The organism is Mucilaginibacter sp. P1_A3 (assembly GCF_056406855.1).
In genome coordinates this window covers 1-115,343 of the sequence record NZ_JBFTZJ010000005.1, presented here as the reverse complement: position 1 = coordinate 115,343, position 115,343 = coordinate 1, and the positions used below count along the sequence as shown (strand labels likewise).

Genomic DNA, 115,343 nt, shown 5'->3' with positions numbered 1-115,343 from the left:
CTTCCTTTACGTTTGTGGAATGCGCATGTTGATTACGTGTAAGAAACAGGTATATAACAGGCAAGCCTATCCATGTTACAAAAAATGAGCAGATAAGGGTAATGATCATGGTATTGGTCATTACCTTAAAATAGGCTCCGGCAACACCCGTCATCAATAAAAAGGGAACAAAAATAACTATGGTACTTATAGATGAGCCAAGCATAGCCGGGAACAAGTAATCAATAGCTTTTTTAAGCAGGCGGCTGGTGGGTTCATCAGGGTGCTCTTCGTGCGTGCGATGGATTTGCTCAACCACAACAATGGCGTCATCAATGATCAATCCTATAGCTGCTGCTATTGCACCCAGCGTCATGATATTGAAAGTATAGCCTATTACGTAAAGCACAATAAGTGTAAGGCAAAGCGTAACCGGAATTGTAATTAAAATGGTTGCACTGGCTTTAAATGATCTCAGGAAAATAATAGCTACAACTATTGCCAGCAATAAACCTATCCAAACACTATCGGTAACACTTTTAACAGAATCGTTTACAAAATCGGCCTGTACATAGTAGGGTTTTATAGTAACATCTTTGGGTAGTATTTTTTGAAGGGCCGCCACTTTTGCCGCCATATCTGTTGATAAGGATATCAGGTTGGCATTGGGTTGTTTTATAACTGCTATTAATACGCCATCATGGCCGTTGGCATTTATCTTGGTATATTCTATGCCTTCGTTTATTTGTACTGATGCAATATCTTTTACCTGGATAACCCTTTTGCTGTTATTGCTTATCACCATATTTTCCAGCTGATCCTTTGCAGTTACGGTAGCATCGGTTACGGTGAGATACAGCATTTTATAATCAGAAAGATAACCTTCTGATTTTATGAAGTTTGTTTGGCTTAATGCGCTGCTGATCATATCCGGCGTTAATGACAGTGCCGTCATTTTTTCGCGGTTAAGCACAAGCCAGTATTCTTTTGTTTTACCACCAATAACCCTTATTTCGGATACACCGTTTATTTGTGATAAAAATGGTTTTACGGTAAATGTGGCCAGTTGCTTTAACTCAATTGGTGATCTATTATGACTCTCCAGCGTGTACCCGCTTACCGGTAAAATAGAAGGGTTCATTTTTTCGACGGATATGTTTACATCCGGCGGCAGGGTATTTTGAATTTTAGCAATCTGTGATTCTATTTGTTGCTTACTCAGGTCAATATCAGCGTTCCAATCCATATAGGCCGATATCTCGGCACTTCCCCTGCTTGTGGTGCTTCTTACTAGTTGTAAGGCCGGTACCTGTTTTATCGCGTTTTCTAACGGTTTGGTTACCGTTATCATCATTTTGTTTACCGGTTGTAAACCTGCATCAGCAATTACCTTAATTTTAGGAAAAGTAATCTCGGGAAAAAGGGAAGTTTGAAGTTTGGTATAAGCAAATATGCCACCTATTAATATCAGCGATAATACCAGTAGCAGGGGTTTGCGATAAAAAATAAAAAAATTCTCTACCTTATCTATTTTTGTTTCTACAACTTTAGCCATTACTGTACAATTTTAACTTTAGCTGTATCTGCCAAACCATAATTACCGCTTATAACTATTTTATCCCGGGGAGAAAACTTTGGCGATAAGATCTCTACTTTGCCGCCACTTTCAATTCCTTTTTTTACAGGTATTTTAACTGCTGTGGTGGCATTAATTAATTTCATTACCCAAAATTCTGTCTGTGTTTCGTTTGATAGGATGGCTGAAGCCGGCAGAGATGTGGTGTTTGTTTTCGATGTTTTTACTATCCGTGCCCTGGCTACCAGGTTTTCGGGGATTTGATCGGCCGAATTTACTTTGATCACGATGCCCTGGGTTTGTGATAGCGTATCAACAACGGGCATAAAAGAGGCTACTTTGCCATTTAATTTTACCCCATCAGGGAGGGTAAGCAATACGTCCTGGTTGCTGGATACAGAAGCGCGCAATTCATAAGGCAGCTGCATAATGAAGGCGAAGCTTCCCCTGTCGCTTATGATAGCTAATTGTTCGCCATCCTGTACATAATCACCTACCTGGTGATTTAATTGTGTAATATAACCATGTTCAGAGGCTTTGATTTTATTTACGCCCGAAAATTTGAAGGTAGTATCAAGTATGTTTATGCTATTGCCAATGCTTTGCGCTTCTTTGGTTTTTATAGTAAATAAAACCGCGCCTTTATTTACGTAATGGCCAATTTGCGTATTTACCTTTTGTATGTAACCAATTGCATTAGCTTTTACATAGTTTTTTTGAAGGAATGATGATGTGGCATTCAGTTCAATGTAATCTGTAAGTGAACTTTCGTCAATGGTGGTAACTTGTACAGGTGTTTCGGGTATTACAACTTCTGCATCGCTTGCTGTTGCTGCATCAGAATTACCTTTACATGAAGAATACACCAGTGCTACTGCTAAAATTATTAAAATGTTTTTTGAACGGGAACAGGCTGTTTTATATATTTTCATGTTATTTATTCCAGTAATTTAATTGATTGGTGAGCTGGAGCTTTGTTATGGTAGTTTGTGTAAGCAGGTTGGTAATGGTATAGTAACTATTAACAGCCAGTATAAGATCGGCAATTTTTACATCGCCGGTTTGCATAAGTTGAGTATCAACCTTTATTAAGCTTTCAGCGTATTTTATTTGTTCCTTGATCTGGTTAATCAGGTTATCATTCTCGTTTATCTGCTGATTAAGCTGCGCAATTTGCTGCCGGTATTGCGAATTAAAAAACGCTTTATAGTTTAAACGGGTCTCCTCTTCCAGTTTTAACCTTTTGAATTGAAGTTTACGCTGGCCGCCATCGTAAATTGGCATAGAAATACTAAAGCCAAAGCTGGTACCAAAGTGTTTATAGGCCTGGGTGGTAAAATCAGTATTATAACCACCGTCGGCAAAAATATTGGCTTTAGGCCTGTAGCTATAGTCAATTAAGCTCCTCGTGTTAACAAGTCGTAAACTATCAGATTTAAATTGCCTGAAAAATATACTCATGGAAGCATCGGGCGTAATTGTTGTTTGAATAACAGGCTCGCTTAGTTCAACCGTTGTAGTATCAACAACACCGGCCACGTAATTTAGTGTGGCATAGTCATTTTTATATTGTATTTGTGCCTGCAAAAGCTGCAGCTGCTGTTGTTTTAAGGTAACCAAAAAGGCAAGATATTCGCTTTGTTTGTAAACATTGTTTCGGGTGAGTTTTTTAAGCAGGCCTTCTTCTTCGGTAAGTAATTTAACTACGTCGCGATTAAATTTAACCTGCTGCAAACTGCCGTAAGCGGTTATGTATTGACCGGTGATGGTCTTTTTTAAGTCTTGTTCAGATACCGCCCCGCTGTTGATGATAGAATCGCGCTGTAAGTTTATGGCTGCCAGTTGTGTATTTAAATATTGCTTGCCTATCAACTGCTTGTTTACCCCTAAAAGTGCATTGAAGGTTTGCACATTAGTAATAGCGCCTGCATAACCATAACCACCAACAACAGGTGCAAAGTAGCCGTTGCTGTTTACGTTTACCTGGGGCCTTAAACCGGCCCTTAATCTCAAGCTATCTATTTGGCTTGCCGCTATTTGGTTTCTGACAGCCTTAAGTAAGGGACTGTTATTTTTTGCAAGTTCCAGGTAATGATCAAGCGTATAAGTTTGTGCCCGGGCAGCAGTATAGGTGAGTGTGAATAATATAAAACCGAAAAACCACTTCATTAAATGAGGTATAAATGTATTTTAAACATAGCTAAACTATAGCTAAATTCTGTAAAAATTTAGGATGCTAAATGCCAATTTAAAAAGTTACGATAAAAGTGTGATATTGGGCCTGGTATTGGTAGGAGAGTGAAAAATCGAAGTTTTCGCAAATTTGTTTGCTGATGGTAAGCCCAAGCCCGCTGCCATCAGAGGTGGATGATTTATGGAATCGTGTAAAAATTTTATCATCGGGCAATGGTTTGCTATCTCCAGTGTTTTTGATAATTAAATTATTGGCTGTCAATTTAATGATAATATTACCGTTGGCATGATTATGTCTTACTGCATTAATGACCAGGTTACTGAGCAATATCTCTATAAGGTACCGGCTTGCCAGGACCTCCTTGTCCTCCAGTTCAACCGTTACCGTTATTTGCTTATCACTAAAAATATCTTCCAATTGCAAAACCATTTCTTCAATTAACAGGCGCAGGTTAATATTTTGCTGGTCGGTTAATAATCTGTTTTCTATTTTAACCAATAGTAACAGCGATTGATTAAGCCGGCTTAACCGCGCAACCGCGCTGTACAGATCATTAAGAAGTTTGCTTTGCCTGTCATTAAAGTTTTCGGATTGTATTAAGGTATCCAATTTAGAGTTGATGACCGCGATAGGGGTAAGCAGTTCATGAGAAGCATTTTCTGTAAAGGTTTTGAGTTCTTTATAGTCATATTTTGCTTTGGTGGTCATTGCAGCTGCAGCCTGGTTTAACTCCACAAATTCAGTAATACGGGTAGTAGTTTGGGGTATCTCGCGGCTATCGGTAATATTGAATAGCTTTATTTCGCGTAAAATGCTATAAAAGGGCTGCCATAAACGATTTAAAATTAAACGGTTGGCAATAAGTAATACCAGCATCAACAGCAAAATAACGCCGATGGTGATGCCGAAAATGATTTGTATGAGATCTTCAGTTTCTACCTTTGATTCTACAATAAGTATCTTGTAGTATTTACCGTTTACGGTGATAGAACTGATCAGTCCCCGGCCCGACTCGTATTCATTTTTATCCCTGCGGTAATCAGTATTGATAAATTCCCGCGTTATTGAATTTGGCTTAGCCTCGCTAAAGGTGATCTGTTGATCTTTGGATTCAAATACCTGTGGTAATTGGTGGTTAAGTTTTACATAATCAAAAACCTCATCTTCCTCTACCTTTAACGCCTTGTCATTTTGATCATTCAATATCCAGCTAATAGCCTGGTAGTAGATGATTCCGGTTATCACCATTACAACTACTGTTGTGATGATGTTTACGCGGTTATATAAGGTAAGCAGCTTCATTGGCCCGAGAATTTATAGCCCATGCCATAAGCAGCCTGGATATAATCATTAGCGCCAGCCTCTACCAGCTTTTTGCGTATGTTTTTGATGTGCGAGTAAATGAAGTCGAAATTATCGGCAAGGTCTATACCATCGCCCCAAAGGTGTTCGGCTATGGCGTTTTTGGAGACTACCTTTCCTTTATTGGCTATAAAATAAATAAGTAGCGCAAATTCCTTGCGGGTAAACTTTAAAGGGGTGTCATGTACGCTTACTGTTTTGGCCTGCAGATCGATACTGATTTCGTTAAAAACCAACAGGTTGCTTCCGTTGTACATTTTACGCCTGATGATGGCAGATACGCGGGCCTTTAGCTCGGATAAGTGGAATGGTTTCACCAGGTAATCATCGGCGCCAAGGTCAAGGCCCTGCAGCCTGTCATCAAGCGAGTTTTTGGCAGATATGATAAGCACACCATCTGTAAAATTATTTTCTTTTAATTTTTTGAGGATGCTGATGCCATTGCCGCCTGGTAAAGTAATATCCAGCAGGATACAATCATAACGATATAACTCAACCTTGGTTAAGGCGGCAGAATAGGTAGCGGCTGTTTCACAGATATTTCCTGCTTCGGCAAAATATTCTTCAATACTTTCCCGCAGGCCTTCTTCATCTTCAATAATCAGTAATTTCATTTGGGCTATCTGTTTACTTGATATGCAACTTATATATTCCGGCTAAAGGTACCCATCCATTTTGTACACATTTTGGATTTAACCAGATTTACTACAGTTTGATAAAGCAAATTTGCGTTTATAATGTTAACGTTAAATTAAAAAATACAGGGTAAAACTTAAAACTTTAAAATTATGTGGTGGATATACGCTCTACTATCGGCTTTATTTGCCGCGCTTACTGCAATTTTTGCCAAAATAGGTATAAAAGGGGTTGATACCGACCTGGCTACTGCGATACGTACGGTAGTAATATTAATACTGGCCTGGGCTATTGTGTTGTTTAAAGGCAGCAATAAAGGGATTGAAGGTTTAACCCGCCTGAATTGGACATTCCTCATCCTGTCTGGCTGTGCAACCGGGCTATCCTGGATCTGCTATTTCCGGGCTTTGCAATTAGGTAAAGTATCCCAGGTGGCACCGGTTGATAAATTGAGCGTGGCATTGGCCATTGTTTTAGCCGTTGTGTTTTTGGGCGAACCGCTTACTTTAAAAAATGGTATTGGTGCCTTATTAATAATTGCCGGTACTTTGGTCCTGATTTTTTGAGGCAGAATTAAGAATCAAAATTCAATACTGCCATAAAGTTTTATCTTTCGTCCATTGTCTGATAGTCCTTTGTCTATTCGTCATTTATCTTTTGTCCTTTGCCTGATAGTCCTTTGTCCATTCGTCCTTTATCTTTTCTCCATCCATCCCATATTGTAACAAGTATGTTGATAAGTTAACCTTATTGTAACAAACACACCAGTAATCAGAATTAATCCAAAGTTTCTTTTCAAATTCGCACCCAAATCATGGATTTTTTAAGGATAATGAAAGCGTACTATATATTATTGATTTTTGTTCTGTTTACAATAAATTTACATGCTCAGGCTCCTGCCGGCAAAGGTAAAATAATTGGTAAAGTTACCGATGCTACAACCAAACAAGCGGTTGATTATGCAACTATATCTGTTTATAAACAAGGAGTTGAATCGCCATTTAACGGTATTAGTACCGATCCTAAAGGAAATTTTACGGTTGATAAAATACCTGCAGGCGAATATAAAGTTACCGCCGATTTTTTAGGTTATCAGCGTGCTACCCTGGAGCATATTATAGTTAAAGATGGGGCTGCCATCAATTTAGGCGAAATATTATTATCGCCCTCGCCGCACCAGTTAAAGGATGTAAATATTACCGCTACAACGCCAACCGTTCAAAACAAGATAGATAAAATGGTATACAACCCGCAAAACGACCTGAGTGCGCAGGGCGGGGTAGCTATCGATATATTAAAAAAGGTACCTCAAATCACTGTTGATATTGATGGCAATGTAGAGTTGCAGGGTAACGCCAATATCCGCTTTTTAATAAACGGAAAACCATCAAGCATCTTTGGCGCCAGCCTTGCCGATGCATTGGCAAGTATCCCGGCCAGCCAGATCAAAAGCATAGAGGTAGTTACCAGCCCCGGTGCTAAATATGATGCCGCCGGTACGGGAGGTATCATCAACATTATTTTAAAAGACAGTAAAGTTGAAGGAGTAAACGGCAGCGTTAACCTATCGGCCGGTACCCGCCGCGAAAACGGATCATTTAACCTCAATGTGCGCAAAGGTAATTTTGGCGTAAACGCATTTTTTAGCGGCAACGCCCAGATTAACAGTAATTCACCGAACACGAGCAATCGTGTATCTAAAGATTCATTAGGTAAAACCACTACTTTGTTTCAGCAGGGGAGCAATAATTTTAAACGTAACGGTTATCAATCCGGCCTGAATTTTACCTGGAATATCAGCAAGCATGACGATCTTACCGCATCTGTGGGCTTCAATCATTTTGGCAATCATGGTAATGGCTTAACCAACCAGGACGAAAATACAGTAAGTGCCGACGGCACCCAACTTTCTGATCTTAAAACTCTCCGCACATCCAGCAGTAAGTTTAGCGGAACATCCACAGACGTAAGTTTAGCCTACAAAAAAACATTTGATAAAGAAGGGCAGGAGCTTGATATATTGTATTCATCCAGCTTTGGTAACAACAGTTTTAGCTCATCGCAGTTATTGCAGAATTTGCAGCCGGGCACCATACCTACAGGTATCACCAACAGCAACCCGGGCAAGGATAGGGAAACCAATATATCTGTAGATTACTCGCATCCGGTAAGTAAAAACTTTACAATCGAAACGGGTGGTAAACTCGATTTTAACCACATCAATAACAATGTAGTTACCGATACCTTGCTTAATGGCGGCAATGTGCCCAACTATAACCAAACCTACGGCTTTACTTATGACCGTAAGATATATGCCTATTATTTATCGGCAACTACATCGGTGTTCAATAACTTTTTGGATATTAAAGCAGGCTTAAGAGACGAATACACAGTAACTACGGCCGATTTTAAGAATACAAATATTCCTAATTATAACATATTGGTACCATCGCTGGTATTCTCGCATAAAATTAGTGAATCGCAATCTGTAAAATTGAGCTATACCCGCAGGATAGAACGCCCCGATTACGGCGACCTTAATCCATTCTACAACATCAGCGATACCCACAACATCAGTACCGGCGATCCTAACCTGAAGCCTGAGCGTGGCGATAATTTTGAGTTGGGTTACAATAAATCGTTTGATAAGGGTGCAAACATCAACATAGCAGCTTTTTACCGTAAAAATACCGACGACCTCCAACGCTTTACTACTTTTTATGATACGTTGCGGATTGACGGTAGTAAATACACCAACGTATCGTTAACTAAGCGGTATAACCTTGGCTCTGAAGATCGCGCGGGAATAAACATCTACGCGTCGCTGCCTGTTACAAAGGAATTTAACCTGCGTACCAATATGATATTTTCTGAACGGACAAGTAATAATCCGGGCAGCCCAAGCGTAACCGGCTTTACTTACCGTTTAAACCTGAATGCCCAATACAGTTTTGGACATGATTTAAGCGCCGAGTTTTTTGGTAACTATAATTCATCACAAAAAGGCATCCAGGGTACACAACCAAAATTCGTGTTTTACAACTTCGCGATGCGTAAAATGTTCATGAATAAAAAGGCCAGCATAGGGCTTACCGCGTCAAATCCGTTTGCTAAATATGTAAGCCAAAGTTCCACAACATATGGTGCCGGCTTTAACCAAACCAACATCAGGTATATACCGGTACAATCATTTGGTATCAGCCTGAGCTACAAGTTTGGCAAGCTTGAGTTTAAGAAGGATAAAGAAAAAGATGATAACGGCGGTAATAAACAGGATGAAGGTCCTGCTGATAAAGGAAAGTAAGGCCTAATACAACCCTCTTCAAAAGGAGAGGGCATTTGATTGGCGAATTGACTAATCAATACCCATAAAAAAAGCGATGAATTAAACTCATCGCTTTTTTTATATAAATATGTTTTCTTTTACTACCCTCAGTTTTGCAGCGGGTAATAATGATTCTATCCGTTTTTAATCAGGATGCTCTCAATTACCAGTGTAGCATCTTCGCAGCTATCTGTAGCGGTTTCCATCGCCATAAAAACATCAGTGTATTTTATAAGTTGTATGGCATCAGTTTCATTAGCCAGCAAATCGGCAAAAGCCTCGTTATATACAGTATCAGCCTGGTATTCCAGTTTTTTTATATTGTTGCAAAGTTCAAATATATGGGCTGAGTTACCTAAATTGTTCATAGCGTTAACAGCTTCCTGAAGCCCTTTAGTAGTTTTAAGGATAAGATCTGCCAGGCTAATAATAGGAGAAGTGATCTTAGGTACATCATACAGGTTTATCCTGCGCGATGCCATGGCTATACTATCGGCAACATCATCAATTGCAGCAGCCAGATCGCACATATCCTTGCGCTGAAAAGGTGAAATCAACATTCTGCCCGATTCTGTAAATACCTGGTGGGTAATTTCGTAACTTTTTGCCTTCAGTTTATCAACAAGTGTAAACTGAAATTTTTGTTCGTAGGTATCGGCAGAGTTTACCGCCGTGTTAAGTAAAGTTGCCATTTCGGTAGCGTTGGCAACTGCACGGTTAAATAAATCATAAAAAACCTGATTTGAATTGGGAAATATCGACATTGACTTGAACTTTTTATGACTTTTTAAATGACAATTAAGTTAAAAGCGTGTATACTAATTAATTAGCGCCCACTATGCACATATATTTATGCGGCTAAATGTAGCTATTAATTTGCAGTGAAAAGTCATGTAATTGTTAACTCAATGTTAATTAAATATTATCAAATTCAATGGTGTTCGCATTGTGTTTTCAACTACTATATACAGGTAAGGTAAATAAATTATATGTAACAATTGCTTTGCGCTAAAACAATATTGCTCTTAAATATATTGTTAACTTATATAAGTTAAATATCATGAAATCCGCTGATAAACACTATAGATTTATAAACAGTAAAACTGGTTATGCAATTTATTACTACTCACTAAGCAGCGACCTCACTACAGAAGAGATCAAAAAGGAATTGCAAGCGATAAAAAACCGTGTTGCAATTCAGAATCGTATTTATTGCGAAACTGTGTATTGGGAGGAGATACGGGAAAATGCAGATTTTAATATGGATACGATTTAATGAATTATATACCAGTATTTTAATTTGTTTTTGTGTACGGAAATTAGGTATATTTAATTGCCAATTATAAACCCATTTCTATTTGCCATTTCCTGCATGAAAAAGTTACTATTTGCACTTTTGTATACAACCTGTTTTTATATACCAGCTTTTTCGCAAGGCGTTAAACAATCATTATCATTGGATGATATTGTTTCGCGTTTGCAAACCCTATCCACGACAAAAGCTATTGAAAAGGTATACCTTCACTTTGATAAAGCCCTTTATAACGCCGGCGATACAGTGTTTTTTAAAGCCTATGTTACGCTGGGCGAACAACATCAACTATCGAAATTAAGTGGCGTTCTGCACGTCGATTTGGTAAATGCCGCCGACTCGCTGGTGCAAAATATATCATTACAAGTTACTAATGGCTTAACCTGGGGCGATTTTGCGTTACCAAACAAACTGCCCAAGGGTATTTACCATGTAAAGGCGTATACCAAATGGATGCTTAATAACGCCGATCCTGGCATTTTTGATCAGCCAATAGCAGTTAACAGTGCTGTGCCCGCCACCGCGGTATTGGCAACACGGCAAAATACAGATACCCGTAATAAGTTTGACATTCAGTTTTTTGCCGAGGGCGGAACTTTTGTTAACGATATACCGGTTAAACTCGCGTTTAAGGCTATTGATCATAATGGGCAGGGCGTAAATGTTAAAGGAGTAGTTGTTGATAACCTAAACGCAGAAGTAACTAAGTTTGAAGCCAAACACCTGGGTATGGGCGTTATTTACATTACCCCGGTTGAAGGAAGAAGCTACAAAGCAAACCTCACTTATGCCGATGGAACCAAAGCCGTTATTGATTTACCTAAAGCTGATAGCAAAGGGATGACCTTGCTGGTAAACAATGATAAGCCAGATAAGCTGATGATAGAAATTAATGCAAACAGGCCTTACTATCTTGAAAATAAGAATAAAGAAATAGGCGTTGTTATTTATTCAAACGGATCGGTACGTTCACTTAAAACAACACTTGATAACCAGGTGCTTGATATTAATCTTGATAAGAAGGATTTTCAAACCGGTTTAGTGCAGGTTACCCTGTTTTCTAAAACCGGCGAACCTATGAATGAGCGCCTTTCGTTTATACAAAACAATGATATTATAAATATACAAACCGGCACTGATAAGGCTGCTTACCAGGCCAGGGGTAAAGTACATGTTACTGTTAGTGCAAAAAAGGATGATAAACCTGTTACAGGTTATTTTTCGGCATCGGTTATTGATGCTACCCGGATACCGGTAAATGAAAGTGCCGAAACTACCATATTAACCAATCTTTTATTAACATCGGCTTTGCGGGGATTTGTTGAGCAGCCCAATTATTATTTTGCCAATGTTACCAGTGATACACGTGCCGATCTGGATATATTGATGCTTACACAAGGATACCGCAGGTTTGTTTGGAAACAATTGCTTGGCGACGATGCCAAAATGGCCTCAACTTATCCTGTTGAAAAAGGACTGGATATATCGGGCACGGTAAAAACAATGGCTGGGGTGCCGGTTGCTAATGGGAGCGTTACGTTGCTTACCCAAAACGGGGGCACTATGTTAAACCAGGTAACTGATGCCAATGGCAGGTTTACTTTTGCAAATTTGATTTACACAAGCAATACCTCATTTGTAATTCAGGCTAAAACAGAAACTGGGAAGAGTAATACGCAAATCATAATAGACCAGCCCGAAAAAGTTAATATCACCACAATTAATAGCCAGGGTTTAGCTGATGACGATGCACTTAAAAACAATGGTAAACCCCTTGCTTCAACTACGTTCATGGCAGATGCAAGCGGGAAATCATTGAAGGAAGTGATTATTAAAGATAAATATTTAGAATCTCACAATAACACAATTGATCAGTTTAAAGATCAAACAGGAATATCTCGCGGCCTGGAGGGCCACTTACCCGGGGTGGCATTAATGGGCGGTGTGCCGTATTTAAGAGAAAGAGTTGGTTTAACGGGAGCGGGCCCCATGTTGGTGATCATAGATGGCGCGCAGTCGAGTTCAAATATTGATAACTTAAGTGTAGCTGATGTAGCAAGTGTTAAAATGCTTAAAAATGTTGATGCTGCTATTTATGGTTCCCAGGGAGCCAATGGGGTTTTATTAATTACAACAGTTAAAAATAAGGGATTACCTGTAAATAAAAAGATTTCACCGGGGTTGCTTTCCTATGCTCCTAAAGGATTTTATAAAGCACGTGTATTTTACTCGCCCGTTTATGGTGGCTCAGCTACCCAAAGTAATAAACCTGATGAACGCAGCACAATATACTGGAACCCTGATATTGTTACGGATAAAGATGGTGGCGCTTCATTTGATTTTTACAATGCAGATGGCAAAGGTAATTACCGTATAGTAGTTGAGGGTATAGACGAAAACGGTAATGTAGGCCGCAATGTTTATACTTATAAGGTGGAGTAAAAGGCTAAATAAAAAACCCCTGCCTTGAGGCAAGGGTTAAAAAAAACCACAACAATTGTTTAACCTTTTGGCCATTTCAACCTTAAGGTCAATTCCTAATTGCAATGTGGCGGTCTCATTATTTATAACATTACTATATATCAACTGTTTTTTAATTGAAATATTTTTTACAAAAGCAATTAAGTTTTATTTACTCCGTTAATTGCTACCAGAACAAATTTCGCCCTATATTTATACCAAATAAATCATGAGAAATACTATGAAAAGATCTATTAAAATGAAAGCAGCATTGCTTTTTGTATTTGCGCTGTTTATAAGCAGCCTAACATTTGCCCAGGATAAAAAGCCCGCAAGCCCGCATGATAGCACAAGCGCTAAAGTAGCTGGTTCGTTAATTAAAATTAAATACGGAAGTCCTTATGTAAAAGGTCGTAAAGTACTGGGCGAATTGGTGCCTTTTGGTAAGGTATGGCGTGCAGGAGCCGATTCGGCAACCAGCATTACAACAAGTAAAGCTATTAAGGTTGAAGGTAAAACACTTCCGGCCGGCCGTTATGCCTTCTTTGTAATTCCATCAGAAAGCGGCACCTGGACTCTTATTTTTGATAAAAACCCAAAACAATGGGGCGCCTATACTTATAAAGAAGCTAATGATCAGTTAAGGGTAACGGTTAAAGGGAGAACAGCTCCTAAAACCGAAAGTCTTATTTATACTATTACACCAAAAGGCTTCAGCTTAAAATGGGATACTTTTGAGGTTCCTGTTTCAATAAAATAAGTGTAATAAAATATCGATACACAAAAAAGCTCCTTAACCGGAGCTTTTTTTGTGTATCGATATTTAACTTGTTACATCCAGCTGCCTTCTATAATTTTAACAACCTTCAATTAGCCTTATATTTACTTAATGCGTACCCTAATCAGCAAAAAACCATTATTAAAAAGAATCATAATTATATTGTTGCTTACGTTGGCTATTTTTCTGTTAATGCAGCTTGGCAATCATCCGGCATTGGTTGAACGCTATTATTCTGGTGGGTTTTATAAGCTTATCTGTTGGATATTTCATCCCATATTAAACCTGTTTCCTTTTAGTGTAGGCGATTTGTTATACACCGCAATTGTAATTGCTATAATTTTTGGTGTTATCAGGATGATTAAGCTGCTATTTAAAAAGCAGTTTAAAATTGTTGGTATACATTTTTTGGGATGGGTTATAGGTGTACAGGCGGCCATACTTGTTTTTTATTTGTTTTGGGGGATGAATTATTTTAGGCCATCAGCAGCTGAGCGCCTTAATTTAAGAGATACAGCTTTCACTACCGCCGACCTCAAGGCTGTAACTAAATTGTTGATAGATAGCGCCAATATTTGCCGTGCACGTGTCACCGCTGCAGATTTAGCGCAGAGCAATAGCACAATTTATAAAACCGCCGTTAATGCAGTAAGTTCATTATCTGCCGATTCTGCTAACTTCAGGGCCTTTCATCCCGGAATTAAGCCATCTATGATTACATTTTTTATGAACTATATTGGTACCTCGGGTTATTATAATCCTTTTACAACAGAGGCTCAGATTAATTATGAAATGCCTGTTTTTAACCGGCCATTTGTTGCCTGTCATGAAATGTCGCACCAGTTAGGTTATGGAGCCGAAGATGAGGCTGATTTTGCCGGGTTTATCATCGGTATTAAATCACATGATCGTTTGCTGCGCTACTCAGCCTATCATTTGGCGGTTGATGAGTTTATGCACACACTGCGCCGCAGGGATACAGTTGCCCATAAAGAATTAAAGGCGGTGATATCAAAAGATGTTCACCAGGATTTTGTAACAGAACGTGCCTACTGGATGGCTTACGAAAATAAACTCAGTGCTATTAGCAGTGTTTTTTACGATAACTTTCTGAAGGCTAATAACCAACCCCAGGGTTTGGGAACTTATAACCGGATGGTGTTACTGGTTATGGCCTGGGAGCGCAGCCATTGGTCGCCAATCATTAATCATTAGGGATGGGTTGTTGAGCTAAAGCGATCACTTGTTGATCAGTAAAAAAAATGCGTTCCGTATCTCACCCCGGAACGCACTGCAATATCATGTCTCAAATGATATTGTATCAACTAAACCTCAGATCTCATATAAAATGAACATCCAAGCTCTTATATATTTACTGCTATTAATAACCAGTAAACAAAAAATTTATTACTTTGTGTTTGCGCCCTAATAATGGCGAATATTCAGACCTGGTTTCAAAAGAATTATGAATAATTGAAAAGAAACGTAGGTGTGATGTGAATATTGCGTTTAAAAGCTCAAATTTACTTCATATTATTAATATTTCGCTATTGATTTTCAATCTAATTGATTAGACACACCGGTAAAATTATTGTTACCATGAAACATAATTTAATTTTCGTTTTAATATTTTCTCCTTTCATTGTATTTGCTCAGAAATTTAACCAGGAGGCAATACAGAGGGCTAAAGTGCATGCCAATGCAGTAACCATTATTCGTGATAATTATGATGTGCCACATATTTATGGCAAAACTGATGCTGATGTGGTTTTTGGGTTGATGTATACCCAGTGCGAAGATAATTTTAAAGGCATTGAGCGCAATTATCTTTATCAGCTTGGCAAACAAACCGAGGTTGATGGCGAAAGTAGCCTCGCTATAGATATACAGCTTCAGTTGATAGCTGACAGTGCCGATGCTATCAGGGATTATAAAACAAGTGCGCCTGCTTTCAGGAAGTTGCTGGATGCCTTTGCCGATGGGATAAACTATTACCTGTATAAACATCCCGAGGTGAAACCTAAGGTATTCAAACATTTTGAACCATGGTATGCCTTAATGTTTACTGACGGCAGTGTGGCCGCAACGGAAACGGGAGGGATTAAACTGGAAGAAACGAAGGATTTTTACGCAGATGGCGGCGAAAAGCTTGGCACTGTACCAAATCACCCCGGAAAAGCCTATGAGTTTGTAAATGAACGCGAAACCGGGTCAAACGGTTTTGCCATATCGCCATCCAAATCGGCATCGGGGCACGCTTTACTTTACATAAACCCACATGTTCCGTTCTACTTTCGCAGCGAGGTGGAGTTGGTGAGCCAGGAAGGCCTGCATGCTTATGGTGCTGTTACCTGGGGCCAGTTTTTTATTTACCAGGGATTTAACCAGCATTGCGGCTGGATGCACACCAGCAGCTATGCAGATGTAGCCGACCTTTATGCAGAAAAGATGGTAAAAAAAGACGGCCAATGGTTTTATGAATATGATGGAGTGCTTAAACCGGTAACTATCCGTAAACTGGCCATTAACATAAAAAATGGCGATAAAGTTGAACAAAGAACAATAACAGCGTATTATACCCATCATGGTCCGGTATTAGGAAGTCGTGACGGTAAATGGTTGGCGTTAAAGGCCAATAACAGATCATACAACGCCTTGGTGGAGTCATGGCAAATTACAAAAGCCAACACGCTTGCCGAGTATAAAAAAGCGATGGACCTTGTGTCAAATGCTACCAATAGCACTGTTTATGCTGATGATAAAGGCAATACTATTTTTTGGTATGGTAACTATATTCCTAAACGCAATCCAAAATATGATTGGAGTTTGCCGGTTGATGGCAGTACTTCTGCAACAGAGTGGCAGGGTGTTCATCAGCTTAAAGATATAATTACAACTACAAATCCTGCTACCGGCTGGATCCAGAATTGTAACTCAACGCCATATACAGATGCCGGTGCAAGCAGTCCTGATAAAAATAAGTACCCGGTTTATATGGCGCCCGATGGCGAAAATTACCGCGCTATAACAGCCATCAATATATTGAAAAATGCCGATCGCCTAACGCTTGATGGCCTCATAGTTAAAGGATATGATCATTACCTGGCTGCCTTTGATGATTTGCTGCCACCTTTATTTAAAGCTTATGATAATGCGCCCGATTCGATAAAAAAATCACTTGCCGAACCCATAAATATATTGCGACAGTGGGATAAACGTACAGCCGCAAATTCAGTAGCCACCGCGTTGGCCATAGAGTGGGGCACTTTGATGGTGAAATTGCTTCCGCCACCCAAAACAGACCAGCAAAGTACTTTTATTACCCAGCGCATAAAATTACTTGCCGAACAAACCCCTGGCAGCCAGCAATTGGCTATTTTAACAGCTGTTATGAAAACCCTGCAAAGTAAGTTTGGCACCTGGCAGGTACAATGGGGCGATATGAACCGATACCAGCGCCCCGCGGATGGTATCACGTTTGATGATAAGCTGCCGAGTATCCCTGTGGGCTTAACCGGGTCTGGATTTGGACAGCTACCCTCGTTTCAAAGCCGTACGATGAATACGTTGAAGCGTTATGGCTACTCGGGCAACAGCTTTATAGCAGCTGTTGAATTTGGATCAAAGATAAAGGCAAAAAGCATCATGACCGGCGGGCAATCATTTGATGCGGCATCGAAAAACTTTACCGATCAGGCTGCGGGCCACATTGATGGTAAATTTAAAGATGTTTTATTTTATAAAGAGGACGTGCTTAAACATGCTCAAAGAACCTATCATCCGGGTAATTGATTAATTGTTTTAAAAAGTATATTTGGATACGATATTAAAATGAAAAAATACCTGTTTTTAGTGGTAACGTGTTTTTGCTGCGTTGATTTGTTTGGCCAGAGTGTAACCGTTAATGACCTTACCAATTTAGTAAACCTTTCAAATGCCGACGCTCATAATTACCTGGTATTATCAAAGGGATTTAAGAAAGAGTACACACAGGATGTTGGTGGCAATATAGTTGAGCATTTACACAAGGGCGGGCCGGTAAATAAGGGCGAGGCTGTAGTGATAGGTGTTGGTACTAAACTGAGCAGCGGCACTATATTACGTACGGTTACGTATACCTCGGCAGTTACTAAGGATATTTTCAACCTGATAACGCAGGCCAAAAGGCTTGGCCTGGATATGAAGTTTCAGGGGGCAGATTCTGTAAATAATATCTATCTTTTTGATAATGATTTTTTTCATATCGTGATGCTCATCAGTCGTGATAATTCTTCTGGCTCTGTTGAGGTAAAACAAAAAGAATATTTGGGTTTTGATTAATTAAGATAGCGGCTCAGTAACAGCTTCGTTGCTGCACAAATCCCATTCAGCTTTATTATATTGCGGTACCAACTATAAAGCTTATGGAAACTATTAGTCGCAAAAAATTTATTGCTGCCGCTACTATGGCTACTGCCGGTATGGCATTCGGCTTAAACGCATTGGGTAAGGATAGGGTAGGACCGGAGATCGTAAGTGATAACCAACCCGCAGCGCGATCATCAGCGACAGAGAAAATTAAGGTAAGCATATTTTCCAAACATCTGCATTGGCTTAATTATACCGATATGGCATCATTAGCTGCCGGTATGGGCTTTGATGGCGTAGATATTACCGTAAGGCCGGATGGACATGTGTTGCCCGAAAATGTAGCTGTTGATTTACCAAAGGCCGTAGCGGCTGTTGAGAAGGCAGGTTTAAAGGTATATTCAATAGTAACCAACATCAAATCGCCAGATGAAAAATATACACATGATATTTTAAAAACGGCATCTGCATTGGGGATAAAATATTACCGTACGGCCTGGTTTGATTACAATAAAAACATCAGTATCCCCGAAAACTTAAAAGTAATCAGTGCTCATTTCGCGGCTTTAACCAGCTTAAATAAACAATATAAAATACATGGAGCCTATCAAAATCATTCGGGCGAACTGTTTGGCGCTTCTGTTTGGGATCTTTGGCTGGCGATGAAGGATCTTGACCCCAATTTGATAGGCTGCCAATATGATATCAGGCATGCCACTACCGAAGGCGCCGATACCTGGGCAACGTCAATGCAATTGCTGATCCCCCATATTAAAACCATCAACGTAAAGGACTTTTACTGGGAGAAAAAGGATGGAAAATGGCAGGTAAAAAGCGTGCCATTGGGCGAGGGAATGGTTGATTTTAAAAAGTACTTCGCGATGCTTAAGCAATATCAAATTAATGGTCCGCTAAGTTTGCATTGCGAGTATGATCTTGGCGGCGCGCAGGATGGTGCAAGGAAATTAACTATTAGCAAAGAGGCTTTTACGGCTGCAGTACAAAAAGACTTAACTACTTTGAGGGGATGGCTGAAAGAAAATGATCTATAGCGCCGGCAGTAATTTTAAGGGTAACTTAAATATTCCTGAAAAAAACAATTTGTAATTGTAACAGGTTTATTACTATATTTATATGAAGTAAACAGTTCTTTTTAACCCAATAAAACGGCTGTTAACTAAACCAATTTTAACCTTTAAAATGGAGGCTGTGATGAACTTAGTTCATAAAATAGAAAACTGGGGCGATACTCATCACCCTAAAATTCTTGATCTTGTCCGTATAGCACTTGGCGTATTTTTGCTATTAAAAGGCATTGCATTTATGCAAAACACAGCATACCTAAGGCACCTTATTGAAGACCAGGATGTAGTAGACCTATCACCAACATTGTTGATGATTTTGGTTTACTATGTAACTTTTGCCCACATGGTTGGTGGCATACTGATAGCACTTGGCATATATACCAGGCTGGCGTCCATCATCCAAATTCCGATTGTTTTAGGCGCTGTATTTTTAACCAGTATTTTTCAGGAACCCATAAACACCATGGCCTGGCCATCTATTACGGCACTCATCCTGCTTGTAATATTCATTATCCTTGGCTCGGGACCGATTTCTTTAGATAGATATTTAGCGTCAGAATGATTTTAGATGTGCAGATGTGCAGATTTCAGATGTGCAGATGGTTTTCTTATACACATTTGAAAACTAAAATTCGGACATCTGCTTCCAGCTATTATTTGCACATCTGAAATTTGCACATCTGCTTCCGGCGATCATCTGCACATCTGTAAGCTAAATTCGCACATCTGTAATCTAAAATCTGCACATCTGAATCAATATTCCACCACCAGTTCATCCACGTAGCACCATAACCACCGCTCGCCAGGCTCGGCAGAGATTACTACCGGGTGGCCTGTGGCTTCAAAATGTTTGGTCATGTGGGTATTGGGCGAGCTATCGCAGCAAAGCGTTACACCGCAGGTTTGGCAGGTACGCAGGTGCATCCATGATGAATGTGTTTTCATGCATTCCTCACATACATAATCCTGTGGCTGTTTTATATCGGTAACAGCCTCCAGGTGCGGGCAAATTTCATCCTCTTGCATAAATTTAAACTTCAGCTAAATATTTGTGTACAAAACTAATAGCCATAGAGCCTTCGCCTACGGCAGATGCCACCCGGTTCATTGCCCCCGCACGAACATCGCCCGCGGCAAATATGCCAGAACAGCTGGTTTCCAATAAAAATGGATCTCTTTTAAGCTTCCATATTTTGTTGAAGTTTTCATAGCTGCGCAACTCACGGCCGGTTTCAATAAAATCCTTGTTGTTTTTAATAATGTCGAGTTTTATCCAATCGGTATAGGGTTTGGCACCAATAAATATATATAAGGCTGCGGCTTTATTAGTAACTGTTTCCTGTGTTTTGCAATTTTTTAAAGTTAATTTTTCCAGACAGTTACTTCCGTGCGCCTCTATAATTTCGGTGTCGGGTACAATTTCTATATTGGGTGTTTCACTTATCTGGGTTATCAGGTAGGCCGACATGGTTGGCACCAGGTCTTCCCGCCTGATGACTATATGTACCTTATCGGCATATTTTGAAAGGTGCATAGCCGCCTGGCCAGCAGAATTTCCTCCGCCAATAACATATACATTTTTACCAGTACATGCCGATGCTTCGGTAGTTGCCGCGCCATAATAAATGCCCGCTCCGGTAAAGTTTTCAACCCCTTTAACTTCCAGTTTGCGGTAATCAACGCCGGTTGTAATCACTACAGTACGGCTGATGATCTCGGGACCATCATCCAAAATAATGGTTTTATAACCATCCTTTTGTTTGATATCACTAACAGATTGCGGCGACAAAAATTCGGCGCCTAAGCGCATCGCCTGGCTAATGGCACGGCGGGTTAAATCGGCACCACTTAAGCCTGCCGGAAAGCCAAGATAGTTTTCTATACGCGAACTGGTGCCTGCTTGGCCACCAGGTGCTTTACGTTCAATCAGCAAGGTCTTTAGTCCCTCGGATGCGCCATAAACAGCAGCGGCAAGCCCAGCAGGCCCGGCCCCAATAATTACCACATCGTAAACATCGGTAAGGGTTTGCGGGTTTTTATCAAGTTTTGCTGCTATGCCTTGTATTGATGGTTTTTCTAAAAAGCTTCCATCTTCAAAAAAAACGGTTGGGAGGCAATCTGTTGTAAGGCTATTGAGCGCTAATAAACTACCTGCATCAACATTTCTCTCAATATCTAACCAGCGGTAGGGTATCAGGTTACCTGCCAAATAATCTTTGATCACGTGTGATTGTGGTGAAAATTGATAGCCTATTACTTTTACACCCACAAACTCAGGAATATAATTGTTTTGCCAGTCGTCAAGCAGATCATTTATTACCGGGAAAAGTTTTTCCTCTGGCGGATCCCATGGCTTCATGAGGTAGTAATCAAGCTGCACATCATTAATAGCTTTAATGGCGGCTTCAGTATCTGAGTAGGCGGTAAGCAGTACGCGCTTAGCATCAGGGAATATTTTTTTTGCTTTCTCTAAAAATTTAACACCTTCCATTTCGGGCATGCGCTGGTCGCATAAGAACAGGGCTACCACATCCGAGCCATTTTTTAGCTCGGTAAGGCTTTCAAACGCTTCATTTGCCGATGTTGTACTCAGTATTTTGTACTCTTTACCGTATTGCGATCTGAGATCGCGGCTGATTGACCGGAGTACCTGCGGATCATCATCAATTGAAAATATTATTGGTTTACTCATGGTGGATTGCTACAGGTAATTTTTAATTTTTATTCTTGAAAAGTGTTGCTATCCATCAATCAGGAAGCAAACACTAAATTCGGTGTACCCGGGCTTTGATTTTACTTTGATAGAGCCACGGTGCTGTTTTACTATTCGTTGTACTACCTCAAGCCCCATCCCGGTACCTTTGCCCATATCTTTAGTAGTAAAAAACGGATCAAAGACCTGGCCCTGGATATCTTCGGGAATGCCCAGGCCATCATCAATTATAAAAACCTCCACAAATTCGCGGTCGCGGCGGGTTTTGATAGTCAACGTACCTTTGCCTGCCGGTTCCATGGCGTCAAGGGCATTATCTATGAGGTTTGTCCATACCTGGTTAAGTTCGCCTATCAACGCCTTAACTTCAGGCAAAGTTCGGTCAAAATCTTCAACAACGGTTATATTTCCTTTTCTTATTTTGTAACCCAGCATGGTAAGCGTGTTGGTAATGCCAATGTGGATATCGGCATACTGTTTGTCCTGCCCCCTGTCCATGTGGGTAAAGGTTTTAACAGAACTCACCAGTTCGGCTATTCGCTTTGATGATTCCTGGATATCCTCTATCATTTTTTCGGCAACCAGTTTACTGCTTATCCAGTTGATAATGGTTGATAAAAACTCTTTAGGGATATGCTTTTTTAAAGTCTCGAGGCTATCGGCGTTAAATTTAAAATCAACAAAACTTTCGGCAATATCGTAACCGTTTTCAATTTCGTTGTCATCGAGCCAATCGTTTATTTCATCTTCAAGCTGGGTGCGTTGTTTAAGGCTTAAGCGGGCTGTACCTTTGTTTGATAATACCTTAAATAATTCGTTGGTTACCCCATCCACCTGTTCAGAGTCCATTTTAATGGCGAACATACTTTTAAGGTTTTGCGGTACTAAACGCAGGTGTTTGCTTAAAGAAATAGAATCGCGTACAATGGCCGATGCCGGGTTGTTAAGCTCATGCGCAAGGCCGGCTGACAGCTTGCCTAATGCCATCATTTTTTCGTTTTGCTGTTGCAGGGCAGTAAAATCACGTACACGGGTAGTCATGATATGTACCAGCGCCTGGGTAAGCTCAAAATGACCTTTTATCATTTCATTTATCCGCTCGGTGGGGAAACTGAGTACATGCAGCTCGCCTATAGCTTCTGCATAGCCTTTGGAAATTAAACCACGGGAGAAAGGCAGATAGCCTGTAATACTACCCGGCCCAACATTCACAAAATCCCTGCGCCCCCTGCTTTGCAGCATATAAAAACGCATACTACCTTCAATGATAATATGTGGCCCTGTCATTGGCTTTCCAGGCTCATTTAACATGGTGCCATTTTCATATACGTGATATTCACAACTATCTATCAGCCATTGCAGCTGATCATCCGGGACATTTACTAAAGCCTCGAGCGATTTAAGCCAGGATACGGTTACCTCTTGCATGAAATAAAATTAGGGATTATTATTTAATTGTTGAATGGCAGGGGAAAAAATTGCAAAACGATGTTGTCCGGACCGGGATTTAGGGGATTAAGGGATAGGCTGGATTTCCTTTTTATGTGACGCAATATTTTGCATATCCTATCATATGAAAGAGGACACGGGATGCTTAAAAATGCAAAAATCCTGTAATCTGATTAATCGGTTTAATCCCGGTTCAGAAAAAATCTATTTACACCCACTTACTTAAAAATGCGCCAAAGGCTTCTTTATACTGATCGCCAACGGTTATGTTCACCTTTCCAATTTGGAGGGCATTACGGGTGATTGAGTTAATTTTATCTAACGACACGATGAAGGAGCGGTGCACCCGCATAAAGCGTTTTGCCGGTAGTTTTTCTTCCAGCGCTTTTAAGCTGGTGAGCGAAAGTAGGGGCTTTTCTATATCCTGCAGATATACTTTTACATAATCTTTTAAACCCTCAATGTATAATATATCTTTAAGCGCTATGCGCACCAGTTGATATTCAATCTTTAAAAACAGGTAATCGTCTTCAATACGGTGTTCCGCTGCCGCCGCGGGTGCAGGTGTAACGTTGGTTGATCGCTGTAACAATTCAACATACGTTAGCGCTTTATTTGCCGCGTGCAAAAACTCTTCATAATTAAAGGGTTTAAGCAGATAATCCAATGCATCAACCTTGTATCCCTCCAGCGCAAATTGATTATACGCCGTGGTGAAAATAATGCGGGGCTTGTTGGCGCCGCGACTATCCAACACACGCGCCAGCTCGATGCCGTTTAAATTGGGCATTTGTATATCCAGGAAAATAAGATCAACCTTTTGATCCTGTAAGCCAACCAGCGCCTCAACCGCGCTGCTGTACCTGCCAGTAAGTTTTAAAAAAGGTGTTTGCTCAATAAAGGCACAAACCAGGCCAAGGGCCAGCGGCTCGTCATCAACGGCTATGCAATTTAATATCATGACAAGTTGAGGGTTAGGTGAACTTTATAAGTATTAGCAGTAGTATCCTCCTTAAGATCAAGCGTGTATTTACCGGCATAAAGCAAATCAAGCCTGCGGATGGTATTGGTAAGGCCAATGCCCTTGTTTTCTTCCAGGTTGGTGTTATTGTCTTTATAGATACTGTTCTCTACACGTAATTCCAGCTTTTCCGCGTGCTGTTCAACGCTGATGAGTATGCTGCTGGGCAATGTGGCGCTGATGCCGTGCTTAAAAGCATTTTCAACAAACGGTAAAAATATCATGGGGGCAACAGTCATATCATTTACCGTAGCGGGCGAATTGAAGGTTACTGTTACCTTATCAGTAAGTCTTAGCTCCATAAGGTTTATATAATCTTTTATAAAGGCTATCTCCTGGCTAAGCAACGCGGTGCCGTGCTGGGTATCATACAATACGTACCGCATCATGCGCGAAAGCTGGTGTATTGCCTTGCGGGATGTTTCGGCATTAATATGTGTTAAAGCATAAATGTTGTTTAGCGTATTGAAAAAGAAATGCGGGTTGATCTGCGCTTTCAGGAACGATAACTCCGAACTGATTTTATCCTGCTCCAAAGCTTCGCGCAGCCTGATATCGCTTTGCCATTTTTGTATAGCTGTTATGCTGGTACTTATGCCCAGCACCAGTGCCATTATAAAGATAATTGCATAGTCAAAAATGCGATTTTTATCGCCATGCCTCGGTTGCCCATGTTTATGAATAGCAGTATCCATCAATTGGTGCATATTGAGCGAACGATCAAAAAAGTTGTTCAATACAAGTACCGTTGCAATGAGGATAATTACAAACACAAAGTACATTCCTGTGCGATTTTTTAATAGGTAGGCAGGTACAAGTACAATAGAGTTGACATAAAATGAAGCTACCAGCATAATAATGATCAAGGCCTGTTTTATCCAGAATTGGTAGGGCAACACAATATCCCATGTAAGCGGCTGGTACAAAAACAACGAGAAACCCAGTACCACCCAGGTTAATATATGGATAAGGATAGTAATAGTATTACTTTTTGATTTAAGACTCATTTAGCAGGTTAATTACTGGCTGTAGCCGATAAATTTAATTAATTATTATACAAAGGACGAATAGACAACAGAACAAAGAATTTTTAGATAAAAGAAGGGGATTTACAAATTTAGGCAGGCAAAAGATCCATCACATTTTTGAACGCCGGGTTATCAAGCACGTCCAATCGTGTTTTATCCTTTGGCCAATTTTCAAAATTCCGTTGCCTGATAGTCCCTTTTTCAAAAATCCCTTCAATATTACAAATCAATATGAATGCAATGCAATCATAATCGCCGAAGAGACAAAATTTACCGATAGATGGATGGAATTTCCCGTTGAAACTGATTGCAGAGCATCCATTACTTAAATACAGAGCTTTATAGGGGAAAAAGCATGCTTTTGTCTACGTTTATATAGCCCCCGTCTATTCTGTTTTTTATAACGCTGCTGATGCTATTGTTTTGTGGCTGTTCAATAAGCCCATACAATGAAATTTATCTGCCTTTTAATAGCCTCATCACTAATAAGCCTTAGCACCTTTGCCCAAACGGGCAGGCAGGTTACCGGCATTGTAAAAGACTCAACTGGGGTAACCCTGGCTGGTACTTCTGTTAAGCTTTTAACGGCCACTGACAGCAGTATGGTAATAACCGATAATAAAGGCGGATTTACATTTAACAATGTAAAAGTCAACCAGTTTAGCCTGGTTTTAAACTCCATTGGCTACCAGCCATTAAAGCGCCGGTTTATTTTAGATAAGGCCAATACGCCGGCGGTGCTTAATCCCGTCATCTTAAAAAATGATACCTACATGCTTAACACGGTAACTATTGCCGATGTAAACCCGGTAAAATTAAAAGAGGATACCGTGGAGTTTAATGCAAGCGCATACAAGGTGCGCGATAACGCCCCCGTTGAAGATGTAATAAAGAAATTGCCGGGTGTGGATGTGGATAAAGACGGCAACATCACCGCTCAGGGTAAAAGCGTAACCAAGGTAAGGGTGAACGGCAAAGACTTTTTTGGGGGCGATGTAAAATCGGCTACTAAGAATTTGCCTGCAGATATTGTACAAAACATACAGCTTATTGATGATTACGGCGACCAGGCAAATTTAACAGGAGTGAAAAGTGGTGAACCCGAAAAGATATTGAACATTACCATTAAGCAAAGTAAAAATTACGGATATTTTGGGCAGGCCAGCTTAGGCGGGGGCAGGGATGCTATACCGGGTATTGCAAATAGTAAGGAGGGAGACCGCTTTGTGGCATCGGCCAATGTATTTAGTTTTAGTGGCGACAGGCAACTTGCTTTTTTGGGCAATTTAAATAACACCAATACCAACCTGTTCAGCTTTGGTGGGGGTGGGCCAAGGGGCGGTGGTCCGGGTGGCCCGCCGGGGGGGAACAGCAGTAATGCCAACGGCATAACAACCGCCCGCTCATTCGGATTTAATTATCGTGATAGCTGGGGTAAAAAAGTTACCGCTTATGGTAGCTATAGTTTCGCCAACAACTCGGTATTTACAATAAGCAATACTATTCAAAACAACATATCGGCAACAAACCCAAGCACCAATACCAATAACAATACCCAAACCGACGAAAAGCTTAACCATAGGTTCAATTTCAATATTGAGTATAAGCCAGATACGGTTAATTACATCAAAATTACACCATCATTTGCTTATGCAAGGGTAAATACCACACAATTAGGCAGCAGCCTTTTGGTTAATAATTCCGAAACGGTATCAAACTATAACTTTAATACCATGAGTAACCAAAGCGAGCCTAATTATGGAACAAATATTTTATTTAACCACCGTTTTAGCAAACGCGGCCGTAATTTTAGCATCAATGTAGGGGCGGGGTCATATCGTATCGATAAATTTCAAAACCCGGTTTATACTTATATTGAAGGAGCGGCAAACGCGCCTTTAAACCAGTTTATTAATACCAACAGCCGCACAGATAGTGTGGGTACGAGTGTTTCGTTTTTGGAGCCGGTAAGTAAAAAAGGATACCTTGAACTTACTTACGCCTATCATTACGCCTACACCACTGCCGATAAGTTGACAGATACCCTTAACGCCGATGGTGTAACCAGAAACCAATACGATTTATTGAGCAACAATTACACATCTACTTTTATTACCAATCGCTTTGGGTTAAACTTTCGCTATATTGATAAAAAATACAACTATACCTTGGGTGTAGTTGCCCAGCCCACTATATTGCGCGGCCGATCATTAATGAGTGCGGCAAGCGAGCCAACAGATAGTCATACCTTTAATTTTGCACCCAATGCCAGGTTTATCTACAACTTTTCGCGCAATCAATCATTAAGCTTCAACTATAATGGCAGCAGCAGTCAGCCAACCTATACCGAGTTGCAGCCAGTTACTGATTTCAGCAACGCGTCATATCCGGTTGAGGGTAATCCCGATTTGAAACCCGAGTTTAATAACAACCTATCCATAAAGTATAACAAGTTCAACTTCGAGACTGGAAATGTGTTTTTTAGCAATTTATCATTTACGGCTACCGATAATAAAATTGTAGCCAATAGCATCACTTATCCCAAAAACTATGCTCCAAACAGTAAACTGGCAGGTAGTATTTTAACCCAATATTTAAATGCCGATGGCTATTACTCGGCACAGGGGTTTTATGTGTTTGCCAAACCCTGGGAAAAAAGAAAATATAATTTATTCTTTATAGGCAACATTGCTTACAACAATAACATCTCTTATATCAGTAATGTTGATTCTGCAAGTTATTTAATGACAACACAAAAAAATATAGCTAAAAACCTGGTACTATCCCAAGGGGTAAAGTTTCGTGTAAGTATTGAAAATGTCATCGATGCGGAAGCCAGTACTACTTATAGTGTAAACAAATCAAATAATTCGCTTACGCTGGCTAATATTAACAATAATTTCAGTTCGTTAAACCTGGGCATCAATGGTAAAAACTATTTTTGGAAAGACTGGACCCTTAGTTACGATTATTCAAAAGTATTGTATTACGGTTACAAGGGGGCAACCAACCCTAATATATTGAATACCTATGTTGAACGCCGCTTTTTAAAGGGGAATATGGGTACTATTCGTTTATCGGCAATGGATGTGTTTAACCAAAATACAGGTTATACCAGTACCCAGAGCGGTAGTTATGCAACGCAAACCAGCAGCAACAGATTAGGAAGATACTATTTGTTAAGCTTTACGCTTAAGTTACAGAAATTCGCGGGCAAAAAACCAAGTATGGGTGGCCCTGGTGGCGGTCCTCCTCCGGGCAGCGGTGGTCCAGGCGGCCCTCCTCCGTTTTAATGCAGGGGAATTTTTAATAAATATTTAAAACCTTGCCATCCCTGAGAAAGATGGAGAGAAAAGATCAAACATGAGGTTGTGATCTGGATTTAGTTGATGTTATTGATTTAAGCAATAACTGAGCGTCCCGGGGGTGAGATACCGGGACGCTTTATTTTTTTAAAACTGATAATTGATACCTGCCCTTATACTGGTGGCATCTATTGAATACTTACTATTATCGGTAATGGATGCGGGTGTGGTGTATGATGCCCATATATCTATCTTTTTATTTAATACTATACCTAACTTAATTGGAAAGTTAAACCAGTTTTTAGAAAGATAAAGATAGTTTTCGTCTGTTTTGTCAAGCTTGGGATTATAAAGCGAATTGCCGGAGTCCTTAGCGATGTTGATAGCCAACCCACCGTCAACATAAAATTTAAAGGCATTTGTATTGTAGATATTGTATATAACCTGTGGGTTTAAAATAATAATGAACTGGTTAATTTTGTATTCAGCTTTATAAGCAGGGTCATTAAAATATCTGTCCACAATGCTTTTAAAAGTTGCCCCCGTAACCTGTATTTCGCCCCTTACCACCAGTTTGCCAACATTGGGGTTAGGAGTTACATTAACACCTAATGATAGCGTAGGAAAAACCGAGGTGTGATCCTGTACATTAAAAAATGAAAAAGTTCCGCTGTGTTTAAACGATGTGGAGTTGACACCTACGCCGGCAAAAAGTTTCCAGGAGGCTTTTCCTCCATAGTTTTTTTTATCAGCCACCATATTGTTTATTTTTTGCGAAATGCTTTTGAGGTCTGTAGAACTATAGGTTGCGCTCTCAATTTCACGTTTCAGACGTTCTGAAGAGGGATTATATTTAGTTGCCATGTCATACAGCTGGGGTATAAAAATATTTTCGCTGCGCGTTTGAACTCCATGATCTGGTAAAAAATATATCCTGTAAACCAGTTCGGTAATATTATCCGGATTGTTTTCAGTAATATAAAACCTCGTTTTTATAGCGTCGACGTATGAATACAGGGTTACATTAGCGCCTTTCTGCTCTATTTTTAAAAATACGATATCCTGTTTTATGGTTGAATCTTTACCATTTGAAAGTTTTGCAGTGTTGGTTTCATCTATACTAATTGGTCCCGCATATCGCTGATAGCTTACCGAATTAAGTAATTCAAAAAAACGAATATCATCAACGGTATAATTTTTAACGCCTGCCGAATTTTTAAACTCTATAGTGCGCGGGTTACCAAACCATTCTTTTTGGTTGATCTCGCCTTTTAAAGTGTCGCCTTTAATGGTAACTACGTATGCAGGTTTGTAATTGCTTTGTGCAAGCGTAAAAAGTGGCGACAGCAAGGCCGCCGATAATAGTTTGAAAAAAAGTTTCATGTGAGAAGGTTTAGTTGATTAGGTTATTTTTAATTAAAAATATAATTAATGCCTATTTGCACAGCGCTTACTTGTACGTAGTCAGTATTGTTTTTGGTGAAGATGGCATTCGGAATGTAAGCGGCTGTGATATCAAATTTTTTGTTGATAACAGCGCCGACATTTAATGGGAACGAGAACCATCTTGGACTTAATTGCTGTATGTAATTGCTGTGTTCAACTATGCCTACACCTGTATTGTTAAACACGGCTTTATTGCCGCTATAATTTGATATATTAAATGATGTGCCGGCGGCTCCATAAAATTTAAAGCTATCGGTATTGTAAAAGTTGTACAAGATCTGGGGTATTATAGAAATGTTGTTTTGAGTTAATGAATAGGTTTGCGTGCCTCCACTATATACCTGCGTTCCTTTATATTTATTAGCAGTATATGCTAATTGAACTCTGAAAACCAGTTTGCCTGTGTTGGGGTTTGCCAATACGTTTGCCCCAATTGCAATTCTCGGAAAAAAAGATGTTGGAGTTGACTTGCCACCAGTTGATTTAAAATCATCGAAGGCATAATTTGAATTTATGGTACTTATGTTTAACCCTGCTGATGCAAAAAAGAAAGTTCCCTGTTTTTTGCCGGTTGTTGCTTCATCATCTTTTGCACTATTGTGGTTAATCATTCGTGATATATCCACAAGATCAGTATAGTTATAATCAGCTTTTTCAATTCGGGTTTTAATTGCATTGTTACCGTTGTGTTTTTCTGATATGGTAAACAATTGTTGCATGTAACCATTTTCGTTTACGGTTTTGCCATCGTTTTTATAAACGCGGTAAACCAGTTCAACCGGCAGTCCATCCTTTCCTTCGGCAACAAAATAATGGTTCTTCAAATTGTCGGCGTATTCAAATAAAGTAATATTGGCCCCCTTTTGAATGACCTTTAAAAACACCGAGTCGGTTTTTGTATCCGTATTTCTGCCGTTTGAGAGGCTGGAGATATTGGTGGGATCGATATTTAATAACCCAATATATCTCTGGTAGGTTTCCAAATTTGTGGCTTTAAAAAAAGTAATATCACTTGTGCCAAGTTCCCTGCTTTCCTTTTTATCCGGGGATATTTTGAAATTGATTTTTTTAGGATTTACGTTCCATTCTTTAATATTTATGAAACCCTGCAGTGTATCGCCTTTGGTAGTAACAACAAAACCAGGTTTGTAATTGCTTTGTGCAAAAGTAAAAAGTGGCGTAATTAATGCTGCTATCAGCAGTAATTTGAAAAAATAGTTCATTTTGAGAGAGATAAGGTTTAATTGGGCAGCAAGGTATCAAATATATTATTTGATATCAAAAAAAGATGATAAGCCCATTTTTAAGCGCATGAATTGTAATGTAATCAGCTATTTTTACAAATATTAATTACATTTACCCTATCAATTGTAAATTAAGCTGAATGAAACCTCTGCTGCTAAAAGTTTCTTCGGGCCCGGCACATTCATTTAGTGTTAGGTACGATGTATTACCCGATATTAATAACCGCTGGCATTGCCATCCGGAATTGGAACTCATTTATTTAAAAAAGGGAAATGGTACACAGTTTATAGGCGATAGCATTAAGCAGTTTAAGGCTGGCGATATGGTTTTGGTGGGCTCAAACCTGCCGCATTACTGGCGCTTTGATGATACGTACTTTAACCAGGATGAAGGTGCAGGGGTTGAAGTTTTTGTAGTGCATTTTTGTGAAAATTTCTGGGGCGAACAGTTTTTACAATTGCCAGAAAATAAGCTGATAAAGGTACTGCTGGAAAAATCGAAAAGGGGTTTGCAAATAATGGGGGGAACCAAGGAGCGGGTATCCAACCAAATGGCGGCTATGTTAAGCACAGATGGAGCCGAGCGAATTATCATGCTGCTAAAGGCGTTAAATGCTATTGCTATCAGCTTACCTTCAAACTACCTGGCATCCATTGGGTTTAAATATGATCATAACGATTCTGAGAACGATCGTTTGAACAATATTTATGAATATTCGATGCAGAATTTCAGGAAAAAGATTTACCTGGATGAAATAGCCGAAATAGCGGGGGTAAGCTCAAATTCTTTTTGCCGGTATTTTAAATCAAAAACCCGTAAAACATTTTCGCAATTTATTATTGAAATTAAAGTAGGCCATGCCTGTAAATTACTGATAGAAGATAAGCTGAACATTAAACAGTTATGTTACGATAGCGGGTTTAACAATTTTTCAACCTTCCACAAACATTTTAAGCTGGTAACGGGCAAAAGCCCGCTGATGTATCAGAAGGAGTTTACCAAAAATCCGTAGGGGAGTACTTTGTTTTTTGGCATGCTAAGCGGAGTGAAGCATCTTTTCACCGCTATGCCCACCTATGACGTTTTTTTTTTGAATTGTCATCCTGAACGCAGTGAAGGATCTATTGTTCGCCATGCTTCTTCGCCCTGTATAGTCTGCTATTAGATCCTTCACTGCGTTCAGGATGACAAACTTTTTAAAAGGTCATTTCTCCATGAGAGTTTACCTGAATTTGTTAACTACCTATGACATATTTTAAAAAAAATTGTCATCCTGAACGGAGTGAAGGATCTGTTATTCGCCTTGCTTCTTCGCCCTGTATAGTCTGCTATTAGATCCTTCACTCCGTTCAGGACGACAAAGCTTTTAACACGTCATTTCCCTCTTCTGTGTACCCCCGGATTTTCTTTTAAGATAACAATACCAAGCCATCGCCAAAGGAGAGGGTTGCATGAGGCTGTATGCCAAAAAAGCTGAATGTTTTGACCATTTTCCGCTAATTATTTAACTGCAAACTTTATTTCTTTGTATTACCAATGTAATGCTTCTAAAATTATGGGTCACAGATATTGTTTAACGCTTGATTTGGTTGACGATGACAGCCTGATTGCCGAATATGAAAAATACCATGAAGCCATCTGGCCCGAAATTCATAAAAGCATCACCGATTACGGTATCACTAACATGGAAATTTATCGTTTTGACGTACGATTGTTCATGATCATGGAAACAGATGACAGTTTTAGCTTTGAAAAAAAGGCTGCTGCTGATGCTGCCAACGCTAAAGTGCAGGAATGGGAAGCCCTGATGTGGAAGTATCAACAACCTGTAAAAGGCGCCCTCAAAGGCGAAAAATGGGTTTTAATGGATAAAATATTCGCGCTGTAAATTATTGCCAATTACAAAACTAAACATACACATCTCATGCTTAAAAAACTTCAATTATTAGCGATGCTGGTGCTTATAACCGCATCGTCGGTTTCGGCCCAAAAAATGATAGGTAATGAAACCGACGCCCAAAAAGATAAACGTATGGAGTGGTGGAAAGACAGCCGCTTTGGTATGTTTATTCACTGGGGCTTATATTCTGGAGCTGCGAGGCATGAATGGGTAAAGCATAACGAGAAAATTGATAATGCAGGATATCAAAAATATTTCGACCAGTTTAATCCTGATTATTTTGATCCGCAGAAATGGGCCCGCCAGGCTAAAGCTGCTGGTATGAAATACGCGGTACTTACCACAAAACATCATGAAGGTTTTTGCCTTTTCGATTCAAAATTTACAGACTATAAAGCGCCAAATACCAAAGCCAAACGCGATTTGGTGCGCGAGTATGTAAATGCCTTCAGAGGGCAGGGGCTAAAAGTTGGTTTTTATTATTCTTTGTTAGACTGGCACCATCCCGATTATACCATTGATGAAATTCACCCGCAATCGCCTGCTGATAAAAGCGATGCTTCCTATGCTAAGTTGAACAAGAATAGGGATATGGCCAAATACAGGCAATATATGCGCAACCAGATCACCGAGCTACTTACAAACTATGGAAAGATTGATATTCTTTGGCTGGATTTTTCTTTCCCCCGTAAAGATGGACATGGCAAGGGTAAAGATGAATGGGGTTCTGTTGAATTGTTAAAACTCATCAGGAAATTACAGCCGGGTATTATTGTAGATAACCGCCTTAACCTGGAAGAATATAAAGACGGTGCCGATTTTGAAACACCGGAGCAGGTAAGCACTGCCGAATTGGCTAAATATCGTGGCAAAACCTGGGAAACCTGCCAAACATTTTCGGGCTCATGGGGATATTACCGTGATGAAGATACCTGGAAAACACATCGCCAATTGCTTGATCTGTTAATTACTTCGGTAAGTAATGGCGGTAACCTGATCCTGAATGTTGGCCCAACAGCCCGCGGCGAATTTGATTACAGGGCTACCAGCGCACTGGATAGCCTGAGCCACTGGATGCATGCCAATGATAAATCAATTTATAACTGTACCTACGCCCCCGATACCTATAAAATACCCGAAGGTACCAAGCTCACCTATAACAAGGCAATCAAGCATTTATATGTGCAGCTGTTTGATTATCCAAAAGGTAAACTAATTTTGCCCGGCTATAACGGAAAAGTGAAGTATGCACAGTTTTTAAATGATCACTCCGAGTTGTTATACAAAACATCGGGTGCGGATGATCTGGAAGTTACTCTTCCGGCTAAAAAGCCAAATTATGAAATACCGGTTATTGAATTAACCCTCAATGACTAAACATAAGAATATAGACAAAGGAATTTGATATAATGTCGCAAAAAGAAACATATTTAAGGATCCACCCACATGATAATGTGCTGGTAGCCCTGCAAAATCTGGAGCAGGGAACCGAGATAAATTTTGGGGGATCAATTTTTCCGCTCGTTGATCGTGTAGCGGCCAAGCATAAGTTTGCTATAAATGAATTAGTGCAAGGTGCCGAAATATATATGTATGGTGTATTGGTTGGCAAAGCAACCAGTACCATACCCAAAGGTGGCGTACTAACCACCGCAAATGTACATCATGCTTCTGATAGCTATCGTTTAGGCGAACGTAAATTGAACTGGCATCAGCCAGATACAAGTAATTTTGAAGGCAAAAGCTTTATGGGCTACCATCGTACAGATGGTTCTGTTGGTACAGCCAATTACTGGATAGTAGTACCGCTTGTGTTTTGCGAAAATCGTAACATCCAGGTATTAAAAGAAGCCCTGGTTGATAAGCTGGGTTACAAAAAAGCTAAAAGCTACGAAGGCGATGTTGAGCAGTTGATGGAGCTTTACCAGGCCGGAAAATCAGTTGAAGAAATATTGAACGCCGATATTCAGGCAAGCATCGATAAACCAAACTCTAAACGGTTATTTAAAAATATCGACGGGATAAAATTTTTAAATCACAGTATGGGCTGTGGCGGTACTAAGGATGATTCTGATGCACTATGCGGATTAATAGCCGGCTACATAACCCATCCAAATGTTGCGGGTGCTACTGTGTTGAGTTTGGGCTGCCAGCATGCGCAGGTTAGCATATTGCAGGCCGAGATCGCTAAACGCGATCCTGCTTTCAACAAACCAATGGTAGTGCTGGAGCAGCAAAAAGTAGGTACCGAAAGTGAATTATTGCAGCAAGCCCTTAAGCAAACATTTGCCGGCCTTGTACAGGCAAACCAAACCCAACGCCAGCCTGCATCACTTTCAAAATTATGTATTGGTCTGGAGTGCGGCGGCTCAGATGGTTTTTCGGGTATTTCGGCAAACCCTGCTTTGGGCTATGTGTCAGATATGTTGGTGACGATGGGTGGTTCGGTAATTTTAGCCGAGTTTCCGGAGTTGTGTGGCGTGGAGCAGGAACTGAGTGATCGTTGTGCCGATGAGGAAACGGCCAATCGTTTTATGCACTTAATGACCACGTATAACGCCCGTGCAGAGGCTGATGGATCGGGCTTTTATGCCAATCCTTCGCCGGGTAATGTTCGGGATGGATTGATCACTGATGCTATAAAATCTGCCGGAGCTGCCAAAAAAGGCGGCACATCACCGGTAACCGCCGTATTAGATTATCCCGAAAAGGTAACTAAACCCGGGTTGAACCTGTTATGCACTCCCGGCAGTGATGTGGAAAGTACCACAGCCGAAGTGGGTTCTGGCGCCAACATTGTATTATTTACCACAGGTTTAGGTACCCCAACAGGTAACCCGATTACACCGGTGATTAAGCTTTCAACCAATACGGTGATGTTTGAGCGGATGCCCGATATTATCGATATCAACTGTGGTACCATCATCGAGGGTGATGAAACCATTCAGCAGGCAGGCGAGCGGATTTTAAATTACGTTATACAGGTTGCCAGTGGCGAAGCAGAGCCAAAATCAGTAAAGCTTGGCCAGGATGATTTTATACCATGGAAGCGTGGAGTGTCATTATAGTTGCAATATTGAAAAAAAAATTGTCAATTTAACAGCATCGAAATATCAATTTGCCAATAAGTAACGTATGCTAATAGATCATTCGTTTTGCCGCGACGATAAATAAAAATAGAAATTAATAAAACTCTTTGTAATCCTGCACAACAAAGGGACGGCAAAGTTTTAATAACATCATTAAAAATATGTTCAAACTAACCAATAAATCTGTAGTAATAACTGGCGGCGGCAGCGGAATAGGCAAGGCCATGTCGATACTTTTTGCGCAGCAGGGCGCTACCGTACACATCATCGAATTAAATGATAAAGCAGCAGCCGATACTGTAACCGAAATTGAGGCTGCCAATGGCAAAGCCAAAGGTTACGCCTGTGATGTAAGTAGCCAGGAGCAGGTTTTAAATGTTTTTGCACAGATAGGTACTATTGATATTTTAATAAATAACGCGGGGATAGCGCATATTGGACGTGCGGATACTACCAGTACTGCCGACTTTGAGAAAGTGTTCAACGTAAATGTAAAAGGGGCATATAATTGCCTTTATGCGGTAATCCCGATGTTGAAAGCAAACGGTGGTGGAGTAATTTTAAATACGGCATCTATCGCGGCCAGCGTTGGTATCACCGATAGGTTTGCGTACTCCATGAGCAAGGGCGCCATACATGCCATGACGTTATCTGTAGCACGTGATTACCTGCATGATAACATCAGGTGCAATTGCATTTCGCCGGCGCGTATCCATACCCCTTTTGTGGATGGATTTATCGCTAAGAATTATGCAGGTCAGGAGGCAGAGATTTTTGAGAAACTGTCAAAAAGCCAGCCCATTGGCAGGATGGGAAAATCAGAAGAAGTAGCCGCGTTGGCTTTATATTTATGTTCAGACGAAGCCGGATTTATTACCGGGACAGATTACCCAATCGATGGCGGATTTATAACCTTGAATAATTAAAACCAAAACATATAACAATTAAATATGAAGCTTATCCGATTTGGAGAAAACGGCAAAGAAAAAACAGGAGTTATCCTTGATAATAAAAAATACGATACTTCGGCTTTTGGCGAAGATTATACGGAGCAGTTTTTTGAAACGGACGGCCTTGCCCGTTTAGCAACTTTTATAAAAGATGCCACCCTGCCCCTGGTTGCAGATGATGTACGTTTAGGCAGCCCAATTGCCCGCCCATCAAAAATTATCTGCATTGGCTTAAATTATGCCGATCATGCACATGAAACCAATGCCCCACTACCACCAGAGCCGGTAATTTTCATGAAGGCTACCACAGCGATAGTTGGTCCGTTTGATAATATTGTTATTCCTAAAAATTCTGTAAAAACAGATTGGGAAGTTGAGCTGGCTGTAGTTATTGGTAAAAAAGCATCTTATGTAGATGAGGCCGACGCGATGGATTACGTTGCCGGTTATGTATTGCATAATGATGTATCTGAACGCGAATTTCAGTTAGAGCGTAACGGCACCTGGGATAAAGGAAAGGGTTGCGATACTTTTGCGCCGCTCGGTCCGTTCTTAGCTACAACTGATGAGATAGAAGATCCACATAACCTGCATTTGTGGTTAAAAGTTAATGGTGAAATTATGCAGTATGGCACCACTTCAAACTTTATATTTAATTTACCACAAGTAATATCATATACCAGCCAGTTTATGACCTTGTTGCCTGGCGATATTATTTCAACGGGTACGCCTGCTGGTGTTGGCTTGGGTATGAAGCCACCTGTTTATCTTAAACCAGGCGATGTGGTTGAGCTTGGTATTGATGGTCTTGGTGAATCAAAACAAAAAGTTATAGCGTATGACTAAAATAGATGCTCATCAGCATTTTTGGCTATTTGATCCGGTTAGGGACAACTGGATCAATGATGAAATGCTTGCGATTAAGCAGGATTTTTTGCCTGCCCAGCTGTTGCCCGTTTTACAGCAAAATGGAATGGATGGTTGCGTAGCTATTCAGGCCAATCAAACAGATGATGAAACCATGTTTTTGTTAGATCTGGCTGATGAACATTCTTTTATCAAAGGTGTAGTAGGATGGGTTGATCTGAAAGCTGATAATCTTGAAGAAAAGCTAAAGGAATACAGCATGTACAATCAGCTTAAGGGTTTCAGGCATATTTTACAATCGGAGCCGGATAAGCAATATATGCTGCAGCCTGCTTTTCAAAAAGGGATTGCCGCGCTGCAAAGGCATGGTTATACTTATGATATCCTGATATACCCAGAGCATTTGCCTTATGCAACTGAATTGGTTGGTGGTTTCCCCGATCAGAAATTTGTGGTTGACCATATGGCCAAGCCACCCATCAAAACCCAGGAAATTAAAGACTGGCAAGCTGATATAGAATCATTAGCGAAACATCAAAACGTATTTTGCAAAATTTCGGGCTTGCTAACTGAGGCCGACTGGGCAAAATGGAAAATTGCAGATTTTACCGCATACCTTGATGTGGTGTTTAATGCTTTTGGCGCAAACCGCATCATGTTCGGTTCCGACTGGCCGGTTTGCCTGTTGGCCGGAGCCTACAAAAGTTCATTAGATGTTTTGCACTCGTTTATTGCAAAACTATCAGCCATTGAGCAGGAATTATTTTTTGGAGGTAACGCTATTTCGTTTTATAACTTATAGTAGTTTCAGATTGATAATATTGTTCTCATTTTGAGAGTGTAAAACTTACGGGGTGTCAAAACTTCGTAAGTTTTTTCTTTGTGACTTTTTCCCGTTTCTTCGTTTCTGCATCTGTAAAAGAAGAGGATACAACACCAAACCTGCTTGTTTTTTTTGGCAAATTTAGAAACAAGTTCGGGGCAATTTACCGCATAAAAGCAGCGCATCTAAAATCTTCTTTTATTTTGCCATTAAATTGTAACAATCTGTTAACTATCGGCGTTAATAAATTGTTGGCACATATTTAGCTATATAATCATTACGATTTGCTGCTAAAATTTTAAACCTATAAGTATTTTTACTTTAACTAACGTTTTAGATGTGCTATCTCAAAAATTTATTTTAAACGTTATGTATATTATCTTATTTCAAATTGCCGCCCTGCTTGCCGTAATCATTTTACCCATATTTATTATTCGTGCTAGAACACGCAGGAAAACCAAAAATGTAGTAAAGTACAAGATTGATACTGATACTACGTACGCCCGCTATGCTATTAATGAAAATGGTTTTCTTGAAGAAATAAACGAAGGGAAACTGTCTAAACACAGAAATTAGTATGTGTACAGCACATTATGTAAAGACGATTGTCCAAATTTGAGGACAATCGTCTTTTTGTATCTATACAACTTTAGGTAGTTAAAATAATAAAATAGTAATAAGCACCTTAATGCGTTAAAATTGAATATTTCATTGCCGAAATTAATATCAACTACAAAGCAATAATTTAAAAGGTGTGCTCATCAGCACTTGGGCCATAGCTGCCCGGTATGGGTATATTTAACAGGCGCAAATACACACCTAACTGCGCCCTGTGGTGCACAATTTGCGAATAGCTCATCCTGATCATTTCACCTTTTGTAGATTTATTCAATATCTGGTCACCATTACGGAGTGTCCATGTTTTGGAAAATTCCTTTTCGTCTGCTTTCTCTAAACTGGCTTTGCCTTGAGCGAGTGTTTTTTCAAAAAACTTTAACAGATCTGGTGTATTTTCTATCGGCTCAGGTATGTATGGGTTGCTGGCAAAATCAAGTTCGTCGGTAGTAAGTGCAATAGTTACCCAACCTGGTAATTCGGCAATATGTGCGGCAAGGCGCTGTAAAGTCATGCTTTTTTCATGAGGTTGCCACTGAAATTTTTCGGTTGGTACGCGCTCAAGCATTTTCCTGGTAGTTTGAGCTTCCTGCTCCATTTCTTTTAATAACATTGGGATGATTGACATAGCCTTATTGTTTTGATTATAATTCAAAGTAACAACCCGGTAGTGACAGCCCTATGTCAGCAGGTTTTTATAAAAGAAATAAATGTTAAAGAATATGTAAATTGCTTGAGAAACCAATCCTAATCCATCATAAAAAGCATGTTATCCTTTCCGCCATCCACCATCCATTGGGATCCCAATATTATCACTGACGAAAATGGCGAGGCCCGGATTTCTTTTTACGCGGCAGATCAACCAACATCGTATACCCTTATATTGCTGGGAACAGACCTGAAAGGTAATTTGGGGTTTAAAACAGCAACAATAAATGTTAAGTAAATGAAAAGAGTATTTTTAGTTTTGATGATCGTGCTGCACTTCACCGCCTATTCCCAGTCGCGTAAAAAAGTTATAATCGTACTCACTTATGATGATGGTCTTGCATCGCAATTGGATATCGCCATTCCACAACTGGATTCTTTGGGGTTTAAAGGCACCTTCTTCCTTACCGGCTATGTTGGGCCAAAAACCATCCCACGCTGGCGCCAGGTTGCTTTAAAAGGGCACGAGCTGGCCAATCATTCTTTATACCATCCTTGCCTGCTTACCACGGTAAAAGGCAATGCTGCAAACAACTCGGCAAATTATTCGGTTTACATGATGCTGCGTGAAATTGGCGAAATGAATAACCTGCTGTTTGCTGTTGATGGCGGAGTATCCCCGCGTACTTATGCTTACCCCTGTACCGAGGTAGCCGTTGGAGATACTAATTATGTTGATTCGTTGAAGCAATCGGGCCTGGTAAAGTACGCCAGGATTGGTGGCGGCCCCGACGCCGTGATCTCCGACTTTAAAAAACTCGACCCATTGCAGGTGCCAGCCTGGGGGATTCATGCCGGCGTTACCGGTGATGAACTGATTGCCTTTGTTAAAAAGGTACAGCAAAGCGGTGGTATGGGCGTATTGATGTTTCACGGTGTAGGAGGCGATTATATTACTACTCCCGCTGCCGCGCATAAACAATTATTGCTTTACCTAAAGCAGCATGAAAATGAAATTGAAGTAACCACTTTTAGGGCAGGGATGGATGGGGTTGCCGCCTTAAATCACAATTAATATAATTGGGAATCCAATCATAACCATGAAACGTATTTTTCTTTATCTCCTGTTTTTTTTGCCGGTTACATGCCTGGCACAAAGTCCTGTTGTTGACAATTTATCCAGCGAATACCTGGTAAATCCCATAGGGATTGATATCACACATCCCCGCCTCAGCTGGAAGATAGTAGCAACTCAAAATAACACCCTGCAGCAAGCCTATAACATTACGGTTGCAACCGACGCTTCGTTTTCATCCTCAAAAACGGTTTGGAACATGGGCAAAGTAAATTCAGACTCCTCGGTATTGATTACCTATAACGGTGCTGCTTTAAAATCAGCTACCCGTTACTACTGGAGGGTAAAGATATGGGATAACCACAGCCATACATCGGCGTGGAGCAAACCCGCGTATTTTGAAACCGGCCTGCTTGCCACAAGCGACTGGACGGCCAGCTGGATTCAGCCTAAGCATGATTCTGTGCGCAAGATACCGGCAATTATGCTGCGTAAGCAGTTCACTACCTCTAAAAAGATAGTATCGGCAAGGGCTTATGCAACTGCACACGGTTTGTATGAATTATACCTTAACGGGCACAAAGTAGGCAACCAGTTACTTACCCCCGGATGGACAGAATATAAAAAGCGCCTGCAATACCAGGTTTATGATATAACCGCCATGCTGCAGCAGGGTGATAACGTGATAGGGGCAATGGTAGGTGATGGCTGGTTTAGGGGAACTATAGCCTTTAATAATCAATGGGGCTTTTGGGGTAAAAAATTGGCGCTATTATGCCAGTTGCAGATCACCTATACAGATGGAACGGTAGAAAATATTAATTCTGATAGTTCATGGAAAAGCACCCTGGCGGGCCCTGTAACCCTTAATGGAATTTACGATGGCGAGAATTATGATGCCCGCAAAGAAATACCGGGCTGGGCCAACAAAGGGTTTAACGATGCTGCCTGGACAGCTGTAAACGTTGCTGATATAGATAAAAAAACATTGGTAGGTGTGGAGAGCGTTCCTGTACACAGAATTGCCGAACTAAAGCCCATAGCCATTTTTAAAAGTGCCAAAGGTACCCAGATAGTAGATTTTGGGCAGAATATGACAGGTTGGGTTAGGCTTAAAGTAAATGGTAAGGCCGGTACAACGGTTAATATCAAACACGCCGAAGTACTGGATAAATTTGGTGAGTTTTATACAGCCAATCTGCGTGCTGCTACGGCTACTATCAATTATACCTTGAAAGGTGGCGGCGATGAAGTATTTGAGCCTCATTTTACTTTTATGGGTTTCAGGTATATTGCTGTAGAAGGCTTTCCCGGTGAGTTAAAACCTGAAAATTTTACTGCAGTGGTGGTGCATTCAGATATGAAAGTAACAGGCGAATTTACCTGTTCAGATACCATGATCAACAAATTGCAGCACAATATTCAATGGGGGCAAAAAGGTAATTTTTTAGATATTCCTACCGATTGCCCGCAGCGCGACGAACGTTTGGGTTGGACAGGTGATGCGCAGGTTTTCTCGCGCACGGCATCATTTAACATGAATGTAGCGCCGTTTTTTGCCAAGTGGATGAAGGATGTTGCTGCTGATCAGTACCCGGATGGAGGCGTACCATTTGTGGTACCCGATGTTTTACAAACCAACCGCACAACATCGGCAGGCTGGGGCGATGTGGCCGTTATTGTACCGTGGACAATGTACCAGGTTTATGCTGATAAACGTATTCTGCAAACCCAATACCCCAGCATGAAGGCTTATGTAGATAAGATCATCAAAAGAGCCGGCGATAGCCATATATGGCGTGGTGGTAGTGTTTTTGGCGATTGGCTATTCTATCGCCCCGGTATTCATGATTTTTCGGAGCCCAACGGCTATACCAATCCTGATATGATTGCTACGGCTTTTTACGCATACTCATCAAAATTGCTAAGCCAGGCCGCAGGTGCATTAGGTAATACTGCCGATGAAAAAAAATATGATGATGTTTACCAGCAGGTAAAGAAAGCATTTGTCCAAAATTATATAACGCCCACCGGGCGCATATTTGCCGATTCGCAAACAGGATATGTACTGGCCTTAAAGTTTGACCTGGTTCCCGATAGCCTGAAGAACAAAGCGGCAGCTTACCTGGTTGAGGATGTGCGCAGCCGCAACAACCATTTATCTACCGGGTTTTTAGGTACACCTTATTTGTGCCAGGTGTTATCACAAAACGGATATGCAAATGTGGCTTATGACCTGTTGTTGCAAAAGACTTATCCGTCATGGTTATACCCCGTAAAAATGGGTGCAACTACCATTTGGGAGCGTTGGGATGGCATCAAAACCGATAGTACTTTCCAGGATAAAAGCATGAACTCCTTTAACCACTACTCGTACGGAGCAGTTGGCGATTGGATGTATCAGAATGTAACAGGTTTGCAGGTTGGTAAACCGGGTTATAAGTATATAGTACTAAAACCACAGCCGAGCCCTAAATTTACATTTGCCAAAGCCACTTTCGAAACCATGTATGGGCAGATACTTTCGGCCTGGGAAGTTAAGGATGGCGTAATGCAGGTGCATGTTAAAATTCCGGCCAATACAACAGCCAGTGTAAGCCTGCCACAGGCTCATCCTGAAGATGTAAAGCAGGATGGTAAGTCTATAACGGGTGCCAGTACCGATGTTGACGGTGTCACCATACAACTTGGCTCCGGAGAGTATACGTTTAGTTATCCCTGGGTAGTGTTGAAAGAGAAGATTGCCGCAAGATAAGATTGAAAGCCTGGTTGGATGAGTAAATTCTTATCCAACCAGCTGATTAAATAACTTTATCAAAGTTGCTTCGGCATCGGTACATAAACCGGGGTGAACCTTTGATGATTGTACCACCGTGCTGCGTGTGGCGGTAAGCCAGCGAAAACGGGACGCTATATCCAATTTGGCAATAGGGCCGGCCTTGGCATCGCCATTGGCTATTCTTTCAAACGAATTGATATTATCTTTAAGGCAGTCGATATCCAAACCGGGCGCCAAAGCGCTGATTCTTGCTTCATCAACCTTTAAGATGGTTTTTAAAAACTTTTGTTTGGGGCAATACAAAATCACTCCAATGTTTATGAACTCTTCGCGCTCTACCCTGGGTACAACGCGTATTACGGCGTACTCAAATAATTGATCGGGCATGTTTGGCTTCATTTACAAATATTGCTGACGATGCAATACGGGTTAGTAAAAATTGGGTATAAACTTCCCTGCGTTCGGTTGGTGTACCATTTTCAGATTCATCTGTCAACCAATCATCAGGAATTAAATTAACAATATCGCGGATATGTTCTGGCGTTAAAATGGAGCGGAATGCTGTATCAACCTCATCCAATTCGGATGCCTGTGGCAATAGCACGTGGTCCTTAACCTGTACAAAAGGTCTTTTGGCAGATTCTTCCCAGTTATGCCACGAGTGATGGAAATACAAAGCGGCGCCATGATCAATAAGCCACAGTTCCTTATGCCACATAAGCATATTGGCATTGCGGGGCGTGCGGTCTACATTGGTTAATAAACAATCAAGCCACACTATTTTTGAAGCTAATGTTGCATCTAATGTATTAACCACCGGGTCGTAAGTTATAGCGCCTGATAAATAATGTAAGGCAAGATTAAGGCCAACACTAAATTTCAACAGGTCCTGAATCTCCTCATCCGCTTCCGACCGGCCGAAGGCTTCATCAAGGTTTGCAAATACCAGCTCGGGCACTTTTAAACCCAGGAGGCGCGCAATTTCGCCTCCAATAAGTTCGGCAATTAGGGCTTTAACACCCTGGCCGGCACCTCGAAATTTAAGCACATATAAAAACTCATCGTCACCCTCGGCAATGGCTGGCAGCGAACCGCCTTCCCGTAACGGGGTTACATAGCGTATCACTTTAATGGTTCTGAGTTGTGGTTCAGCGTAATTCATAGACGAGGCGAAAATTAGGGCAAATTTTTGAGAAATCAGTAAGCCGATTTTTTATTTCCCGCATCCCAAAGATAAATCCTATTTTGGACGCAGATAACAATATGCAGGCATATATTTTAGGTATCGACATTGGCACAGGCAGCACCAAGGCTGTTGCGGTTGCTTTAACCGGGGAGGTATTGGGTGTTACCCAACAGCATTACCCTATTAATAGTCCTCAACCCGGTTACAGCGAACAGGATCCAGTATTGATATGGGATGCCTTTGTAAAATGCCTGCAGGAGATAACTATTAAGGTAGGCTTTGCACCGGAAGCGATTAGCTTTAGCAGCGCTATGCATAGCATTATCCCGGTTAATGAGGCCGGGATACCTTTGGCGCCAATGATAACCTGGGCAGATGCACGAAGCGAGGAGATAGCGGAGCGTTTAAGGGATTCGGCAAAAGGAGAGGAGATTTACCGGATAACGGGTACTCCAATACATGCTATGTCGCCGCTGTGTAAACTGATGTGGATGCGCGATAATAAGCAGGATCTGTTTGCTCAAACCCATAAATTTATTTCTATTAAAGAGTTTATCTGGTTTTACCTGTTCAATAGTTTCCAGGTAGATTATTCCATTGCCTCTGCAACAGGGTTGTTTGATATTTTAAAGTTGGAGTGGAGCGGGGAGGCCTGTGCCTTGGCGGGTTTATCTCCTGAGAAGTTATCGAAGCCCGAAAATACTACCTACTATCGGAGCAATTTGGATGCCGGCAAAGCAAGCCTGCTCAACATCCCCCAAAAAACAAATTTTATTATTGGTGCAAGCGATGGGGCCTGCGCAAATCTGGGGAGCCATACTACCGGGCCAGGTATAGCGGCTTTAACTATTGGTACCAGCGGAGCTGTCAGGATTACCAGCCCCAAACCGGTTTATAATTACGAGGGTATGACCTTTAATTACCTGCTTAACCAGGATACTTATGTATGTGGTGGAGCGGTGAATAACGGGGGGATTGCCATTAACTGGCTATTGAGTAACTTTCTTCAAAAAACTGAAATTACGGCCGATGATTACCGTGATTTGTTTAACGCTATTGAAACCACACCGGCTGGTAGTGATGGTTTGCTGTTTTTGCCCTATTTATATGGCGAAAGAGCGCCCCTTTGGGATACCAGGAGCAGCGGCGCATTCCTGAATGTTAAGCCAATGCACACACGTGCGCACTTTTTAAGGGCCTCACTTGAGGGCGTTTGTTTTGCTTTATATGATGTGCTTAAAATAGTTGAAGATGCCTCGGTTAATATTACCCAGGTTAATATTAGTGGTGGCTTTGTAAGCTCCGGCACATGGACACAGATCCTGGCCGATATCACCGGGAAAAAGCTGGTAGTACTACAACCCGAGGATGCATCGGCAGTTGGGGCCGTTTACCTTGCCATGCAAGTGCTGCATCCTGATAGTTACACCAGGTTAACCCACATTGACAACCAAACGATTATAGAGCCGAATGAAGGAAACCATAAGATGTACAGCAAACATTTTGTGCTGTTTAAAAAGCTTTACACGGATTTAAAAGAGTCAATGCACCTCATGAAAAATATGGATGTTTGATAAATGCTAATGCATGTAAGTTGCATTATTGGGGATGCAAAATAAAATTTAAATTATTGAAAATTCTGTTTTATCTAAAGCCAAGGGCGCGGGTAAAGCGGTAGCAACAATAAACTATAACCGGCGCGGCCAGTATATCCATAGTATAATGAATATGCTGCACCAGTAATAGCATCATCACAATTAGCATGGCTGCAAGAGCAATGCGCTTATCGTTTTTCCGTTCCAGATGGAGATATATCAAAACCAGGGACGCGGTATGGCCCGAGAAGAAAAGATCTTTAGTGATAGCAGCGTGACCGTAAAAATACCCCGTAAGCGGATCAACCAACGGGATTAACCCTATCGGGGGATCGAGTTTTACGAAACTTAATGTTAGAAACCGGGCTATACAAACAAATATAAGTGTCCAAAGATAGGTCATGCCGATGGCGGGTTTATATAAGGCCCTTACCATCATAAGTATACCCATACCCCATATAATGGCGAAAATGGGGACAGACACGTCGACAGCTGGTAAATGAGCCAGGACCCAATCATTTAATACAACACCATTCCTTTGTTCAATACTCCTGAAAAAAGAAGGCATAATATTAATTATAGCTACAATAAGCATCGTGCCTATAATAAGCTTAACGCGTTTTAAACTCGTGTCGAATGCGTTTTGCCAGTTAAGTTTTATTCTATATAAAGCTATCAGTGTCACAGTTCAATCATAGTAATAGTTTGCAAAAGTAATTATTGACGCTTATATTAAAAATATGTTACATCAATGTTAATGTATTTAATTAAGATAATAAAATTTAAAAGCAATTATGTTGCATTTGTTTATATTTGCGGCATGCATCTTCATAAAACATCTTCCAGGTTGGATGGTATTGGCATAACGGCTTCAACAATATGCGCCATTCATTGTGCGGTAGTGCCTCTGTTGCTTACCAATTTACCATTAATTGGTCTTGGGTTTTTAGCAACACCATGGGTAGAGTGGGGGATGATTGTTTTAGCGCTGATGATAGGTGGATATTCAATAGGGTTATCTTACCTGCGCAGCCATCGCAAGGCGCTGCCTTTAATTTTATTGCTTGCAGGCTTTGTGATAATAATGCTGGGGCATGCTATCTTAAACAATATAGCCGAAGCGATTATTGTGCCTTTGGGTGGGTTAACAATAGCCCTGGCGCATTATGTAAATAATAGATATGTTGGCGTTTGCAGGCATACGCCGCTGCGCTATAAGTAGGTTGGGGATCTAAAATCCCAGCTCGCCACGTTCTATAACCGCCGAATCGCAAATATAAGTTGGTACAATCCCTGTTGCTATTATCCTGTTTTCGGCATCAAGCGGCTGGGTGTTGCCCGATAGTACCAAAACAGTATCGAGCCCAAATTTATTGGCGCCTAAAATATCAGTTTGCAGGGTATCGCCAACCATCACTATATCTTTTTTACTGATGGGGCCTTGCTCGCGCAGCAGATCATAAGCAAACATGAACATTTGCGAATCGGGCTTGCCAAAACGGATAAACTCTTTCCCAACAATTGCTTCAATCATGCTGGCCAAACCACCAACCGCTATGGATACATCATGCTTGGTTCGCGGATAGGCGCGGTCTGTATTGGCAACAATTGCTGGTATAGTTCTTTTGCGCAAAATATTTACGGCCTTATTCAAATCATCAAACCAGTCAAAACCCTCATCGTCTAAAAATACAAGGGCGTTTACCTTATCAATATTATCCTCGTTTATAAGGCTTACGGGTAGCGTGTGCAAGCCAGAGCTATCAATATAATGTGCCGAATCGGGAGTGCCCAAATAGGCTACAATGCCGTCGTTCACTTTCAGGTCAAGATAATCCTTAGTAAGCATGCCCGATGATATGATTCTGTTGGGAGTTACGGCAAGCAGGCCTTTTGTATTATATGATTCTGCCAGTTGCGCAGGGCTCCTGGAAGCATCATTGGTAACGATGTAATATTCTTTATTTTGTTGTTCCAGGTAATCAAAGGTTCGCTCTATACCCGGCAGCAGGCCCTTATAGGTTTTTAATACGCCAAATGCATCAAAAAAAATAACCTTATACCTGTCAATAATGGATTTAAAGTTTTCTATTTTTTTCATGCTTGAGTTTAATGTAGTTATTAGGGTGCAATATGCTTAAATATTAAAGTATTGCCTATTTTAATTTAAGTGCTTCAATAATTTTTTCCGCGTCAAAATCCCTGTCGACTGATGGAAGGTAGATATTAAAGGCCTCTGATTGTAATTTCTGCGCATACTGTTCGCTAAAAAAGTGCTTGCCATCCTTGATCACATAGTTTAAAATAAAAAACCGGTAAGCCTCCTTCATAAACCTGATCTCATCTGCAGTAAGGGGATTTATCTTGTGATATTCTTTTAAAAACAGGATGAACCTGTCTTCCATCATCGTATTGATCACATAGCTGAACACCGTACGATCGCCAACATCAGATACCACGCGGCTGAAGAAATAAAAATCAAGCACCCGGTAACTCATCCTGAACCAATCATAATCCCAACGGGAATAAAGTTCCAGGCTTGGGGTTACCGAAAAGTTGCCAATATTCCAGTCGATAAATACCGGGATGATCTCGAATGAGCTCATGTTGTATTTCGAGCGGTTCTTCATAAAGGTTTCGCAATGGTATTTCAAGAAATCAGCTTGCATGGCAGTGCCAAACTGTTGCTCGTTAGTCTCCAGCTGATTCATCAAGGCTGAAATATCAGTACGCAGGGTCTTTGATGATTTAGGTAATACATTTTTTACCCTTGAGCAAGCCTTATGAAACTTGCCCACTTGCTGGCCCAGCTTTTTAATCTGATTGTCATCAAGCCTGCGCGGGAGCCTGTTAAGGATCCTTGTTGGGTTGTAAAACACCACCCAGGCATCTGTTTTGCCGTGCTTATAATGGTAAATATATACTCTGTTGTTTTTTAACAGGGAACGGGCCAGTAAATTTTCAAACGGGTAGAGCAGGTTGTTGGCTAAAGTTTGAATGATACGATGATCTTCTTTAAAGTTTTCAAACTTACCAAAATAAGATAGTTTAGCTATGATGATATCATCATCATCAAAAGTGATGCGGTATACATGATTAGTAGATACCATTGCGCTGATATCTTCAATGAGCTTGATGGTTTTTGAGGCATCATAGCCTTCCCATGCTTTTTTAACAATGATGGAATAATCCATTTTTTAACGTTGGTTTATAATTGGAATTTTGCGGGGGCAAATGTGCGCAATAATAATCAAATTGTTGTTTGTCTGAACCGCGATTAAGCGGATTTTTCGGATTAAGGGATTTTACTTGCTTATTTAATCCTTAGATTTTTAATCCGGGTTGAATTTTTTATTTAATAATCGTTTAAATGTCAGTGATTTACTGCCAAAGTTAATCAGGAGGCCAATTTCCATATTATAAGCTTCAAGATAGTTTAATCCCTGTGCCAGATGGACGGGTTCTAACTCAATGATTGCTTTAAGTTCCACCATAATCAGCCCTTGAACAAAGAAATCAACCCGCCGTTCCCCAATTTGTTCATCTCTGTAATAAATTGGCATCGCTTTTTCACGTTCAAAAACCAGTCTGTTAAAAGCCATTTCTAACTCAAGGGCTTTTTGATATTTTTTTTCCTGGAATCCGTTACCAAGCGTAGCATGAACTTTCATGGCACATCCTATAATTTTTCGGGTAATTTCATCATGTTTCAGTTGATCCATAGTTGCTATGTTTTTTACCTGATTTTTCTGTCTGAATCGGGATTAAGCATATTTATGAGTTTTTAAATACAACATGCTGATCAAAATCCAAAAAACCGATAAATCTGCTTAATCCCGGTTCCAACTATATGATTTCAAAATACCTCTTCAACTCCCAGTCAGTAACATGTTTAGCATATTGGCGGTGTTCCCATAGCCGGGTTTGGGTAAAGTGCTCCACAAAGCCTTCACCAAAAAGCTCTTTGGCTATCTGCGAGTTTTTCATATCTGTAGCAGCCTCATACAGGTTTTGGGCAAGCACACCATTGCTTTTATCCTGGTAGCCATTGCCTACAGTAGGTTGTATGTTTAAAGGCAATTTGTTTTTTATGCCGTATAAGCCAGAAGCAAGCGCGGCTGCAATAGCCAGGTAAGGGTTGGTATCTGAACCTGGTATTCGGGTTTCCAGCCGGGTGTAGCCGGGTGTGGTGTTTATAACACGGAGTGCTGTGGTGCGGTTATCTACTCCCCAGGTAATGGTTGTTGGCGCCCAGGCACCCTCAACCAGGCGCTTGTAACTGTTTACGGTTGGCGCATACATAGGCAACAGGTGCGGCATGCAGTACAGCTGGCCGGCAAGATAGTGCTTATGCAAATCGCTCATTTTATTCGGGTCATCGGCATTGTAGAAAAGGTTGTCGGCCTTATCCTTACTCCATAGGCTTTGGTGGATATGGCCGCTGCAGCCAGGTAAATTCTCATTCCATTTAGCCATGAACGATGCCATAATACCGTGTTTATAGGCAATTTCCTTAACGGCGGTTTTAAAAAGCACCGCTTTATCGGCAGCGGCTAAAACTTCATCGTGGGCAATGGCCGCTTCGTAAACACCCGGACCTGTTTCGGTGTGCAAGCCTTCAATTGGGATATTAAATTGGGTAAGCAGGTTAAACAGGTCATAGTAAAAATCACTGTTTTGTGAGGTGCGCAGTATAGAGTAACCAAACATTCCCGGCGTAAGGGTATTGATGTTGGTGAAATCCTTATCGTTGATTGATTGTGGCGTTTCCCTGAAGTTGAACCACTCAAATTCCTGTGCAAATTCGGCATGGTAACCCAGGTCTTCACACTCTTTTACTATCTTTTTTAATAAACTACGGGGGCATGCCGGTAATGCGGTGCCATTTGGGTCGCTGTAATCGGCTAAAAAGAAAGGTATATTATCCTGCCATGGTATGTTACGAAGGGTATTTAAATCGATACGGCAAAGTTTATCCGGATAGCCGGTATGCCAGCCGGTAAGCTTTACGTTATCATAACAAACATCATTGCTATCCCATCCAAAAACTACATCGCAAAAACCATAGCCACTTTGCAGGCCTTCGAGAAATTTTTTGGGGTGGATCACCTTACCGCGTAAAACGCCATCAATATCGGCAAAGGCAAACTTTATTTTTTGGATGTTATTTTCTTCTAAATATGTTTTGATCTGTTCTGGATTCATGGTATAAAATATACGGCCGGTTTCAATTTAGCAAGATAGCCATTATGATGTAAACATAAAAAAACTGCTCCGGATGTTATATCCATTCATACGAATTAGGCCTTACCTTTGTTTGAGGTAGGTTTTATTTATGGCAACAATTAACCAGTATTTATTTGTTTACGGAACGCTGCTCATGAGCGGAAATGAGTTTGCCGATTATTTGCAAGCGCATTGTAAACTACTTGGGCAAGGCAAATTTAAAGGCAGGCTTTATAATGCCGGTGAATATCCGGGTGCTATTGCCGATGCAAGCACAGACCAGTATGTTTACGGCAGGATATATTTAATTGACAATCCTCAAAAGGTGTTGGAAGTAATTGACAGATATGAGGGTATTGGCGCAAACGAGCCGCATCCGCATGAATATACAAGGGAGTTGATTAAGGTTATAAAGGATGATGAAGTAATTACCTGCTGGGCTTACTTATATAACTGGCCGGTGAACAGGCTTAAACAAATTGCCGGTGGTAACTACGTACAATACATCAAGACCAAAACCAAATAAATGGGTTCAAAAAAAATCCCCTGATTCTTTTAAGATCAGAGGATTTTAGAAAATTATATATGTGGGGGATTAAACTTTAGCTGATTTTACAGTTTTGATAATCACAGCAGCAACTTTGTAAGGATCGGCAGCCGAGTTAGGACGACGATCTTCAAGGTAACCACTCCAGTTATGATCCACTGTATACAATGGGATACGGATAGAAGCACCACGATCAGAAACACCATAACTGAAATCATTGATAGATGCAGTTTCGTGTTTACCTGTTAAACGTAATTCATTATGAGCACCATATACGGCAACACACTCAGCAACCGCAGGGCGGAAAGCTTCGCAGATAGCTGTAAAAGTTTCTTTGCTGTTTGCAGTACGTAAAGTAGTGTTTGAGAAGTTAGCGTGCATACCAGAACCATTCCAATCCAATTCACCTAACGGTTTGCAATGCCAGTTGATAGAAACGCCATAGCTTTCGCCAATTCTTTCTAATAAATAACGTGCTACCCAGATTTGGTCACCAGCTTCTTTTGCACCTTTAGCAAATATCTGGAATTCCCACTGACCTGCAGCTACCTCAGCATTTATGCCTTCAACATTTAAGCCAGCATCTAAACATACGTCTAAGTGCTCTTCAACAATTTCACGACCATATGCGTTGTTTGCGCCTACTGAGCAATAGTAAGGACCTTGTGGACCTGGGTAACCACCAGCCGGGAAACCAAGAGGTTTGTTTGTTTTAGGATCCCATAAAAAGTATTCCTGTTCAAAACCAAACCAAAAATCGTTATCATCATCCATGATGTGTGCACGTCCATTTGATTCATGAGGCTCACCTTTTGAATCCAAAACTTCGCACATAACAAGGTATGCGTCTTTTCTTTGAGGATCAGGACATATAAAAACAGGCTTTAATACACAATCAGACGAACCACCTGGTGCCTGTTCGGTTGAAGAACCATCAAAGCTCCATAGCGGACAATCTTCTAATTTACCGCTGAAATCTTTTTCAATCTTTGTTTTGCTACGCAGGCTTTGTGTTGGTTTGTACCCATCAAGCCAAATGTACTCGAGTTTAGTTGCCATTTTTAATTAATTTGTAAAGTTGGGGTTCTATTGATAGTTTTTGTATTAATCTCGCCAATTAATAAGGCGAATTTAAATTATTTTTACAAAAATCACTACGATTTAATGATTTTTTTATAATTTTTTTCAACAAACACTATTAATTAACTACAAATACATAATAATTAACCCGATAAATGGCTTTTTTAGCAATTTTATATTTTTGTATTTCTTAAATCGTGGTTTTTTACGAAAAGTGTAAAGTATTAGCCATTTAAGCCAAAAAGGGCTGTTTATGCGGATAGAACTATTCTTTTTTTAGTTAATTAATCCTTTTCACTTAGCTTTTGAGATACGTTTTTTAGATTTTTATCCAACTCTTCGGCCGAATACAATAAATACTTGCGTGTTTTAAGCAATTCTTCTTTTGTTTCACTATCCTTCATCAAATCAAGCAGGCCTAAGATATTTGACAGGTGGTTACGTACCTCATGGGAGTTTATAGAAGCCAGTTCCTGTTTTTTTGCTGCAAATAGCAATTGCTCGTAATCTCTTTTCTGTCGGCTGTTGCGGTAAAAAATAGCAACAATTATAACTGCTAAAACTGCCAGTGCAATAGCAAATAGCATCCATAAACGCTCCCGCTCATATTTGAGTAGGTTTACATAATAGAGGCTTTGCACTTCATTGATTTTTATCTGGGAAGATTTATCACCTACCTGCAATAGGTTGTTGATGTTTTGTTTTAATTCTCCCAATGCCAGTTTAAAGTTGTAGGCGGCAAGCTTTTCGTCGTTTTTAAGCTCGGCTATTTGGCCAAGTACTTCATATAGGTGGTATTTTATTTCGGGATGGTTTTTTTGAGATGGTTTGGCCAATTGCTTTTCGGTCATGTATTGGGCCGAATCTATTTGTCCGTTACTATAATAGGCATCTGCAAGCATTTGCTCCTCCAGGTCGCTTTTTACATAAAGGCTATCTTTTAATAATGTATTAATTTTCTTTATGGCGCCTTTATAGTTGTGTTTTAATAAATCAAGATAGTAGCTGGTACGTTTTTGATAGGTATGTAATTTGTACGTTCGGTTTTTGGGGCCAAATAGTTTTTCATGACAAAGCCTTAAAGAATCGTAATTTTTGGTCCTGAAATAGTTCTCGGCTTTATTATAGGTTATCAGACTCAAAGCATTGAGGCGATTGATCTTGTTTTCGTCAATAATGCGTTGCGCCTGGTTAAGGTAGGATAGCGATTGGCCGTAAAGACCACTCTTATAATATATATCAGATATATTGACATCTAACAATGCCTCTAAATAAGGATCATTTAATTTTTTTACTTCATTCTTTGCCAGCCCATAGCTTGATACTGCTCCAATGGAATTTCCTTCGTCGGTTTGTAAAAAGGCGAGATGGGTAAAATAATCAAAAAGAAGCAGGTGGTCGCTGCTTTTGTGCGCCTCATCTATGGCTTTTATTAAGGCGTTTTGTGATTCCTGGAGGTTTTCAAGCCGTCGCTGATATATACTTTCCATAAAGTATGATATTGATTCCCTATGCTCGAAATTATATTTCGTAAAAGTATCGGTGATGGCTTTCTTTTTAGCATCAAGTTGATCCAGCGGTGAATTTTGAAAAAAAGTTTTAATGTACATGATTACTTTTCTTTCCCGTTTCTCCTGATCTTTCAGTAAAATATAATCAGCCAGGCTGTCTTTTTTAACAGAGGGCTGGGCAAAAGTCGCTTTAAATGAGCACAGTAATAAGATTATTATAGCAAGACTAATTTTTTTCAAAGTGGAAGCAATTTAGGATAAAAATACACTCGCCGGTGATAAAACCAAACATATAATAAAAATTAACGGGTTAGTTATCAAATATTTACAATAATATGCAACAATATTTAATTTGTGTTTGTAACACCAAGTATAGCGCAATTAAGTTTGAGAGAAAAATATTAATTAAGCTTTTTACTGGTATCTGCCTCAAAATCAGCGTAAATGAATTAATTCGATTAACTATAATTTAATATTGCTTATCGATTGGTTAAAACTATCCCCGTGGTTATCTTTTTTTTCGTAATATTTGATTGAGGCATTTATTATAATTACTATTGTACTAAATACTATCCGTTTTTTTAAAATTATGAAAAAATTTACATTTCTATTGATGGCAGTTATCGCCACAGGCTACTTTTCCTGCAAAAAAGACAATGCAGCTCCTGCTCCTTCAAAAACTACAATTAAGAAGGAATTATCTCTTAAGAGAGATACAATTACTGAAAGGTTAACTGTCAGGAAAGACACAATTACTGAGTAGTAGCAAAACAAAGCGGATAAAATTATGGGGAAACTAACTATCAAATTTCTCCAGTAGTTTTAAAAGTGTTTCAAAATCCTTGGGATAGGGGGCATGAATAGTGACCTCTGTCTCAGGATTAATTTTAAATGTTACCTCGTAAGCGTGCAGTGCAAAGCGTTTCATAATTGGTAACTCCTCCTGATCCTTGCCTAAACGGTATTTTCTTTTTATTTTGGATAAAAAAACAGGCTCGCCTTTGTACATTTCGTCCCCGGCTATTGAAGCCCTTTGAGTTGCCAGGTGTATCCTTATCTGGTGCATGCGGCCGGTTACCGGGCGGCATTCTACTAATGTATAGTGTTTAAAATATTTTAATGACTGAAACCAGGTTTCAGCACGTTTACCTTCCTGGCGGCTAATGGTTACATTTCCTTTGCCCACATTTAATATAGGCAGATCTATCAGTAAATTATCAAAAGTATGAGTGCCATCAATAATAGCATGGTATACTTTTTTTACCTGCCGTTTTTCAAACTGCATGCTCACCATCCGGTAAGCTTCGGGGTTTTTAGCGATGATCAAAGCGCCGGAAGTCTCCTTATCTAAACGGTGACAAATCTGGGCATCTTCCCAATAGCCTTTTGCCAACCTCAGTAAATTTACCTCGCCTCCTTCGCGTTCATCAAGCGAACTTAAAAAAGGTGGCTTGTTAACTACAATCACATCATCATTCTCAAACAGTATCAGATCGGCAAACTTCGGAAATTTCATATTTTATATATAGCCGGCAAAAGTACGGTTTATAATTTAAACAGTTATCACAGTATCAGCTTATTGAATCATCATTTGTTAATTCACTGTAAAACAAAGTTTAATTATAACGGTTATTATTAAATAACAAATTAATATTTACCTTTTATCTATAAAAACATCATGAGTACCAACGCAACCAAACCTGAAGAAAAGGGATTTTTTGAAAAGGTTAAAGAAACTATAGAAAGTCTTTGGGATGGCACCAAAGACACAGCAGAGGATGTAAAAGAAGCAGCCGAGGAGAAACTGGAAGATTTGAAAGAGAAAGTAATCTCAAAAAAAGCGACGGCCAGCAAAAAGGTTTCAGATGAAAAAGCATCAATAACAGCAAAAGTTACCGCAACTGCTGATAAGGCTAAGGTGGCGGCTACCGACTTGAAAACTAAAGCTGCCGAAAAAGCTAAGGCAATTGTTCAGGAAGCTAAAACTGAAACTGCAATAGCTAAAAAAGCAGCAGCTGATGTTAAAGCGAAAGCAGAAACCAAAGCAAAAGCTATTACTGCCAAAGCAGAAGCCGACATTAAAGGCGCTAAAAAAGCAGTGGCAGCCAAAGCCGCAACCGCCGTTAAGAAAAAGACCAGTACAACTAAATAAGCTTTGTTAATTATATATAAGGAAAAGCGTTGGATGAATGTTCGACGCTTTTTTTATTGGTAAGTAATTCTTTTGCTTACTTAGTTTTTGATGTGTTCTTAGCATTTAACAGGTGCAGGCAGAAGATTTTTTCAACTTTTTTATTTTAAATGTAAGGTTTACATTTATTTTTTTACTTTTGAAACGTAAAGGGTACAAACCAATTACCCGTGGCCAATAAAACCTGTACAAAAATACAATGGACAATAACAGTTTTGATCTGAAAGAGCATCCGCATAGCCGTTTAAATATTTTAACCGGTGACTGGATTTTAGTATCGCCTCATCGTACCAAACGCCCATGGCAGGGTAAGGTGGAGGCAACCCAAGCCGATGAAAGACCTCAGTATGATGCGCAATGTTACCTTTGCCCCACAAACAAACGGGCTGACGGTAGTGAAAATCCCGATTACAAAGGAAGCTTTGTTTTTACAAACGACTATTCGTCATTATTGCTGAACACACCGGATGGTGGTTTAAATGATGATGAGTTATTAGTGGCTAATAGCCAAAAGGGAATTTGCAGGGTTATCAGTTTTTCGCCCAGGCATGATCTTACTTTGCCGCAGATGGAAACAGCCGCGATCAGGAAGGTTGTTGATGTTTGGCAATCTGAATTTGAGGATCTTTCATCATACCCATGGATAAAACACATCCAGATATTTGAAAACAAAGGTGATATTATGGGCTGTAGCAATCCGCACCCACACGGCCAGATCTGGGCTCAAAATAGTATCCCTGTAGAGGTAGCCAAAGAAACCCAGCAGCAGAAAAATCATTTCGAACAAAAAGGCCGCAGCCTGCTTGGCGATTATATTGCATTAGAACTAAAACGCCAGGAACGCATTATTTTCGAAAATGAACACTTTGTGGTATTGGTTCCTTTTTGGGCGGTTTGGCCTTATGAAGCCATGATAGTAAGCAAAAGGCACATTACCAGTATTGTTTATTTTACGGATGATGAAAAAACAGCCCTTGCTGATGCTATTAAAAGACTAACGGTTAGGTATGATAATATGTTTGAAACATCATTTCCGTACTCTGCCGGGATGCATCAATCGCCGGTAAATATGGGCGAACACCCTTACTGGCATTGGCACATGCATTTTTATCCGCCTTTGTTACGATCAGCAACGGTAAAAAAATTCATGGTTGGTTACGAAATGCTGGCTAATCCTCAACGTGATATCACAGCTGAGTATGCCGCCGAGAGATTAAGGAATTTGAGTGAAGTGCATTATAAGGTTAAAGGATAAGCAAAAAATACTAATTTTAAACCAACCATAAAAAACCTACTTATGAATCATTTATTTAAAAATCTATCATTAATAATGTTGCCGGCCTGTTTATCTTTGGCCGCCTGTAATCAAACTTCAACCCAAAAGAAAACAAACGACATGACGGATAGTACCAAAACCACCGCTGCAGCATTTGAAAAAACAATCGATGGAAAACAAACCCACTTATATACCCTTAAAAACAAAAATGGGATAACTGCCACTTTCACCAATTATGGTGGTCGTATAGTTAGTTTATTAGTGCCCGATAAAACCGGTAAGCTTACTGATGTTGTTTTGGGATTTGAGAGTGTGGATGGTTTTGTAAATTCAACCGAGCCTTATTATGGTGCAACCATTGGCCGTTATGGTAACCGTATTGCCAAAGGTCATTTTAAATTGGATGGTAAGGATTATCAATCATCTATCAACAATCCGCCAAATACCCTGCATGGCGGTAAAAATGGTTACCAGAGTGTAGTTTGGGATGCCAAACAGATTGATTCATCAACACTGGAACTTAGTTACTTGTCTAAAGATATGGAAGAAGGTTTTCCGGGCAACTTAACTGTAAAAGTTATATACAGCTTAACTGATAATAATGAGTTTAAATGTGTTTATGAAGCGCATACAGATAAAAATACTGTAGTTAACCTAACTAATCACGCGTTTTTTAACCTAAATGGCGAAGGCAGCGGTACCATATTAAACCACCTGGTACAGGTTAATGCTGATAACTATATTCCTGTTGATGCGGGTTTGATCCCTACCGGGAAAATTGAAAGTGTAAAAGGCACCCCGTTTGATTTCACCAGCCCCGAAACTATTGGCAAAAGGATAAATGATAATAACGAGCAGTTGAAAAATGGCAAAGGTTATGATCATAACTATGTACTGAACAAACACGATATTACAACCCCGATAGCTACAGTAATTGGCGATAAAAGCGGTATAAAAATGGAAGTATATACCGAGGAGCCAGGTTTACAGTTTTACAGCGGTAACTTTATGCAGGCCAAAAATGCCATGAAACGCGGTTTAAAAGATGAGTTCCGTACCTCATTTGCTATGGAAACCCAGCATTATCCAGATTCGCCAAACCAACCTCAATTTCCATCAACCGAATTGAAGACTGGCGAAACTTACAAAACACAATCACTATACAAGTTTTCGGTAGTTAAATAAGCTGATAGCTTTTTAGATCTTAAAAAAGGTTCTGCCGTTGGGTGGAACCTTTTTTGTTTTACTGTTTGTTAAAATAGTAGAGACGCATATTTGCGTCTCCAACTGTACAGAGGAGATAGGGGAGCTGTTGAATTTGCAAGCAGGAAACGCAATTGTGCACTTCTCCCGGCAGCATTAATGTAACCTAAATATTAACCCTAAAACAAGTTAAAATCATTTCGCAACGCAGCCTATAAATTATTATTTTAAAAGTGTACCTTTGCGCCATTATTTTCTTGAAAACAAAGCACTTAATTTTTACGCTTTCTGCTTCAACGACAATAAAATTAAATTAATAGCATGAAAAAAATTGTCGACTACAGGAAACTTTTGGGCGTAAACGAAGCTGCCGAATTACAGGAATTAAAAACCAACTACCGCAACATGATGAAAACCTGGCATCCGGATAAATTCCAGGATGAAAGCAGGATTGAGGCTGAGGAGAAAAGTAAAACCATCATTGAAGCATATCACTTTTTGGTAAGTATTGCTCCCGAAACCCGCGGTCAATCGTTAAACGAATACACGCTTACAACTTCTTCATCAAATATTGCTGATTTTGAATATAAATCGCAGGTGTTAAAAATTACTTTTTTAGATGGCAATGCCTATGAATACTTTGATGTACCAAAGGCAGTTTATATAAAGCTGATTAATGCCGATTCGCCTGGAAGGTTTGCCCGGAGGCATATCTATAACGAGTACGTTTACAGAAGCGTAAATAAACTGGTGGCTACAGCGTAGTTACCGGTTATTTAATCGTTCATAATCTTCAATAGTATCGATATCAATAGCTCCCAGGGCAAAAGGTACCGATACTACATCATCAGGATATGAATTGATCAGTTTTTTTGCTCCTTCATTCCCTGTTAAACTTTTAAGGTGAGGGAAATATTTTTCATCAAATAAAGCAGGCACACCAAAAGTGCTTTTGTATTCGCATGCTACAATACCACTATCGTTTTCTGTTTTTCGTTCGGTTAGCTGGTAAATAAGTAAGGGGTCTACAAATGGCTGGTCGCATAACATTAACAAAACTGATGTTGTTAAGGGTTCAAGTCTTTGCAGTTCTGATATCCCTAATCTGATAGATGAGGCCATACCTTCCTGCCATTGGGGGTTGTAAACGATATTCACCTGTTGGTCAGATATATGGGGTCTTATCTCCTCCTCATTGGCTCCCAGTACTACCAGTACCGCTTCACAGCTGGCAGAAGTGATTGCAGTTTGGATAGCTCGCTGCAGTAAAGTTTTCCCCTGGTAGATAAGGTTCTGTTTAGGCGATCCAAAGCGGCTTGAAGAGCCCGCAGCGAGTATAATTATCCCGGTCATTGGCTTAATTGGTTATCGGTTATATCATAGGCTGCCGTATAATTTGTTCCGGTTCGCGGTTATGGATATTGGTTTTGTAACGTAACGATGTACCTGCTCTTTTCTTTAAAACTGCCTGCATTTCGGCAATGATGGATAGCGCAATTTCATCAGCATTTTCTGATCCAATATCTAAACCTGCCGGTCCAAATACGCTTTCTAATTGTTCTGAAGTAATTTTTACGCCTTCATCGGCAAACTCATCCAGCATTCTTTGCAAGCGTTTTTTTGGTCCCAGTATCCCTATGTAAGAGATGCTGAGCGATAGCAGCTGCTTTAATACGCACTGATCGTAATTATAGTTGTGTGTCATCAGCATAATTACAGTACGTTCATCAATAATAATCTGTGGCAACACGTTTTCTGGTTTTGATATGATAATCTTTTCCGCAAGCGGAAACCTTTCAGGAATGGCGTAGTTTGACCGGCCATCAACCATATATATCAGCCAGCCCAATGTAGCCGCTATTTGCACTAATGGTATAGCATCATTACCTGCGCCAAATATGACTAATGAAACCGCAGGTTGCATCAATTCAATAAAGCAGGTGAATTTATCGCCATATAAATAAGTTTTGGTTACCGAGTTGCCGTTTACCAGTACATTTTTTGCATCTGTAAGTAATGCATCTTTAATCTCATCGTCAGGAAACTCTCCAATTATCCGTTCATCCTTACTAAGCAATAAACAGGTGCCCGGTTGTGCTGCCTGTTTGTTGTTCATGGTAAAAAGCGTAACAAGCACAACAGGCTCGCGCTTGCTCAAAAACAACTTAAAAAGGTTGATCGGGTTATCCTGTTTTTTGGCAAAAATAGGCTCAATCAAAATATGGATGATGCCATTACAGCCCAGGCCCACACCCAATTTAGCATCATCATCGTCGGTAGTATCATAAGTAACCAGCATAGGCTTGTTTTGAGCCATTACCAAGCGGGCTTTGCGCAGGGCATCGCCTTCAAGGCAACCACCACTTATGGCTCCGGTAAGCTGCCCATCCTCAGTGATCAGCATGCGGGCGCCTGCCCGGCGGTATGAGGAGCCTTCCACGTGTACAACCGTGGCCAACGCTGTTTGCAAGCCAATTTTATCTGCCTTATCAAAGGCGTTCACGATGTCTTTTAATTCTTTCACGTAGTAAATTCGATAATATTCTTGAATAGACTAATATTCTCAATTCTAAGCTATAAAAAGTACATTTAAACCACAATGGTCAAATTTGTAATTTTTATTTTTACAGTAACGATCATTAAACTTAAAAACCTCAAATTTGTTAATTAAATTGTATACATCGTAAATTTTATAACTTGCTGATAGATAATCACGGCCGAAAGATCAATTACCTCCGCCTTGCGGTGACGGACAGGTGCAACTTGCGCTGTTTTTATTGTATGCCCGAGGATGGCCTTAACTGGCTGTCGCGTAAGGAACTGATGAGTTACGAGGAAATGCTGCAAAGCTGTGCCCTGTTGGTAAAAATGGGTATTCAAAAAATTCGCATTACCGGTGGCGAGCCCTTTGTACGTAAAGATATCATGACTTTGCTCAGTTCTATTTCACAACTGGATGGTTTACAGGATCTCAGTATTACTACAAATGGAGTATTAACGGCACCATACGTACCCGAACTAAAAAAAATAGGTGTACGCTCTGTAAACCTAAGTTTGGATACACTGGATGCCAATCGCTTTTTTACCATTACCCGCCGCGATGAGTTTGCCAATGTAATGGCAGCTTTGGATGCATTGCTGCAACATGATATGGAGGTGAAAATAAATGCTGTGGTAATGGATGGTAAAAACACACAGGATATTATTCCGTTGGTTGAAATGACTAAAGATTTGCCCGTAAGTGTAAGATTTATAGAAGAGATGCCCTTTAATGGCGACGGACACGTGTACACTGGTTTACAGTGGGACTATGTACGGATCCTGGATGAGATCAAAAGCAAATATCCCCAGATCCAAAAACTAACAGATCCGGCTTATTCCACATCATATAATTATCAAATACCGGGTCATAAAGGTACAATTGGAATTATTGCAGCTTATTCGCGTACGTTTTGCGGCACCTGCAACCGAATCCGGATTACCCCACAAGGCGAATTGAAAACCTGTTTATATGATGATGGGGGTTTGAATATTAAGGATTTGATGCGGGCTGGTACCAGCGATGATGACTTGCAAACTGTTTTGCTAAACGCATTTGGAAACCGCGCTAAAGATGGCTGGGAGGCCGAAAAACTGCGCGTAATACACCCGGGGCTCCATGAATCAATGGCCTCTATTGGCGGATAGTAAGCTGAAAGCTGATGCAATGACGGTTTTTATATTTATACACTTCGAAGATTAAGGAAAACGCTTTAGGCTTTCTGCCTTTAGCTTTTAACTAAAACTATGACAACTGTTGAACAAGCCGAAAAACTAATACTTGCCCAAATAAAGAATTATGGCGAAGAAACCATACCCTTTGAATTGGCATTAGGTAAAGTACTGGCCGAGCCTATAAAGGCAGATCGTGATCTGCCTCCTTTTAACCGGGTAACTATGGATGGCATAGCCATAAATTACCAAGCCATTCAAGAGGGTATCAGAACGTTCCGTATCAAGGCAACCCAGGCCGCGGGCGATGAACCAATAGAAATTACTGAGTTAAACGAGTGCATCGAGATCATGACCGGGGCGGTATTGCCTGTATCGGTCAATACAATTATCCGGTACGAAGATGTAGAGATCAGGGCAGGATTGGCCAGTATTCACGTACAGGAGATTAAACAAGGCCAAAATATTCATGTACGGGGCGCTGATAAAAAGCAGGGTGAAGTACTGGCAGCATCGGGCCAATTGGTTTCGCCGGCAATCATCAGCCTGGCTGCATCCGTTGGTAAAACCCATTTACTGGTGAAAAAAATGCCTAAAGTGGTTATTATTTCATCGGGCGATGAACTGGTTGATGTACATGAAACGCCATCACCATATCAGATCCGCAAATCCAATAGCTATACTGTAAAAGCAGTTTTGCAGCAACAGGGGCTCCAACCAGATATTTTGCATATTCCGGATGATCCCGAAATTACGAAGGCACAGATACAGCAATGCCTGCTAAATTATGATGTGCTGCTGCTAAGCGGTGGCATTTCGATGGGGAAATTTGATTACATCCCACAGGCACTGGAGGATCTGCATGTAGAAAAAACTTTTCATAAAGTAGCGCAACGCCCCGGTAAGCCGTTTTGGTTTGGTACATACCAGGGCAAAGTACTGGTCTTTGCATTTCCAGGCAACCCGGTGGCCACATTCATGTGTTTGCATCGTTATTTTTTAACATGGTTAAGAGCAACTTTAGGCTTGCCGCAACAACCGCATGTTTATGCTGTAATAGATAAAGATTTTCGGTTTCAGCCGGCTTTGCAGTATTATTTGCAGGTAAAATTGAACAGTAATATTCAAGGGCAGTTAATAGCTTCGCCGGTAGAAGGAAATGGTTCAGGTGATTTTGCTAACTTAGCAGATACCGAAGCATTTTTAGAATTACCTATGGAAAGGGAAGATTTTAAAAGGGGAGAGGTGTTTAGGATATGGAGATTTGTCTGAACCGGAATTTCAGGAATTTATAGAATTTCCTGAAATATTTCCGCAAACATAAATTACCATTGGCAAAGCAATTCTTAAATTCTAAAAATTCGTTTAATTCGAGTTCAGATAAAATTGAATATGTTAACCCATATAGATAAACAAGGCAACCCATCAATGGTTGATGTATCTGCAAAGCAGGTTACTCATCGCACGGCTACCGCGCGTAGTATTGTTGTTTTGCCGGATGAAGTGCTGCAACATTTAATTGATGGTGATCTGATCAGCAAAAAAGGCCCCGTTTTTCAAACGGCGATCATTGCAGGTATCATGGCCGCAAAAAAAACCGGCGAGCTGATACCGCTTTGCCATCCTTTGGGCATGGATAACTGCCAGGTTACTGTACAGGTAAATGAACAGCAGGAAATAGTGATAGAGTGTACCGCAAGCATTACCGCTAAAACGGGTATTGAGATGGAAGCCCTGGTTGGCGCATCAGTAGCAGCACTCACCGTATATGATATGTGCAAGGCCATGAGCCACGATATTGTGATAAAAGAAACCAAACTGATAGCAAAAACAGGAGGTAAACGTGATTTTAAACGAGCATAGCCCCGAAGGCAAACATAAAAAACACGCCAAACTGGCAAGGCCATCCACAGGGAATTTTGGCAGAAATGAATGGGCAATTGTTGGCGGCCCATGTACAGTAATAAAGTTATTGGCCGATGATATCATAACAGCGTTATCGGCAACCTATAATTGCGCTTATGCCGATACAACTCACAATGATGATGTTGTACAGATGCCGGGCAGGCTTGCAAGCAGGGCTATATTAGATTATACCAACCAGGTAAATTATCAGCAGTTCAACTTTCAAAACCCGCTGATGCCCTACCAGCTTAAGCAGCAATTTGCCAATGCCGACCTGGTATTGGTAAATGGTAACCACCAGCAGGCCAATGCGCAGGCTGTTATTATCGATATTAATAAAAAGGCATCCCTGCAAAAACGGGTTGAACAATTAACCAATGTAAAATTGTTTTTATTAGCCGATAATAGCGATGATCTGTTTGATTTTATAAAGGAGGCCATTCCAAACTGGCAGCAGATCCCCATTTACAAATTATCAGACAGGGAAAAGATAATCGCTTTTTTTGAAACCAATTTGCAACAGGCCAAACCCGTATTAAACGGATTGGTTTTGGCCGGTGGGCAAAGCCTCCGCATGGGTTTTGATAAGGGCAACGTAAATTGGCATGGTAAGCCGCAGCGCTACCACATGGCCGATATGTTAAAACCTTATTGTAACGAAGTTTTTATCTCCTGCAGGCCCGGTCAGCAAACAGAGATTGATGTCCAATATCCATCTTTAGAAGATACCTTTACCGGGCTTGGTCCTTTTGGGGCGATATTATCGGCATTTAGGGAAAGGCCGGATAGCGCCTGGCTGGTAATTGCCTGCGACCTGCCTTTAATGGATGAAGGCACTTTGCGTAACCTGGTAGCGTGGCGAAACAGTTCGTCTGTTGCAACAGCCTACCACAGCCCGGTAACTGATTTTCCCGAACCGCTTATTGCTATTTGGGAGCCGAAAAGTTATCCTGTGTTATTGTCGTTTTTAGCGCAGGGATATTCTTGTCCGCGTAAGGTACTTATCAATACAGATATCGCGCTATTGAACGCGCCCGAGCCGGAGGCATTAACCAATGTGAATACGCCGGAGGAACTGGAAAGAATAAAACGGGTTATACACCAAAAAACAGCCACAAACTAATGGATACCAACGATCTGAGATATAGTTGCCAAATAGCATTACCAGGATTCGGCGATGCTATACAAGAACTTTTACAGCAGGCAAAAGTACTGATAGTAGGTGCGGGGGGCCTTGGCTGCCCGGCAGCACAATACCTTACATCAACAGGAGTGGGTACAATAGGCATAGCCGATTTTGATGTGGTATCGGTAAGTAACCTGCATCGCCAGATTTTGTATACACCGGACGACGTGGGGAAGGAAAAAGTTATGCTTGCCTGCGAACGCCTGCAAAAGCAAAACCCGGGTGTAAAACTGGTGCCGCACAGAGAAAAGATCACCTCAGATAACGTTTTGGGAATTGTAAGCCAATATGATATTGTGGTTGATGGTACCGATAACTTCGAGACCCGGTATTTACTAAACGATGCCTGTGTTTTAAGCGGAAAGCCATTAGTTTATGGTGCTATTTACCAGTTTGAAGGCCAGGTAGCAGTATGGAATGTAACGAATAAGGATGGACAAAGATCGCCCAATTACCGTGACCTTTTCCCGCAGGTAGATGCTACCCAGATTCCTAATTGTACCGAGGGTGGGGTGATACCTACACTGGCAGGTATTATTGGCAGCATGCAGGCCAACGAAGTGATCAAATATATCACCAATACAGGTGAGCTGCTTGCCGGCAAAATATTGATCTTTGATGCGCAAAGCATGCAAAGTCGTATTATTAAAATAGGTTCGGTTACCAAAACGCATATCAGGTGCTTAGCTACTACGGTTACTTTTCCAACCATATCTGCGCAGGAACTCAAAAAGCGCATGCAGGAAAATGATACTCTTGAACTAATTGATGTACGTACAATTCAGGAACGTGACGCCTATGATATAGGAGGTACCCATATTCCTTTAGACGAGTTGGAAGAGGACATGCCCTACTTTACCAGTACCAATACTAAAGTATTATACTGCTCAACCGGCAACAGAAGCGCCGAAGCGGTAAAGCTGATCCTGAAAAGGATACCCGAGGCTGATGTGTTATCTCTGGAGGGTGGGTTGACAAGCTATAATGGGATTATTGAGTAATTGAATTAACACGAATTACACGAATTTTTTCGAATTGCACTAATCCAGCATAATTAAAAATGGATTAATCTTTTAGGTTTAGAGCTTAGAATTTAGGATTTAGAGCTTAGGATTTGAAGTTTAGGGTTTAGAGTTTTAAATTCCCCTAAGGATGTGCTGCTACCCAAACCTCGCCATCTTCAAAAGCTTCTTTTTTCCAGATAGGTACAGTTTGCTTAAGGGTATCAATAATATAACGGCAGGCTTCAAAGGCTGCATCCCGGTGTGCAGCGGATACTGCAATGATCACAGGTATTTCGCCAACCTGTAATGTGCCCGTACGGTGATGGATCAAAACTTTCTGCACGGGCCATTTTTCAAAGGCTTGTTTGGCTATCTTTTCCATTTCGCTAAAAGCCATGGGTTCATAAGCTTCAAAATCGAGTTTTAAAACGGCTTTACCTTTGGTGGCATTGCGCACTGTGCCGATAAATACATCTATCCCACCAGATTCTGGCGACATGATCCAATCAATGCATGTTTGTGTATCCAGAGTTTCTGTCGAAAGTAATATTTGTATGTTGTTCATAGCACCTAATCAATTAATGATTTGAAAAAATATTTTGGCGATTCATGGTAACCCTGGCGTTCATAAAAACGATGTGCGCCAACCCTGCGCAAGTGGCAGTGCACTTCTATCCGGTCGCACTTTTTCTCTTTTGCCAAATTGGTAAAATGTTCTTCCAATAATTTGCCAACTCCTTTATCGCGCGCATCTTCATCTACAGCAAAACAGCTTATCCTTGCAAAACTGCCTTTAACTGCCAGTTGTGTTAAAAAATCAAAGGCTATAACCCCTACAACCTTATCCTTCAAAACATACACCAGTACATCAGACCATGGCTGACTTAACATCTGTGCCAGGTTTTCAGGTAAAAAGGCTTCCGTTCCGGGATAGCCCAATTGTGTCAGCAGGTTTGATATGGAAGGCTGATCATCCGCTGTGGCCTTTCTGATGCCCATTTTTTTTAGGATAAATGATTAAGAGAATAAAGAATAAGGAACAAGGATCATGGTTTATATATGTTTAAACGAAAAGAAAATAAGTCCTTAATCCTTGATCCAGAAATCTTTACTCCAAAGATCCTTTATCCAAAAATCCTTGCTTCAATGATTAGCCTCCGCTTACCGGTGGTATAATTGCAATCTCGTCGCGTTCATGAATAGTATCTCCGGGTAAGGCATATTCGTTATTTACGGCAACCATGTATGATGCAAGCTGTTTAAGGCGCGGATATTGCTGCTCAAGTACATATTTTAAATTGTAAATAGTGGCATCATTGGTTAATTCCAGACTAACCAACGAACTTCCGAATATTTCCTTTGTTACTCCAAAAGCAAGTACATTGATCTTCATATCTCAAAATTAGGCCAAAAAAGGCATAAATGCATATGTGAAAGTAAATTTATTAGATACAAACAGCTCCTTTTGGGGGCTTTGAGTCCAAACAACTTGCCGGCTAAATTGTATATTTGAGTATGGCCTGTAAAACCACATACCAAATACCTATTGTTAAAGTTGCTGGTGTAACCAGTATTCAAACAACAGATGCACTTGCTATTGAGGAACCTCTGGAGATCAGGCTGGAGTATGGACAGGAGGGGCAAAGACAGGTTCAAAATATTTCGGTCACCATGCGTACGCCGGGGCACGACGCCGAGTTGGCAACAGGTTTTTTATTTACAGAAGGCATTATCAAAAATGCAGATGATATTGCATCAACTATCCACACCTTTATTGCCTGTGCCGAAAACAAGGAAAACGTGATCCAGGTAAGCCTAAATCCAGGTGTTGTACCTCACCTGCAAAATACAGAACGTAATTTTTATACCACATCAAGCTGCGGCGTATGTGGTAAAGGATCTATAGATGCCATCAGGACAGTAAGTAGTTTTGAGCCGCATGCAGATCATGATACCGTAATTCCTGATATTTTATGCCAGTTGCCAGTGATATTACAAAGGCATCAGCGCGTTTTTGCAGATACAGGTGGCTTGCATGCCTCGGCTTTATTTACCCCACAAGGCGAATTATTATTGCTGCGCGAGGATGTAGGCAGGCACAACGCGCTTGATAAATTAATAGGCGCCGCACTTGGTTATGGTTGGCTTCCGTTACAGCAAACCGTATTGCTTTTAAGCGGCAGGGCAAGTTTTGAGCTGGTGCAAAAAGCCGCCATGGCGGGTATTAATATTATTGCAGCAATAGGCGCGCCGTCAAGCCTGGCTGTACAACTGGCCGAAGAATTTAACATTACCCTGGTAGGGTTTCTGCGTAATGAGCATTTTAATATTTACACTGCGGCGCACCGCGTATTGATATCAAACTATGAAAATACGTATTAAAGGCAACTCATTAAGATATCGGCTTACTAAAAGCGATGTTTCACAACTGGCTGAGGAAGGCCATTTGCAGGAGGAAGTTGACTTTGGGAGCCAACAACTATACTATGCCGTTAAACTGGTTGATGATGATCATATATCATCTATATTCAGGGAGAATACCATTATCCTGTTTGTGCCTAAGCAGGTGATCAAAGAGTTTGCTGATACCGATAAAATAGGGTTTGAAGGCAAACATGGCAATCTGCATTTATTAATTGAGAAAGATTTTACCTGCCTGGATAGTGTGGCCGAAGATCAGAGTGATAATTACCCCAACCCTTTAGCCAACGAAAAATATGAGCAAACAAGACAAGAAACAGCCGGCGGCGGAGAACCCGGAGAGACTGCTCGACCTTAAAGTCACTAAACCAAAAACATGGGCAGCCGGCATTCCTGCTGTAACTGTTGCCATGGTTGATATATTAAAAGAATCTGGCTTTGTGCGTGGCATGGAAGGCCTTTTCAAAATGAACAAAAAGGATGGCTTTGATTGTTCTGGCTGTGCCTGGCCCGATCCTGATGACGATAGGTCGCCCGTTGCCGAGTATTGCGAGAACGGGGCGAAAGCTCTCGCGGAAGAAGCCACCACTAAAAAGCTCACTGCCGAATTTTTTGCCCAAAATTCGGTTGCCGATCTGGCTAAACTGAATGACTATGAGATAGGTAAAAAGGGCCGGATAGCACAACCCATGTATCTCCCAAAAGGTGCTACACATTATGAACCTATTGGCTGGGATGATGCGTTTAAAAAAATTGCCGATAAGCTGAATAGCCTTGCATCGCCAAATGAAGCAGCGTTTTATACATCGGGCCGCACCAGTAATGAGGCATCGTTCATCTACCAATTGTTTATTCGCGAGTATGGTACCAATAACATGCCCGATTGCTCAAACATGTGCCATGAATCAACCAGCTTTGGTTTGTCAGAAGCTATCGGTATTGGTAAGGGAACAGTTACCCTTAACGATTTTTATGATACCGATGTCATTATCATCATAGGGCAAAACCCGGGTACCAACCATCCACGGATGCTTACTGCCCTGGAAAAGGCTAAACACAACGGCTCAAAGATCATCGCTGTAAATCCACTTCACGAGGCCGGGTTAATGGGTTTTAAAAACCCACAAACTGTAAAAGGCTTTATCGGAATAACAACTCAACTGGCCGATCTTTACCTGCAGGTAAAGATCAATGGTGATATGGCCCTGCTTAAGGGAATTGAAAAGCTGCTATACAAAGCCGAGCTGGAAAACCCGGGCAAGGTGTTTGATCATGAATTTATAAAGAACAATACCGAAGGCTACACGGCATTCTTTAACCATTTAAACCAGTTTGATCTGGATAACCTGGCAGATGAATGTGGTATACCCTTAGCGCAGATGGGGCAGGCAGCCGATATGCTGAAGGATAAAACCCGCATCATTATTTGCTGGGCCATGGGCGTTACGCAGCATAAAAACGGGGTAGATACTGTAAAAGAGATTGTTAACCTGGCGCTGTTAAAGGGCGCTATTGGTAAGCCCGGCGCGGGCCTTTGCCCTGTACGCGGGCATAGTAATGTACAGGGTAACCGTACCATGATGATATTTGATAAGCCCACTCCCCAGCAGTTGGATAAGCTTAAAGAGGTTTTTGGCTTTGAGCCACCACGTCAGCATGGGTACGATGTGGTTGAATCAATACAAGCCATGCATGAGGGTAAGCTCAAAGTTTTCTTTGCCATGGGTGGTAACTTTCTTTCGGCTACGCCGGATACCACTTACACGGCTGATGCCATGCGCAAACTCGAAATGTCTGTCCATGTATCAACCAAGCTAAACCGCAGCCATTTGGTGCACGGCGATGAAGCTTTGATATTGCCAACGCTTTCACGCAGTGATAAAGACATGGTTGGGGGCGAGGCGCAGTTTGTGAGCTGTGAAAACTCCATGGGGGTAGTCCAGATGTCGAAAGGCATATTGGAACCCATTTCTAAAGATCTGCTGAACGAGAACCAGATTGTATGTCGCCTGGCTAAAGCTACTTTGGGTAGCCGGTCGGTGGTTAACTGGGATACCTATGCCAATAGTTATGACGCTGTGCGTGATGCCATTGCCAAAGTTATCCCCGGTTTTGAAAGCTATAACCAAAAAGTGCGCGTTCCCGCGGGTTTTTATCTGCCAAACGGACCGCGAACAGGTAAGTTTAACAGTAAGGAATTTGGTGATAAAGTGGGCTTTAATATTGCCGGCTTGCCCGAACACGTAATGGCTGTCGATGAATACCGCATGACCACCATTCGCAGTCACGACCAGTTTAACACTACAATTTACGGATTGGATGACCGTTACCGTGGCGTCCACAATGAGCGGCGGGTGATTTTTATGAATGAACGGGATATAGCCAAAGCCGGTTTCAAAGCAGGCTCACGTGTAGATCTATATAATAATTTTGGCGGGGTTGAACGTGTGGCACGGCTATTTGTGATAGTGCCCTACAACATTCCCGAAGGTAACACCGCTACTTATTATCCCGAAGCCAATGTACTGATCCCGATTGACAGTGTGGCCGAAAAAAGTAATACGCCCACATCAAAACTGGTATTTATCAGCATCAAGAAACACAAAGTAGTTTACACTTTTGAAGATTGATTTTTCATTATATCCAAAGCGCGCCTATTGCAAAGAGCAAAGCAACAGTCATGATCAATGCGCCAAGTTTTAAAAATGTCCAGAAGGTTATGTTTAGCCCTTCGCGGCGCAGTGCAACTAACCACAAGATGGTGGCCAGCGATCCGGTGATGGAAAGGTTGGGCCCCAGGTCAACACCGATAAGGATTGCGCTTTTTACAAGCTCAGGTAAATTGCCCTGTACAGCAGTCCCTGCTATAAGGCCTGCTGGCAGGTTATTCATGAGGTTGCAGGCAACAGCGGTAATTATGCCACTGCCCCAGGCCGTACCCGTTACTGAATTTGCTGCGCTTTGATGAAGCAGGCTGGTTAATGTTTGCGTGATACCTGTTTTATTGAGTGCTTCAACAATTACAAACAAACCGGCTACAAGCGGAAGTACCGCCCATGATACCCCCTTGATCACAATCAACGGATTTTTGCGGGCACTAATAATAACTATCGCCGAAGTCAGTATCCCCGTAATGGCAGTAGGCAAACCCAGTTGAATATCAAATGCCGAAGAAACCAGTAAAATGATGGCTGTTGCCGCAATGCCTATAATAGCCGTTTTACCGCCAGTGGATAGCTTAGGTATAGGTATATCGGTCGCTATTTTTTCCTTCAGGGCAGCCCTTTGCGTAAAACGGAGCATTAAATAGGTAACAACAATGGCAAAAAATGAGGGTAAAGCATATTGATGCAACCAGTGCAGCAAGGGTGGCATGTGGCGGCCATATATCACCAGGTTGGCCGGGTTGGATATAGGTATTACAAAAGAGGCCGCATTAGCAATAAAGGCACAGATAAGCAGGTAGGGAAGAGGTTTGTTAACCCTGGCCGCCTTGGCGGCCGCGGCTACGGCGGGGGTAAGTACAACAGCCGTGGCATCGTTTGATAAAAAGGTGGTAACTACAACACCTACGATATAAATCAATAAAAAAAGCCGGTTTGCAGATCCTTTGGCCATCCTGGTGGCATGTGCAGCCAGCCAATCAAAAAGTTTTTCTTCACGCGCGGTTTCGGCAAGCAACATCATGCCGGTTAAAAACAGGTACACATCGGTGCCTCTGCCAATACCGGTTAGCCCGTCCGAAAAGGAAATAAACCCCAAAACAAGCAATAGCACAGCGCCTGCCAGGGCCCAAACAGCTTCGGGTATTTTAAATGGCCTTATAATAACGCCTGCTATAGCCAAAAAGGAAATTATCCAGATGTAAATATGACTCATATTGTTTTCAAAGATGTTATAATTTAGCCAGCTACAGGAAAAGTTTCTGCATAAAAAATCAACATTAAGCAGCATATACGTTTTATTTTTGTGTTCTTAGGGTCTCTCGCAGAGGACCCTGAGGGGACGAAACGTTTTAAATAAGAGACAAGTGCTTACGGTTTTTTAAAACAGCGTTGTTGTAAAGCCTAAACTAAGATTTAAGCTTTGCGGGTTTAGCAACCTGTAATTTCCGCGTGGAGATAGGTAAAAGTAAGATGGCTCAATTGTTAATGCAAAATGCTCGGCCAGGTAATACTCCGCGCCTGCAGTAATTTTAAATGATAAATGCCTGCGGCTTACCTGCTCTACACTAATTGTTTCTGTGTTAAAATTTACCTTGTCGTAATTATTGATACCTAAGCCGGGTTGCAAAAGGCCAAATAATTTAAAAATTCCCGCCTTGTGGCGATATCCCAAACCGAGAGAAAAAATAGAGGAAGACAGTTTACCCGTGTTAACATTAGTGGGGGAGTTTAAATAAACTTCCTGGTAATGGTTGGTTATCGCATCATAATTAAATCTGATAAATAGGGCATTGCCATCAACCGGCCTAAACTCCAGCGCTGTGGTAAGCATAAAACCTTTTTTTAAATTTAATTTTTGATCATCAACATGGGGGAAACTTAAACCTAACTGGCCTGGAAAATAGAATTTTGACATGATACTATTTTGCCCGTAACCTTTGTTACAATTGATTATCAACAACAAAAAAACAAAATAAATTAGCGGTTGCGATAACTTCATCTTATTGGGATATACTTAACCGCGCGTTACATACGCTTCAGTTTTTGAAAAGGGATTTTAAGTACGTTTATAAACCTGCCATTTGCAGATGGCTCCATATGGGTATCTATCCCAAATACTGTTTCCTGGGGTTCCAGTTCGGCATAAGTGCCAAAAATGCGATCCCAAATACTTAAAACATCGCCGTAATTACAATCGGTATAGGGTAATTTATAATGATGGTGAACCTGGTGTATATTGGGCGTAATAAAAATTAACCCAACAATATTGTTGATATACCTGGGCAGCCTGAATGTGGTATGTGCCACAATGTTTGAGAATGTTTGTACCGTTTGCCGCAGAACAAGAACCGTAGCTACAGGCCCAAGCAAAAATACCCAAAGCATTAAAAAGCTGGTTCTTACAAATGTTTCACCCGGATGCTCCCTTACCGTGGTTGATACATCCACCTTTAAATCGCTATGATGTACAAGATGGAATTTCCAAAGAAAATCAAACTTATGCATAATTACGTGATAGGTATATTCACAAAGATCCATCAGGATAAACAGGCTGATATAATATACCCAGGCGTTTTTATGAAACGGTAAATAATTAATTAATCCCCAATGATGCTGATGGGTCCAAACAGTTATCAGCAATACCAAACTGATCATGAATAACTGGATGGGCAATGCCGTAACAATAAATAGCAGGTTTACGCGGGTATGTTTAAGCTTTTCGCCAAATAAATTATTGGTAAATACCACTTCGCTACCCCATAAAGAAATAAGGATCATGGCAAAATAAATCAGCTGTACTATATCCTGGTGTTTGGAGATATATGATTGAATCGGCATTTGATATTCCTGGGCTATTGCGTTATAAATTAAAGTTGGGGTTATTAATGTTTGTGAAACAATTAAAACAATATACCACTATGTAACAAACATATATACAAATTCTGAGCGAATGTTGAAGAATTGCCTGTTTGTTAATAATTCTTTAATTTATTTAGGTCTTTAAGTTTACAGAGATCCTCAGGAATAAGCTCTTATAAATCAGTTGTGTAATCTGTAATTCTTTTGTCTCCTCAGGTCTCTCGCAGAGGATCCTGAGGCCGTTTGCAAAGTATAATACTATGCAATTGGACCTGCATGGTTCCTCAGGGTCCTCTGCGAGAGCCCCTGAGGGGACGAAAGTTTACAGAGGTCCTTAGAAGCAAGCTCTTATAAATCAGTTGTGTAATCTGTAATCCTTCTAAATATCTATCCGCCCAAACAAAATTGACGCATAATGTTTTTATCAATAAAAAAACATTATGTCATTTGATCAATACCACGAACCCGTAAACGAACTATCTGCCGAAACGCGCACTTTTGCCAGGATGATTGTTTCCCTTACCGAAGAAGCCGAAGCCATTAACTGGTACGAGCAACGCATATCTGTTGAAACCGACAAAGATGCTAAAGCCATTATGCAAAATGCCCAGCAGGAAGAATTTAAACATTTTGGTATGGACCTGGAATTTTTACTACGTAAAAAACCGGTTTGGCGTACCACTTTAAAAGCCATCCTGTTTCAGAAAGGCAATATTGTTGAGCTGGGCTCAAAAGGCGAAGAAGCCGCGGAATAAATTTATTTTACGATGACCGAAGGAAGAATAACACTGGTACAGGGCGATATCACCAAAATGGAGGCTGATGCCATTGTGAACGCCGCCAACACCTCGTTGTTAGGTGGTGGCGGTGTTGATGGCGCTATACACCGGGCTGGGGGGAAAGCCATATTGGAAGAATGCATCCAGATACGTAACCGGCAGGGCGGCTGCAAAACCGGCGAGGCTGTAATTACTACTGGCGGTAACCTGCCCGCCAGGTATGTGATCCATACGGTTGGGCCGGTTTATAGCAGTGGTGACAAGGGCGAAGATGCTTTACTGGCTTCGGCATATTTAAACAGCTTGAAACTGGCCGCCGAAAATGACCTGGAAACTATTGCTTTTCCTAACATAAGTACGGGTATTTACCACTTCCCTAAAAAAATGGCCGCCGCTATCGCCATAAAAACCGTCCGGGATTTTTTGGCCGATAATGAAAGTATTAAACAGGTAACTTTTGTTTGTTTTGATGATGAGAATTACGGCATATATACAAACTTGCTGAAGTAATGGTTTCTGATAGTAGCTTTGCGCCATGCAATGCCTCTGTTGTTTAAATTACAAATTGTACCTACTTTCATCCCTTGATGAACAAATACCCCTCGGTCTGTAAAATTTCTCAAAAATTACTTCTGCCTTTGTTGCTGTCAACGGCAAGTGTTGCCGGCGCCCAGGTGTTTGGCGGCAACCCGCCATCAATTAAATGGAAACAGGTAAATACGGCGGCGGCTAAAGTTATTTTTCCCGCGGGGATGGATTCTGCCGGGATAAAGGTTGCCAATATTGTACAACAGATGAACGGCCTGGTAAAGCCAACCATTGGCAATAAACAAAGGCAGATCAGCATCGTTTTGCAAAATCAAACTACTATAGCCAATGCCTATGTGGGGCTGGCGCCTTTCAGGAGTGAGTTTTTTTTAACGCCCGAACAAAATAGTTTTGATATTGGCAGCTTGCCCTGGGTAAATCAGCTGGCTATTCACGAGTACAGGCATGTGCAGCAGTATAATAATTTTAATGTGGGGCTGTCGCGCTTTCTGCATATCCTTTTTGGCGAGGGCGGGCAGGCTTTGGGGAATGACCTATCGGTACCCAACTGGTTTTTTGAAGGTGATGCCGTATTTAACGAAACTCATGTAAGCCGGCAGGGCAGGGGGCGCTTACCCTACTTTTTTAATGGTTACAGGGCCTTATGGGCTGCAGATAAAAATTACAGCTATATGAAGCTGCGCAATGGTTCATATCGTGATTATGTGCCAGATCATTATCCGCTGGGTTACATGCTTGTATCCTACGGGCGCGAAGAGTATGGCGATAACATCTGGAAGAGCATCACCCATGATGCCGCTGGTTTTTACACAGGCTTTTATCCATTTCAAAGGGCGGTAAAAAAGTATACTGGTACAAGTTTTAAAGCATTTACCAACCTGGCATTTGATAATTTTAAAGCCCGGTTCCAGGATGATTCTCAAAATATAAAAACGCCCAAACATTTTGATGCCGACCGTGAATACCCTGCTTTTGTAAACGATAGTACGCTCATTTATATGAAAAGCAGCTATGACCATATCCCTGCGTTTGTGGTGAAAACGGGCAATGCCGAGCGCAAAATAGCTACGCGCTCCTACTCCCTCGATAATTATTTTGACTCCTACAATGGTAAAATAATTTACGCATCCTACCGTGCTGATATGCGCTGGGGCTACCGCGATTATAGTGAGCTGATGCTGCTGGATGTTAATACCGGCGAAGAACACCGCATTACCCAAAAAGCCAAATACTTTGCACCCGCTTTTAGTGCCGATGGTAAAAGTATTGTAACAGTACAGGTTGGCCCATCGGGTGCGAGTCAATTACATATTTTAAGTACCGGCGGCGACTTGCTTAAAGCTGTGCCCAATCCGCAAAAGCTATTTTATACCTATCCAAAGTTTTATAACGATGGTGAGTTGATCTCGGCAGTGAGGGATGTTGAAGGTAAAATGAGTCTGGCCCTTATTAATAAAGAGACAGGTGATGCTAAATATTTATTGCCTTTCACTTTTAAGCCCATTGGTTTTATAGCGGTTAAAGGCGACACCGTTTATTTTACAAACGTTGCTGATACACAGGATAGGTTATTTGCTTTGATCATAAACGCCAATAAGTTTTATGAGTTGCTGCCAACTGCCAACAATTCAGCAATAGGGAGTTATCAGCCCGCAGTATCTGATCATAAAATGGCATGGGTAGGGTTTACCGCGGCAGGTTATAAAATAACGGAAGCAAATAAAAAAGACCTGAAATGGGTCGATGCAGGGGATATCTACGTAAACTCGGCCCTGCCCGAGCTTGGTATTAAGGCTTTAAGTAAAGATTCATCGGCTAATATGCTGGCTGCCGTGGTTAATAAACCGCTGCCGGTTACGGGTTATTCCAAAGCGCACGGGCTGTTTAATTTTCACAGCCTGATACCTAATATCAGCGATCCTAATTATTCGTTTGCTATTACGGGCGAGAACGTTTTAAATACCCTCCAGTCTGAAATTTCTTTTGATTACAACAGCAATGAGGGTTATAAACAGTTTGGTTTTGATGCCATATACGGTGCGTTGTTCCCCTATCTATCTGCCGGGGTCGATTATACGTTAGACCGGCGTGGATTTACCAAAGGCAATTATGTTTATTGGAACGAAACCCAGCTGCATGGCGGTTTAGATGTTCCGCTTACATTTTCGGCAGGTAAGCACTTTACCAACCTTACCTTTGGCAGCGATCTATATTTTAACCGTACCAGCTTTCAGCAGCCATACGCAGCGCAATTTGCCAATAGGAGTTATACTTATTTAAATAATTCTATTTCATTTGGGAACCAAACACAGCGGGCGAAAAAAAATATATACCCCAGTTTTGCACAAAATATCAGTGTAAATTATAAAACGGCTATAGGCGGCACCAGCGCTACGCAGTTATTGGCATCAGGTACGTTCTATTTCCCCGGACTAATAACCAACCACAGTTTTGTGATCAAGCTTGCGCACCAGCAAAAAGGTAAGGATAATGTAATCAGTTACTCCAATGATTTTCCTTTTAGTAAAGGCTATACCGCGCAAAGTTTAGATGATATGAATAAGTTAGGCCTTGCCTATCATTTCCCTATCGCCTATCCCGATGCGGGTTTTGGCAGTATAATTTACCTGTTGCGCCTGCGCGGAGCCCTGTTTTTTGATTATACCCATGCATCATCTGATGATTTTTATATAGATGGCAGCGGCTTTAAGCAAAACTTTCGCTCGGCAGGAGGCACGTTGTTTTTTGATACCAAATTCTTTAATCAAAATAGTATCTCCTTCGGGATAAGGTACAGCCGCCTATTGGATGAGGACGTTTTTGGCGGAACCGGGCGTAACAGGATAGAACTGGTTTTGCCGGTGACGTTTTTTTAGGGGAGAGAGGAGAGAGTCAAGAATTAAGAGTCAAGAATCAAGATTTTGATCCCTCTTCTCTAAACTCGTCATTGCGAGGTACGAAGCAATCTCCAAGCTTTACAGGGTGAATGAAAAAGTTCGACATGCATATCGACCGTCCTGCGTAGAGATTGCTTCGTACCTCGCAAATGACGTGGTGGCTAAAAAAACTCTTTTTAAATCGTCAATTCTCCTTCACAGTCTCTGGATTTTACAACTCGCAAAGACGTATCTAAAAGTTATTTATCTAATTCTTACTTAACTATTATTTATTAGCCAATTCAATTAATTTTTTAACCCTGCCTACATCAGTAAGGTCAATAGTAAATTCATCACCGGGGTCATCGCTCATCACGATATGATCGTTTTTGTATTGCATTTTACTGCGAACCGGCAAACGGGCTGAGGAGTGTACTTCGGTAACGCCGGTAAAATGTACCAGGTCAGCAACGTTGGCTTCACTTACGCCGGCGCCGGGCATAATGGCTATACGCCCCGCGGCTTTTTGCACCAATTGATTTATAACTGTTGCGCCTTCCATTGCCGAACTTTTACCGCCCGAAGTGAGTATCCGGTCGCAACCCATCTCAATAATGTCTTCAAGGGCATGGTAAAGGTCTATACACATATCAAATGCCCGGTGAAAGGTAACACCAAGGCCCAGTTGTTTGGCAAGGCGCACCATTTCCAGGCTGCGTTCCTTATCAATAGTGCCATCAGCATTAAGCATACCTATTACCACACCATCGCAGCCTGCTTCGGCGCAAAACCTGATATCAGCACACATCACGTCGTATTCCAGATCGGTGTATAAAAAGTCGCCGGCACGGGGCCTTATCAACACAAATAATTTGATATGAAGCAGTTTTCGGGCTAATAATATTTGCCCGGCAGATGGCGTAGTGCCACCTTCCTTTAAATTTTCGCAAAGTTCAACCCGTACAGCTCCACCATCCTGGGCGGCTACTGCTGATGTAACAGAATTGGCGCAAACCTCAAGCGAAACGCGATTTACAGGATTACCGCTTTGATGTTTTTGTTTAGTGATATCGGGCATGGGCTTCAATGTAATAGTATCAGTTTAGCAGAACAAAAGTTTGATGTATAGCTAACTGTTTTTAGCTGATGATGTTTTTAATTTGTGATTTAATATTACTTCCGTTGAGGCTGGTGTTGATCCCCTATCATGTATCTGCCAACAGAGAACTGCATAATGCCGGCTGTTAAACCTATTTATAATAGCTTTTTCCTTTAATCAGCAAATCCTGTTTTTCGGCATTGCATACCGCGAATGAAAAGCCGCTTTGTATGGCGTACGCGCCATATTCGCCTTTTTTATTGATGGCTAAAAAGCCTACCTGTATTTGCTTGGCAGTTTCGGGTTTCTTTTTAATAATACGATGCACAGCTTCCTTGCAGGCATCCTCCGGCGACATGCCCTGGCGCATCAGCTCAACTACCAGGAAACTGCCTACATTACGAATCACTTCCTCGCCAACACCGGTTGATGTAGCGCCGCCCACCTCGTTATCAACATATAAACCTGCACCTATGATTGGGCTGTCGCCAACCCGGCCATGCAGCTTAAAGGCCATTCCGCTGGTAGTGCAACCGCCAGATATATTGCCTTTGGCATCAATGGCCAGCATACCTATGGTATCATGGTTATATTTATCGCCGGCTTTGTGGCCGTTCTCAATATTCATTACCGGGGCGTATTTGGCCGTTTTAAGCCATTCTTTCCAGATCTTTTCAGACTCCGGCGTTAGCAGTTTTTCTTTTTTCATGCCCTGCTCTACCGCAAATTGGGTAGCTCCTTCGCCAACCAGCATTACGTGCGGGGTTTTTTCCATCACCAACCGGGCTACCGATATGGGATGCGCAATATCTTCCATGGCAGCTACAGAACCGCAGTTGCCAAACTCATCCATAATGCACGAATCAAGGGTTACATGCCCGTCGCGGTCAGGCAAACCTGTACGGCCAACAGTATGGCTGCTGATGTCAGTTTGTTCGGGTATACGGGCACCGGCTTCAATAGCATCAAGCGCACGACCGCCTTTTTCTAAAGTTTTCCAGGCTTCTTTATTGGCATAGATCCCAAAATCCCAGGTAGATATAACTACGGGTAAAACAGGCTCGGGTGTTATTGAAATAGCTTTTGCTATGGCTGAGTTTGAAAGTGCTGCCAGTGAGGCGCCTGCAGCTGATATTTTGATGAATTTGCGGCGGTTATACATACCGCTAAGATAGTTAAATCAGCTAAAAAGTAAAGGATTGTATGTGTTTTGATACAATGCGCAAAGGCTTACTCAAAATCCTGCTGGCAGTTAAAACAATGCCATGCTTTATTGTTAACAAAGGGCAGTACTACCGAAATAAATGATGCAAACTTCCCCGGATCGGTAGGGCCAACGTTTGTTGAGGCGCAAAAGGGACAAATTACCAGGTTATTGGTTTCTTCGTCTATTTCAATATGGTCCTGGTCGTGCAAATCGCCATCGGCGGCCAGTATGGCGCGGCAACGCTCCAGGTCGCGTTCAAATATTTTTAATTTAATGCCACCTATAGCCTGGTTATAAATAGGGTTTGCCGTAATGGTATTTTCATCAGCAATAAAGCAGGCTATTCCATTATCCTCCAGTTTGGTGCGTACAATATGCGCCAGCATAACATCATAATAATTCTCAAATGTTATAATCTTATCGTCTTGTTCGGTAGCCATAGTGGTAAGTGAAATAATTATACAAATGTAGCTTGTTTTTTGCTTAATTTGATGCTATGAACCGCATCGACCGTATTTCGGCTATTTTAATTCAGTTACAATCGCGCAGGGTGGTAAAAGCCGGCGATATTGCTGAACGCTTTAACATCAGCCTGCGTACGGTTTACCGGGACATCAGAACGCTTGAAGAAGCCGGCATTCCGCTCATTGGCGAGGCAGGGGTAGGGTATTCTATTATGGATGGTTACCGTTTACCGCCCGTAATGTTTACCCGCGAAGAGGCTACAGCCTTTTTAACCGCGGAGAAATTTGTTGAAAAACTTACCGATGCCACCACCAACGCGCAATACCAATCGGCTATGTACAAGGTGAGGGCGGTACTAAAAACATCCGAAAAGGACGCGCTGGAGAACCTGGATGGCAGTATTGAGGTGTTGAAGAGCCACAGCCAGAAGCGGGCCGGGAATAATAATGATCATATTCAAACCATACTGGATGCCATTATTTATAAAAAGGTTTTATGTATTGATTATTTTGCCTGGCATAGCCAGGAATTTACCAAACGCGATGTAGAACCCGTTGGCGTGGTTTTCCTCGATAGCTTCTGGCACCTGATAGCCTATTGCCGTTTACGTAACGATTATCGCGATTTCAGGATTGACAGGATCCGCAAGCTGGTAGTTACCGATACCACTTATAATAACAGTAAACACCCAACGCTAAAGGCATACATTGCCCAAACCGCCAAAGAAAAACACCTGGAACTGGTAGTGATCAGGGTGGATAAAGAGATCTCTAATTACCTGGATCATCAAAAGTATTACAGCGGCTTTGTATCAGAGAAAACCATCGGCAATAAAATTGAGATGACGTTTTTAACCATGTCTATAGAAGGTTTTGCCCGTTGGTTTATGATGTTTGGCGATAAGGCCGAGATCATCAAACCAGATTCCCTAAAAGACAGGGTTTGCGCCATTATCATGACCATCAGTCAAAAAAATCTGCAGGAAACAAATCTCTACTGACATACTGCTGTCACTTGCCGGTTATTACTTTGTTGTGCAATTAAAAATTAGTTGGCCATACTGGTCATGTTTTTGCTTGTAATAAACCAGCAGCATCATGAAATACTGGATAACCGTAGTATCAAAAGATCATATATCCCGGGGCATAGCCGGTGGTTTTATGCAGGCCAACCACGGCAAGCCGGCACCATTGAGGCGCATGGCTGCAGGCGATTGGGTGATCATCTATTCGCCTAAACAAAGCATGAACGGAACGGAGCCGTTGCAGGCTTTTACCGCCATTGGGCAGCTTGCCGATGATGAGATCTATCAACATAAAATGAGCGAAGATTTTATCCCATACCGACGCAATGTGAACTATTACAAATGTATCCAAACGCCTATCCTGCCTTTGGTAAATGAGCTCGATTTTATCCCCAATAAAAAGTCATGGGGATACCCTTTCAGGTTTGGCTTTCTTGAGATAAACGGGCACGATTTTGGGCTGATAAAAACGCACATGTTAACAGATGAATCAATACCGGTAAACGATAAATAAACAATTAAAAACACGGCATTATGGAAAAGTTAAAAGTAAATACCGAGATTAATTTTAAAGCTCCTGCAGCCAAAGTATGGCAAGGACTCACCGACCCGGCCATGGTAAAAGAATACTTTTTTGGTACCAATTTAGAGTCGAGCTGGAAGGTAGGGGAGCCCATTACATTTAGTGGTGAATGGGACGGGAATAAATACCAGGATAAGGGAACAATCCTTGACATTGACCCGGGTAAGTTTGTAAAATATAGCTATTGGAGCAGCATGGGCGGAACTGAAGATAAGCCCGAAAACTACGCCAATATTACGTACAGCCTTGCCGAAAAAGATGGCGAAACTAAGTTGACTATTACCCAGGATAACGTAAAAAACCAAGAAGCCAAAGAGCATTCTGAACAAAACTGGAAAGGTGTTTTTGAGGAGTTAAGAAAAATGATAGAATAATTTTAATGGTGTAGAGATTATTTATATAATATCTATAAAAAATTGATTAAAAGTTAATTATATATCAGTATAACAAATAGTAATGACAAGTATAACGGAGGATGTGCATATAAAAGGGTTCTTTTTAGAAGGGATCTCGGTACGAACGACCAATCAAAACGGGCAATCGGCAAAGGATATTGGTGAGCTTTGGGGAAGGTTTATGCAGGGTAATGTATTGCTGCAAATTGTAGACCGGTTAACCGATGAGATCTATTGTGTTTACACCGATTATGAAACTGACCATACAGGCTTCTACATCGCTGTATTGGGCTGTAAAGTAAGTTCGCTGGATAACATTCCAGAAGGGTTGATTAGTCTTACTGTGCCCCATGCTGATTATGTAAAGTACATAGCCAAAGGCCCACTGCCAAACTGTGTGGCCGAAGCATGGCAACTGATCTGGAACAGCAATCTTCAGCGTACTTACATTGCTGATTTTGATGTTTGGGGCGCAAAAGCCCAAAACCCGCAAGATGCGGAAGTGGAAATTTATGTGGGAGTGAGGTAGGGTTAAAATTGGGAGAATGTTCCAAATTTTACTTTTGTTGCAAAAAAGACTTTTGTCATCCTGAACGCAGTGAAGGATCTGTTATTCGCCATGCTTCTTCGCCCTGTAAGTCTGCGAATAGATCCTTCACTGCGTTCAGGATGACAAACCTTTTAAGGTGTCAATTCTCCCCCGGAGTCCCCGGATTTCATACCTCAAGGATGACAAAGGTTTTTGGGAAAACAAGCGTCTTTTTTGTGCTACAGAAAATTCTGTAATCCCTAATTTCTCAAAATTACAATATAGCCTACCTGTTAAAATTCAGTCGTTTACCAACGTTACCTTCAACTAAACTACCGTTAGCATAAGCTACATTACCTGATACCAGGGTGTAAGCTATTTTTGAACGGAAGGTAGTGCCTTCAAATGGACTCCATCCACATTTGTATAAAATATTGCTGCTGTTTACGTTCCATGGTTTATTCAGATCAACCAGTACCAGGTCGGCCCAGTAGCCTTCGCGGATAAAGCCGCGCTTATCCAACTGGAAACAGGTAGCCACGTTATGGGCCATTTTTTCAGCAATTTGTTCGAGGCTAATTTTGCCGTGGTGGTAAAGTTCCAGCATGGCAGGCAGGGCATGCTGCACCAATGGGCCACCAGACGGAGCCTGTAGATATGGTAGCGCTTTTTCCTCCATGGTATGCGGTGCATGATCCGTTGCGATAACATCAATTTTACCATCCAAAACGGCCTGCAAAATAGCATCCCTGTCGGCCTCGGTTTTTACGGCCGGGTTCCACTTAATCAGGTTGCCTTTGGTTTCATAATCCGCATCGGTAAACCATAGGTGATGTACGCAGGCTTCGGCAGTAATGCGCTTATCTTTTAGAGGCGTAGTGTTATCAAAAAGATGTGTTTCAAGCGCGGTTGATATATGTAAAATATGCAGGCGGGTGTTATGCTTTTTTGCCAGTTCAACAGCCATTGATGATGACAGGTAACAAGCCTCGGCACTCCTGATCTTCGGGTGCATCGTCACCGGAATATTTTCGCCCAATAATTGTTTGTAGTGGTTCAGGTTGCTTTTTATGGTAGCCTCATCCTCGCAATGTACCGCTATCAGCATAGGCGAACTGGCAAAAAGATTTTCCAGCGTTTGCGGGTTATCAACCAACATGTTCCCGGTTGATGATCCCATGAACACTTTAATGCCACAAACATTAGTCGTATCTGTACGCAGTACTTCTTCCAGGTTGTCATTGGATGCACCCATGAAGAACGAGTAGTTAGCCAGTGAGTTTCGTGATGCTATCTCATATTTATCTTCAAGCAGTTGCCGGGTTAAAGTGTTGGGTACGGTATTGGGCATTTCCATAAAAGAAGTAATACCACCCGCAACGGCAGCGCGCGATTCTGAATGGATATCTGCTTTATAAGTTAAGCCAGGTTCCCTAAAATGCACCTGGTCGTCAATACAACCCGGCAGCAGGTATAAGCCCTCCGCGTTAATCACTTTATCGGCCTGGATATCTATCTGCGCGTCAATCCGGTCAATCAAGCCGTCTTTCACCAAAACATCGGCAACATATTGCTTGTTTTCATTAACTATCGTAGCGCTCTTTATGAGAATTGTAGACATAGGATTTTTGATTTATTGATCAGCAAATTTATAATTTAAATAATAAGCTGCTAATCGTTAAACTGCTGCAAGTTCTGGTGTCTCGGGAAAGTTACCCAGGCTTTTATACATAGGGGTTCCGTTTGTTTCGCTATCCTCAACAGCCCAGTTGGCCATGGCGTACATTACCGGCCTTAAACCCATACCCGAAGCGGTAAGCCGATAGGTAACATAAGGCGGTACCACTGGTCTTGCTTCCCTAATTACCAGGTTATCTGCTTCCAGTTGCTTCAGGTGCTGGATAAGCACTTTCTCGGTAATGCCAGGGACGGCTTTTTTTATTTCACTATACCGCTTACTGCCTGCTAATAGGTGAAACAATATAATGGGTTTCCAATATCCGCCAATGCGCTCCATAACATAAGTTACGGGGCACTCTTTAAAGGCAGCTTGTTTATTTTCCTGTATGGTTGATGCTTCTTTAATTTGGGTCATGATGATACATACTTTAGGGTAAGTACTTGTATAAAAGTAAGTACAAATATAACTTTGTACTCAACAAATCAAAACATACAATTATGAAAATCATCGTAACAGGTTCATTAGGAAATATCAGTAAACCATTGGCAATACAATTAATTGGGGCAGGTCATCAGGTAACCATCATTAGCAGTAATGCTGATAAGGTGACCGCCATTGAAGCATTAGGTGCTACAGCAGCCATAGGCTCGGTAACCGATGCGGATTTTTTGGCAAAAGCATTTACCGGGGCCGATGTGGTATATGCTATGGTGCCGCCAAATTTTGGTGCAGAAAATTTAAGACAGTATATGAACGATGCCGGTAACAGTTATGCCGAAGCTATCAGGAAGGCGGGTGTAAAACGGGTTGTTGGCTTAAGCAGCATTGGCGCGCATCTGGACGCCGGCACAGGGCCTATAAAGGGCATTCACGATGTGGAAGGTATATTGAATAAATTGGAAAACGTTGCTGTCAAATTTATTCGCGCGCCTTTCTTTTACGTGAACTTTTACAACGATATCGAACTGATTAAGCACCAGGGTATCATCGGTTCAAATTATCCTGCAGATATGAGGCTGATCATGGTACATCCAAAAGACATAGCTGCAGCGCTTGCCGAAGAAATTCAAACAGAGTTTACAGGCAAAAGTGTACGTTATATTGTAAGCGACGAACGTACCACCGGCGAGGTTGCCACCGTTTTAGGTAATGCCATAGGCAAGCCTGGCCTGCCATGGATAGAGTTTAGTGATGAGCAGGCCCTGAATGGAATGCTGCAAGCCGGCTTACCCGAAGAAATGGCCAAAAACTTCGTAGAAATGGGGGTAGGTTTGCGCAGCGGGAAATTATGGGAAGATTACGATCTGCATAAACCAACCAGTCCCGGTAAAATAAACCTGGAAACATTTGCAAAAGAATTTGCAGATAAATACAACGGATAAGATCCCCCATAAAATTAAGAAGCCGCCCCGTAAAATTACCGGGCGGCTTCTTTAAAGTCCTTCGTCTAAAAGTCTTTCGTCCAAAAATCCTTCATCCGAAAGTCCTTTGTCTATAAGTCCTTCGTTCAAAAATCCTTGCTCCTTGATCCAAAAGTCCTACTTCTTTCCCCAGTAATAATTCACTCCAAAATTGATATTGGTGTTTAAGCCAAGGTTAAAGGAGTTGGTTTTTGTTTGATAATCATGGGTGTATTGCAGGTTACCGAAACCAAGGTTTACAGCAAGTTTTGGTGTAGCAAAAAACACTATATTAGGGTTACCGCCAACATTAAGCGAACCCGATTTAAAGTTATTAACGTCATGTGCCGAAGTAACTCCAAACTGCGGGAATACGCCTATTTTATCCGTCAGCATACAATAGTAACGAAAGTGTACGCCTAACGAAAGGGCATCATTATGGTATTTATGATTGTAGGTATAGCTGGTAGTGCCACTATTAATCAATGCGGTATAAGCAGAGGTTTCGGTACCACCAACGCGTGAGTAACCCGGCTGGATGCCCACCGACCACTTGTTTGAAAGGAAGAATCCAAAGTCGGGATTTATTTGCAGGTTAGAGATGCCATGGTTGGTATAAACTGTTGATCCGGTTGCGTAGGTAAAGGTATTGGTATACCCGTAACCATCGTAATTGTAGTTAAAATTGCCACCAATATAATAGTGACCTTTACCAATTTGAGCGTTTGCAGCACCTGCGGCTGTAATTAAAAATAGAAGTGTAAATAAGTGTTTTTTCATCAATGAATTTATAAGTTACAATTGAGGAGAATTAGGCGATAAAGGTCAGCAATAAAGATATTTGCATATTTTTTTGCTATAATTTCCTTTTCCCGGGTTCTTTTCAATTCGTGGTTTAAACGTAAAAGTGATACTTAAGGTTAGGGCTGATAACTTAAAATAGCCTACTTAAACAAAAAGCCTATCTTTGCAGCATGGCTGTAACTTTTGAAGATTTTAATTTTAACCGGCAAATTTTGACCGCGATAGCTGACGCCGGTTATACCGAAGCTACGCCTATTCAGCAAAAAGCCATTCCGCCTATAATGAATGGGCAGGATGTAATGGGCATAGCGCAAACTGGTACCGGTAAAACGGCTGCCTATGTGTTGCCTATTATCATGAAGCTTAAATATGCCCAGGGCGATCATGCCCGTGCGCTTATTATTTCGCCAACGCGCGAGCTGGCTATGCAGATTGAAGAGAATGTAAAGACTTTTGCTGCCAATACCGATTTACGGGTTGTGGTGCTTTATGGTGGCCTTGGCCCCAAAACACAGATAGAACAAATTAATAAAGGCGTTGATATTATTGTGGCTACTCCCGGTCGCTTTATGGATATTTACCTGGCCGGGCATATTGTAACCAAAACCTTGCAGGTGCTTGTATTGGATGAGGCCGATAAAATGATGGATATGGGCTTTATGCCCCAGATTAACCGCATACTGGAGGTGGTGCCAGTTAAAAGGCAGAACCTGTTGTTCTCGGCAACCATGAGCGATAAGATCCACGAGTTATCTAATAACTTCCTGGAGTATCCAACCATTATTGAGGTTACGCCACAGGCTACACCTGCGCAAACCGTCAATCAGCATATATTTCATGTGCCAAACGTTAAAACCAAAATAAACCTGCTTAAAAAATTATTGGAGGCCGAAGGTGATATTACCAAGCTGATGATATTTTGTAAAACCCGTGTGGTGGCAGATGATGTTTATAAATTTTTGCTGCGCAAATTTGGCGAAGGCGGGGTTAAAGTGCTGCATGCCAATAAAGGGCAAAATACCCGTATAAATTCTATCAACTCGTTTAAGAACGATGAGGTGAAAATATTGGTGGCTACGGATGTGGCTTCGCGTGGGATTGATGTTAGTGATGTGAGCCACGTAATTAATTTTGATGTGCCGGTAGTTATAGAAGATTATGTACACCGCATAGGGCGTACAGGCCGGGCGCTGCAATCTGGCGAGGCCATTACTTTTTGTGGCCCTGCAGAACAGTACTATCTTAATAAAATAGAAAAACTGATCAAGCAAACCATCCCGGTATCGGCCGTTCCTGATGATGTGTTTATTGAAGAAACCGGTTACGATGAGCGGCAGGCCCAGGCTAAAGAGATAGATATGCAAAAGCGTAAGGATGATCCTGATTTTAAAGGCGCCTTCCACGAAAAGAAAACACTTAATCAGCATAAGAAATTTGATGAGGCTAAAAACAAGGTGAAATATGGTAAAGCATATAAGGCTGCCGGTGGCAAAACCAGGTCGTCATCATCACGTAAAAAGCGTTAATAAACCTTAAAACCACAAATATATTCATAGATGAAATTGCGTATTACCCCGTTAAATTTTGCAACCACATTTTTTTTAGTGGTAGCGGTTTATATATGGCTCAAAGGCGCTGCCATTGCAGGCCATCCGCTTGAAACCTGGAGCGGCACCATCGGCTGGATATTTTTATTGTTTGCGGCGGTAGTGTTTTTCCTCGATCTTATTTTTCGTAACTTTTTTGCTGAACTTAAAAAATTATGGATCATTGAACTATGCTTTATAGCTTTGGTGGTTATTGTATTTTTATTGGTTAAATAAAAACCATTTATCCATAAGCATAGCTCCTCCGGAGCTCCTAAATCAAATTTCATATTTTTCAACAACGCTTCTGCTCTCACCGGGCAGAGGCTTTCAAATAAAAATTACAAATTCATTATAATCCCGTCGCATTAAAATAGCATACTTTTGCGACCTTAATAATCATTAAAATGAAAACTGCCGAAATAAAGCTTACCGTTACTCTTGACGATAATAACGTACCTGAAAATATCATGTGGGAATCAACAGATTCTGCGTCAAAGGAAGCATTACCTGTAAAATCATTCATGCTGGCCCTATGGGATCAGAGCTATAAAAATACACTGCGTATTGATCTTTGGACTAAGGATATGCCGGTTGATGAAATGAAACGTTTCTTTTATGAAACCCTCCAAACCATGGGCGATAGCTTTTTACGCGCCACCGGCGAAAAAAACATTGTTGAAGATCTGCGCGATTACTGTGCACACTTTGCCGATAAAATGGAAATTAAACAATAACCTTTTTTAGTATCAAGTAGTTAGTATCGATAGATAGTATCAAGTCGTAAGTATCAAGTATCAAGATTTTTGCTTTTGATACTTGATAGACCTGTAAGTCGCAAAGTGTCCGTTAACGATAATACTAAGTTTGTTTACTACTACTACAGCAGTCTTGCTACTTGATACTAACTACTTGATACTAAACTCTTACCCATGCGCCTTAACTCAATTTTATCATTTGTGGGCTTTTTGCTGCTTTTTGCAGGTACCTATTGCCCTTTATTGCGTCCGTTCCATTTATTTAACTGGAATGTTTATCAGCTTAATCAGCCCTATGGCATAGTACTATTATTGGTAGCTATAATTGGTATTATTTCTTCGTTTTTAAATCAGCATAAAATTACGCGTGCATCAGCATGGTTGTCGCTGGTTTTGGTGGTGGTATTGCTGGCAGCTGCAATTTTTAAAGTAAAAACCACATTTAGTTTTATACCATTCCACAAGTTTGGTACGCTGTTAACTAAGCAAATTAAATTTAAATGGGGATGGTGGGTTTTATTTGCTGGCCCTGTACTGGCATTGGCTGGTGCATTAAGCAGTAAACCTAAAGGCTATGTGAAACCACCAGAAGTAATTTGATTAAAACAATTTATTCCTAAAATGTTTATTAGCTGAACATTATACAGGGATAATTTTTTTTAAACATATTTGTACCATTAATTAGTTTTAGATGTTGAGATTTTCTTTTCGCCAGCAAGTACTTGCTGGCTTTATCGTATCCATAATATTGGTTTTAGTAGTTGGCGTACTTTCCTATTCCAGCATCCGCCAGTTAGAGGAAGATAACGTATGGGTTAATCATACCCAAAATGTTATTAAATCATCAACAAATTTGCTGCAACATTTAATAGATGCCGAAACTGGTATGCGCGGTTATGGTGCAACAGCAAAAAAGGTATTTCTTGAACCCTACAATGAAGCCCTGCCCCGCATTGACCAAGATCTGCAGGATTTAAGAACACTTACCAAAGATAATCATGCTCAACAAAAACGGATTGATTCATTAGTCTCTTCGGTAACTGCAGAGCGCGCCATTTTAAAAGAAAATATTGAAACCCGCGAAATTAAAGGGCTTGAATACATGGTTGCCAATAGCATGTTTCTTAATGGCAAGCAACACATGGATATGATACGGGGGCTTGTTGGTCGTGTTATTGATAATGAAAGCAGATTGCTTAGTATCCGCAAAAAAAATTCAGAATCTGCTTCTGACAGGGCTATTATCATTATCGTTTTCGGTTCATTAATATTCCTGGTCATTATCCTGCTTTTATTCTTCTATATACAGGCAACTTTTAATAAGCAGAAAAAAATAGAAGATGAAATTAAAGTAGCGAATATTGAGCTGGCCAAAGTGCTTGCCGAAAATGAAGCTAAAAATTGGCTGCTAACGGGTACCGGTATTCTTAACGAAAAGATGCAGGGGCAGCAAAGCGAAAAAGAATTATCAAAAAACATACTGACCGAAGTTTGTAGCCATAGCAAAGCGGCTGCAGGTACATTTTATTTATATGATGAACGGGAACAACACCTGGAGTTGTATGCTTCATACGCGTTTCATAATCCCGAACTGTTAAAGAAAACAATTCAATTATCAGAAGGATGGGTTGGCCAGGTTGCACTGGATGAAAAAGCCGCTGTTGTAAAAGGGAAACTGAACGACAGGCTTGAAATTTCATCGTCGGTAGTTAAAGAGCTTTTAACAGAAACTTTTATTGTTCCTTTCTTTTTTGATAAAAAGTTAAAGGGGGTAATGGAGATTGCTTTTGGGACCGGTTTATCTGATAGCGACCGGGGATACATTCTTGCTGTTGCCAACGATATAGGTATAGCGGTTAACACAGCACAGGCACGCACCATTATGCATGATCTGTTTGAGGAAACCCAGCAACAGGCAGAAGAGCTGGAAGCACAACAGGAAGAAATGCGCGTTACCAACGAAGAGCTGATGAACAAAACAGAAATGTTGCAGGCATCAGAAGAAGAGTTACGCGTGCAACAGGAAGAGCTGCGTACCATAAACGCCGAATTGGAAGAAAAGGCCAGCCTGCTTGAAGAAAAAAACCAGGCCATTGAAGAAGCCCGCGCCGCCATTAACCTCAAAGTGGAGGAACTGGAAACGACAGGCAAATATAAATCGGAGTTTTTGGCCAATATGAGCCATGAGCTGCGCACCCCGTTAAATAGTATCCTGGTATTGGCCCGTATCCTTAGGGATAACAAACCACACAATCTATCAGAAGACCAGATCAAATATGCCAGTGTGATATTTAACGCCGGTAATGATCTGCTTACGTTGATCAATGACATCCTCGATCTATCAAAAATTGAATCTGGCAAGCTTGATATGCAAAATGAGGATATCAAAATATCTGAAATTTTGGGCGATATGGAAATGCTGTTTTCAGAAATTGCTGGCCACAAAAAGATCAACTTTAAAACCAGTGTTGCCCATGATGTACCTGCAACCGTATTTACGGATAAGGTAAGGGTTGAACAGGTTATTAAAAACCTGCTTTCGAACGCGTTTAAGTTCACATCAGAAAATGGATCAATATCCATTACCGCTAAACCGGGCGCAAAAGATAAAACCATCAGCTTTGCCATAAAAGATTCTGGCATTGGTATTCCTGCCGAAAAACAACGGATCATATTTGAGGCCTTTCAACAGGCCGACGGTTCAACCAGCCGTAAATATGGTGGTACAGGTTTAGGCCTTTCTATCAGCAGAGAACTGGCTTTACTGCTTGGCGGCAGCATTACCCTGAGCAGCGAGCCTGGCCTGGGCAGCGAATTTGTGCTCACAATACCTTTTGAAGCTAAAGTGGTGCCGATAGTTGATGATATTATATTGCCAACCGCGCAAACTTTTAAAGCAGAAAATAACTTTTTGAAACCGGCTAAAGCTGTGGCAAGAGAGGATAACCGCGATCCGCTGGTTGTAATTGTAGAGGATGATAAAAACTTTGCCAATATTTTGCAGGATTACGCCCGCGATCATGGTTATAAATCAATTATGGTATATGAAGGTACCCGTGCCTTTGAAACCGTAAAAGAGGCTAAGCCTGATGCCGTGATATTGGATATTATGCTGCCCGGTAAAGATGGCTGGCAGATATTGAAAGAATTAAAAGCTGATGAGGCAACCATGCATATCCCTGTTCACCTGATGTCGGCCGGTGAGGCTGCCGCTAACCGGGTGCATAAGGAGGGGGCCATCAGTTTCCTGAAGAAACCTATCAATACCGAAACCCTGGATAAGCTGTTTGCCGATATCATGTTGCACAGCGGTGTTAAGTTTAGTCAGATATTACTTGTGGAAGATCATAAGGTGCAGAGCCAGGCGCTTAAAGATATGATGATAAGCCAGGGTATCACGGTTGATCAGGCTTTTGACGGCGAATCGGCATTCAGGATGCTGCATGAAAATGAGTACCAATGTGTGATCCTTGACCTTAACCTGCCTGATATTTCAGGACTGGACCTGCTTGATAAGATAAAAAATGTTGACCGCTTTGCACCATTGCCTGTAATAGTTAATACAGCTATGGAGCTTGATAAGGCATCTGTGAACAGGCTGATGCAGTATGCCAATGCTATGGTGGTTAAAACCAACAAATCTGCCGATAGGCTGATTGATGAGGTTAACCTGTTCCTGAACAAAATAAGCGAATCTGTAGGCCAGGTATCAACACCTATATCAAAACCCAAATTGCCAACTAAGGGGAAGGATGCCATTAAAGGTAAAAAGGTGCTTATAGTTGATGACGATATGCGTAATATTTTTGCTTTAAGCAGCGCCCTGCAAAGCTATGACCTGGTTGTGGAAATAGCCAACGATGGCGAAGAAGCCATTGCCAAGCTGGAAGAGGTACATGATATTGATATTGTACTGATGGATATCATGATGCCCAAAATGGATGGATATGAGGCCACAAGGTACATTCGGAAGCAAAACAAATGGGCTAAATTGCCTGTAATAGCTTTAACTGCAAAAGCAATGAAAGATGACCGTGAAAAGTGCATAGCCGCCGGGGCAAATGATTACATCACAAAGCCGGTTGATATGGACAGGTTAATTTCGTTAATGCAACTGTGGCTGGAAAGTTAATTATGACCGATACTTCTGTTATTATATCATCCACCCAAATATCCGAGCTGATTGACCTTGTGAAAAGGATTCATGGCTTTGATTTTTCCGGATATACCAAGGCCTCTTTAAAACGGAGGATAACCAGGATCATGCAGCTTAAAAAAATAAGCTATTATGACCTCAAACACATGTTGGTGAATGATCAGTCGTTTTTCCAGGATTTTTTAGAGGAGATAACGGTTAACGTTACCGAAATGTTTAGGGACCCTACTTTTTACAAAGCTGTAAATAGCCAGGTTGTGCCTTATCTTTCAACCTATCAGCATTCAAAAATATGGGTTGCCGGCTGCTCAACAGGCGAGGAAGTATACTCGCTGGCTATATTGATGCGCGAGGCCGGTTTAAGCCAAAAATCATTCATATACGGTACGGATATTAACACCGAAGTATTAAAGGAAGCCCGTAAAGGTATTTATAGCCTGCGCAACATAAAAAGCTATGCCGAAAATTACCAGCTTACAGGGTTAAGAGGGTCAATATCAGATCATTTTACTATTCTATATGATGCGGCGTCAATCCATAACGAGTTGAAACAAAATACACTTTTTTCCGTTCATAACCTGGTATCAGACGGGGTGTTTAACGAGTTTCAGCTCATTAGCTGCCGTAACGTATTCATCTACTTTGAAACTGAACTACAAGAGCGCATCCTGGAGCTTTTTTACCAAAGTTTATGCCCGCTGGGGTATTTGTGCCTGGGCAGTAAAGAAACTATCCGCTCTGATGCTTTCAAAAAGAAGTTTAAGGTAATTAATCAAAAAGAAAACATCTATCAAAAAGTTGGGTCCTGATAAAAAATTAATTGAGCGCTGGAAATCTGCCGAAATATTATTGTTAGGCGGATCGGCAGGCTCATTTAAATTGGTGTTCCAAATAATTAAATTACTTTCGTCTGAACTTAATAAGGCGGTAATTATAGTAATTCACAGAAAAAAAAATTATTTAAGTGAGATAGAAAGACTGTTTGCCGAAAATTGCCGTATCTTGATGCGTGAAATTGCAGATAAGGATATCCTTAACAAGAATACTATCTACATAGCGCCGGCAAATTACCATACCCTTATCGAAAAAGAAGGTACATTCAGTTTGGATGTTTCTGAAGCTGTTTGGTTTTCTAAACCATCAATTGATGTTACCTTTGAGAGCTTTGCCGAAGTTTACAAAGATCGTTGTATAGCTATTTTGTTATCCGGTGCAAACCAGGATGGCGCCGAAGGTTTATTAAAGCTGAGGAATAGTGGCGCAACAACGATAGCGCAGCACCCAGAAGATGCAGAAATGGACGAAATGCCGCAGGCAGCTATCAACATTGGAGCTGCCGAATATATATTGCGAACAGAAGAGATTTTTAATTTATTGAATACATAAAGATTCACCATACATATAATCAATATTACATGCCCCCTGTAAATATTCTTATTGTTGATGATAGAGAAGAGAATATAATAGCACTTGATGCATTATTAAAACGCGATGACATCCGTATTTTTTCTACAACATCCCCAAATGAAGCCCTTAAGATAGCCTGGGAAAATCATATTGCCATAGCATTAGTTGATGTGCAGATGCCCGAAATGGATGGTTTTGAGCTGGTAGAAATGCTTAAATCAAACCCGCGCACCAAAGATATTATGGTAATTTTTGTTACCGCGATATCAAAGGAAACCAAATACGCGGTTAAGGGCCTGGGCACGGGCGCTATTGATTATTTGTATAAACCCCTTGATCCTTATATTACTTCGGCAAAGGTTGATTCATTTGTGCAACTTGCCCGTATACAAGCCGAAATAAAAAAGAAGAACGATGAATTACAAAACTTTTCCATCGTTGTAAAAAATTCGGCCGATATTATCTGTTCTGTTGATGCCCAAACCCTGCGGATAGAAAATATTAACCCGGCGGTTGAATCTATCATGAGGTTTAAGCCTGCCGAACTATTGGGTAATAATGTTGTTAACCTGGCCGTTGCAGAAGATCAGCCGGCGTTTCGTAAAAAGCTTGGCGAGATTATTAATGACAACCTCAGTTTCGCTGTTTTTGAATTCAGGTTTGAAAGGTTTGATAAAAAGGTGATCTGGGTGGAGTGCCGTGCATCTTACCATAACAAAATAATTTTTATCAATATCAGCGATATATCACCGCAGAAAAGTTACCAGGAGCAACTGATAAAATCAAAAGAGGAGGCAGAATATAGCAAAAAAGTTAAAGAAACTTTTTTTGCTAATATGAGTCATGAATTGCGTACCCCTGTTAACGGCATTATTGGTATAACCAGTATGTTGCTTAAAACCAATTTGGATGAACAGCAAAAGGGAATGCTTGACCTGTTGGAAACTTCATCAAAATCGCTTTTATGTGTTATAAACGATGTATTGGATATTTCAAAGATAGAGGCCGGTAAGTTTAATATTGTACGTACAGAAAATAATGTACATGACATCATTAAGTCGGTATTTGATCTGTTAAAATTCAGAGCTGACGAAAGTAATATTGATTTTTTGCTGGAGATAGATCATGACGTGCCGCAACATTTGTTGATTGACGCATTAAGACTTAATCAAATCCTGATGAACCTGCTGAGCAATGCCATAAAATTTACCGAGCGGGGTTATGTAAAGCTAAAAGTATCCGTATTGCAAAGGCATAATGATAAGGTGAAATTACAATATAGCGTTGAAGATACCGGGATAGGCATCCCAGCTGATAGGTTGGCCAACGTATTTGAGTCATTTGAGCAAGCCGACGCAGATACGGAAAGTAAATATGGTGGTACTGGTCTAGGCCTGGCCATTGTAACCAAACTGGTTGAACTTAAGGGCGGCGAACTAAGTGTGAGCAGCGAGGTAGGCAAAGGCAGTACCTTTAGCTTTATAAACTGGCACACTATTGTTAATAAACCAGTTGAAGAAGTTGGGCCAATATCAAGTAAGGCGCTTCCATCGTTCCATAATATAAAAGTGTTGGTTGCCGAAGATAATATGGTGAACCAGTTTATGCTGTCGAAAATATTGAAAGATTGGCAGATAGAAGTAGATATGGTTGACAATGGCCGTAAAGCACTTGATAAGCTGGCTACCAAACATTACGATATTATATTGATGGATACCCACATGCCCGAAATGAATGGCTACGAAGCAGCCAGGAATATCAGGGTTGATTTTGTGGAACCTAAAAGAAGCATACCTATTATATCACTTTCGGCAGCATCATTTGGGCACGAGCAGCAAGAGGCTTTAACGGCGGGAATGAATGATGTGCTTTCAAAACCTTTCCAGCCATATCAGTTGCACGAAAAAATGAGCAGGCTGCTAAACAAGAATCCTAAAGCGTTAAAAGTATAACTTAATAAAGTTTTTGTATAATGTAATCTATTAAATATCTAATTGGTGAAAAGCTTTGTAATTGCTGTGATGTTGGTGTCATTATTTGCTGCATGTAAAATAAGATATACTAAATCAGATACAGTTCTTGATAAAAAGGAGGTAACTCCAAATTTTGCCAATCAAGGGGAGCAGGAAGTTTATTGGACTAAAAAGCTTTTCGAGTCGAAATATAAAAAACAAAATTTTAAGAAATATAACGGCAACATTAAGCTTGATGATAATCATGACGTGATGTATGGTGATACTGTTGTTCAAATATCCGGGTGTGATGGGGATCTTAAAAGTATATTCACAAGTGGGCTACTTTATCCCCAGATTTGGGGCGAAAATAAAATAAGAATAGGGAATGTAGAGGAACTGCATTTTCTAAATCAATCTCCTAAAAACAAACGGTTTACATTTTTGATGTGGCATCCACAAATGCATAATCCTACTGTATGTTTTTTTGAGTTAACCAATGACAAGGCATCAAAAAAAACTAACATTGCTCAATTTATAAAAGGATCAAAACTTACTTTTTTTCAATCAGGCTGGATTCAGATTTAATTTTTTTATAGCTAAAGCGTTAGAAATTTAACCTTGTTTGGCCCACACCCATAACACGGGCCTCATGCTCCAACAGCCATTGTTTGCGCCAAAGGCCGCCCGCGTAACCGGTTAGACTACCATCTGATCCTATAACCCGGTGGCATGGAACAACAACCCATAAATTGTTTTTACCATTGGCCGCGGCAATTGCTCTTATAGCCAATGGGTTATTCATTTGGTTGGATAGCTGTGCATAACTCATGGTAACACCATAACCAATTTGCAACAGATTATCCCATACCTGTTGTTGAAATGCGGTGCCGGGTTGCTTTATGGGGAAATCGAATGTTTTTCTTTCACCTGCAAAATACTCCGCTAACTGGTCGATAACCGTTTGCAATAACTGGGTTGGGGCAGGGCTTACCTCGGGTTCATCATCTAAAATGGAGATGCCCGAAATACAATCATCATCCTGGGTTATACGGGTTATTCCAACCGGTGTACGGCAATAAGCTATGGGCATGGTTTGTTAATTGATATGCGAATTTAAAATTAAATAAGTGCAAAAAACAGGGCCGGGGCAATTCTCGTATTAATACTGGTAAAGGCGGGGTTCAGCCTCCCGCTTAAAACGCCATAGTTCTTACAAATTATTACCTTTGCCGCATGAAGCTTGTTAACGAAACCATCCATCTGTTAAAAAAGGAAATTCTGCTGGAGTGGCGGTCAAAATATGCTTTTAACGGGGTATTGCTATATGTGGTATCAACCGTATTTGTTTGTTATATATCTTTTAACCTAACGCCCGGGTTTAGCGGCAGCAGCAGCTATCCCCTGGTATGGAATGTGCTTTTCTGGATCATTATGTTATTTGCATCGGTTAACGCCATTGCCAAAAGCTTTATGCAGGAAAGCAAAAACCGCCTGCTATATTACTACTCTATTGCCAGCCCGCAGGCTATCATCCTGTCAAAAACCATCTATAATATATTGCTGATGTCATTGATCAGTTTCCTGGCGTTGATAGTATACAAAGTATTTTTTGTTAAACCTCTTGGCGATCCTTTATTTTACTTCATTGCCGTTTTTATTGGGAGTGTAAGTTTTTCAACCGTGTTCACCATGATATCGGCCATAGCTTCAAAAGCGGGCAATAATGGCACGCTGATGGCCATATTGAGTTTCCCGGTTATTATACCTGTAATACTTATACTTATCCGCCTAAGCAAAAGCGCCATGGATGGTGTTGACAGAAGTTTTAGCTATGGCAATATGGGGGTTTTGTTTGCTATAAATGCCATTGTAATAACTACTGCATTGTTGCTTTTTCCGTATTTGTGGCGCGATTAAATTCTTCATATTAATACCTTTCTTTTTTGTTGCCACGTAAAATTACGGTAGAAATTACAGTGAAAACACCTATTGTACTTTCTGTGCTTTGAGGTACTTTTATATCAATATAAGTAGCTGATTTTTAGTTTGTCATCGATGATTTGACATTTCTGTTTAATTGTTAAAATCAAATTGAAAAATCAGTCAACAACCACATTTGTAACCTAAACCTTATTCAAAAATTCCCGCCAATCAGCCAGGTTTAGGAATATGGCAGTTACTAATTGCTGATGATAAAGCCCATGAAATATTAAAAAAGGATATAAAAGTTGTGTAATGAAAGATATAGTTTATTTTTTGGGTGCCGGTTTCAGTAAAAGCTTTGGATATCCACTAACCGGCGAAATTATGCCTGAGATTTTATCAAAGCTTTTAAAACATGATTTGTTTGAATTAGGTGCAACCAAAACAGATGAAGAATGGGATCAGGAAGAAAAACTTTTACACTACCTGTATTTGATATATCCGGGGTTGAAGAGCATCAAAAAAAATGAATTAAATCAAAGTCAGGATATTCCTAATATTACCGAAGTTTTATCATTTATTGATCATTGCTGTTTATACAACGCGCCGCCGCATCCAAAACTTAATGAAAAAAATCTCAGGGACTTTCAAGCATTGTTAAAAAGGGCAGTTGATGAATTACTGATAGCATATCATTTAACCGAATATTCAGAACGAGAGGAAGAATTAATTCCATTATTCTTTGACCCCATAAAGCAGGAAAAGAAAAATGGTACAGTAAGTATTATTACCACTAATTACGATTTAATTATTGACGAGCAATTTGTTGATGCTGCCGAAGAAAACAGGATAGATTATGGAATTAATTATAGAAGCGTACTTACAGATGAAATAGAGTTTCAACAAAGCAGGCCACTTTTTAAGTACTTTAAGCTTCATGGTTCGCTTAACTGGGTAAGGTGCGATTATTGCGGGCAATACTATATAAATCCTTATGGAAGCATTCTGCACCAGGCGTATATAACCCAAAAAAAGACAGATAATACATGCATTTGCAATAACTCACTTACTTTAAAAAGTGTAATGGTTACCCCATCTTTTGTAAGGGATATCAGGGATTCAAACCTGTTACAGATATGGAAAGGGGCCATGGAAGCTATCCGCAATGCGGATAAGCTCATTTTTATAGGTTATTCTTTACCCGCAGAAGATCTTGCCATAAAATCTATCATTATGCGTGGCATTAACGGCAGGCAAAAGAAAAATAAGTTGGAAGTTGATGTAGTTTTAAAAGATGATAAGCCAAAGTCAAATTATATTAATTTGTTTGGCAATACTATAAATTATTCATCATCGGGATTGGAACATTACCTATCTAAATCTTTAAAAACACTGGTTTGATTTATATAATTAACCTGAATGGCGGTTTGGAAATAAACAGACCGTGTTGCTTCATGCCTACCCATGAGCTATAAAGATTCGTCATTGCGAGGAACGAAGCAATCCTCGATCTACAGAGAAGTAGTTTCTATCAACTATCTATGACGTGTTTGTTATCAACCTATGTACATTCTAAAAAGGCCTGTCACCCTGAGCTTGTCGAAGGGTCGCGCGTAGAGGCCTTTGCCCACATGCTTCGACAGGCTCAGCAGGACAGCCCTTTTTTATGTTATTTCCTTGCAGTGTTTCACGAAATTTGGCAGAGAGACATCTATTTTAATACCATTCTACAACTTTCCCTTTAAAACCGACCATACATTGTCGGCTACTATTTTTGCTCCTTTTTCTGTAGGGTGGATGCCATCGGGCTGGTTTAAATCCGGGTGGCCGCCTACGCCTTGCAACAGGAAGGGCACCAAAGCCATTTTGTTTTTTGCGGCAATGATGGGGAATACGGCTTTAAATTTAGTTACATAATCTGGCCCCATGTTTGGCGGTACCTGCATGCCCAGCATTACCAGTTTAGCATCGGGGTATTTTGCCTTTACCTTATCGATAATTGATTGCAGGTTTTTTGCTGTTTCGTTGGGTGGGATACCGCGTAAACCATCATTGGCTCCCAATTCCAATATAAATACATCTACCTTTTGCTTTAATGTCCAATCTATCCGGCTGTTGCCGCCGGCAGATGTTTCGCCACTTACTCCGGCGTTGATCACTTTATAAGGCATTTTCAACGAATCGATCTTTTTGGCAATATTACCAGGGAAAGCTTCCGACGGATCATCCAGTCCGTACCCGGCGGTAAGACTATCGCCAAAAAATAAAATGGTTTTTACTGCCGATGCATCAGCTTTTGCAGTGGGGGCGGTTTTGCTTGCGGCTTCAGCAGCAGGTTTGTTTTTTTCGCCGCAGGCTGATAATGCAATAGCAACAAAAAGCAGCAGATATGTTGATTTAAATTTGTGCATAATAATTAAGCGTTGGTCCTTAATATCTCTAACGGCGGTTTGTTTAATACCCCGCGACTATTTAACAAGCCGATAATGACGGTTAGTATAGTTATAATTAAAAATAATACAAAAGCGGGTATAAAGCTAACCGCATAGGGGATCTCGAAACTATATTTAGCCAGGAACCAGGTTCCTGCAACAGCTATCAGGATTCCCGTTAGGGCCGATAAACTGCCTAAGAACAAATACTCCAAAGCGGTAATGGCAAAGATCTGTTTTCGGCTGGCACCCAGGGTTCGTAGTAAAACGCTTTCCTGGATCCGCTGGTATTTGCTGATCCGTACCGAAGCTATCAGCACTACAATACCCGTAATGATGCTGAACGCGCTCATAAAACGGATAACGTAACTTATCTTACTCAATAATTCGTCCAAAATACTTAGTACCAGGCCCAGATCGATAATAGAAATATTAGGGAACTGTTTTACTACCGCCTGTTGAAATTTGGCCGATACCTTATTTGATGGCACATGCGTAAGCAACACCTGGAACTGTGGCGCATCTTCCAACACGCCGGTAGGGAAAACCACCTGGAAATTGGTTTGCACCTTACCCCAGTTTACTTTACGAATGCTGGCCACATAGGCCGGCATAGATACTCCTTGTACATTAAATACCAGTTTATCGCCAACTTTGAGGTGTGYGCGTTTTTGCAAATTTGCTTCTACCGATACCGGTATATCTTTACCCGCTTCGGCTTTACCTATCCAGGTGCCATCCAAAAGTTTTTCAGATGCTGATAGCGTATCGCGAAAGGTTACCCGGTATTCGTATGCAAATACGCCGTGTGGTATTTTGATGGTAGTATCTTTTACCAGGTCGGCAGCGGTTTTACCGTTGATCTGTTCTAACCTTACAGTAACAATAGGTACTTGTTGCAGTACAGGCAGGCCTTGATTCCGTGTTACATCGGCAACGGCATCCTTTTGACTTTTTTGAATATCAAACAATATCATATTGGATTGATTGCCGCTGTTTGATAAATTTACCTGGGCAATGAGGATGCTCTGGATAAAAAATAACGTGCAAATAAAGGCGGTGCTCAGCCCAATGGAAACCATCAGGATAAGTGTTTGGTTATTTGGCCGGTATAGGTTGGCAAAGCCTTGTCGCCATAAATAGCTCCAGCCATTGTTGATAATCAGTTTCATTACCCGCATCAGTAACCAGGCTACAGCCGCCAGTATCATAAAGGCGATGAGGATGCCGAGGGTAAAGAATAAACTGCCCAGCCAACTATCTAATTGAAGGTATGTGAATCCTAATACAAAGCCAATGATCAACAAATAAACCAACCAGCGCATTGGGTCGCGCTTGCTGCCAGCCTCATCAAACGAGATGCGTAAGGTGTTTAACGGCGAAATATTACGTACGGATATCAGCGGTAATAGGGCAAACAGGATAGAGATGATCACCCCTAATAAAATACCTTGCCAAATGGCCAGCCACGAAATTTCTACAGAAATAGTGAACGGCAAAAAGTCTTTAAACACAATGGGCAGTAAATGCTGAATGGCTGTACCTAAAGCTGCGCCAACTACAGAGCCAATGAGCCCGATTCCTACAATCTGTATCAGGTAAATCAAAAATGCTTCTGATGCTTTTACGCCCAGGCATCGCATAATAGCGATGGAGGCAATTTTTTCGCGCACATAAATATGTATGGCACTGGCAACGCCAACGCAACCCAGCAGCAAGGCAATAAAACCAACCAACGACAGAAATCTACCCAAATCGCCAAAAGCGCGACCTGTGTTTTCTTTGCGCATTTCAATAGTCTCGTAGTTCATACCTGCCTTGTCCAATACGGGATCAAGCTTTTTGGTCAGCTTATCCATATCAACCTTGTGGTTGTACTTGTAATAAAAGGTATAGTTAACGCGGCTGCCAATTTTCATGAGGCCCGTTTGTTCCAGGTATTGCATAGGGATATAAACCACAGGGGCAATCCCCGCCATGGCTCCGCTTTGTCCGGGTGCCTTGTTTAATGTACCTGCAATAAGGAAAAGTTCTTTACCAACCCGTACCGAATCGCCAACGTTTACACCAAATTGCAGCATCAGGGTTTTATCAACAAGAGCTGTCTGCCCTTTTTTAAAGGCCGTTCCTGCCGATTCCGGTGTGGTTTCGATGGTACCATAGTAGGGGTAATCGCCTTGTAAAGCCCTTATCTGTACCAACCTTGTGCCTTTGGTTTTTGGGAAATAGGCCATGGAGGCAAAGCTGCGTTCTGTTGACCGCTGATCGCCCAAAGAATCGAGTGTGTGTTTTAGCTTTGGCTCGGCTGGTTTATTGCCAGATACAGAAAGGTCGGCACCAATAAGGGTGGCGGCCTGCCCATTTACATCGTTCTGCACGTTGTACCTAAATGAGTAAATGGCTACAAGCGCGGCAATACCAAACACAATGGCCGAGATGAAGAGAAATAATCTTGACCGATTTTTCCTGCTATCGCGCCAGGCCATATTGAACAGCCAGCTTATGTTTATTTTTCGTTTATAATTAACCGGATCAATCCCCATAACTTACCCGTTAATTGTTTTTTCGTTGGATATGAGCTTACCACCTTTTATCCTGATGATGCGTTGTGTTTTGGCTGCAAGGTCAAGATCATGCGTTACCAGCACCAGCGTGGTGCCAGCTTCTTTATTGAGGTCGAAGATTAATTTTACTACCTTTTCACTGGTTTCTGCATCCAGGTTGCCGGTAGGTTCATCGGCAAAAAGAATTTTAGGAGCATTGGAAAATGCCCTCGCCAGCGAAACACGTTGTTGCTCGCCACCCGATAGTTGAGAAGGGTAGTGATGGCCACGATCGGCCAGGCCAACTTTATCCAGCAGATCCAATGCCCTTGCTTTTATATTTTTTTCATTCCTGAGCTCTAAGGGTACCATTACATTTTCAAGCGCGGTAAGCGTTGGCAACAATTGAAAATTCTGGAATATAAAACCCACATACTGGTTGCGCACTTGTGCCCGCTGATCTTCGGTTAAGTTACCAAGGTTAATTCCGTTAAGCTCTACAGAGCCACTGCTTGAGCGATCAAGGCCGGCGCATAAACCCAGTAGGGTAGTTTTGCCACTGCCCGATGGCCCAACAATAGCGTTGGTTGAGCCCTCTGTAATATTAAAGTTGATATCATTAAGCACCGTGAGCATACGGCCGGCACTTTGGTATGTTTTACTGAGATTTAAAATATTAAGGATAGTTTCCAAGGGATGATTTTTTTATGCTATGATGATTTACAAACCAATTTGTTACCGTATGGCTTTGTATAAATATCCGGGAATTGGGCTATTTATAGGTATAGAATGATGGATTTTTAATTTAATGACATAGCCGTGGCTTTTGTTTATACTCAAAGGACAGCTTATACAAACTGTGATTAGGGTTATCTTTTAATGTGATTAGACGTGTTTTTTAAAATAATACMMGTCATTTTTTTATTTGTCCTTATTTAAGATGTTTGTTAATCAGATACTTGAAAAAAAAAGAGCGGTATGAAGATTTTATTTCCGGCTAATCAAATTAAAAAATGCCATATAAATGATCGGGAGTTTGCCGCCATTTATTTACTAGCAATTGAAAAAAAATATCAGGAATATTTTACGCAGGCAAATTTATCCATATTAAATTGCGTAGCTATAAAAGGAATCCATAAAGCAAGCGTACACGTGGTCAATAAAGATTTGCCGCCCCAAATACAATATGATATTGAAGAAATGTTTTGGGTTGACTAACAAAATCAATCTTTAACATAAAACAAAACCTTATTTTAACTTTACTTTCAAATTCTCCTTAACGCCGTTTTCCCATTCTTCTTTTAAAATGCTCAACACAATAGAATCGCGCCGGCCGCCATCTTCCAGCGGCATATTGCTGCGCAAAATACCTTCAACCTGGCAGCCTATGCTTTTCATGGCAGCTATGCTGCGCTCGTTACGTGCATCGGCCCTAAATTCTACCCGGGCCATATTCAATTCCTCAAAAGCGAATTGCAGCAGTAAAAATTTACAGCGCTTGTTTAAGCCCGTTCCCCTGAATTTTTCGGCATACCAGGTGTAGCCCAGCTGTAAGCTGTTAAGTTTTGGCTGGATGTCGTAATAACGGGTACTGCCAGCATACTCGCCTGTTTGTTTGTCAATAACTACAAAAGCATATTCACGGCCTTTGTTACGGGCTTTAAGGGCGGCCATTACATATTGGGTCATGCCATCTTCGCCCCGGGCGCTTACGTTGGAGTATCGCCAGGTATCAGGCTCATTAATAGCATAAGGTAGTAGGTTTTGCAGATCATCTGCCTCCAGAGGGCGCAGTAAAACTCTTTCATCCTCCAAAACATAGTTGGCGTCAGGGTCAAAATAGGAGATCATAGGTAATGATTTTTATTAATCGACATGAAAGTAAATAAACAATTTGTCATCTAACTGATTAAGCCCTGTTAATGCCGTAAAATCTTTCAGGCATGTTAAAATGTATTGCCCTTTCAATCGTCATCATAAATAAGGAATAATTTAATACGATGAAGTTCCTTTAATTTTTACTTTTACTAAACTAATATAAATGCGGCCTGCTTTTAAAATAGCACAGCAGCCAACTATCAAATAAAATATGCAAGCCTCAACTAAACCACAGTCAACCAGTAAACCTCCGGGTGTTTTTAGTCTGCTTAAGCCGTATGTAGGCTTGGTTTCGTTGCTGTTATTATTCGCGTTATTGGGTAACGGTATCAACCTTTGGTTACCCAAAATCATCGCCAACGGAATTGATGCTTATACCCATAAACAATTTGTGCTGAATGATATTGTTAAAAAATTCAGTATAGCTACTTTGCTCATCTTTGTTTTTGGCTATCTGCAAACCATTATACAAACTTATGCTTCAGAGCGTGTGGCAAGAGATCTGCGCCAAAGACTATCGGATAAGATCTCCCGCCAAAGCTATGCCTTTATTGAGCAGGCCAATCCATCCAAACTATTAACCAACCTTACTGCCGATGTTGAATCTATAAAGCTGTTTGTATCGCAGGCCCTGGTTTCTATCGTATCATCGCTGTTTATTATTATAGGCTGTAGTGTAATGCTGCTTACTCTTAATTGGAAACTGGCATTGGCAGTTATTGTTATTATACCCATCATTGGCGGTACGTTTGCGTATGTTTTAAAACATGTACGGGCCCTGTTCATGAAAAGCCGCGGCGTTATTGATCAACTGAACAAGGTAATTAACGAAAGTATCCTGGGAGCGGCGCTCATTAGGGTTATTAACTCTCAGCAACTGGAGTACAATAAATTTTTGAGCGCGAATACCGAAGCCCGGGATTATGGTTTAAAAATATTGGGCTTTTTTGCGGGTTTAATACCCATAGTTACTTTTACCGCAAATATGGCTGCATTAACCATTTTAGTAATGGGTGGGCACTTTGTAATAACCGGCAGCATGAGTTTGGGTAGTTTTGCTGCTTTTAACAGTTATTTATCGCTGCTTATATTCCCCATATTTATTTTAGGTTTTATGAGCAACCTGATAGCGCAGGCCAGTGCATCATTCACACGCATCAGCGTTGTTTTGGATGCACCGGATGTGGCCGAAGGTGGAAGTTTGAAAGCCAGCCTTCGCGGGGATGTTGAACTCAAAAACGTATCTGTACTTTACGGACAAAAGTTCGCGTTAAAAAATATATCCCTCAAAGTAGCGGCAGGTTCAAAAATAGCTATCATAGGGCCAACATCGGCCGGTAAATCACAATTGCTTTATTTGCTCACCGGGCTTATAAATACCACAGAGGGCGAGGTATTGTTTGATGGAAAAAGCATTGCCACCTATGATAGTGAATCGTTCCATAGCCAGGTGGGTTTTGTTTTTCAGGATAGTATCATATTTAACATGAGCATCCGCGAGAATATTGCCTTTAGCGATACCGTAACGGACGAATCATTACAGAAAGCTATTGATACTGCCGAGCTGGGCGATTTTATTGGGAGTTTACCAGAACAATTAAATACCATCGTATCTGAACGTGGATCGAGTTTATCAGGCGGTCAAAAGCAGCGTATTATGCTGGCGCGGGCTCTGGCTGTAAATCCTAAAGTTTTATTGCTGGATGATTTTACGGCGAGGGTTGATGGAAACACCGAAAAGAAGATACTTACCAATATTCAAAAAAATTACCCTGGTTTAACGCTGATATCTGTAACTCAAAAAATAGCCTCGGTTGAGCATTATGATCAGATAATCCTGCTGATGCAAAGCGAAATTGTGGCCAGCGGTGTACATGACGATCTGATGAAAACCAGTCCGGATTATGTACAGATCTTCAATTCGCAGCAAAGCACCAGTAATTACGAATCGGGCATTGCTCACTAACCACAAAAGCTAAGGCCTAAAAATATTATATAAAATGAACTACGATCTTAACCAGCTTAGTAAAACCGCGCAAAAAACGTCAACCTTTGCGGGGCTAAAAAAGCTGATACAACTCATATCACACGAAAAGCGAACGCTCATCATCGCGGTTATTGCCATACTCATCAATTCAACATTAAACCTGTTGGGGCCGCTTATTATTGGGCACACTATTGATAATTATGTGCTGCATAAAAATTTTAATGGCGTTATCCATAACGCTATTTTATTGCTGTGTATGTATACTACCGCCCTGTTTACCAGTTACAAGCAAACCACGCTGATGGGTGGGGTAGGGCAGCGCATGCTGTTTACGCTGCGTAACTCTATATTTAACAAGCTGCAACAATTACCGGTTGGCTTTTTTAACCAGAACAAGGCCGGCGATCTGATATCAAGGGTAAACAATGATACTGATAAGCTCAACCAGTTTTTTTCGCAATCGCTGATGCAGTTTATAGGCAATATATCTACCATGATTGGTGCCGGTATATTTTTATTGCTGATACACCTGGAGCTTGGCGCCGCAGCTTTATCACCGGCCCTGCTTATCCTGTTTTTAACGCTGATATTATCGCAGTGGATCAAAAGCAAAAATGCAGCTAACCTTAAAAGTACCGGTGGGTTAAGCGGCGAAATCCAGGAAAGCCTGAGTAATTTTAAAGTGATCATCGCCTTTAACCGTCGCGATTATTTCAGAAAACGCTTTGATATTGCAAATGGACAAAATTATAAAACGGCCATTGGCGCGGGTTTGGCAAATAATATTTTTGTGCCGGTTTATGGTTTATTTGCCAGTATTGCACAATTGATAGTACTTGCTTTTGGTATTTACCTTATTGGCCACGGGCAGTTTTCTATAGGGTTACTGGTAAGTTATTTATCATACACCACACTTTTTTATAATCCCTTGCGGCAATTGGCCGCATTGTGGTCAAATTTTCAGCTGGCTATGGCCGGTTGGGACAGGATATCGCAGATTTTGGCCCTTGAAAGTGATCTGCCGCTGATTGAGGCCGGCGTCACAGACCCTAAAGCAGCTTTGCTTGAATTTAGGGATGTGAATTTTAGTTATGATGAAAGCAAAGAAATATTGCATCATATTAACTTTAAACTGGAGCAAGGTAAAACATATGCGCTGGTTGGGCCTACAGGCGGCGGTAAAACCACTACAGCATCATTAATAGCCCGTTTATATGATCCATCGAAAGGATTGATCCTGCTTGATGGCAAAGACATCAGAACCTACACCGCCGAAGAGCGCAGCCTGAGGATTGGGTTTATTTTACAGGAACCTTTCCTGTTTAGCGGCACTGTGAAAGATAATATTTTATACAGTAATGATGTATATGAGCATTACAGTAATGAACAACTGGAGCAAGTTATAAAAGACGCCAACCTGGGCAGCCTACTGGCCATTTTTGAAAACGGACTGGAAACCCCGGTATTATCAAGCGGAGATAGCATCAGCCTGGGGCAAAAACAATTGATAGCTTTTATGCGGGCCGTTTTACGTAACCCACAAATATTGATATTGGACGAGGCCACAGCCAATATTGATACCATTACAGAGAAGTTGCTGAGTGATATACTTAATAAACTGCCTGCAACCACAACGCGGGTGATTATTGCCCACCGCCTTAACACCATTGAAAATGCCGACGAGATCTTTTTTGTTAACTCGGGCGAGGTGATCCGCGCCGGATCACTGGATGATGCTATGGATATGTTGTTGAAGGGGAGAAGGGTGAGTTAGGGATACTGCTTTTGGGGCTCATGTTTTAAGGTGCATTAAAAAGTCTTTCGCTGCGGGGATTGAGTTAAGAGTTTTTCTTAGAAAAAAATAGTTGTCCATTTAACACTAAAAAATTGCATAATTATTTTTACACTTGTAAATAAACTCTTAACTAAATTATGCAGAAGTATAGCGGTCAGAAACGCATTTTAGTGGCAACCGATTGTATTATATTTGGGTTTGATGGCTGGAACATTAAGCTGTTACTTGTACAGCGCGGCCTTGAACCCGAAAAAAATAAATGGAGCCTGATGGGCGGGTTTATCCAGCCGTCAGAATCGGCAGATGATGCCGCTAACCGGGTGCTGGAATTACGTACGGGGCTTAAAAATGTGTATATGGAGCAGTTTCAGGTGTTCGGTCGCCCAGATCGTGACCCCGTTGAACGTACCTTATCTATTGCTTACTTCGCGCTGATTGACATCCATCAATACGAAAAACAACTAAGTGAAGAGTATCACCCGGAATGGTTTTTACTGGATGAAATGCCCGAACTGATATTTGACCATGCCGAAATGGTAAGGCTGGCTTTAAGGCAACTGCGTTACAAAGCCGCGCTTCACCCTTTATTGTTCCAGTTGCTGCCAGAGAAATTTACCATTCCGCAATTACAGGCTTTGTATGAAGGCGTTTATCAAACAAAGTTTGATGACAGGAATTTTAGCCGCAAACTATTATCCACAGGTTTACTGATAAAACAACCCGAAAAAGATAAGTTATCGTCAAAAAAAGGGGCATTTTATTATAAGCTTGATCAATCAAACTACGCCGAAAATTTTGAATCATTCCTGAACCTGGTGCCAAACCCCGAGAAGTTTTTTTAATAGTAAGGTGTATATCAGGTTAAACTTTTGGGTAGCTGTATCTTAAAGGTTGTGCCTTTACCGGGTGATGATATAACATCAATGCAGCCATGGTGCTTTTCAATAATTCCAAATACAATTGATAAGCCTAAGCCTGTGCCTTCGCCTACATTTTTGGTAGTAAAAAAGGGCTCGAATATGCGTTGTTTGGTATCATTGGTCATGCCCACGCCCGTATCTGTAATTTCAATAGCAACATGACCGGTAACATCACGTGTAATAATTGTTATTGTATCATCGTTGGGTTGTTCCTTTGCCTTAATAGCGTATATGCTGTTGGCTATCAGGTTAATCAATACCTGGTTAATACTACCCGCGTAGCATTTTATGGGTTCAATATTATCAAAAACTGTTTTAATTTCAATAAAATAGGGCGTTGTACTTTTTAAAATAAGTATGTTGGCAAGTATGGCTTTATTGATATCGAGCATTTTTAGTTCCTGCCCATCTGTACTGCTAAAGGTAAACAGGCTTTTTACTATTTCGGTAGTACGCCGGGCACCTTCTTCAATACCATTGAGTAAAATGGCAATTTCCTCTTTTATAAAATCTGGATCAATACTTTGCCTGTAAGTATGGGCAGTTTGGCCAAATTCTGTACGATCGGGGTTATTTAGTACCTCTTCGTATTTATTTAGTAATAAAAATAATTCATCAAAATTGAGCCTGAGCGGGTTAACATTTGAACTTACAAAGTTAATGGGGTTATTAATTTCATGGGCAACACCGGCGGTAAGCCTGCCCAACGAGGCCATTTTTTCGGTATCAATTAACCGGTGCTGTGTGCTCTTAAGATCATCAATAGTGGTGGAAAGGTATTTATTGGCATTGATGAGTTCATTGGTGCGTTCTTTAACCTTGTTTTCTAACAGGATGTTCTGCTCTTTAATTAAGCGCTCATTTTCTCTTGCAACCGCAACAACAAAATTTTGAAGGCCCATTTTTTCATTTCGGTAAAAATTGATCTTATCGGCCAATGCAGCCGAAAATAATATGAGCTCAATTACCAAAGCAAAAGGTATAATATTAGCGGTGAAAATATTATAGGGAATAAGATCTTTACTACGTGCAAAGGAAAGTAATAAACCTATTAAGAATAAGCTCCAGGCCAGCATAAATAGTTTGGCAGGTTTAAACCCCTTTAGGTAAAGTAGTGCGCCAATATAGAGCAGGTATATTGCAGTAATACCTATGCTCCAATTAATTAAATTGTAAGCAAAGGCCACAAAGTTGCCTAAAATGGCTACAAAAACTACAGCGAACAATGCGTACAGTAGTAAATAAATTTTGTATTCCTTATTTAAGGTTTGTTTTAGCTTTAAAAATTCATCGGTAAAAAGTAGTACTGATAAGCCAAAACACATCCTTACCAATGGTATAACATAGCTGTTAATGAAAATTTTGTTGTCGGTGAAGTAATTTCCATACCCACGCAGCAGGGTTTGCGAGGCTCCAAGAAAAACAATGTAAAATACGTAATACAGGTAACTCATATCGCCAACTATAAAAAGCAACAGTAAGTTATAAAATGCGCTGATAAGCAATATGCCCATAAATGCACCATAAACAACGTTTTCAATATTTCTGCTTTTTATAAAGGCTACCTCGCTATACACTATTACAGGTATCACAGCGGGTGTATTACTTTTAATACGCAGATAAATGGTGTTTGATGTTCCCGGTGCAATTGGGCACCTTATATAGGTAATATTTCGGGATTCAAGCTCATTCTGCTGGTCTGCTGCCTTAAAATGATGTATTTGAACGGGTTTGCTGTCAAGATAATAAAGATCAAACTCATCAATAACACTTGGATCTATACTGATGACGATAAAAGGTTTGTTATCCTTGTTTTTTAAATTGAACCTTACCCATGTTGCCGATTTTGAATATTTTAACAGGGGCAGGGAGGTGCTGCTAGGGTGAAAGCCGGTACTTTTTAAAACCTGGTTGATAGATAAATCGGCGCGTGGATCTTCCAATTCATAAAAATAGCGGCTGTTTAACAGTTCCGATCTGTTTTCATGAATAGTCAACGTATCAGTATTGTAGGCATGAGCAATCGTGTTCAGGAATAGTAAATACGCGATTGTCAATATTTTATTCATATTTACATGTTGGAATTTTATACTCAGGCATAATTATAATAAAAATGCGCAAAAATTAAAACTTTCAATACATTTACTTTTATAACCAATTGTTAAAAACCGATTTAATCTAAGTTTATTGCTATGCCCGTAGGAGTGTTGTATGTTGACGATGAAATAAATAATCTGATTAGTTTTAAGGCGGCTTTCAGGAGGAATTTTAATATTTATACTGCTCAGTCGGCTGCGGAAGGGATCCAGGTATTGGCGGCCCATGAAATTGGTGTGATCATTACTGATCAGCGTATGCCGGTTACCACAGGCATTGAATTTTTAGAGTCGATTTTACCTTTATATCCCGATACTATCAGGATACTTTTAACAGGTTTTTCGGATGTTAACGCCGTAATGGACGCTATTAACAGGGGGCAGGTGTATAAATACCTTGTAAAGCCATGGCAAAATGACGAGCTTAAAATTTATATTCAAAATGCCATTGAAATATATCAATTACGAAAAGATAATAAAGAGCTTACCTACAAACTGCAAATAGCCAACCTTGAACTTGAGGCACTCACTAAAAAAAATAACAGGTATTGAAATAGGGGTGGCGATTGCCGGCTTTTACTCATAGCCGTTGTAAGAGACTGTCTAAAAAATAAAAACAGGTCATCATTGCGAGGTACGAAGCAATCCCGAACTCTGCAGATCTAATTTTCAAAGCTTCTCTGTAAAGGCGGGGATTGCTTCGTACCTCGCAATTGTAAAGGTCAACTAATTCGGTAACAGAATTAGCTTTAAGGAATAAAGCTAAATGTTATGCGAAACATTAACAATGACCTTACATTAAAGCGGAACTACCTGAATAAGTATCGTTTTCTAATTACAGAATATGAGCAGGTAAAACGCGGAGAGCACTCCATTTTTAGGTTTGCCAAGGATTTCTATTCAGCACATGATACTGATCCCCGAAGTTTCTTAAAGTATTAC

General features: G+C 40.9%; 105 protein-coding genes (1 of these 105 running past the window's edge). 61 read left to right on the top strand and 44 right to left on the bottom strand.

All coding sequences use genetic code 11. The annotated features are described in order from the left end of the window. The 5 genes from AC1D0K_RS11725 to AC1D0K_RS11705 all read right to left on the bottom strand — a co-directional run. Positions 1-1,534 carry the 5' portion of an efflux RND transporter permease subunit gene (locus AC1D0K_RS11725; protein ID WP_477463060.1) on the bottom strand. The gene continues 1,568 nt to the left of window position 1, outside the view, so 1,534 of the gene's 3,102 nt are visible here — the first part of the coding sequence; its start codon is at positions 1,532-1,534; its stop codon lies off the left edge, out of view. Then, the gene (locus AC1D0K_RS11720; RefSeq protein WP_477394048.1) at positions 1,534-2,487 is read right to left on the bottom strand and encodes an efflux RND transporter periplasmic adaptor subunit; all 954 of its coding nucleotides are present in this window, start codon (positions 2,485-2,487) and stop codon (positions 1,534-1,536) included. The genes AC1D0K_RS11725 and AC1D0K_RS11720 overlap by 1 nt, the downstream gene beginning before the upstream one ends. 1 nt (position 2,488) lies before the next feature. Continuing rightward, positions 2,489-3,724 carry a TolC family protein gene (locus AC1D0K_RS11715; protein ID WP_477394046.1) on the bottom strand — a complete coding sequence of 412 codons (1,236 nt, stop codon included), beginning with the start codon at positions 3,722-3,724 and terminating at the stop codon, positions 2,489-2,491. A gap of 79 nt (positions 3,725-3,803) precedes the next feature. Further along, positions 3,804-5,051, bottom strand: coding sequence for a sensor histidine kinase (locus AC1D0K_RS11710; RefSeq protein ID WP_477394044.1), 1,248 nt, complete (start codon positions 5,049-5,051; stop codon positions 3,804-3,806). Next, positions 5,048-5,725 (bottom strand): response regulator transcription factor, encoded by a 678-nt coding sequence (locus tag AC1D0K_RS11705; RefSeq protein WP_295719651.1) that lies wholly within the window; start codon positions 5,723-5,725, stop codon positions 5,048-5,050. The genes AC1D0K_RS11710 and AC1D0K_RS11705 overlap by 4 nt, the downstream gene beginning before the upstream one ends. Before the next feature lie 174 nt (positions 5,726-5,899). On the opposite strand from AC1D0K_RS11705, the gene AC1D0K_RS11700 reads away from it, so the two are divergent. Together AC1D0K_RS11700 and AC1D0K_RS11695 are read left to right on the top strand one after the other, a co-directional pair. Beyond that, positions 5,900-6,313, top strand: coding sequence for an EamA family transporter (locus AC1D0K_RS11700; protein ID WP_295719648.1), 414 nt, complete (start codon positions 5,900-5,902; stop codon positions 6,311-6,313). Positions 6,314-6,561: 248 nt separating this feature from the next. After that, positions 6,562-9,051, top strand: coding sequence for a TonB-dependent receptor (locus AC1D0K_RS11695; RefSeq protein ID WP_477463059.1), 2,490 nt, complete (start codon positions 6,562-6,564; stop codon positions 9,049-9,051). 155 nt (positions 9,052-9,206) lie between these two features. On the opposite strand, the gene AC1D0K_RS11690 is transcribed toward AC1D0K_RS11695, so the two are convergent. Then, entirely contained in the window at positions 9,207-9,836 is a 630-nt protein-coding gene (locus AC1D0K_RS11690; RefSeq protein WP_295719643.1) for a DUF47 domain-containing protein, read from the bottom strand. A gap of 296 nt (positions 9,837-10,132) precedes the next feature. Here AC1D0K_RS11690 and AC1D0K_RS11685 point away from each other — a divergent pair, with 296 nt between their 5' ends. The 8 genes from AC1D0K_RS11685 to AC1D0K_RS11650 all read left to right on the top strand — a co-directional run bounded on the left by AC1D0K_RS11685 (position 10,133) and on the right by AC1D0K_RS11650 (position 19,616). Then, positions 10,133-10,348, top strand: coding sequence for a hypothetical protein (locus AC1D0K_RS11685; RefSeq protein ID WP_295719640.1), 216 nt, complete (start codon positions 10,133-10,135; stop codon positions 10,346-10,348). A 96-nt stretch (positions 10,349-10,444) separates the two neighbouring features. Next, positions 10,445-12,826: a carboxypeptidase regulatory-like domain-containing protein gene (locus AC1D0K_RS11680; protein WP_477441954.1), complete on the top strand. Its 2,382-nt coding sequence runs from the start codon at positions 10,445-10,447 to the stop codon at positions 12,824-12,826. Positions 12,827-13,085: 259 nt separating this feature from the next. Beyond that, a complete protein-coding gene (locus AC1D0K_RS11675; RefSeq protein ID WP_477394037.1) occupies positions 13,086-13,604 on the top strand; it encodes a DUF2911 domain-containing protein in 519 nt (172 codons plus the stop codon). 129 nt (positions 13,605-13,733) lie between these two features. Beyond that, positions 13,734-14,837: a DUF3810 domain-containing protein gene (locus tag AC1D0K_RS11670; protein ID WP_477394035.1), complete on the top strand. Its 1,104-nt coding sequence runs from the start codon at positions 13,734-13,736 to the stop codon at positions 14,835-14,837. 384 nt (positions 14,838-15,221) lie between these two features. Further along, the gene (locus AC1D0K_RS11665) at positions 15,222-17,414 is read left to right on the top strand and encodes a penicillin acylase family protein (RefSeq protein ID WP_477394033.1); all 2,193 of its coding nucleotides are present in this window, start codon (positions 15,222-15,224) and stop codon (positions 17,412-17,414) included. A gap of 39 nt (positions 17,415-17,453) precedes the next feature. Further along, positions 17,454-17,942, top strand: coding sequence for a hypothetical protein (locus AC1D0K_RS11660; RefSeq protein WP_477394031.1), 489 nt, complete (start codon positions 17,454-17,456; stop codon positions 17,940-17,942). A gap of 83 nt (positions 17,943-18,025) precedes the next feature. Next, entirely contained in the window at positions 18,026-19,021 is a 996-nt protein-coding gene (locus AC1D0K_RS11655) for a sugar phosphate isomerase/epimerase family protein (RefSeq protein ID WP_477394029.1), read from the top strand. A 160-nt stretch (positions 19,022-19,181) separates the two neighbouring features. Beyond that, entirely contained in the window at positions 19,182-19,616 is a 435-nt protein-coding gene (locus AC1D0K_RS11650; protein ID WP_295719622.1) for a DoxX family protein, read from the top strand. Between the two features lie 191 nt (positions 19,617-19,807). On the opposite strand, the gene AC1D0K_RS11645 is transcribed toward AC1D0K_RS11650, so the two are convergent. From AC1D0K_RS11645 to AC1D0K_RS11625, 5 genes are all read right to left on the bottom strand, one after another. Then, the gene (locus AC1D0K_RS11645) at positions 19,808-20,080 is read right to left on the bottom strand and encodes a UBP-type zinc finger domain-containing protein (RefSeq protein WP_477394027.1); all 273 of its coding nucleotides are present in this window, start codon (positions 20,078-20,080) and stop codon (positions 19,808-19,810) included. A gap of 4 nt (positions 20,081-20,084) precedes the next feature. Further along, positions 20,085-21,746 carry an FAD-dependent oxidoreductase gene (locus AC1D0K_RS11640; protein WP_477394025.1) on the bottom strand — a complete coding sequence of 554 codons (1,662 nt, stop codon included), beginning with the start codon at positions 21,744-21,746 and terminating at the stop codon, positions 20,085-20,087. Between the two features lie 48 nt (positions 21,747-21,794). After that, a complete protein-coding gene (locus tag AC1D0K_RS11635) occupies positions 21,795-23,195 on the bottom strand; it encodes an ATP-binding protein (protein WP_477394023.1) in 1,401 nt (466 codons plus the stop codon). A gap of 229 nt (positions 23,196-23,424) precedes the next feature. Beyond that, entirely contained in the window at positions 23,425-24,177 is a 753-nt protein-coding gene (locus AC1D0K_RS11630) for a LytR/AlgR family response regulator transcription factor (protein ID WP_477394021.1), read from the bottom strand. After that, entirely contained in the window at positions 24,174-25,244 is a 1,071-nt protein-coding gene (locus tag AC1D0K_RS11625) for a sensor histidine kinase (RefSeq protein ID WP_477394019.1), read from the bottom strand. Before AC1D0K_RS11625 ends, AC1D0K_RS11630 begins: the two co-directional genes overlap by 4 nt. A 470-nt stretch (positions 25,245-25,714) precedes the next feature. Between AC1D0K_RS11625 and AC1D0K_RS11620 the strand changes: the two genes are divergently transcribed. Further along, complete coding sequence (locus AC1D0K_RS11620; protein WP_477394017.1) at positions 25,715-28,558, top strand: TonB-dependent receptor; 2,844 nt, start codon at positions 25,715-25,717, stop codon at positions 28,556-28,558. Positions 28,559-28,717: 159 nt separating this feature from the next. Here AC1D0K_RS11620 and AC1D0K_RS11615 read toward each other — a convergent pair whose 3' ends face one another. Further along, the gene (locus tag AC1D0K_RS11615) at positions 28,718-29,953 is read right to left on the bottom strand and encodes a hypothetical protein (RefSeq protein ID WP_477394015.1); all 1,236 of its coding nucleotides are present in this window, start codon (positions 29,951-29,953) and stop codon (positions 28,718-28,720) included. Between the two features lie 29 nt (positions 29,954-29,982). Then, complete coding sequence (locus AC1D0K_RS11610; RefSeq protein WP_477394012.1) at positions 29,983-31,239, bottom strand: hypothetical protein; 1,257 nt, start codon at positions 31,237-31,239, stop codon at positions 29,983-29,985. A gap of 161 nt (positions 31,240-31,400) precedes the next feature. Between AC1D0K_RS11610 and AC1D0K_RS11605 the strand changes: the two genes are divergently transcribed. From AC1D0K_RS11605 to AC1D0K_RS11575, 7 genes are all read left to right on the top strand, one after another. Further along, positions 31,401-32,273, top strand: a complete 873-nt coding sequence (locus tag AC1D0K_RS11605; RefSeq protein WP_477463058.1) for an AraC family transcriptional regulator — start codon at positions 31,401-31,403, stop codon at positions 32,271-32,273. 543 nt (positions 32,274-32,816) lie between these two features. Further along, positions 32,817-33,149 (top strand): L-rhamnose mutarotase, encoded by a 333-nt coding sequence (locus tag AC1D0K_RS11600; protein WP_295719601.1) that lies wholly within the window; start codon positions 32,817-32,819, stop codon positions 33,147-33,149. 36 nt (positions 33,150-33,185) lie between these two features. After that, complete coding sequence (locus AC1D0K_RS11595) at positions 33,186-34,538, top strand: alpha-L-fucosidase (RefSeq protein ID WP_477395614.1); 1,353 nt, start codon at positions 33,186-33,188, stop codon at positions 34,536-34,538. 32 nt (positions 34,539-34,570) lie between these two features. Next, positions 34,571-36,229 carry a UxaA family hydrolase gene (locus AC1D0K_RS11590; RefSeq protein ID WP_477441943.1) on the top strand — a complete coding sequence of 553 codons (1,659 nt, stop codon included), beginning with the start codon at positions 34,571-34,573 and terminating at the stop codon, positions 36,227-36,229. Between the two features lie 182 nt (positions 36,230-36,411). Beyond that, positions 36,412-37,176: an SDR family NAD(P)-dependent oxidoreductase gene (locus AC1D0K_RS11585; RefSeq protein WP_477395618.1), complete on the top strand. Its 765-nt coding sequence runs from the start codon at positions 36,412-36,414 to the stop codon at positions 37,174-37,176. 24 nt (positions 37,177-37,200) lie between these two features. Next, positions 37,201-38,046, top strand: coding sequence for a fumarylacetoacetate hydrolase family protein (locus AC1D0K_RS11580; protein WP_477395620.1), 846 nt, complete (start codon positions 37,201-37,203; stop codon positions 38,044-38,046). Further along, entirely contained in the window at positions 38,039-38,869 is an 831-nt protein-coding gene (locus tag AC1D0K_RS11575; RefSeq protein ID WP_477395622.1) for an amidohydrolase family protein, read from the top strand. The genes AC1D0K_RS11580 and AC1D0K_RS11575 overlap by 8 nt, the downstream gene beginning before the upstream one ends. A gap of 766 nt (positions 38,870-39,635) precedes the next feature. Here the strand turns inward: AC1D0K_RS11575 and AC1D0K_RS11570 are convergent. Continuing rightward, entirely contained in the window at positions 39,636-40,133 is a 498-nt protein-coding gene (locus AC1D0K_RS11570; RefSeq protein WP_477395624.1) for a DinB family protein, read from the bottom strand. A 138-nt stretch (positions 40,134-40,271) separates the two neighbouring features. On the opposite strand from AC1D0K_RS11570, the gene AC1D0K_RS11565 reads away from it, so the two are divergent. Genes AC1D0K_RS11565 through AC1D0K_RS11555 form a run of 3 tightly spaced genes read left to right on the top strand, consistent with a single transcriptional unit; the run spans position 40,272 to position 43,983 of the window. Then, entirely contained in the window at positions 40,272-40,451 is a 180-nt protein-coding gene (locus tag AC1D0K_RS11565) for a hypothetical protein (RefSeq protein WP_477395626.1), read from the top strand. Beyond that, positions 40,452-41,228, top strand: coding sequence for a polysaccharide deacetylase family protein (locus AC1D0K_RS11560; protein ID WP_477395628.1), 777 nt, complete (start codon positions 40,452-40,454; stop codon positions 41,226-41,228). 25 nt (positions 41,229-41,253) lie between these two features. Beyond that, the gene (locus AC1D0K_RS11555; protein ID WP_477395631.1) at positions 41,254-43,983 is read left to right on the top strand and encodes a glycoside hydrolase family 78 protein; all 2,730 of its coding nucleotides are present in this window, start codon (positions 41,254-41,256) and stop codon (positions 43,981-43,983) included. A 30-nt stretch (positions 43,984-44,013) separates the two neighbouring features. Here the strand turns inward: AC1D0K_RS11555 and AC1D0K_RS11550 are convergent, their stop codons facing one another. Both AC1D0K_RS11550 and AC1D0K_RS11545 read right to left on the bottom strand, forming a co-directional pair. Beyond that, complete coding sequence (locus AC1D0K_RS11550) at positions 44,014-44,394, bottom strand: DUF3037 domain-containing protein (protein ID WP_477395633.1); 381 nt, start codon at positions 44,392-44,394, stop codon at positions 44,014-44,016. Continuing rightward, the gene (locus AC1D0K_RS11545; protein ID WP_477441940.1) at positions 44,375-45,169 is read right to left on the bottom strand and encodes a HipA family kinase; all 795 of its coding nucleotides are present in this window, start codon (positions 45,167-45,169) and stop codon (positions 44,375-44,377) included. Before AC1D0K_RS11545 ends, AC1D0K_RS11550 begins: the two co-directional genes overlap by 20 nt. A gap of 83 nt (positions 45,170-45,252) precedes the next feature. On the opposite strand from AC1D0K_RS11545, the gene AC1D0K_RS11540 reads away from it, so the two are divergent. Beyond that, a complete protein-coding gene (locus tag AC1D0K_RS11540) occupies positions 45,253-46,767 on the top strand; it encodes a gluconokinase (RefSeq protein ID WP_477395637.1) in 1,515 nt (504 codons plus the stop codon). A gap of 70 nt (positions 46,768-46,837) precedes the next feature. Here AC1D0K_RS11540 and AC1D0K_RS11535 read toward each other — a convergent pair whose 3' ends face one another. Beyond that, on the bottom strand, positions 46,838-47,473 hold the full coding sequence (locus AC1D0K_RS11535; protein ID WP_295719571.1) for a phosphatase PAP2-related protein: 636 nt from the start codon (positions 47,471-47,473) through the stop codon (positions 46,838-46,840). 135 nt (positions 47,474-47,608) lie between these two features. Here AC1D0K_RS11535 and AC1D0K_RS11530 point away from each other — a divergent pair, with 135 nt between their 5' ends. Next, positions 47,609-48,010: a MerC domain-containing protein gene (locus tag AC1D0K_RS11530; protein ID WP_477395640.1), complete on the top strand. Its 402-nt coding sequence runs from the start codon at positions 47,609-47,611 to the stop codon at positions 48,008-48,010. Positions 48,011-48,019: 9 nt separating this feature from the next. Here the strand turns inward: AC1D0K_RS11530 and AC1D0K_RS11525 are convergent, their stop codons facing one another. The 4 genes from AC1D0K_RS11525 to AC1D0K_RS11510 form a co-directional block, all read right to left on the bottom strand. Continuing rightward, positions 48,020-48,889, bottom strand: a complete 870-nt coding sequence (locus tag AC1D0K_RS11525; RefSeq protein WP_295719565.1) for an HAD-IIA family hydrolase — start codon at positions 48,887-48,889, stop codon at positions 48,020-48,022. 55 nt (positions 48,890-48,944) lie between these two features. Then, positions 48,945-49,982: a hypothetical protein gene (locus AC1D0K_RS11520; RefSeq protein ID WP_295719564.1), complete on the bottom strand. Its 1,038-nt coding sequence runs from the start codon at positions 49,980-49,982 to the stop codon at positions 48,945-48,947. Between the two features lie 138 nt (positions 49,983-50,120). Next, positions 50,121-50,510, bottom strand: coding sequence for a GxxExxY protein (locus tag AC1D0K_RS11515; RefSeq protein ID WP_477395643.1), 390 nt, complete (start codon positions 50,508-50,510; stop codon positions 50,121-50,123). 124 nt (positions 50,511-50,634) lie between these two features. Continuing rightward, complete coding sequence (locus tag AC1D0K_RS11510) at positions 50,635-51,993, bottom strand: glutamine synthetase family protein (protein ID WP_477395645.1); 1,359 nt, start codon at positions 51,991-51,993, stop codon at positions 50,635-50,637. Between the two features lie 130 nt (positions 51,994-52,123). Here AC1D0K_RS11510 and AC1D0K_RS11505 point away from each other — a divergent pair, with 130 nt between their 5' ends. Next, on the top strand, positions 52,124-52,540 hold the full coding sequence (locus tag AC1D0K_RS11505; RefSeq protein ID WP_477395647.1) for a gamma-glutamylcyclotransferase family protein: 417 nt from the start codon (positions 52,124-52,126) through the stop codon (positions 52,538-52,540). 69 nt (positions 52,541-52,609) lie between these two features. Here AC1D0K_RS11505 and AC1D0K_RS11500 read toward each other — a convergent pair whose 3' ends face one another. Beyond that, positions 52,610-53,620 carry a glutamine synthetase beta-grasp domain-containing protein gene (locus AC1D0K_RS11500; RefSeq protein ID WP_295719556.1) on the bottom strand — a complete coding sequence of 337 codons (1,011 nt, stop codon included), beginning with the start codon at positions 53,618-53,620 and terminating at the stop codon, positions 52,610-52,612. Between the two features lie 305 nt (positions 53,621-53,925). Continuing rightward, positions 53,926-55,392 carry a hypothetical protein gene (locus tag AC1D0K_RS11495; protein WP_477395650.1) on the bottom strand — a complete coding sequence of 489 codons (1,467 nt, stop codon included), beginning with the start codon at positions 55,390-55,392 and terminating at the stop codon, positions 53,926-53,928. A gap of 349 nt (positions 55,393-55,741) precedes the next feature. Between AC1D0K_RS11495 and AC1D0K_RS11490 the strand changes: the two genes are divergently transcribed. Continuing rightward, positions 55,742-55,915, top strand: a complete 174-nt coding sequence (locus AC1D0K_RS11490) for a hypothetical protein (protein ID WP_295719554.1) — start codon at positions 55,742-55,744, stop codon at positions 55,913-55,915. Positions 55,916-55,948: 33 nt separating this feature from the next. Here the strand turns inward: AC1D0K_RS11490 and AC1D0K_RS11485 are convergent, their stop codons facing one another. Then, complete coding sequence (locus tag AC1D0K_RS11485; protein WP_295719552.1) at positions 55,949-56,668, bottom strand: RluA family pseudouridine synthase; 720 nt, start codon at positions 56,666-56,668, stop codon at positions 55,949-55,951. A 162-nt stretch (positions 56,669-56,830) separates the two neighbouring features. Between AC1D0K_RS11485 and AC1D0K_RS11480 the strand changes: the two genes are divergently transcribed. From AC1D0K_RS11480 to AC1D0K_RS11465, 4 genes are all read left to right on the top strand, one after another. Then, complete coding sequence (locus AC1D0K_RS11480; RefSeq protein WP_295719550.1) at positions 56,831-57,304, top strand: hypothetical protein; 474 nt, start codon at positions 56,831-56,833, stop codon at positions 57,302-57,304. A 238-nt stretch (positions 57,305-57,542) separates the two neighbouring features. Then, positions 57,543-58,598, top strand: a complete 1,056-nt coding sequence (locus AC1D0K_RS11475; RefSeq protein ID WP_477395653.1) for a UDP-glucose--hexose-1-phosphate uridylyltransferase — start codon at positions 57,543-57,545, stop codon at positions 58,596-58,598. A gap of 42 nt (positions 58,599-58,640) precedes the next feature. After that, positions 58,641-59,804 carry an aldose epimerase family protein gene (locus AC1D0K_RS11470; protein ID WP_477395655.1) on the top strand — a complete coding sequence of 388 codons (1,164 nt, stop codon included), beginning with the start codon at positions 58,641-58,643 and terminating at the stop codon, positions 59,802-59,804. Positions 59,805-60,143: 339 nt separating this feature from the next. Beyond that, the gene (locus AC1D0K_RS11465; RefSeq protein ID WP_295719540.1) at positions 60,144-60,587 is read left to right on the top strand and encodes a KTSC domain-containing protein; all 444 of its coding nucleotides are present in this window, start codon (positions 60,144-60,146) and stop codon (positions 60,585-60,587) included. Here AC1D0K_RS11465 and AC1D0K_RS11460 read toward each other — a convergent pair whose 3' ends face one another. Together AC1D0K_RS11460 and AC1D0K_RS11455 are read right to left on the bottom strand one after the other, a co-directional pair. Continuing rightward, positions 60,588-61,175, bottom strand: coding sequence for a nucleotidyltransferase family protein (locus AC1D0K_RS11460; protein ID WP_477395658.1), 588 nt, complete (start codon positions 61,173-61,175; stop codon positions 60,588-60,590). A gap of 19 nt (positions 61,176-61,194) precedes the next feature. Beyond that, positions 61,195-62,346: an XdhC family protein gene (locus AC1D0K_RS11455; protein WP_477395660.1), complete on the bottom strand. Its 1,152-nt coding sequence runs from the start codon at positions 62,344-62,346 to the stop codon at positions 61,195-61,197. A 173-nt stretch (positions 62,347-62,519) separates the two neighbouring features. Between AC1D0K_RS11455 and moaA the strand changes: the two genes are divergently transcribed. The 5 genes from moaA to AC1D0K_RS11430 all read left to right on the top strand — a co-directional run bounded on the left by moaA (position 62,520) and on the right by AC1D0K_RS11430 (position 67,625). After that, positions 62,520-63,509 carry a GTP 3',8-cyclase MoaA gene (moaA, locus tag AC1D0K_RS11450; RefSeq protein ID WP_477443492.1) on the top strand — a complete coding sequence of 330 codons (990 nt, stop codon included), beginning with the start codon at positions 62,520-62,522 and terminating at the stop codon, positions 63,507-63,509. A gap of 99 nt (positions 63,510-63,608) precedes the next feature. Next, positions 63,609-64,805: a molybdopterin molybdotransferase MoeA gene (locus AC1D0K_RS11445; RefSeq protein WP_477392707.1), complete on the top strand. Its 1,197-nt coding sequence runs from the start codon at positions 63,609-63,611 to the stop codon at positions 64,803-64,805. A 120-nt stretch (positions 64,806-64,925) separates the two neighbouring features. Further along, entirely contained in the window at positions 64,926-65,396 is a 471-nt protein-coding gene (moaC, locus tag AC1D0K_RS11440) for a cyclic pyranopterin monophosphate synthase MoaC (protein ID WP_477392705.1), read from the top strand. After that, positions 65,377-66,561 carry an NTP transferase domain-containing protein gene (locus AC1D0K_RS11435; RefSeq protein ID WP_477392703.1) on the top strand — a complete coding sequence of 395 codons (1,185 nt, stop codon included), beginning with the start codon at positions 65,377-65,379 and terminating at the stop codon, positions 66,559-66,561. Before moaC ends, AC1D0K_RS11435 begins: the two co-directional genes overlap by 20 nt. Next, on the top strand, positions 66,561-67,625 hold the full coding sequence (locus AC1D0K_RS11430) for a ThiF family adenylyltransferase (RefSeq protein WP_477392701.1): 1,065 nt from the start codon (positions 66,561-66,563) through the stop codon (positions 67,623-67,625). The genes AC1D0K_RS11435 and AC1D0K_RS11430 overlap by 1 nt, the downstream gene beginning before the upstream one ends. 145 nt (positions 67,626-67,770) lie before the next feature. On the opposite strand, the gene AC1D0K_RS11425 is transcribed toward AC1D0K_RS11430, so the two are convergent. The 3 genes from AC1D0K_RS11425 to AC1D0K_RS11415 form a co-directional block, all read right to left on the bottom strand. Next, the gene (locus tag AC1D0K_RS11425) at positions 67,771-68,193 is read right to left on the bottom strand and encodes a molybdenum cofactor biosynthesis protein MoaE (RefSeq protein WP_295719526.1); all 423 of its coding nucleotides are present in this window, start codon (positions 68,191-68,193) and stop codon (positions 67,771-67,773) included. Between the two features lie 5 nt (positions 68,194-68,198). Further along, positions 68,199-68,627, bottom strand: coding sequence for a GNAT family N-acetyltransferase (locus tag AC1D0K_RS11420; protein ID WP_477392698.1), 429 nt, complete (start codon positions 68,625-68,627; stop codon positions 68,199-68,201). A 151-nt stretch (positions 68,628-68,778) separates the two neighbouring features. After that, positions 68,779-69,021, bottom strand: a complete 243-nt coding sequence (locus AC1D0K_RS11415; RefSeq protein WP_090649787.1) for a MoaD/ThiS family protein — start codon at positions 69,019-69,021, stop codon at positions 68,779-68,781. Positions 69,022-69,143: 122 nt separating this feature from the next. Between AC1D0K_RS11415 and fdhD the strand changes: the two genes are divergently transcribed. The 3 genes from fdhD to AC1D0K_RS11400 are packed head-to-tail and all read left to right on the top strand — an operon-like array spanning position 69,144 to position 72,679. Then, positions 69,144-70,010, top strand: a complete 867-nt coding sequence (gene fdhD, locus AC1D0K_RS11410) for a formate dehydrogenase accessory sulfurtransferase FdhD (RefSeq protein WP_477392696.1) — start codon at positions 69,144-69,146, stop codon at positions 70,008-70,010. Then, complete coding sequence (locus AC1D0K_RS11405) at positions 69,994-70,407, top strand: DUF7009 family protein (protein ID WP_477392694.1); 414 nt, start codon at positions 69,994-69,996, stop codon at positions 70,405-70,407. The genes fdhD and AC1D0K_RS11405 overlap by 17 nt, the downstream gene beginning before the upstream one ends. Beyond that, positions 70,346-72,679 carry an FdhF/YdeP family oxidoreductase gene (locus AC1D0K_RS11400; protein WP_477442318.1) on the top strand — a complete coding sequence of 778 codons (2,334 nt, stop codon included), beginning with the start codon at positions 70,346-70,348 and terminating at the stop codon, positions 72,677-72,679. The genes AC1D0K_RS11405 and AC1D0K_RS11400 overlap by 62 nt, the downstream gene beginning before the upstream one ends. A gap of 7 nt (positions 72,680-72,686) precedes the next feature. Here the strand turns inward: AC1D0K_RS11400 and AC1D0K_RS11395 are convergent, their stop codons facing one another. The 3 genes from AC1D0K_RS11395 to AC1D0K_RS11385 form a co-directional block, all read right to left on the bottom strand. After that, positions 72,687-73,928, bottom strand: coding sequence for an arsenic transporter (locus AC1D0K_RS11395; RefSeq protein ID WP_477392690.1), 1,242 nt, complete (start codon positions 73,926-73,928; stop codon positions 72,687-72,689). A gap of 165 nt (positions 73,929-74,093) precedes the next feature. Beyond that, positions 74,094-74,630: an outer membrane beta-barrel protein gene (locus AC1D0K_RS11390; RefSeq protein ID WP_477392688.1), complete on the bottom strand. Its 537-nt coding sequence runs from the start codon at positions 74,628-74,630 to the stop codon at positions 74,094-74,096. A 110-nt stretch (positions 74,631-74,740) separates the two neighbouring features. Further along, positions 74,741-75,553 carry a sterol desaturase family protein gene (locus tag AC1D0K_RS11385; protein ID WP_477392686.1) on the bottom strand — a complete coding sequence of 271 codons (813 nt, stop codon included), beginning with the start codon at positions 75,551-75,553 and terminating at the stop codon, positions 74,741-74,743. 461 nt (positions 75,554-76,014) lie between these two features. Between AC1D0K_RS11385 and AC1D0K_RS11380 the strand changes: the two genes are divergently transcribed. The 3 genes from AC1D0K_RS11380 to AC1D0K_RS11370 all read left to right on the top strand — a co-directional run bounded on the left by AC1D0K_RS11380 (position 76,015) and on the right by AC1D0K_RS11370 (position 79,778). After that, positions 76,015-76,329 (top strand): ferritin family protein, encoded by a 315-nt coding sequence (locus AC1D0K_RS11380; RefSeq protein WP_295719508.1) that lies wholly within the window; start codon positions 76,015-76,017, stop codon positions 76,327-76,329. Positions 76,330-76,341: 12 nt separating this feature from the next. After that, a complete protein-coding gene (locus AC1D0K_RS11375; RefSeq protein WP_477392683.1) occupies positions 76,342-76,863 on the top strand; it encodes an O-acetyl-ADP-ribose deacetylase in 522 nt (173 codons plus the stop codon). Positions 76,864-76,994: 131 nt separating this feature from the next. Further along, the gene (locus tag AC1D0K_RS11370) at positions 76,995-79,778 is read left to right on the top strand and encodes a hypothetical protein (RefSeq protein ID WP_477463057.1); all 2,784 of its coding nucleotides are present in this window, start codon (positions 76,995-76,997) and stop codon (positions 79,776-79,778) included. Between the two features lie 286 nt (positions 79,779-80,064). Here AC1D0K_RS11370 and AC1D0K_RS11365 read toward each other — a convergent pair whose 3' ends face one another. From AC1D0K_RS11365 to AC1D0K_RS11355, 3 genes are all read right to left on the bottom strand, one after another. Continuing rightward, positions 80,065-80,856 carry a copper homeostasis protein CutC gene (locus AC1D0K_RS11365; RefSeq protein ID WP_477392679.1) on the bottom strand — a complete coding sequence of 264 codons (792 nt, stop codon included), beginning with the start codon at positions 80,854-80,856 and terminating at the stop codon, positions 80,065-80,067. A gap of 172 nt (positions 80,857-81,028) precedes the next feature. Beyond that, positions 81,029-82,039, bottom strand: coding sequence for a glycosylasparaginase (locus tag AC1D0K_RS11360; RefSeq protein WP_295719500.1), 1,011 nt, complete (start codon positions 82,037-82,039; stop codon positions 81,029-81,031). Between the two features lie 68 nt (positions 82,040-82,107). Continuing rightward, positions 82,108-82,524 (bottom strand): putative signal transducing protein, encoded by a 417-nt coding sequence (locus tag AC1D0K_RS11355; protein WP_295719498.1) that lies wholly within the window; start codon positions 82,522-82,524, stop codon positions 82,108-82,110. 56 nt (positions 82,525-82,580) lie between these two features. On the opposite strand from AC1D0K_RS11355, the gene AC1D0K_RS11350 reads away from it, so the two are divergent. The 4 genes from AC1D0K_RS11350 to AC1D0K_RS11335 all read left to right on the top strand — a co-directional run bounded on the left by AC1D0K_RS11350 (position 82,581) and on the right by AC1D0K_RS11335 (position 85,080). Then, on the top strand, positions 82,581-83,549 hold the full coding sequence (locus AC1D0K_RS11350) for a helix-turn-helix transcriptional regulator (protein WP_477392676.1): 969 nt from the start codon (positions 82,581-82,583) through the stop codon (positions 83,547-83,549). A 97-nt stretch (positions 83,550-83,646) separates the two neighbouring features. Beyond that, positions 83,647-84,087: an EVE domain-containing protein gene (locus tag AC1D0K_RS11345; protein WP_477392674.1), complete on the top strand. Its 441-nt coding sequence runs from the start codon at positions 83,647-83,649 to the stop codon at positions 84,085-84,087. Between the two features lie 20 nt (positions 84,088-84,107). After that, positions 84,108-84,530, top strand: coding sequence for an SRPBCC family protein (locus AC1D0K_RS11340; protein ID WP_477392672.1), 423 nt, complete (start codon positions 84,108-84,110; stop codon positions 84,528-84,530). Positions 84,531-84,612: 82 nt separating this feature from the next. Then, positions 84,613-85,080, top strand: coding sequence for a GyrI-like domain-containing protein (locus AC1D0K_RS11335; protein WP_477442314.1), 468 nt, complete (start codon positions 84,613-84,615; stop codon positions 85,078-85,080). Between the two features lie 286 nt (positions 85,081-85,366). Here the strand turns inward: AC1D0K_RS11335 and AC1D0K_RS11330 are convergent, their stop codons facing one another. Both AC1D0K_RS11330 and AC1D0K_RS11325 read right to left on the bottom strand, forming a co-directional pair. Next, positions 85,367-86,701, bottom strand: coding sequence for a dihydroorotase (locus tag AC1D0K_RS11330; protein WP_477392668.1), 1,335 nt, complete (start codon positions 86,699-86,701; stop codon positions 85,367-85,369). A gap of 57 nt (positions 86,702-86,758) precedes the next feature. Next, positions 86,759-87,175: a winged helix-turn-helix transcriptional regulator gene (locus AC1D0K_RS11325; protein WP_477392666.1), complete on the bottom strand. Its 417-nt coding sequence runs from the start codon at positions 87,173-87,175 to the stop codon at positions 86,759-86,761. An 83-nt stretch (positions 87,176-87,258) separates the two neighbouring features. On the opposite strand from AC1D0K_RS11325, the gene AC1D0K_RS11320 reads away from it, so the two are divergent. Then, positions 87,259-88,143: an NAD(P)H-binding protein gene (locus AC1D0K_RS11320; RefSeq protein ID WP_477392664.1), complete on the top strand. Its 885-nt coding sequence runs from the start codon at positions 87,259-87,261 to the stop codon at positions 88,141-88,143. A gap of 156 nt (positions 88,144-88,299) precedes the next feature. Here AC1D0K_RS11320 and AC1D0K_RS11315 read toward each other — a convergent pair whose 3' ends face one another. Next, positions 88,300-88,941, bottom strand: a complete 642-nt coding sequence (locus AC1D0K_RS11315) for a hypothetical protein (RefSeq protein ID WP_295719483.1) — start codon at positions 88,939-88,941, stop codon at positions 88,300-88,302. Positions 88,942-89,135: 194 nt separating this feature from the next. Here AC1D0K_RS11315 and AC1D0K_RS11310 point away from each other — a divergent pair, with 194 nt between their 5' ends. The 9 genes from AC1D0K_RS11310 (at position 89,136) to AC1D0K_RS11270 (ending at position 99,412) form a co-directional block, all read left to right on the top strand. After that, entirely contained in the window at positions 89,136-90,491 is a 1,356-nt protein-coding gene (locus AC1D0K_RS11310) for a DEAD/DEAH box helicase (RefSeq protein ID WP_477392662.1), read from the top strand. A gap of 30 nt (positions 90,492-90,521) precedes the next feature. Then, positions 90,522-90,788: a hypothetical protein gene (locus AC1D0K_RS11305; RefSeq protein ID WP_295719477.1), complete on the top strand. Its 267-nt coding sequence runs from the start codon at positions 90,522-90,524 to the stop codon at positions 90,786-90,788. 170 nt (positions 90,789-90,958) lie between these two features. Beyond that, the gene (gene gldC, locus AC1D0K_RS11300) at positions 90,959-91,288 is read left to right on the top strand and encodes a gliding motility protein GldC (RefSeq protein WP_295719474.1); all 330 of its coding nucleotides are present in this window, start codon (positions 90,959-90,961) and stop codon (positions 91,286-91,288) included. A gap of 195 nt (positions 91,289-91,483) precedes the next feature. Further along, the gene (locus tag AC1D0K_RS11295; protein WP_477392659.1) at positions 91,484-91,909 is read left to right on the top strand and encodes a hypothetical protein; all 426 of its coding nucleotides are present in this window, start codon (positions 91,484-91,486) and stop codon (positions 91,907-91,909) included. Positions 91,910-92,000: 91 nt separating this feature from the next. Beyond that, positions 92,001-95,441, top strand: coding sequence for a response regulator (locus AC1D0K_RS11290; protein ID WP_477392657.1), 3,441 nt, complete (start codon positions 92,001-92,003; stop codon positions 95,439-95,441). Between the two features lie 2 nt (positions 95,442-95,443). After that, entirely contained in the window at positions 95,444-96,274 is an 831-nt protein-coding gene (locus tag AC1D0K_RS11285; protein WP_295719467.1) for a CheR family methyltransferase, read from the top strand. Further along, a complete protein-coding gene (locus tag AC1D0K_RS11280; protein ID WP_477392655.1) occupies positions 96,264-96,851 on the top strand; it encodes a chemotaxis protein CheB in 588 nt (195 codons plus the stop codon). Before AC1D0K_RS11285 ends, AC1D0K_RS11280 begins: the two co-directional genes overlap by 11 nt. Before the next feature lie 29 nt (positions 96,852-96,880). Further along, complete coding sequence (locus AC1D0K_RS11275) at positions 96,881-98,824, top strand: hybrid sensor histidine kinase/response regulator (RefSeq protein WP_477392653.1); 1,944 nt, start codon at positions 96,881-96,883, stop codon at positions 98,822-98,824. A gap of 45 nt (positions 98,825-98,869) precedes the next feature. After that, on the top strand, positions 98,870-99,412 hold the full coding sequence (locus AC1D0K_RS11270; protein ID WP_477392651.1) for a hypothetical protein: 543 nt from the start codon (positions 98,870-98,872) through the stop codon (positions 99,410-99,412). 19 nt (positions 99,413-99,431) lie between these two features. Here AC1D0K_RS11270 and AC1D0K_RS11265 read toward each other — a convergent pair whose 3' ends face one another. Next, positions 99,432-99,917, bottom strand: coding sequence for a methylated-DNA--[protein]-cysteine S-methyltransferase (locus AC1D0K_RS11265; RefSeq protein ID WP_295719460.1), 486 nt, complete (start codon positions 99,915-99,917; stop codon positions 99,432-99,434). A 143-nt stretch (positions 99,918-100,060) separates the two neighbouring features. Here AC1D0K_RS11265 and AC1D0K_RS11260 point away from each other — a divergent pair, with 143 nt between their 5' ends. Both AC1D0K_RS11260 and AC1D0K_RS11255 read left to right on the top strand, forming a co-directional pair. Continuing rightward, complete coding sequence (locus AC1D0K_RS11260; RefSeq protein ID WP_295719457.1) at positions 100,061-100,744, top strand: heme exporter protein CcmB; 684 nt, start codon at positions 100,061-100,063, stop codon at positions 100,742-100,744. A gap of 318 nt (positions 100,745-101,062) precedes the next feature. Then, the gene (locus AC1D0K_RS11255) at positions 101,063-102,151 is read left to right on the top strand and encodes an SIR2 family protein (RefSeq protein WP_477392646.1); all 1,089 of its coding nucleotides are present in this window, start codon (positions 101,063-101,065) and stop codon (positions 102,149-102,151) included. A 326-nt stretch (positions 102,152-102,477) separates the two neighbouring features. Here the strand turns inward: AC1D0K_RS11255 and AC1D0K_RS11250 are convergent, their stop codons facing one another. Genes AC1D0K_RS11250 through AC1D0K_RS11240 form a run of 3 tightly spaced genes read right to left on the bottom strand, consistent with a single transcriptional unit; the run spans position 102,478 to position 106,418 of the window. Beyond that, complete coding sequence (locus AC1D0K_RS11250) at positions 102,478-103,161, bottom strand: arylesterase (protein WP_477392644.1); 684 nt, start codon at positions 103,159-103,161, stop codon at positions 102,478-102,480. Between the two features lie 5 nt (positions 103,162-103,166). Then, complete coding sequence (locus tag AC1D0K_RS11245) at positions 103,167-105,725, bottom strand: ABC transporter permease (protein ID WP_477463056.1); 2,559 nt, start codon at positions 105,723-105,725, stop codon at positions 103,167-103,169. A 3-nt stretch (positions 105,726-105,728) separates the two neighbouring features. Continuing rightward, positions 105,729-106,418, bottom strand: coding sequence for an ABC transporter ATP-binding protein (locus tag AC1D0K_RS11240; protein WP_295719449.1), 690 nt, complete (start codon positions 106,416-106,418; stop codon positions 105,729-105,731). A gap of 285 nt (positions 106,419-106,703) precedes the next feature. Between AC1D0K_RS11240 and AC1D0K_RS11235 the strand changes: the two genes are divergently transcribed. After that, positions 106,704-106,943, top strand: coding sequence for a hypothetical protein (locus AC1D0K_RS11235; RefSeq protein WP_477392639.1), 240 nt, complete (start codon positions 106,704-106,706; stop codon positions 106,941-106,943). Positions 106,944-106,973: 30 nt separating this feature from the next. Here the strand turns inward: AC1D0K_RS11235 and AC1D0K_RS11230 are convergent, their stop codons facing one another. Continuing rightward, a complete protein-coding gene (locus tag AC1D0K_RS11230; protein ID WP_477392637.1) occupies positions 106,974-107,576 on the bottom strand; it encodes a GNAT family N-acetyltransferase in 603 nt (200 codons plus the stop codon). 238 nt (positions 107,577-107,814) lie between these two features. On the opposite strand from AC1D0K_RS11230, the gene AC1D0K_RS11225 reads away from it, so the two are divergent. The 3 genes from AC1D0K_RS11225 (at position 107,815) to AC1D0K_RS11215 (ending at position 112,227) form a co-directional block, all read left to right on the top strand. Further along, positions 107,815-109,569: an ABC transporter ATP-binding protein gene (locus AC1D0K_RS11225; protein WP_477392635.1), complete on the top strand. Its 1,755-nt coding sequence runs from the start codon at positions 107,815-107,817 to the stop codon at positions 109,567-109,569. A gap of 34 nt (positions 109,570-109,603) precedes the next feature. Further along, positions 109,604-111,364, top strand: coding sequence for an ABC transporter ATP-binding protein (locus AC1D0K_RS11220; protein ID WP_477392633.1), 1,761 nt, complete (start codon positions 109,604-109,606; stop codon positions 111,362-111,364). A gap of 158 nt (positions 111,365-111,522) precedes the next feature. Beyond that, positions 111,523-112,227: an NUDIX hydrolase gene (locus tag AC1D0K_RS11215; protein ID WP_295719441.1), complete on the top strand. Its 705-nt coding sequence runs from the start codon at positions 111,523-111,525 to the stop codon at positions 112,225-112,227. A 14-nt stretch (positions 112,228-112,241) separates the two neighbouring features. Here AC1D0K_RS11215 and AC1D0K_RS11210 read toward each other — a convergent pair whose 3' ends face one another. Further along, on the bottom strand, positions 112,242-114,374 hold the full coding sequence (locus AC1D0K_RS11210; protein ID WP_477463055.1) for a sensor histidine kinase: 2,133 nt from the start codon (positions 114,372-114,374) through the stop codon (positions 112,242-112,244). Positions 114,375-114,497: 123 nt separating this feature from the next. Here AC1D0K_RS11210 and AC1D0K_RS11205 point away from each other — a divergent pair, with 123 nt between their 5' ends. Next, entirely contained in the window at positions 114,498-114,953 is a 456-nt protein-coding gene (locus tag AC1D0K_RS11205; RefSeq protein ID WP_295719438.1) for a response regulator, read from the top strand. Positions 114,954-115,343 lie beyond the last annotated feature (390 nt).

Excerpts from the sequence above, each read along its gene's own strand:
- AC1D0K_RS11615 (WP_477394015.1), bottom strand. The coding sequence starts at position 29,953 with ATGAAACTTTTTTTCAAACTATTATCGGCGGCCTTGCTGTCGCCACTT.
- AC1D0K_RS11625 (WP_477394019.1), bottom strand. The coding sequence starts at position 25,244 with ATGAGTCTTAAATCAAAAAGTAATACTATTACTATCCTTATCCATATA.
- AC1D0K_RS11345 (WP_477392674.1), top strand. The coding sequence starts at position 83,647 with ATGAAATACTGGATAACCGTAGTATCAAAAGATCATATATCCCGGGGC.
- AC1D0K_RS11685 (WP_295719640.1), top strand. The coding sequence starts at position 10,133 with ATGAAATCCGCTGATAAACACTATAGATTTATAAACAGTAAAACTGGT.
- AC1D0K_RS11385 (WP_477392686.1), bottom strand. The coding sequence starts at position 75,553 with ATGCCGATTCAATCATATATCTCCAAACACCAGGATATAGTACAGCTG.
- AC1D0K_RS11720 (WP_477394048.1), bottom strand. The coding sequence starts at position 2,487 with ATGAAAATATATAAAACAGCCTGTTCCCGTTCAAAAAACATTTTAATA.
- AC1D0K_RS11265 (WP_295719460.1), bottom strand. The coding sequence starts at position 99,917 with ATGCCCATAGCTTATTGCCGTACACCGGTTGGAATAACCCGTATAACC.
- AC1D0K_RS11590 (WP_477441943.1), top strand. The coding sequence starts at position 34,571 with ATGTCGCAAAAAGAAACATATTTAAGGATCCACCCACATGATAATGTG.
- AC1D0K_RS11335 (WP_477442314.1), top strand. The coding sequence starts at position 84,613 with ATGACAAGTATAACGGAGGATGTGCATATAAAAGGGTTCTTTTTAGAA.
- AC1D0K_RS11315 (WP_295719483.1), bottom strand. The coding sequence starts at position 88,941 with ATGAAAAAACACTTATTTACACTTCTATTTTTAATTACAGCCGCAGGT.
- AC1D0K_RS11320 (WP_477392664.1), top strand. The coding sequence starts at position 87,259 with ATGAAAATCATCGTAACAGGTTCATTAGGAAATATCAGTAAACCATTG.
- moaC (WP_477392705.1), top strand. The coding sequence starts at position 64,926 with ATGTTAACCCATATAGATAAACAAGGCAACCCATCAATGGTTGATGTA.
- AC1D0K_RS11555 (WP_477395631.1), top strand. The coding sequence starts at position 41,254 with ATGAAACGTATTTTTCTTTATCTCCTGTTTTTTTTGCCGGTTACATGC.
- AC1D0K_RS11290 (WP_477392657.1), top strand. The coding sequence starts at position 92,001 with ATGTTGAGATTTTCTTTTCGCCAGCAAGTACTTGCTGGCTTTATCGTA.
- AC1D0K_RS11505 (WP_477395647.1), top strand. The coding sequence starts at position 52,124 with ATGGCAACAATTAACCAGTATTTATTTGTTTACGGAACGCTGCTCATG.
- AC1D0K_RS11430 (WP_477392701.1), top strand. The coding sequence starts at position 66,561 with ATGGATACCAACGATCTGAGATATAGTTGCCAAATAGCATTACCAGGA.
- AC1D0K_RS11260 (WP_295719457.1), top strand. The coding sequence starts at position 100,061 with ATGAAGCTTGTTAACGAAACCATCCATCTGTTAAAAAAGGAAATTCTG.
- AC1D0K_RS11210 (WP_477463055.1), bottom strand. The coding sequence starts at position 114,374 with ATGAATAAAATATTGACAATCGCGTATTTACTATTCCTGAACACGATT.
- AC1D0K_RS11575 (WP_477395622.1), top strand. The coding sequence starts at position 38,039 with ATGACTAAAATAGATGCTCATCAGCATTTTTGGCTATTTGATCCGGTT.
- AC1D0K_RS11515 (WP_477395643.1), bottom strand. The coding sequence starts at position 50,510 with ATGGATCAACTGAAACATGATGAAATTACCCGAAAAATTATAGGATGT.
- AC1D0K_RS11475 (WP_477395653.1), top strand. The coding sequence starts at position 57,543 with ATGGACAATAACAGTTTTGATCTGAAAGAGCATCCGCATAGCCGTTTA.
- AC1D0K_RS11405 (WP_477392694.1), top strand. The coding sequence starts at position 69,994 with ATGAAAATACGTATTAAAGGCAACTCATTAAGATATCGGCTTACTAAA.
- AC1D0K_RS11680 (WP_477441954.1), top strand. The coding sequence starts at position 10,445 with ATGAAAAAGTTACTATTTGCACTTTTGTATACAACCTGTTTTTATATA.
- AC1D0K_RS11225 (WP_477392635.1), top strand. The coding sequence starts at position 107,815 with ATGCAAGCCTCAACTAAACCACAGTCAACCAGTAAACCTCCGGGTGTT.
- AC1D0K_RS11650 (WP_295719622.1), top strand. The coding sequence starts at position 19,182 with ATGAACTTAGTTCATAAAATAGAAAACTGGGGCGATACTCATCACCCT.
- AC1D0K_RS11310 (WP_477392662.1), top strand. The coding sequence starts at position 89,136 with ATGGCTGTAACTTTTGAAGATTTTAATTTTAACCGGCAAATTTTGACC.
- AC1D0K_RS11645 (WP_477394027.1), bottom strand. The coding sequence starts at position 20,080 with ATGCAAGAGGATGAAATTTGCCCGCACCTGGAGGCTGTTACCGATATA.
- AC1D0K_RS11400 (WP_477442318.1), top strand. The coding sequence starts at position 70,346 with ATGAGCAAACAAGACAAGAAACAGCCGGCGGCGGAGAACCCGGAGAGA.
- AC1D0K_RS11620 (WP_477394017.1), top strand. The coding sequence starts at position 25,715 with ATGAAATTTATCTGCCTTTTAATAGCCTCATCACTAATAAGCCTTAGC.
- AC1D0K_RS11255 (WP_477392646.1), top strand. The coding sequence starts at position 101,063 with ATGAAAGATATAGTTTATTTTTTGGGTGCCGGTTTCAGTAAAAGCTTT.
- AC1D0K_RS11285 (WP_295719467.1), top strand. The coding sequence starts at position 95,444 with ATGACCGATACTTCTGTTATTATATCATCCACCCAAATATCCGAGCTG.
- AC1D0K_RS11325 (WP_477392666.1), bottom strand. The coding sequence starts at position 87,175 with ATGACCCAAATTAAAGAAGCATCAACCATACAGGAAAATAAACAAGCT.
- AC1D0K_RS11640 (WP_477394025.1), bottom strand. The coding sequence starts at position 21,746 with ATGAGTAAACCAATAATATTTTCAATTGATGATGATCCGCAGGTACTC.
- AC1D0K_RS11670 (WP_477394035.1), top strand. The coding sequence starts at position 13,734 with ATGCGTACCCTAATCAGCAAAAAACCATTATTAAAAAGAATCATAATT.
- AC1D0K_RS11340 (WP_477392672.1), top strand. The coding sequence starts at position 84,108 with ATGGAAAAGTTAAAAGTAAATACCGAGATTAATTTTAAAGCTCCTGCA.
- AC1D0K_RS11605 (WP_477463058.1), top strand. The coding sequence starts at position 31,401 with ATGAAACCTCTGCTGCTAAAAGTTTCTTCGGGCCCGGCACATTCATTT.
- AC1D0K_RS11710 (WP_477394044.1), bottom strand. The coding sequence starts at position 5,051 with ATGAAGCTGCTTACCTTATATAACCGCGTAAACATCATCACAACAGTA.
- AC1D0K_RS11415 (WP_090649787.1), bottom strand. The coding sequence starts at position 69,021 with ATGAAGATCAATGTACTTGCTTTTGGAGTAACAAAGGAAATATTCGGA.
- AC1D0K_RS11630 (WP_477394021.1), bottom strand. The coding sequence starts at position 24,177 with ATGATATTAAATTGCATAGCCGTTGATGACGAGCCGCTGGCCCTTGGC.
- AC1D0K_RS11355 (WP_295719498.1), bottom strand. The coding sequence starts at position 82,524 with ATGGCTACCGAACAAGACGATAAGATTATAACATTTGAGAATTATTAT.
- AC1D0K_RS11665 (WP_477394033.1), top strand. The coding sequence starts at position 15,222 with ATGAAACATAATTTAATTTTCGTTTTAATATTTTCTCCTTTCATTGTA.
- AC1D0K_RS11520 (WP_295719564.1), bottom strand. The coding sequence starts at position 49,982 with ATGGATTATTCCATCATTGTTAAAAAAGCATGGGAAGGCTATGATGCC.
- AC1D0K_RS11655 (WP_477394029.1), top strand. The coding sequence starts at position 18,026 with ATGGAAACTATTAGTCGCAAAAAATTTATTGCTGCCGCTACTATGGCT.
- AC1D0K_RS11460 (WP_477395658.1), bottom strand. The coding sequence starts at position 61,175 with ATGACCGGGATAATTATACTCGCTGCGGGCTCTTCAAGCCGCTTTGGA.
- AC1D0K_RS11480 (WP_295719550.1), top strand. The coding sequence starts at position 56,831 with ATGAGTACCAACGCAACCAAACCTGAAGAAAAGGGATTTTTTGAAAAG.
- AC1D0K_RS11560 (WP_477395628.1), top strand. The coding sequence starts at position 40,452 with ATGAAAAGAGTATTTTTAGTTTTGATGATCGTGCTGCACTTCACCGCC.
- AC1D0K_RS11395 (WP_477392690.1), bottom strand. The coding sequence starts at position 73,928 with ATGAGTCATATTTACATCTGGATAATTTCCTTTTTGGCTATAGCAGGC.
- AC1D0K_RS11580 (WP_477395620.1), top strand. The coding sequence starts at position 37,201 with ATGAAGCTTATCCGATTTGGAGAAAACGGCAAAGAAAAAACAGGAGTT.
- AC1D0K_RS11490 (WP_295719554.1), top strand. The coding sequence starts at position 55,742 with ATGAAAAAATTTACATTTCTATTGATGGCAGTTATCGCCACAGGCTAC.
- AC1D0K_RS11485 (WP_295719552.1), bottom strand. The coding sequence starts at position 56,668 with ATGAAATTTCCGAAGTTTGCCGATCTGATACTGTTTGAGAATGATGAT.
- AC1D0K_RS11230 (WP_477392637.1), bottom strand. The coding sequence starts at position 107,576 with ATGATCTCCTATTTTGACCCTGACGCCAACTATGTTTTGGAGGATGAA.
- AC1D0K_RS11600 (WP_295719601.1), top strand. The coding sequence starts at position 32,817 with ATGGGTCACAGATATTGTTTAACGCTTGATTTGGTTGACGATGACAGC.
- AC1D0K_RS11350 (WP_477392676.1), top strand. The coding sequence starts at position 82,581 with ATGAACCGCATCGACCGTATTTCGGCTATTTTAATTCAGTTACAATCG.
- AC1D0K_RS11470 (WP_477395655.1), top strand. The coding sequence starts at position 58,641 with ATGAATCATTTATTTAAAAATCTATCATTAATAATGTTGCCGGCCTGT.
- AC1D0K_RS11715 (WP_477394046.1), bottom strand. The coding sequence starts at position 3,724 with ATGAAGTGGTTTTTCGGTTTTATATTATTCACACTCACCTATACTGCT.
- AC1D0K_RS11380 (WP_295719508.1), top strand. The coding sequence starts at position 76,015 with ATGTCATTTGATCAATACCACGAACCCGTAAACGAACTATCTGCCGAA.
- AC1D0K_RS11700 (WP_295719648.1), top strand. The coding sequence starts at position 5,900 with ATGTGGTGGATATACGCTCTACTATCGGCTTTATTTGCCGCGCTTACT.
- AC1D0K_RS11525 (WP_295719565.1), bottom strand. The coding sequence starts at position 48,889 with ATGAAAAAAATAGAAAACTTTAAATCCATTATTGACAGGTATAAGGTT.
- AC1D0K_RS11420 (WP_477392698.1), bottom strand. The coding sequence starts at position 68,627 with ATGGGCATCAGAAAGGCCACAGCGGATGATCAGCCTTCCATATCAAAC.
- AC1D0K_RS11330 (WP_477392668.1), bottom strand. The coding sequence starts at position 86,701 with ATGTCTACAATTCTCATAAAGAGCGCTACGATAGTTAATGAAAACAAG.
- AC1D0K_RS11595 (WP_477395614.1), top strand. The coding sequence starts at position 33,186 with ATGCTTAAAAAACTTCAATTATTAGCGATGCTGGTGCTTATAACCGCA.
- AC1D0K_RS11445 (WP_477392707.1), top strand. The coding sequence starts at position 63,609 with ATGACAACTGTTGAACAAGCCGAAAAACTAATACTTGCCCAAATAAAG.
- AC1D0K_RS11235 (WP_477392639.1), top strand. The coding sequence starts at position 106,704 with ATGAAGATTTTATTTCCGGCTAATCAAATTAAAAAATGCCATATAAAT.
- AC1D0K_RS11295 (WP_477392659.1), top strand. The coding sequence starts at position 91,484 with ATGCGCCTTAACTCAATTTTATCATTTGTGGGCTTTTTGCTGCTTTTT.
- AC1D0K_RS11220 (WP_477392633.1), top strand. The coding sequence starts at position 109,604 with ATGAACTACGATCTTAACCAGCTTAGTAAAACCGCGCAAAAAACGTCA.
- gldC (WP_295719474.1), top strand. The coding sequence starts at position 90,959 with ATGAAAACTGCCGAAATAAAGCTTACCGTTACTCTTGACGATAATAAC.
- AC1D0K_RS11390 (WP_477392688.1), bottom strand. The coding sequence starts at position 74,630 with ATGTCAAAATTCTATTTTCCAGGCCAGTTAGGTTTAAGTTTCCCCCAT.
- AC1D0K_RS11570 (WP_477395624.1), bottom strand. The coding sequence starts at position 40,133 with ATGTCAATCATCCCAATGTTATTAAAAGAAATGGAGCAGGAAGCTCAA.
- AC1D0K_RS11530 (WP_477395640.1), top strand. The coding sequence starts at position 47,609 with ATGCATCTTCATAAAACATCTTCCAGGTTGGATGGTATTGGCATAACG.
- AC1D0K_RS11550 (WP_477395633.1), bottom strand. The coding sequence starts at position 44,394 with ATGCCCGATCAATTATTTGAGTACGCCGTAATACGCGTTGTACCCAGG.
- AC1D0K_RS11675 (WP_477394037.1), top strand. The coding sequence starts at position 13,086 with ATGAAAAGATCTATTAAAATGAAAGCAGCATTGCTTTTTGTATTTGCG.
- AC1D0K_RS11705 (WP_295719651.1), bottom strand. The coding sequence starts at position 5,725 with ATGAAATTACTGATTATTGAAGATGAAGAAGGCCTGCGGGAAAGTATT.
- AC1D0K_RS11360 (WP_295719500.1), bottom strand. The coding sequence starts at position 82,039 with ATGTATAACCGCCGCAAATTCATCAAAATATCAGCTGCAGGCGCCTCA.
- AC1D0K_RS11215 (WP_295719441.1), top strand. The coding sequence starts at position 111,523 with ATGCAGAAGTATAGCGGTCAGAAACGCATTTTAGTGGCAACCGATTGT.
- AC1D0K_RS11545 (WP_477441940.1), bottom strand. The coding sequence starts at position 45,169 with ATGAATTACGCTGAACCACAACTCAGAACCATTAAAGTGATACGCTAT.
- AC1D0K_RS11660 (WP_477394031.1), top strand. The coding sequence starts at position 17,454 with ATGAAAAAATACCTGTTTTTAGTGGTAACGTGTTTTTGCTGCGTTGAT.
- AC1D0K_RS11585 (WP_477395618.1), top strand. The coding sequence starts at position 36,412 with ATGTTCAAACTAACCAATAAATCTGTAGTAATAACTGGCGGCGGCAGC.
- AC1D0K_RS11250 (WP_477392644.1), bottom strand. The coding sequence starts at position 103,161 with ATGCACAAATTTAAATCAACATATCTGCTGCTTTTTGTTGCTATTGCA.
- fdhD (WP_477392696.1), top strand. The coding sequence starts at position 69,144 with ATGGCCTGTAAAACCACATACCAAATACCTATTGTTAAAGTTGCTGGT.
- AC1D0K_RS11305 (WP_295719477.1), top strand. The coding sequence starts at position 90,522 with ATGAAATTGCGTATTACCCCGTTAAATTTTGCAACCACATTTTTTTTA.
- AC1D0K_RS11695 (WP_477463059.1), top strand. The coding sequence starts at position 6,562 with ATGGATTTTTTAAGGATAATGAAAGCGTACTATATATTATTGATTTTT.
- AC1D0K_RS11500 (WP_295719556.1), bottom strand. The coding sequence starts at position 53,620 with ATGGCAACTAAACTCGAGTACATTTGGCTTGATGGGTACAAACCAACA.
- AC1D0K_RS11510 (WP_477395645.1), bottom strand. The coding sequence starts at position 51,993 with ATGAATCCAGAACAGATCAAAACATATTTAGAAGAAAATAACATCCAA.
- AC1D0K_RS11635 (WP_477394023.1), bottom strand. The coding sequence starts at position 23,195 with ATGCAAGAGGTAACCGTATCCTGGCTTAAATCGCTCGAGGCTTTAGTA.
- AC1D0K_RS11565 (WP_477395626.1), top strand. The coding sequence starts at position 40,272 with ATGTTATCCTTTCCGCCATCCACCATCCATTGGGATCCCAATATTATC.
- AC1D0K_RS11465 (WP_295719540.1), top strand. The coding sequence starts at position 60,144 with ATGAAAAAAATTGTCGACTACAGGAAACTTTTGGGCGTAAACGAAGCT.
- AC1D0K_RS11365 (WP_477392679.1), bottom strand. The coding sequence starts at position 80,856 with ATGCCCGATATCACTAAACAAAAACATCAAAGCGGTAATCCTGTAAAT.
- AC1D0K_RS11375 (WP_477392683.1), top strand. The coding sequence starts at position 76,342 with ATGACCGAAGGAAGAATAACACTGGTACAGGGCGATATCACCAAAATG.
- AC1D0K_RS11610 (WP_477394012.1), bottom strand. The coding sequence starts at position 31,239 with ATGAACTATTTTTTCAAATTACTGCTGATAGCAGCATTAATTACGCCA.
- AC1D0K_RS11425 (WP_295719526.1), bottom strand. The coding sequence starts at position 68,193 with ATGAACAACATACAAATATTACTTTCGACAGAAACTCTGGATACACAA.
- AC1D0K_RS11205 (WP_295719438.1), top strand. The coding sequence starts at position 114,498 with ATGCCCGTAGGAGTGTTGTATGTTGACGATGAAATAAATAATCTGATT.
- AC1D0K_RS11275 (WP_477392653.1), top strand. The coding sequence starts at position 96,881 with ATGCCCCCTGTAAATATTCTTATTGTTGATGATAGAGAAGAGAATATA.
- AC1D0K_RS11690 (WP_295719643.1), bottom strand. The coding sequence starts at position 9,836 with ATGTCGATATTTCCCAATTCAAATCAGGTTTTTTATGATTTATTTAAC.